Below are 114,305 nucleotides of genomic sequence, written 5' to 3'. Positions count from 1 at the left end.
CGGAGCTTGTCCACCCGCAGGCCCGCACTGCCCAGATCCCCGGTCGGGTCGGTGTCCGCAGCGCCCAGCTCGCGCAGCGCCGCAGAGACGTGCTCGCGATACTGACGGCACCCGGAGTAGGAGCCGTAGGCACTGGTCACCAGGGCCAGCACGCGGCGGTGGCCCTGCGCGCGCAGCGACTCCAACGCGCCGTCGGTGTAGGGCTCCCAGTTCCGGTTGCCCCAGGCCAGCGGCACGTCGATCCCGCGGGCGTCCAGCTCGGCCCGCAGGGCGGCCAGCAGGGCGCGGTTCTGGTCGTTGATTGGGCTCTTGCCACCGAAGAGCGCGTAGTGCTGGCTGACCTCGACCAGCCGCTCCTCCGGGATGCCCTTCCCCCGGGTCACATTGCGCATGAAGGGGAGCACATCCTCTGGCTGCTCGGGCCCTCCGAAGGAGAGCAGGAGCACCGCGTCATACGGGGCGAGCGACGACGACGTCGAGAGTGCAGCAGTCACGTCCAGCATCATGGCATCTTGAACGGTTCAAGAATTCCCACCGGAGCGCTCTCCCGCCGTGATCTTGTCCTGACGCGGCGTCAGTTCCCCGGTCCGGCGGCGGTCGGTGCGGGCAGGGTGGCGAGCTGATCAGCAATCTCGCGCGCGAAGGCCGCCACCGCCTCGAAGTCACGGTGGTCGCCTTCCTTGGCGCGCGCACCGGCGATCAACGCCCGCTCGGCGAAGGCCAGCTCACTGCGCTGCAACCGACCGGCGAAGGAGCGGTGGCCCAACGCGCCCACCCGCTCCCGCAGGGCCATCAGCTCGTGCGGGGAGTTCGCGGACGCGGCCGGCTGCGTCGCCAGCCCGGAGGAGAACACCCACACCCGGCGCGCCCGCAGCTCGTCCTCCCAGCGCTTGGCGAAGTCCCGGGCAGCGGGCAGCCAGTGCGCGGTGTAGACCGCCGACCCGAGCACCACCGCCTCCACATCGTCCAGCGTGGTGACGTCCTGCGGCGCGACCTCCCGCACATGGTGACCCGCCTCGGAGAGCACCCGGCCGATGGCAGTGCCGATCTCGGCGGTGGCGCCATGACGCGAGGCCACCGTGATCAAGACGCGCATGGGTCCCCTCCTGCGGCTATGACGGACTCGGGGCGCGGTCTACGCACCCGACCCGATCCATGGTCCGTGCCTCCAGCGCCCCTGTCGTGGGCCGGAGGTCCCCCGATGGTCAGGGACGGGGCAGCTCAGCGATACCGGACTGCGCCGCCCGCAGCGCCCCGGTGACCCGGATCAGTTCGTGCAGCTGCGCGTCGTCCAACGCCCCGCCGACATAGTGCGCGATCGCCTCGACATGCCGCCGACCGACCTCCTTCTGCAACTGCGCGCCCTCCTGGGTCAACGTGACCAGCACCCCGCGACCGTCCTCGGGATCGCGCAGCCGCCGCACCCAGCCGTCTTGCTCCAGCCGCTCCACCATCCGGCTCAGACTCGGTTGGCTCAGCAGACTCGACTCGGCCAGTTCCCGCAGCCGCAGCCGCTGCCCCGATGCACCGGACAAGGTGAAGAGCACGTCGTACTCCCGCAAGCTGATCCGGTCCCAGATCGGATCGCGTTGCAGGCGACGCATGATCGCGACCTGGGTGCGGAACAGCTCCTCCCAGGCCTGCGCCGCCAGTCGTGCCTCGCCGGTCATCGCCTGTCCTCTCCGCGGGTGTGCCGGGCCCCATTCTGACCGAGGCCTGCGTACGCTGGCCGGATGCGGACCACCTATGTCCTGGTCGACGGGGAGAACATCGACGCCACCCTCGGCTCATCGATCCTCAACGGACGCCCCACCCCGGAGCAGCGACCCCGGTGGGAGCGGGTGCTGGACTTCGCCCAGCGCACCTGGGGCCAGGACACCAAGGGACTGTTCTTTCTCAACGCCACCAGCGGCACCATGCCGATGTCCTTCGTGCAGGCGCTGCTGGCCATCGGGTTCCAGCCGATCCCGCTGTCCGGTGAGGGCAAGGTCGTCGACATCGGCATCAAGCGGACCCTGTCCGCACTGGCCGACCGCGAGGGCGACGTGCTACTGGCCTCCCACGACGGGGACTTCGCCCCGGAGATGGAGGCGCTGCTCGAGGACGAGGACCGCCGGGTCGGACTGCTCGCGTTCCGGGAGTTCACCAGTAGCCAGCTGGCGCATCTGACCGAGGACGGGCTGGAGACCTTCGACCTGGAGTCGGATGTGAAGGCCTTCAACGTGACACTCCCCCGGCTGCGGATCATCCCGCTGGAGGAGTTCGACCCGCTGCGGTTCCTCTAGGCAGGATCGATGGACACGCCGGTCGTCGCTCTGCTGCAAGCGGTCAACCTCGGCCGGTACGGGCAGGTGCCCATGGCGCGGCTGCGTGAGGTGACCGCCGACCTGGGGCACCGGAACGTGTCGACCTGGTTGGCCACCGGCAACCTGCTGCTGCGACCGCGGCCGGACTTCACCGGGGACCGGGCGGCGCTGGTGACCGAGCTGACCGAGCACCTGCGCGCCGAGCTCGACCTCCCGCTCGGGCTGGTGATCCGCACCCTGGATCAGATGGAGGCCGTGATCGCCGCCAACCCGTACCCGCAGGCCGCGGCGGAGCGCCCCTCCCGGCTGGTGGTGATGTTCTACGACGGGCCGGTCGCCGCGGGCAGCCCGGATCTGAGCGCCTACGGCCCCGAGTCGACGACCTTCCACCACGAGGAGGGGTACATCGACTACCGGGAGGGCATCGGTTCCTCACGACTGACCGGCAAGGTGCTGGACCGGGCCGCCGGGGGCAAGGGCTCGGGCCGGAACTGGAACACGGTGCTCGCGGTGACCACCAAGCTGCGCGCCCTGGGTACCGTGGCCGGATGAGCACCCTCTTCACCCGCATCATCGACGGCGAGATCCCCGGGCGCTTCGTCTGGGCGGACGAGCGCTGCGTCGCCTTCGCCACCATCGCGCCGATCACCGACGGGCACGTGCTGGTGGCCCCCCGCGAGGAGGTGCCGCGGTTCACCGACGCCGCCGATGACCTGCTGGCCGAGCTGATCCGGGTGGCCAAGATCGTGGGCACCGCGCAGCAGACCGCGTTCGACGCACCACGGGCCGCGCTGCTGGTCGCCGGGTTCGAGGTGCCGCATCTGCACCTGCATGTGCTGCCCGCCTGGGGTGAGGAGCAGCTGAGCTTCGCCAACGCCCGCTCGGATGTGCCCGCGGAGCAGCTCGATGCCGCCGCGGAACGGGTGCGGGCGGCGCTGCGGGATGCGGGGTACGACGCTCAGGTGCCCGCTGTGTTGTCGTCGCCGGAGCTCTAGGCCACCGGGTCGTCCTCGCCCCAGGGGGCCAGGCGCAGGGTGCGGGCGTCCCGCTCGGCGATCAGCGCGGCGTGCTCCCGCAACGACTCCTCGGTGTCGGTGCCCGCCCGGACGAATCGCCCGGACAGTGCGTCCAACCGACCCGAACCGAAGGCGTCGACCAGATCGACACTCGCCTGCACCGGGGTCCAGTCGGCGCGACCGTCGTGCAGCGGCATGGCCTGGGTCATGTCGGTGACCACCACACCCGGTGCCAGATCCAGCACCTTCACCCCGCGGTCGGCGACCTGGGCGTGCACCATCGTGGTGAGTCGGGCCAGCGCACCCTTGCTGATCCCGTAACCGGTGTAGACCGGTGAGGGCCGGTGACCGGAGCCGGAGTTGATGTTCACCAGGTGCCCGACACCACGGGCCAGCATCGCGGGCAGCACGGCGTGGGTGACCAGCAGCGGACCGCGCACGTTGGTCTCGATCACCCGCCACACGTCCTCGACGTCGTCCGCGACCAGATCGACCTCCTGGCGCTCGATCACCCCCGCGTTGTTCACCACCAGACCGATCCCCCCGGGCAGCCCCTGCTCGGCGTCGGCGACGACCCGGGCGACCTGGGCGGCGTCGGTGACATCGGCGGGCAGCACCAGCACGGTGCGGTCCGGGTGGGCGGCGCGGATCTCGGCGGCGACGGCGTCCAGATGATCCAGCGTGCGGCCGACCAGGGCCAGCTCCCAGCCCGCGGCGGCCAGACCGAGCGAGAGGCCACGGCCGATCCCCCGTCCGGCGCCGGTGACGAGTGCGGTGCGGGGCTGCGGGTTCATGGGGTCATCGTCGCATCCGGTGGGCATACTGACCCGGCCCGGGGCGTTGCGACCGGTCGCAGCAGGATCACAGCCGTGATGACAGGGAGCCGCCCGTGACCTCAGCAACCCCGTTGACCCCGGGGCCCGCCCTGCGGGTGCGCCTACCCGGGGTCAATCCCCAGGTCCGGGACTTCCTGTCCACCGAGGCCGGATCGGCGCTGGCGCTGCTGGCCGCCACCGTGCTCGCTCTGGTCTGGGCGAACAGCCCGTGGTCCGAGGCCTACGACGCGCTCTGGTCGACCTCCGCCGGGATGCACCTGGGCTCCTGGGGGCTGGACCTGGATCTGCACCACTGGGTGAACGACGCGGCGATGGCGGTGTTCTTCTGCGTCGTCGGGCTGGAGATCAACCGGGAGGTCACCAGCGGAGAGCTGCGCGACCGGCGGACCATCGCGGTGCCCGCCCTGGGCGCGATCGGCGGCCTGGCCGTGCCAGCGCTGATCTATCTGGCGTTCAACGCCGGCACCGAGGCCGCCCACGGTTGGGGGGTGGTGATGAGCACCGACACCGCGTTCCTGGTCGGCATCCTGGCGCTGTTCGGGCCGGCGTGCCCGGATCGGCTGCGGCTGTTCCTGCTCACGTTGGCCATCGTCGACGACATCGGTGCGATCACGGTGATGGCGGTGTTCTACACCGACAGCGTGCACTGGCCTGCGCTCGGCGTCGCCGCCGTACTGGTGATCGCCATGCTGGTGCTGCGCTGGCTCGGGGTGTGGCGGCTGACGCCCTATGCGCTGATCGGGATCGCACTGTGGTGCGCGGTGAACGCCTCCGGGGTGCACGCCACGTTGGCCGGGGTGCTGGTCGGGCTGCTGCTGCCCTCCCGGTCGATGGCCCGTGAACACGTGGAGCAGGTGCCGACCTGGGCCGACGGTCTGGTGGTGGAGACCACGGCCGAGCGCGAACACCTCACCGAACTGGCCGCCCGCGCCGCCGTCCCCGCCAGCGAGCGCCTGCAACGGCTGCTGCACCCGTGGAGCGCCTTTGTGATCGTGCCGGTGTTCGGGCTGGCGAATGCCGGGGTGAGGCTCGACCCGGAGGCGTTGCGGGCAGCGGCGACCTCCTCCGTGAGCATCGGGATCGCGGTGGCGCTGGTGGCGGGCAACACGGTCGGCATCACCGGGGCGGCCACCCTGGCGATCCGCACCGGCCTGGGTCGACTCCCGGGGCGGGTGCGCTGGGGGCACCTGCTCGGCGGCGCGGTGCTGGCTGGGATCGGGTTCACGATCTCACTGTTCATCGCCGAGCTGGCATTCGAGGGCGAGATCCAGGAGCAGGCGAAGATCGGCATCCTGGCCGGGTCGTTGATCGCTGCGGTGCTGGGCAGTGTTCTGCTGCGCATCCTGGGCAACCGCCTCCCGTTGTGCTCCCCGGAGGAGGGCCTGCCCACCCGGCTCCCCTCCGGCCCGTGGGCGGTCGGCTCGGTCTGAGCCCGGGGCCGACGCCGAGCGCCGGGGCACCAGCATGCTTCCCAGTGCGGGAAGGCAGCTTTCGATGGTGTGCCGGGCGGGTCCAAGGGCCGGGAGCTAAGGCAGCGCGCGGCGCAGAGCAGACAGGGTGAGGGCACCGGTGTAGGGCTCGCCATCGATGAACAGCGTCGGGGTGCCGGCCACGCCCAGGTCCAGACCGGCGACGTAGTCGGCCTCCACCCGGTCGGCGAACCGTTGCGCCACCGGACCGGTCACCGACTCCGGGTCCAGGCCGAGGGTGCGGGCGACGGTGCGTAGGTCGGGTTCGGTCAACCGGTTCTGTTGGGCGAAGAGCGCCTGCTGCATCGGCCAGAACATGCCCTGCTCGGCGGCGGCCTCCGCGGCGAGCGCAGCGACCAGCGCATGCGGATGCACCTGGAACAGCGGGAAGTGCCGCCACACCAGGCGCACGCCCCCGTCGGACTCGGCGATCAGGCGGCGCAGCGGCTCAGCGGCCTGGCGGCAGTACGGGCATTCCAGATCGCCGAACTCGGTGATGGTTACAGGCGCCGATGAGTCGCCGAGCACCAGTCGCGCCGAGCCCTCCGGGTGCGCCGCAGCCTCCGGCAGTCCCCCGGGCCCAGCCTCACAACGGTCGGTCATGGCCGCCTCAACACCGGTCGGCACCGATCCATGCCGGCCTCACCGCTTCAGCGGCGGGCTCGCGGTGCCCGGGGAGCGCATCATCCCGTCGAGCAGATCCCGCATCGCCGCCACCGAGGTCCATCGCGGGCGGAAGCCGAGTTCACGTTCCGCCCGTGCGGTGTCCAGCAGCGGCGCACCGGCGGCCAGATCGAACCAGCCCGGCCCGATCGGTGCCAGTCGCAACTGCCAGGCGGCCCACAGCGCCTGGCGGACCGGACCGTGCGGCACCTCGCGCCAGTTGCCCTGGGCCAGTACCTCGGCGACGTCGGCGGCGCGGATGACCCCGGCCCCGGCCAGGTTGAACGCCCCGGTGGCCTGGCGCACCACCACCTCACGGATGCCGTCGGCCAGGTCGTCACCGTGGATCGCCTGCACCCGCAGCCCCTCCGGCCAGGGCAGCACCGGCAGGTTCCCGTCCAGCAGCCGTCGGGGGACGAACGGCCCCAGGAAGATCCGCTTCACCTCCGGACCGGCGGCGTGCTGGAACACCAGGGCCGGACGCACCCGTGCCACCCTGATCCCGGTGTGCCGCAGCTCCAGCTCGTCCAGCAGTCGCTCCTGCGCGACCTTGTCCTGGCTGTAGTCGGCGGTGGCGATGCCCTCGGTAGGCCAGTCCTCGTCCCGGAGCCGATCGTCGAATGCCGGGGCGTAGGCACCCACGGAGGAGACCACCACCAGGTGTGGCACCCCGGCCTGCACCGCGGCCTCGATCACCCGACGGGTGCCCTCGACGTTGACCCGGCGCAGTCGATCACGGTCGTGGCTCGGCTGGATCGCCCAGGCCAGGTGCACCACCGCATCCGCCCCGGCGAAGGCCCGGCGCAGGTGCTCCACGGTCCGGTCCTGCGGACCGCCAGCAGCCAGATCCACCGGCCGCCACTCGGCACGGTCGTAGGGCGGCGGGGGCGTGGTGTGCGGCACCCGCCGGGCAAGCGCGACCACCGAGGTCACGCTCTCGTCCGCGCGCAGTCGGCGCAGCACTGCCGTGCCGACGTTCCCGCTGGCACCCACCACGGCGACTCTCATGCGGCCCCCTGCGATCTGCGGAATGCCTGCTGACGGGCGCGTTCACCCAACGCGGTCAGGGTGGCGATCTGCTGATCGGCCTGCACGATCAGCTCCGCCGGGCGGGCCGGGTCCAGGCCAAGCTCCTCGGCATAGAGGCGCAAGGTCTCCCACAGGCCACGTTTGCCGGTGACCGCCGCGCGCATCAGGTCGAGTTCCAGCACCGCCGTCATTGGGGCCGGCCGCACCACACGACCGTTCGGTTTGAGCCGACCGACCCGCTCGGCCACCGTGGTGGCGAGCTGCTTGAGACGGTGCGGCGGCAGCCCCCACGCGTGCATCCGATCCTCCAGCCAGTCGCGCTCGGCGGGAATGTCCTCCGCCAGCCGCGCCAGATCCGGGCCGAGGGGGGTGTCCCGGTAGGACTCGGCCATCCGCTGGACACGTGCCGCACCCGCCGCCGCACCGGAGAGGTGGTCGGCCAGGTAGATCCGCAGCTGCTGGCGGTCGAGGTCGTTCATGGTGTCGATCGCGGGTTGAGGTTGTCCGGGTCGGCGTCGGCGTCGCCCTCCGGGTGCTCGCTGTCAGCCGCCTGGTCGCCGGTGCGCGGGTTGAGCATCTGCGGATCGGCGTCCGGGTCCTGCTCGGGGTCGTAGCCCTGGGTGCTGTCGTCGGTTGTCATCGCCCCACCGTCGCACCGGGTCCATCGCCCCGCACCTGCAGATGCGGGGCGGCCCGACGGCGAGCACGATCGCTGGCATGCGCAGGCACTCATGGGCGCTGGCAGCTCTGGCGTTGACGCTGCTCAGCGGGTGTGCGGTCGGTGAACAGCACCGAGCACCGGCCGAGATGGTCGCGAGCGTGCAGGATGCCGGCGATCAAGCAAGCTCCGCGGTGGCCACGGTGCGTACGGCGGTCCGGCAGCTGGGTCAGGACCGGATCACACCGACCGTGGCCGACACCGTCCAGGCCGACTCGATCCGCGTGCTCGAGGAGGCCACCCGCACGCTCACCACCCTGTCCCCACCCGATGCGACCGTGCGCACCGCCCGGGACGACGTGCTCGACGCGGTGCAGGCCGCCACCGCGGCGGTGGTCGACGCCGGGGTATGGATCACCGGCCCATCCGCTGCTCACCGCCAGGTGCCGGAGAACCTGCTGCGCGAGCTGGATCAGGCCTGGGGCGCGCTGAGCATCGAGGCGGCGACGGCGTGAAACGTCTGCTGGGCGTGGCCCTCGGCGTGCTGACCGCCATCGGCGGATTCCTGGACATCGGGGATCTGGTGACCAATGCGGTGGTCGGCTCCCGATTCGGGCTGTCGCTGGCCTGGGCGGTGCTGGTCGGCGTGGTCGGGATCTGCCTGTTCGCGCAGATGTCCGGCCGGGTGGCGGCGGTCAGTGGCCGTGCCACCTTCGAGATCATCCGCGAGCGCCTGGGTCCCCGGGTCGCGCTGGGCAACCTGTCCGCGAGCTTCGTGATCAACCTGCTCACCCTCACCGCGGAGGTCGGCGGCATCGCGCTGGCCCTGCAACTGGCCAGCAGCGTGGAGCCCCGGCTGTGGATCCCGGTGGCGGCGCTCGCCGTGTGGCTGGTGGTGTGGCGGACCACGTTCCAGCTGATGGAGAACGTCACCGGGCTGCTCGGGCTCTGCCTGGTCGTGTTCGCGGTGGCGCTGTTCTTGTTGGGCCCGGACTGGGGCGAACTCGCCTCCCAGGCGCTGGACCCGGTGATTCCTGAGGGCGAGACCGGGCCGGTGTACTGGTACTACGCCATCGCCCTGTTCGGTGCGGCGATGACGCCGTATGAGGTGTTCTTCTTCAGCTCCGGCGCGGTGGAGGAGAAGTGGACGCGCAAGGACCTGTCCCAGTCACGGCTGAACGTGCTGGTCGGGTTCCCGCTCGGCGGGCTGCTGTCGCTGGCCATCGCGGCCTGTGCGGCGGTGGTGCTGATGCCACTGTCCATCGAGGTGTCCTCGCTGTCCCAGATGGTGCTGCCGGTGGCCGAGGCGGGCGGGAAGCTGGCACTGGCGGTGGTGATCATCGGGATCGTGGCGGCGACCTTCGGGGCGGCGTTGGAGACCACGTTGTCCAGCGGCTACACCCTGGCGCAGTTCTTCGGCTGGTCATGGGGCAAATTCCGGCGTCCGACCCACGCGGCCCGGTTCCACCTGACGATGATCGTGGCGCTGGCGATCGGGGTCGGGGTGTTGATGACCGGAGTCGATCCGGTGCGGATCACCGAGTACTCGGTGGTGTTCTCCGCGGTGGCACTGCCGCTGACCTATCTGCCGATCCTGGTGGTGGCCAATGACCCAGAGTACATGGGTGATCAGGTCAATGGCCGGGTGACCAACGCACTGGGGCTGGTCTACCTGGTGCTGATCCTGGCGGCGAGTATCGCGGCGATCCCGCTGCTGATCTGGACGGGGGTGGGGGCATGAGGCGACGACGGGTGCGACCAGGTCCGGTGGCAGGCCCGCAGCCGGTACCCGAGCCGACGCAGCCCGGTCGGGTGGTCGATGCTCGGCTGCACCTGTTGGACCGGCTGGTGCTGGACCGTGACGGCGAGCCGGTGACCACGGTGGCCGATGCCGACCTGGACCTGGGTGAGCAGCCGCGGCTGACCGCACTGCTGGCCGGACCAGTGCTGGGCACCCGGATCTTCGGTGGCACTCCCCCACCCTCCCGGTGGGAACGGATCGACTGGCGTCAGGTGACCGACGTCGGGACCACGATCCAGCTGGCGGCCGACTCGGACGATCTCACCGTGACCTGGACCGAACGCTGGGTGCGGGACCGGGTGATCGGGCGGATTCCGGGAGGTCGTCATGCTCCTGAGTGATCTGCTCGACCTGCCGGTGACCCTGGACGGGGAGCGGGTGGGCTACGTGGTGGACGTCCGGTTGGTGCTGGACGGCCCGGTGAGCGGCACGCTGGCTTCACCCCGGGTACACGGCCTGCTGGTCAGCCCGCGCACCGGCACCTCCTTCCTGGGTTACGAGCGCACCGATGTCACCGCACCGTGGCCGATCGCCCGCTGGATGCGGTGGCGGCACCGCGGCACCTTCTTGGCGCACTGGGGCGATGTGGACCAGGTCGGAGCAGAGGGGGTCGCGCTGCGCTCCGGTGCGCCCCGGTACGACGCTGCCCTGCACGGCCCGACCCCGGAGGCCAGTCACGGTTCGGAGCGCTGATCGGTCGCATTCCGGTCATTCGGGTCGAAGGTCCCGCTGCGGTCGTTACCATCGACACCGTGTCTGAGGTCGATGTCGCCCTGGTCGGCGGTGGCGTGATGAGCGCCACCCTCGCCACTCTGCTGTCCGAATTGGAACCCACCTGGTCCATCGAGGTGATCGAACGCCTCGACCAGGTCGCCCGGGAGAGTTCGGATGCCTGGAACAACGCCGGGACCGGCCACGCCGCACTGTGCGAGCTGAACTACACCCCCGAGCGCCCGGACGGGTCCATCGACATCGCCAAGGCGGTGCGGATCAACGAGCAGTTCTCGCTGTCCGCGGAGCTGTGGGACCACCTGATCGCGGCCGGACGACTGCCCGGGGACGACTTCCGCACCCCGGTGCCGCATATGACCTTTGTGCAGGGCGAACGCGATGTGGACTACCTGCGCCGCCGGCATGCCGCGCTGAGCGCTCACCCCCGGTTCGCGTCGATGGAGTTCAGCGACGACCCGGCGGTGCTGGCCGAGTGGACGCCGTTGATCATGGCGGAGCGGGCACCCGGCCCGGTGGCCGCCACCCGTGCGCCCCATGGCTATGACGTGGACTTCGGCGCGCTGACCCGGCACCTGATCGACGACCTGCGCGGCCGCGGGGCCCGGGTCAGCACCGGCCAGGAGGTGCGCGACCTGCGCCGCAGCCCCGACGGCGGCTGGCAGTTGCTCATCCAGGACCGCGCCTCTGGCCGTCCACGGGTGCTGCATGCGCGATTCGTCTTTGTCGGTGCCGGGGGTGGCGCGCTGCGGCTGCTGCAACGCTCTGGCATCGAGGAGATCCGCGGCTACGGCGGTTTCCCCATCGCCGGGCAGTTCCTGCGCACCCGCAACCCCGCGCTGATCGCCGCACACCACGCGAAGGTCTACGGCAAGGCCGCGGTCGGCTCCCCACCGATGTCCGTCCCGCACCTGGACGCCCGGGCGGTCGGGGGCGGGCAGGCGTTGCTGTTCGGGCCCTACGCCGGGTGGAGCATGAAGTTCCTCAAGCACGGCTCCTGGGGCGATCTGCTGCGCACCATCCGCCCGGACAACATCTGGCCCATGCTGTCGGTCGGCCTGAAGAACCTCGACCTCCTGCGGTACCTGATCACCGAGGTGCTCGCGGGTCGCAAGAAGCGGTTGTCCAGTCTGCGCGAGTACCTGCCCACCGCGCAGGACGCCGACTGGGAGCTGATCACCGCCGGACAACGCGTCCAGGTCATCAAGCCAGTGCCCGGGGGCGGGGCGTTGGAGTTCGGCACCGAGCTGATCACCGCCGCGGACGGGTCCATCGCCGGACTGCTCGGTGCCTCCCCCGGTGCGTCCACCGCCGCCTCGGCGATGGTCGACCTGCTGGGGCGGTGCTTCCCGGAGCGGATGAATGACTGGTCACCGCGGTTGCACGCGATGATGCCCTCGCTGAATGACGAGGACGCGGATGCGGATGCGCCGTCGGAGGACCCGGATCTGGTCGATCAGGCCTGAGCCGATCCCCTACGGCATCCCGCAGCGTGGGGCGTCACAGCGCAGGATCACACGGCCGTCACCGGTGAAGTCGGCACCCCTGAGGCGACCGATCACCGGCAGATCACCGTCGAGTGCCAGTACCACCGGTTCGTCGACGAACTGCGATCTGATCGGCTCCGCCAGGCGTCGTCGGTCCTGGGTGGAGCACTGGGCATCGCGGCAGGAGACCAGCGTGAGCCCGTCGTCCCGCGGGTCGTGGGAGACGATCAGGGGCCGACCGGTGCTGTCCACCACGAGCGCGGCCACTCCCTGCGACAACCCCTCGATGGTGATCGACTCGGCGGAGACGCATGATCCCGCGGGGCACCGCAACAGCACACCGGTCAGCCCGTGCCTGACCAGGACCCAGACGATGCCGTCCGGACCCACGGCGAGTGAGGTCCCGTTGTTCCAGGAGTACCCGTACTCGATCTCGACCGGCACCTCCTCGATCGAGGTGCTGCCGTCCGCGGCGACGGTGACGAGCTGGACAGCGAAATCGTCCAGGGTGCCGGGGTCGACGAGCACGATCGCGGAGCCATCCGGTCCCAGTCGTACCGACAGGTCGAACTCGCTGTCGCCGACAGCCGCCGGCGTCCGGGAGGTCGCACAGCGGTCGAGCGTGCAGCGGACGATCACCAGTTCGCGTGCGCCGGTGCCCTCGGGGCCGCGGGCGACGGTGGCGATGACGGCGTGGTCCTCGTCAGCAGCCATCGCCATCGGGGTCTCACGCTCTGCGGCCCAGTTGGCTACTTCCGGCAGGTCCAGGTCGTAACGGACCGCCGTGTGCTCGACCACCTCGTCGACGTCGGGCGTGTTGCCGAGGGTCAGGTCCTCACCGGCCCGCACCGTCGGCATCGGGTCTCGGCGGATCCGCAGTGATCGGTCGATGCGGTACGGGTCCTCCACGATCTCCTCGACCCACGAGGCCGACCACAGATGCTGCCCGTCCGGGGTGACAGCCTCGATCCCGAAGAACGGCACGAAGAGCACCCCGCAGCGGTCGGGAGCACACAGCACCACGTCGCGCTCCAACTCGGCGTCGCGATCCGAACGCCAGGTAAGACTGAGATCCCGACCTCGCCAGATGCTGTATCCGCCGCCGGCGGAGGGGACCTGGACCGACCATTCGCCGTCAACCGGATCAGCTGTCCGCATCCGAGCGACATCGGCGGGGTTCCACAGCGCGAGGACCATCATCAGCACGGTCGGCACCGCGATGATCACCCCCGCAGTCCAGCGCCGGGCGGCCGCCCCAGTCCCGTCCTGTCGGACCCGGAACGTCCCGCTGGGCAGGAGGTCATCGACGGCGACACCGACCACGGTGAGCAGGCCACCGGCGGTCACGACGCCATTCGCGAGGGCGACCAGGTCGAAGGACATCACCGGCATCGGCAACCTGGCGATGGCGACCCGCAGACCCACCACCACCAGCACCGTCAACGGTGCGGCCCAATTCAGGGTCGCGCGGCGCCGCCGCGGTGCGTGCTTGTGGATCGAGCCGGTGTCCGCCAACACTCGGCGGGCGATCCACCGCAGGCTGGGCACACACAACGCAGCCGCGATGACCGGCAGGAACGCCAGGGCGCCGTACTGCTGCGCGGTCGAGGACGACGTATCGCGGAGCACGGCAAAGGCCGCGGCAGCCATGCCGAGGCCGGCGGCCACCAGCACACCGACCAGAGCGATCGCCCCAACCGGGGAACGCCACGGCCAGGCCCAGCACCGGCGCAGTGTGACCACCTCGCGCCGCACTTCGGCCCCCAGCATGACCACGGCGGCTCCGGCGGCCCAGCTCATCGACACCGCGAGGATCGCGGTGGAGATCAGGTCGGATCGCGGATCTATCCCGGGCGACACCGACTCCAGACGCCAGTCCCGGATCACCGGGTCATCGCAGAGCACGACCGTGACGACCGTCGCCAGCAGCAGCCCCATCGTCATGGGTACGCACAGCGCCAGCCATGCTCGCCCGGAGCCGAGACGCCACCCCGTGCGCATGAGGGGGTGCAGAGCACGCAGGGTCGTGGGTGTCGTTGCTGTGCCGCTCATCGCATGTCGCCTGGTCAGGTCACCGGGCTCATGCCCGTGGGAACAGGATGCTGCGGCGAGGGCAGCCTAGCGGCAGCGGGGTGTGCGCTGGGCGCACAGGGCGGCCCGCCGGAGTCGCCCCCTGCAGACTCCGACGGGCCGCACACGGGCAGTGCCCTCCACACCTGACCGTGTCATCCCTGTCGTCCCGCGGGGGGCCGGTGCTGTCACCTCGGAATACTGTGATCTGAGTCACATCACCCGGGACAGAGCGAAGGCCCCGGAGCAGGGGGTGATCCGGGACCTTCGCGCCAAGCAGCCTATCCGGGTTCTGGTGTGGATGGGCTGGTTTCGGGCGAAGTCACCCGGGTGAGGCAGTCTCGGCGCGCTGCACCAGGTCGGCGGCATCGGCGAGGGTAGCCGGAGTGAAGAGCGGCACCCCCTCCCGGACGAGCAGCTCGGCGGACAGGCCACGGCCGGGAACCCGGGTCCCGGTGAACGTCCCGTCGTACACCGTGGTGCTCCCGCAGGAGGGGCTGCGGTCCACCAGCACCGCCAGAGCCGGACGATGCTGTCGGATCTGCTGCACGCCGAGCTCGGCGGCGCGCAGGAACGCGTCGGTCAGGTCCGTGCCGGTGCGGCCGAGCACCCGCGCTGTCCCGTCCAGCACGTCTGCCGCGGTGCCCCCGACGATCTCCGCCGGTTCGCGCGGGATCGGGAGCCCGGCAGCGACCTCCGGACAGAACTGCACCAGCCGACCCTCCGCCTGCCACCGGGACCAGATCGGGTCATCGATCGGCACCGACCTGCCGTCCCAACGCAGGCGCGCCAGACCGAGGCAACCACTGGCGAACACGGGGAGCATCCGGCCATTCTCCCAGGATGCGGGCACCGCCGGGTGCTGCGACGGTGAAGCGCATGGTGCAGGAGATCTGGCTGGTGCGGCACGGGGAGAGTATCGGCAATGTGGCGGCGACCCGCTCCGAGCGGGCGGGGGCCGAGGTGGTCGGGATCGACACCCGGGACGCCGATACGCCGCTGTCCGAGACCGGGGCGGAACAGGCTGTCTCCCTCGGCGCGCACTGGGCGCAGCAGGAACCCGACGACCTGCCACAGGTGGTGTGGTGCTCGCCGTATCTGCGCGCCCGGCAGACCGCGCACCTCGCGCTGCACCGCGCGAGTCTGGATCTGCCCACCGTGATCGATGAGCGGCTCCGGGACCGGGAACTCGGGGTGCTCGACGGTCTGACCAGCCACGGGGTACACGCTCGATTCCCCCAGGAAGCTGCCCGTCGCGCACACCAGGGCAAGTTCTACTATCGGCCACCGGGCGGGGAATCCTGGGCGGATGTCGCCCTCCGGCTGCGCTCGGTGCTGCGGGATGTGGCCGACAGCGACGCCGCGCGGGTGCTGGTCGTGGCGCATGACGCGGTGATCTGGCTGCTGCGCTACGTGCTGGAAGCGATGGATGAGCAGCAGCTCTTCGACCTGATCGCCCGCGGCAGTGTGCGAAACACCTCACTCACCGTGCTGACCCGCACCGACCGCACCTGGACCACCACCCGTGCCGATGACGTGCGACACCTGGAACGCACGGATGGCAAGGTCACCGAACACGCCGGAGAACGCGAGGACGCCCGATGATCACGCCCCTGACCCCCGCAGAGCTGCGCGCCTGGCCGTTGCCCGACCGCCGGGGCAGCAAGGACGAGCGCGGGGGCGTGTTGGTGATCGGCGGGGCGCGGCCGACCCCGGGGGCCGTGCTGCTCGCCGGGTTGGCGGCGTTGCGGATCGGGGCTGGGCGGCTCAGCGTGGCCGTGGCGGAGTCGGTGGCACCGGCCTGCGCCGCCCAGTTTCCGGAGGCGGGGGTGCTGTCACTGCCGCAGTCGCCGGAGGGGTCGCCGACCGGGGCCGACGCAGCAGGGATGACGCAGGAGCTCTCCCGGGCGGATGCCGTGATTGTCGGTCCGGGGCTGGACGAGCCGCAGGGCGCGGAGGCACTGCTGTCCACCGTGCTCGCGACCGCCGGTGACACCGCGGTGCTGATCGATGCCTTCGCGCTCGGCGTGCTCCCGGGGATGGCGGTCACGCTGCCCGAGCGCACCGTGCTCACCCCCAACCTGACCGAGGCTGCTCGGCTGCTGGACCGGGACGAGGCCGACCCTGAGGACGCCGCGGTGCTGGTGGCGGAGCGCTACGGCACCGTGGTCAGTTGCGCCGGGATCATCGCGCATCCGGACGGACGGCAGTGGGCCACCGCCTCCGGGCATCCGGGCCTGGGAACATCCGGCAGCGGCGATGTGCTCTCCGGCGCGATCGGCGGTCTGCTCGCGGGCGGGTGCACGCCCGAGCAGGCGGCCTGCTGGGGCACCGCACTGCATGCCACCGCCGGTGACCGCTTGGCGGCTCGGATCGGACCGTTGGGGTTCCTGGCGCGCGAGCTCACCGAGGAGTTCCCGGGGCTGCTGGTCGAGTTCGGCGGGTGACTAGTGCGCCGGGCCGGTCGCTTCTGTCCAGCCGACCTCGAGGTCGTAGCGAAACTGGGTCACGGTGGGTGTGTCGATGTCGAGCGCCGTCGAGGAGAGCGTCACCTCTTCCCGGCCGACGATGGCACCCGTGCTCGGGTCGACCAGCAGCACCCGGACCACGGGGTCGGTGTCCCAGCTCGCCCCGGGGAAGGCCAGCGCCACCGCCACCTCACCCACCCGGTCGGTGACCTCCCCGGCAAGGGAGATCCCGGGCTCGGCGGCCAGCACCTGCCACAGGGCGGCGTCCAGATCGGCGGGCAGCACCAGTCGATCAGCCAGGTCGGTCACCGCCAGGTAGAGACACACGGCGGTGTCCGGGGAGTCGGTGCGGTCGCAGCCGGGGGCGCTCAGGCCGGCCAGCAGCTCGGCGCGTAGCGCCGCGGGATCACGGGGCAGCGCTGCGGCCTGATCCGGATCGAAGGTGCCCGCGGGCATCCGGTCCACCGCCGCATTCGCCGCGGTGGTGTCGACGGCGGGCACCTCGGCCAGGCGACCCGTGCTGTCCAGAGCCGGACCGCGCCACTGCACGAAGGTGGCCGACCCGTCGGCGGCGGTCCAGGTCTCCCCCACCGTCGGCTCCACCGCCACCGAGGTGCCCTCCTCCTCCACGGACACCGACAGCAACCAGCTCTGGGACAGGGTGTGCTGCACCGTTCCGGCGGGCTCCGGGTCGACCCGGTTGGCGGCGATGTCCGCCAGCTCGGCCAGCACGGGAGCGGCACTGGGGCCGGCCCCTGCGGCCAGTTCGGTCGGGGCGATCGGGTACGCCAGCATCGGCGGGGTGGTCGCCACCGCCGACGGTGCGCCGAGGTGGGCAGGAATCAGCGCGGCCCCGATGCCGAGCAGCACAGCGGCCGCAGCACCGGTCAGCACCGCCCAGCGGCGGCGGGGACGCAAGGGGACGACCTCAGCCTGCACCGGGTCACCGGTCAGTGCCGCGATCTGCGCACGCATCTGCACCTCGTCCACCGGCTCGGCGGGGAGGGTGCCACCCAGCCCCACCCGACCCAGCAGCGCAGACAGCGCCTCGACCTCCGCCTGGGCCCGGCGTTCGGGTGTGGGATCGCTCATCGCCGCTCCCCCTCCGTGTCGAGTTCCAGTGCCAGGTGCCCGGCCAAACGGGTGCGGGCGCGGGACAGCCGACTGGTCAGCGCCGTGACACTGCATCCCAGCTCGCGCGCCGCCTCGGTCGGGGTCAGTCCACCCCAGACGGTCAGGGTCATCGCATCCGCCTCCGCCTCCGGCAACAGGGCGACCAGGCGGCGGGCCCGGTCGTCAGCGGCGAGCTGGTCGGCCGGATCGGGCTCATGGGCGTAGGCGTCGGCCGCCACCAGGTCGACGCCCAGGGCAGTGCGTCCGCGGTCGTCGTGGGCCTTGCGAATGCGGTTGCGGGCCACGCCGTACACCCATGGTCGGATCCGCTCAGGTTCGGGCAGGTCGTTCCAGCGCCGCCAGACCACCAGGAACGTCTCGGAGAGCACGTCGTCGACCTGTTCGTGGGGAACCTGACGGCGAATGAAGCCCCGCAGGTGCGGGACCAGGCTGCGGTAGAGGTCGCCGAATGCCGCAACGGCATCCACCGTCGCGGCGGGTTCGCCCCCCTCGCCCCCTGCGGCCACGTCACCTTCAGTTCACTCACTAACAGATGGCAGTGGTCATCGTACGGATCGAGGTGCTGGGCATCGAGGTCGACGTGTACAGCCCACCGGAGTTCACGCAGATCCAGGTGCCGGTGGCACCCGACCCGGAGTAGAGGCGCACGGCGACCCCGGTGCGGTTCCACACCGTGCGGGCGATGCTGACCTGACTGGACTGCACGCCGGCGCTTCCGGTGCTCCAGAAGGCACCGGTGTACCCGGCCCCGCTCCAGAGGCAGAACCGCCCGGCGGCGCACTGCGAGGCGCTCAACACCACCGGCCCACCTCCGATGGGGTCCTCCTGCGCACCGGCAGTGGGCGGTACGGCGATCAACAGTCCGGCAGCGAGGGCGAGGGTGGTCAGGCGACGGCGCAGCAGGTGACGGGAGCTCATACCCGGACATCCGATGCCCCCGGCCGAACGTCACCGAGCCAGGCTGTGATGTTGACCACACTGCTGCCCTGACATACTCGCTGAGTGACCGAGCGCTACGCCCCCGACGACCACATCGACGGCCGGAGCCTGCTGGTGGCGGCGTCCTACCTACTCGTGCTGGACCGCGGCCGTCTGCTGCTCCAACTCCGGGAGGGCACCGGCTATCGCGATGGTCACTGGGCGACGCTCGCCGGCCATGTCGACCCCGGCGAGTCCGCACACCAGGCCGCCATCCGTGAGGCGCGCGAGGAGGCCGGGATCATCGTCGACCCGGCCGATCTGGAACCACTGACCGCCCTCCACCGGTTCCAGCCTGGCGGCCCCCAGGTCGAGCAGCGGATCGACCTGTTCTTCCTGACCCGACGCTTCACCGGCGAGCCCGCCCGGCGCGAGCCGGAGAAGGCCGCCGCGATGGACTGGTTCGACCTGGACGATCTGCCCACGCCGCTGGTCCCGCACGAGGCAGCCGTGATTGCCGCCTGGCGTGCGGGCCGACTGGCTGCCGTGTGGTCGATGCCGAGCTGAGTCAGACGGTCAGCTCGACCACGGTCAGCACCACCGCCAGCAGCGGGAATGCGCCCTGGGTCGCCGCCGCCCGCCGCTTGCCCGGGGAGGTGACCGCCAACACCAGCGCCGCGGCGAGCATGGACCCGGTGCCAGCCAGCACCAGCGCCGACCCAACCGCGCGCTGGTCCAGCGCCCACACGACGACTCCGACCAGGGTCACCACCGCGAGGAACAGGTTGTAGAACCCCTGGTTGAGGGCCATCTCCCGGGTCGAGGCGGCCTCCTGCGGAGTGGTGCCGAAGACGCGGCGCGCACGCGGCGTCGTCCACAGCACCGACTCGAGCACCCAGATGTAGACGTGCAGCAGGGCGGCCAGCACCGCCGGGATCGTCGCGATCATGAGGTGATTGTGTCCAAGCACCGTCGTGGCCGCGAGCAGGTGGTGCGCCCCAACCTGGGCCATCCGCTCGGCGGCCGCACTGCTGGAGGAGTCCAAGCAGATCTAGCGCGGGCGGAGGGAGCACTTCGGCTGGATTCTGGACAAGACCGAGACCGACACCGAAGGGGACCACCCATGACCGTCGTCAGCGCCACCCCCGACACCGACAACCTCACCCTGACCATCGTCACCGAGTTCACCGCCGACCCGGAGCGCGTCTGGCGACTGTGGTCCGATCCGCGACGCCTGGAACGGTGGTGGGGGCCACCCGCCTGGCCCGCCACCTTCACCGCGCTCGACCTGCGCCCGGGCGGCCGCGCCGCGTACTACATGACCGGGCCGGGCGGCGAGAAGGCCGGGGGTTGGTGGGAGTTCGTCACCGTCGACGGGCCGCATGCGCTCAGCTTTGATGACGGGTTCGCCCGTGACGACGGCACCCCCGACCCGGCGATGCCGGTGACCCGGGCCGAGGTGGACATCACCGGCGCCGCTTCCGGGAGCCGGATGACCATTCGATCCCGGTTCGCCGACACCGAGCAGATGCGCCGCCTGGTCGACATGGGGATGCTCGAGGGCATGTCCGAGGCGCTCGGTCAGATCGACGCCATCCTCGCCGAGGACTGACCCTCCGGCGCGTGACCCCGGACGTTCATCTGCGGGTCACGCGCCACCGCTCGCATGTCACGCCCGAGGCTCCTAGTGTCCGATTCATCCGATCTTGGCGATTCGCTGGATCGGGCGTCCATCGAGTCAGGAGGCTCCGCAATGCCGTACTTCACTACCTCGGACGGAACGCAGCTCTTCTACCGCGACTGGGGCACTGGCCAGCCCGTCGTCCTCAGCCACGGCTGGCCTCTGTCCGGCGATGCCTGGGACGTCGAGCTCAAGCTGCTCGCGGACAACGGCTACCGGGCAATCGCCCACGACCGGCGCGGCCACGGTCGCTCCGACCAGCCGTTCCACGGCAATGACATGGACACCTACGCCAAGGACCTGGCCGAACTGGTCGACCACCTCGACCTGCGCGACCTGGTCGTCGTCGGGCACTCCACCGGTGGCGGCGAGGCCGTCCGCTACGCCGCCCAGCACGGACAGGGCCGCGTCGTGAAGGTCGTCACCGCCGGTGCCGTCCCGCCGGTGATGGTCCAGTCCGACACCAACCCCGAGGGCACGCCGCTGTCCAACTTCGACGACATCCGCGCCGGGCTGATCGCCGATGCCTCACAGTTCTACCGCGACCTGGCCTTCCCGTTCTACGGTGCGAACCGCGAGGGGTCGCAGGTCACCGAGGGCGCTCGCGAGCAGTTCTGGCGTCTGGGCATGTCCGCGGGCCTGCACAACGCGTACGAGTGTGTGAAGGCCTTCTCCGAGACCGACTTCACCGAGGACCTCAAGGCGCTGGACGTGCCCATCCTGATCGGCCACGGCGACGACGACCAGATCGTCCCGATCCACGACGCCGCACAGAAGTCCATCGAGCTGGTCAAGCACGGCACACTCAAGGTCTACCCGGGCGCGCCGCACGGCGTGTACGGCGAGTACCGCAAGGCGTTTGACGCGGACCTGCTGGAGTTCATCCGGTCCTGACCCGCACCGGGCGCCCGGGCGATGGTCGCCCGGGCGCCCCTGGTCAGCGGGCCAACTCTCGGCAGCCGGACTCGCGACACGACACGAGATGGGAACCGCCGACGGTTCCCTCCGGATCGATCACGGCCACCACCGTTCGACCTTCGACGGTGGCCACGGTGACCCCACCGGCTGCGGGACGCCGGTCGACGACCGGGGCCACCACCACCCACTCCTCGTCAGAACACTCGTGGTCGCGGCAACTCACGACGGTGGCACCGTCCCGGCTCATCCCGCCGAACTGCACCAGTCCGTCGGCGTCCAGTGTCACCGAGTCGACCCGCAGATCCAGCGGAGACACCACGTCGACCGGACTCGCGCAGCTGGCATCGGCGCAGGTGTAGGCGTAGGTCGATCCACCGACCTGAACCGTGACCAGCAGCGTGCCATCCGGGCCCACCGTGGCGGTCGGTCGAGTCAAAGGCGTGTCCGGGGACCACCGGGCCAGCTCGATCATCTCCAGCTCACCGGTCCCGTTCCCCACCGCCGTGACCAGACGCCGCTGACCGAGTTCCCCTGACTCGGGATCCTCCGGCGGCAGCTGTTCGATCAGCGCAGTGAACGTCCGCCCGTCTGGTGCCGCTGCGACCTGCAAGCTCTGGGCGGTACTCACCCGGGGCGCGGCCAGACGGTCAGTGCTGCAACCCGAGAGCCGACAGGTACTGACCGTCAGCAGGCTCTCTGTCTGCGAGCTCGACCATCCTGCGACCACCGCCTGGCCGTCCCGGTCGGCGGTGATGGCCAGGGCGTCCCCCCATCCAGTGGACGACCGGATCTCGACGCTGTCGCCGCCCGCGTCGTCGTCCTCCGCGACCGGGAGCTCATGATGGGTCACCGTCAGGACACCGTCTGCCCACGATCCCGCCCAGAGTCCGCCGTGCCCGTCCAACACGCCGGTCCCCCCGGGCCCCTTCTCGACGAGACAGTCGCTGTCATCGCATCGCAGCACGGCAGAGGTGGAGGACCCTGTCATTCCCGAGTCCGAGGCGACTCTCACGTCGGCGTGGGAGAGCGTCGCAGCCAGACCGTCGTCCCACGGCCCGATGGTCGCCACCGCCGAGGTCACCTGTGCGGGCACCACAGCAGCGGTCGTCAGGCCCCAGGGATTGGCAAGCATGAGCGACGCTGAGGCCAACGGCATGAGCGTCCCGGCGGCCATCCCAGCCAACGCCCCCGTGCGAGACCCAGCCTGACGTCCCTCCGTCCACAGCGCGGGGGTCAGCCCCGTCCACGTGCCGACCACGAGCACGTCGTGGGCGAGGCAGCCGATCAGCAACCAGGACGCGAACACCAGAGCCAGCACCTGGCAGACGACCACGCAGATCGCCGCCACCACCGAGTCGGCAGCAGGCGATGCGGCGGTCCACAACGCGAGTACGACCATCCCGCAGGAGAGACCCGCGATCAGCGCCGCGGACCGGGACTCGTCCAGGGCCGCGGTCACCTCGTGAGGCCGAAAGGCACGGCTGGTCCCTGGATCGCCGCCCAGCACGACGCGGCCGACCATTCTGCGAGCCCATCCGATCAGCGAGCAGAGCACAGCCGTGCCGACCACGACGCCGGTCGCCGCGCTGAGCACCGACCACCGGAAAACCCCCACGCTCGCCCGCCAGGACACGACGCCCACTGCGGCGGGCAGACACCACACCACCACCATGGTCGCGGCAACCGTCAGCACCGAACGGGGGTTCCGCAGCGCCCAGCGCCATCCCGCACTCGCAGATATTCGGTTGTGCTGGGCCTGCATCACCATCACGGGCAAGGCCGTGGCCGCACCGAGTGCCATCACCAGCACGATGACTGCCCCCGCCACCCAGGGAGCACTCCCCCGTGATCCGAGACGTTCCACCATCGCACCACGCAGGACTGCGAGGTCCATCGCGTCGAGGTGGAACAGCAACCACCAGCACACCGAGGCGGCCAGCGCCACTGGGACGGCGGCAGCGAGCAGGCTCTGCCCGTTCCGCCACACCAATGACGGGTACGGCGGGGTCGTCGTCGGCGCGCTCATGACGCGCACCTCTCCCGCGCGCAGCGGACCAGGAGGCGACCATCGTCGCCTCCCGAGGTGACGATGATTGGATGTCCATCGACGAGGCTGAGCCTGATTCCCCCAGACCACTCGTCATCCTCGACGAGAGGGAGCCCGGCGATCCGGCGCTCCTGCGTACCCCGGCACAGCGGATCCGTACAGTCGACCAGGACCACCTCATCCCCGTCCCGCCACACGGTCAGCGGCCGACCCGTGCCGTCGATGAGCGTCGAATCGCCGCTGACCCCCGTGGTCGGCATGTCGTGGTGTTCAGTCGTGACGCAAGCGAGATCGGGACAGGTCCAGACCGTCGCGCCCTCCGTGGTGGCGGTGAGGAGCACCGGTGAGTCGTCCGGTGCCAGGCCCAGGTCCACTGTGAACGAGCTGCCGCTGTGCACGTCCGCCGGCAGCTCCGCCACTGAGGCGGCCTCCACGCTGTCGCTGCCCGGATGCCAGGTCCGCAACACCAGCTCCGACCCCTCGACCGCGGCGAACACCACAGTGCCGTCCTGGGCCAGCACCAGATCCATGAGCCCCGAGTCGTAGACCCAAGATCCCGTCGTTGTCTGGACCGTGTGACAGGTACCCGCCACACAGTCGGCGAGGATCAGGGAGGGCGTCCGGCCGTACCACCCCTTACCCCACGTGCCGGCGACGAGCACGTGGTCGTCAGCGGCCTCGACGATGACGTCGGGCCGCTCGTCGAACGGGGCATTCCCACCGAGGATCTGCTGGGTCATCGGCCAGGGCACCTCCTCGGGGTCGTCCGACCAGTTCCCCATGTCGTAGGAGCTCAGTTCGAGGGAGAGCGAGTCCGCGCCCGGTATCCACTGCGCTGCCCAGGCCGTCCCCTGCCCATCCGTCGCGGCGGACAGCGGATCGAGGGTGCCGTATCCAGCCTGCGGCACCCGCTCGAGCACCGGAAGACCCCAGGGATTCACCGACACGAGCGCAGCGAGCACCACTGCGGGCAGAGTCGCGGCCACCGCACCGCACCATCCCAGTCCCACGGACGGGCCGGGCAGGTCGTCCGTCGCACCCGGCACCTGCACCGCGACCCCTCGTCGCGCCGCCGAGCGCACTGCATCACTGGCCAGCGTTCCAGCCACCACAAGGCAGGCCACCACCGCGCACACGAGCTGGATCAGGACGACGACGATCGTCGCGTTCGGGGTGACCACCCAGGTAGCCAGCGCGACCACCACCACCGTTCCACCGCTCGCCAGAGGCACCATCTGGGGTGCCAGAGGCGGTTCTTGCCAGGGAATGGCGTCCTCGGTCGCTGCACGGCCCCCAGCCCCGCCCAGCAGAGCGAGGGCGCGCGCCGACGCTGTCCCGATCAGCAGGCAGGTCCACAACACCACCCCGACGGCCGCACCAGCGATCCACAACAGCGGGATGCCGGAGCGCAGCGCGGACTCCAGGGACGTGACCGCCAGCATCGGACCCAGCGCGAGGGCCAGCCCCACGGCCAAGACGGTGCCGACCCGACGGCGATTGGCGAAGGGCCACCGCCAGGCTTCCCGTAGGGACAGTCCCTTGCCCTGCTGGTGGGCCGCCAGCATGATGAATGCGGCTCCACCGGCCACCACCAGGGTTACGGTGGTCGGAAACGCCACGGCCACAGACCTCAACCACGACGGTTCGGTCACCTGCACCCTGCCTCCGGCGATGAACGCGCCGTCACCCGCCGCGAGCATGGCCGCCGCCAGATCACTGACCACAGCGACAAGCGCAGTCGGTAGTGCGATGACCGCCAGTGCCCGTCCCGACAACCATGACCCGTAGCGCCCGGCGCTCGCTGCGTGATGTGCGGACCTGTCGGTGTCCATGCCGTCCCCCTCCGACGGCGTCACCGCTCGTCGTCGCTCGAAGTCCACCCGGATGCCATCTGTCGGCCCGGGTCGGCTGAGCGGGACGTCGGCATCGTAGCCGCCCGGGTGCGGGCATGACCGCCCCGACGCACACTGGAGACACGCGTCGGGCCCAGGTGCGTCGGCCGGTCGCCGCACCCCTGGGCGGCCCCACCCCGACAGGGGGCGCGATGTTCTTCCATCGACAAGAACTGCAATTCTCGGCCACACCGGAGAAGCCGGACGCGGTCTACGCCCGCAAGCTGCAAGAGGTGCTCGGCGGCCAGTACGGCGAGATCACGGTGGCCATGCAATATGGCTTCCAGTCCTGGAACGCCCATCTGCCCGGCAAGTACCGGGATCTGCTCTACGGCATCGGCGCCGAGGAGTTCGGCCATGTGGAGATGCTGGCCACCATGATCGCCCAGCTGCTGGAGAAGGCCCCGATCGGCGTGGTCGAGGGCGCAGTGCAGGATGATCCGACGGTGGCCGCGATCGTCGGCGGCACCGATCCACAGCACGCCATCGTCGCGGGGGCCGGTGCCCGGCCGGTGGACTCCAACGGCAACCCGTGGAGCGCCGGATACGTGACCGCCAGCGGCAATCTGCTGGCGGACTTCACCGCGAACGCCAATGCGGAGATGCAGGGTCGGATTCAAGTGGCGCGGCTCTACCACATGACGGACGACCACGGTGTGCGAGACATGCTGGCGTTCCTGCTGGCCCGGGACACGATGCACCAAAACCAGTGGATCGCCGCGGCCCGCGAGTTGCAGGAGGAAGGGCTGGAGGGACTGCCCACCCCGTCGAACTTCCCGTTGGCGAAGGAGCACCGCGAGGTGTCCTACCAGTACATCAACTTCTCCGACGGCACCCAGGCCGAGCAGGGGAGCTGGGCCTCGGGACCCACCCCGGACGGCAAGGGCGAGTTCAGTTACGTCCCCGAGCCGCCGGCGGGTGTCCCGGCTCCCCCGCCCACCACACCGGACGCCCGGCTCTACGGCACCACCGCCACCCCGAACCCGATCGAGAAGGTGGCCGGCACGGTCCAGGACGCCTTCCACCAGGAGTGAGCATGCGGACCAGAAGCGTGCTCGTCACGGCGGCGGTGGCCTCCACCGCCGCTCTGGCTACCGCGCGGTTGCGCACCCGCCTGCCGCAACCCCCCGGTGACGACCAACCGTTGGCGGTCACCGTCCTGCTCAGCACCGAGCAGATCGAGGAGCGCACCGGCGGTCTGCCGCCGTCGCTGCGCGCGGTCCTGGAGCAGTGTCGGCGCACACCGGCACCGGGTGACCGAGGCACCGAGCTGCGGTTGGCGTCCGGTGATCCGGCCCGTCGAGGCGAGCTGCGGTTGCTCAAGCAGCTGTTGGAGACCGGGCATGTCCTGCCGCCCGATGACACCTCCGACCGACCGGCTACCCCGGGAGGGCGGTTGCTGGACCTGGTGATCGCGAAGGCCGGACGGAGGGGACGACTGTGAGAGCACTGCTGTGGACCGGCGTGAACGAGCTGGCCGTCGACACCGTCCCTGACCCGGAGCTGATCAACCCCACCGATGCGATCGTCCGGGTCACCGCCACGGTCACCTGCGGGTCGGATCTGCATCTGCTCGCGGGGTACGTGCCTTTCATGCGTCACGGTGACGTGGTGGGGCACGAGTTCGTCGGGGAGATTGTCGAGGTCGGCTCCGAGGTCCGCGAGCGCCGGCTCGGTGAGCGGGTGGTGGTGAGCTCCTTCATCGCCTGCGGGAACTGCTGGCAGTGCCGACAGGGCAACTTCTCGCTGTGCGACAACGGCAACCCGAACCCGGGGATCACCGAGGCGATGTGGGGCTTCGCACCCGGCGGCTGCTTCGGTTACTCGCATGCGATGGGGGGCTACGGCGGTTCGCACGCCGAGTACATCCGGGTGCCCTATGTCGACGTCGGCGCTTTTCCGGTGCCTGACGACGTACCGGAGCTGAGGGCGTTATTCGCCTCCGATGCGGCGGCCACCGGGTGGATGGGTGCCGACCTCGGCGAGGCGGGCCCCGGTCAGGTCGTGGCGGTGTGGGGTGCGGGTGGCGTGGGACTGATGGCGGCCCGTTCGGCGCAGATTCGGGGAGCCGAGCAGGTGGTCGTCATTGAGCCGCGCGAGGATCGCCGCCGGTTCGCCGAGGTGTGGTTGGGGGTCTCGACCCTGCACCCACGCGACGCAGGTGAGGGGTTGCTGGAGCTGACCGCCGGCCGCGGACCCGATGTCACCATCGAGGCGGTGGGCATGGAGGCCGCCGCCGACACCGACGTCCAGGCCGCAGTGGACCGGGTGGGTCAGGCGCTGCGCATCCAGACCGAGCGGGCCACCGCCGTACGGGAGGCGATCTACCACTGCCGTAAGGGCGGCACTGTGGTGATCCTGGGCGTGTTCGCGGGGTGGACCAACCGGTTCCCGCTCGGGGCGCTGATGAATAAGGGTCTGACGGTGCGCAGCTCCCAAGTGCACGGTCAGCGCTATGTGCCGCACCTGCTGGATCTGATGGGCCGGGGTCAGCTGGACGCCGAGCGGTTGGCCACCCACGAGTTCGGGCTGGAACAGGGCCCGCAGGCCTACCGGATGTTCCAGCACAAGGACGACGGCTGCCTCCGGGCGGTGCTCCGGCCGCACGCCGCCGAGTGAGGATCGGCCGCGCCGGGCCGGTGGGATGCAGGCTCGGCGCGGTCGACACTCACGGGCTGATCAGCTGATATTCCCGATCCCGACGCCGGGCGCCGGGGCCCATCGGGGGTTCCCCGGCGCGGGTGCGACGGTTGCGGCGCACCACCGCGGCCTCCGGGTCGAGGGGGCGTCCGCTACCGCCCAGCAGCGGGGAGTCCAGACCCAACGCCGCCAGCTCACCCCGGGCAGCAGCCAGAACCACCCCGGAGGCCAGTGCCCGCAGCGGGATGTTCCGGTCCATTGAGGTCTGGCGCAGCAGCGCAAAGCTGTCCTCCACCGACGTCCCGGTCATCGCGGCCAGGATGCCTTTGGCCTGCTCGATGCTGGCGTGGCTGGCCGACGCCTGCTGGATCTGCCGGGAGGCCTCCGCCGCGGCGATCGCGCGGATCGGCGCAGACATATCCACGACGTACCCGTGCACCACACCGCCGGACCGGTCGACCACCGACCCGACCACCAGCGCCTCGAACTGTCGCCGCCGAGCATCGGACATCAGCAGCACCGCAGCCCAGGTGCCCTCCTCGTGTTCCCAGTACTGCACCGCCTCGCGCCACTTCACCCGGTCGGCCAGCACGGTGTGCGCACGCAGCAGCCCTGTGGTCGGGGTGACCTCCCCCGGCTCGAACCCGAACAGCGCGAAGCACTCCTCGCTCCACTGCCAGCGCTCGTCCGGCACCGTCACGGTGAAGTGGCTTCCGGTCGCCGCCGCGGTGCGGGCGGTGGTGCCTTCGGTCATGGTGAGCGTCCTGCCGTTTCCCCGGGGTCTGACGCTGACGCTAGGCCGAGGTTCGACCCGCGACAACCGCAGGTCAGCCGCCTCCGACGTCGCGCGTGCCACCCGCGACGTCGACCGACCGCGAATGGCCGCACCGCCACCACCTGTGCCACCGTCGGCACCAGAACCCCACCCACCCCAGGAGAGACCCGATGACCGCCAAGACCGCCGTGTCCACCCCGCAGGCCCCCGCACCGGCACACACCTTCCACCAGGGCGTGCGCCGCGGGCCTTTCGTGCAGGTCTCCGGCCAGGGTCCGGTCGACCCGGCCAGCGGTGAGTACCTGTACCCCGGGGACGTCGCCGCGCAGACCACCCGCACGCTGGAGAACGTCCGCGCCATCGTCGAGGCCGCGGGGGCCAGCTTCGACGATGTGGTCATGCTGCGGGTCTACCTGACCACACGGGAGGACTTCGCCGCGATGAACGAGGCCTACGGCGAGTTCGTCCAGCAGCACTGCCCCAGTGGGGTGCTACCGAGCCGGACCACCGTGATGGTGGAGCTCCCCCGGGCGGAGATGCTGGTCGAGATCGACGCCTTCGCCATCACCGACTGACGGGACCGGTGCCCCCGGTCAGGACAGGGCGCTGCGCTGCACGTCAGCGCAGGGCACTCGGCGGTGCCGGGTCCATATCAGTGAACTCCTGGTTCTCCCCGGCCATCGCCCACACGAAGGAGTACGCGGAGGTGCCGACCCCGGAGTGGATCGACCAGGAGGGGGAGATGATCGCCTGCCGGTCGGCCACCACCAGGTGCCGGGTCTCCTCCGGTTCACCGAGCAGGTGGATCACCCGAGCGTCCTCCGGCAGGTTGAAGTAGAGGTAACACTCGGTACGCCGGTCGTGGGTGTGCGCGGGCATGGTGTTCCACATCGAGCCCGGGTGCAGCTCGGTCACCCCCATCACGATCTGGCAAGACCGGACTCCGTTGAGGTGGATGTACTGGTTGAGGGTGCGGGCGTTGGAGGTGAGTTGGTCCCCGAGCTCCATCCGGTTGCCCTGGCCGGGCAGGGTCAGCACCGTCGGGTAGGTGGTGTGGGCGGGGGCGCTGAACAGGTAGAACTGCGCACCATCGCCGGAGAAGACCACCTCCCGGTTGCCGCGACCGATGTAGAGACACGCGCCGGTAGGCAGCTCGTGGACGGTGCCGTCGACAGTGACGGTCCCGGTGGCACCCACGTTGACCACCCCGAGCTCCCGGTTCTCCAGGAAGTAGTCGGCACGCAGCTCGTCGGGGGCGGTGAGGGTCAACGGAGCACCCGCCGGGGTGGCCCCGCCCAGCACGATCCGGTCATGGTGGGTGTAGGTCAAGGTGATCTGGCCGGGCACGAAGACCTCCGGCAGGAGGTACCGCTCGCGCAGCTCGGCGGTGTTCATCGACGGGAGCTGGTCGGGGTTGGTGGCGTAGCGCTGGTCCATGGTGGACTCCGTTCTGGGAAGGGGGGCAGGGCGAGGAGCAGTGGCGCGGGTCAGCGCACCAGCCAGCCGCCGTCGACGGGGATGATCGCGCCGTTCAGGTAGTCCGAGGCGGCGGAGGCGAGATAGACGAAGGTGCCCTGCAGGTCGGCCGGGGTGCCCCAGCGACCGGCGGGAATCCGCTCCAGGATCGACGCCGAGCGGGCCTCGTCCGCACGGATCGGGGCGGTGTTCTCGGTGGCCATGTAGCCGGGTGCGATGGCATTCGCATTCACCCCGTGTACGGCCAGCTCATTCGCGAAGGACTTGGTCAGCCCGGCCACCGCGTGTTTGGTGGCGGCGTACCCCGGCACCAGGATGCCGCCCTGGAAGGACAGCATCGACGCGATGGTGATGATCTTCCCCGAGCCCTGCGCGACGAATCGGCGTCCGGCGGCCTGCGACAGGTGGAAGACCGCGTCCAGGTTGATCGCCAGCACGTCGTCCCAGTCGGCGGCGGAGTGCTCCAGCAGCGGCGCCCGACGGATGATCCCGGCGTTGTTCACCAGAATGTCGATCCGGCCCAGCCCGTCGACCACGGTCTCCACCGACGCCGCCAGCTCCGCTGGGGTGGCGGTGATCAGGTCCTGTTCGATGGCCAGGGTCCGGCGGCCGAGCGCCTCGATGGCGGTGACCGTCTCGGTGGGGGCGGTGCGGTCCAGCAGCGCGATGTCGGCACCGGCCTGCGCCAGCGCCAGGGCCGCGCCCTGACCGAGCCCACGACCGCCGCCGGTGATCAGGGCGACCTTCCCGTCTAGTCGGAACGAGTCGAGAATCACGGCTTTCCTTCTTCCTGTTTGTCAGTGCCATCAGTGCCGATGAAGCGCGTGGTGAGTTCACCCAGCCCGCCGACCCGGATGGTCACGGCATCGCCAGGGGCCAGCGGGCGGTGGTCGGTCTGCGCGGAGGGCAGCTTCTGCGGGGTGCCCGTGGAGATCACGTCACCGGGTTCGAGGGTGAGGACCTGGGAGAGGTAGTGCACCAGGTACTCCATGCTGAACACCGTGGTCGCGGTGCTCTGGGAGACGGTGACCACCCCGTCGCGGACCACCTCCACCAGCAGGTCATGCGGGTTCGGCACCGCGTCGGCGGTGGTGATCCACGGCCCGAGCGGCGCAAACCCGTCGAAGCACTTGCCGAGGGTCCACTGGGAGGAGCGGTCCTGCCAGTCCCGGGAGGAGACATCGTTCATGAGCGTGTAGCCCCCGATGTGCTCGCCCGCCTCGGCCAGGGAGACGTGCCGGGCGCGCCGACCGATCACGAGGGCGATCTCACCCTCATAGTCGGTGTGCGCGGAGACCACGGGCAGCAGCACCTCGTCCCGAGGCCCGGACAGTGTGTTCGGGGTCTTCACGAAGACGTTCGGGGCGGGTGGCACCTCATTCGGATCAGCCCCGGCCGCGACATGCCCGGCGTAGTTGTAGCCCAAGCACAGGATGGTGCCAGGGGTCACCGGAGCCGCGAGCGCGACCTCGTCCAATGTGGGCAGCGTCGCGGGGTCGGCTGCGGCCACGGCCTGTTCGGCGCGCTGTCGTGCCTGCCGGTCGGCCAGGATCTGCACGACCCCGCCCGCCACGTCGCCCAGGTCGCACAGCAGGTCCTGTCCACCGCCCGCCGGGTGGTCGCGTCCGGACTCGACCACAGCGCCGGGCCGGGTCGCGCCACTGGGTGTCACCCAGGTGACCAGTCTCACCAGTACCGCCTCCAGTCCGGGTTGGTGTACCGCATCAGCGCCTCCAGGTAGAAGTAGTCGCCCCACAGGCAACCCTCGTCGACGCCATTGTCAGTGGGCAGGTCATAGACCGAGTGCAGCAGCAGGGCGTCGGAGTCGACCCCCTCGGCGGCCGGGGTGTACCCAGCGATCAGGTCGAGCAGCAGCTGCTCGCCTGCGTGCAGGTAGGCCGCGGCCCGCTCCGGTTCCGGTTCGATCCGGGCGAGCTCCTGGAGTCCGCAGGCGGCGATCGCAGCGGAGGACGAGTCCCGGGGTTGGTCGTCGCCGTCACCGTAGATCAGGTCCCAGAACGGCACACCGTCGGCGGGCAGATGCCGCAGGAACCGGTCGGCGCACCGCTGCGACGCAGTCAGCAGGTCATCGTTGCCGGTCAGCTGGTGGTTCAGTGCGAAGCCGTAGATCCCCCAGGCCTGACCACGCGCCCAGCAAGAATCGTCCGCGGCGCCCTGCTCGGTGGCACCCCGCAGCGGTTCACCGGTGTCGGCATCCCAGTAGAAGGTGTGGAAGGTGGTGTCGTCAGCCCGCATCATGTGGATGGCCAGCTGCTCGGTGTGCCGTCGGACCGCGGCCACGTAGTGCGGGTCACCGGTCTGCTCGCTCGCCCAGGCCAGCAAGGGCATGTTCATCAGCGAGTCGATAATCGTGCGGCCCCGCTGCGCCGGATCGCTCAGGTCACCCCAGGCCTGCACGATCCCGGCCGACTCCAGGAACCGGTCCATCAGCCGGTCCGCCGCCTCCAGCGCCGCTGCCCGGGCGTCCTGGTCACCCAGCAGCCGCCACGGGGCGACGGAGGCCAAGGTGTACAGAAACCCGAGGTCGTGGGTATCCAGATCCTTGCGACCGAAGATCCGGTCGGAGAAGTTCACGGCGTGGGCCAGCCCCGCGGTGCGGAACAGGTCCTCGCCAGTCAGTTCGTAGCCGAGCCAGAGCTGACCGGGGACGAAGCTGGTGGTCCAGCCACGGTTGGCACCCTCGGCGAACTCTCCCGCGGCCGGGCGCAGCGGGTAACGGCCCGCCACCGTGCAGTCGTCGGGATAGGCGGTGCCGAATGCCTCGACATTGGCGCGGACAGTGGCCAGCGCCTGGTCGAGGGCGCGCACGAGCACGTCAGTCATGAAGATCGGGTCCGTTCTTCGGCACGCACGGTGCCGGATGGGTCGGTGGCGGACGGGGTCAGCTCGTCTGGTCAGGGAGCAGCGGCCGCAGCGCGAACCGCAGCGTTCCCCAGACGACAAAGAGCAGCGGCGCAGCAGCGACGCCGAGTGCGATGGCGGGGCGGGCGATGACCAGACTGCCCAGCAGCCCGAGCACGACGAACGCCCCGACGGTCAGGTACCAGCGCCGCATCGCGAGGTACAGCGCTGCCCGCAGCAGGTCTCGCAGCCGCAGATCGCGCAGCTCGGGCACACCGACCAGGGCCATCAGGCCGGTGGCGAGGGCGATCAGTGCGAGCATCGCTTGGATCGGGATGAGCATCGCCCCCGCGCCACCACTGGTGGACATCAGGAACCGGATGTTCACCGCGGCGATGCTCACCACCGCCGCCACCGCAGCACCGAGGGTCAGCGACCGGCGCAGGTCCCGCCACCAGGCCCGGGCGAAGGTGCGCACCGCAGTGGTCGACCCGTGGTCACTGAAGTCCGCGAAGACCGCGAAGGTGGCGGTCAATGCCGGTGCCAGCAACGGACTGGCCAACACCAGCAGCGGCCAGGTCCCCGCGATGTCACTGAACAGCAGGAGCGCCACGGCGGGCAGGACGGCGATCACCAGCAGCAGGTTGGTCATCAGCCCGACGTAGACGGTGCCGAAGAGCAACTCATAGAGCTCGTGGCTAAAGATCCGACGCTGTCGGGGCGCGGTGGCGGTGGTGGACATCGCGATCAGCCCTTCACACCGGTGGCAGCGATGCCCTCGACAAAGAACCGCTGCCCCAGAGCGAAGATCACCGCGATCGGCAGGATCGACAGCACCGAGCCGGTCATGATCATCGCGTGCTCGGCACTGAACTGTGTGATGAAGGTCCGCAGGCCGATCTGGATCGTCCACAGGTCCCGGTCACGCAGGTAGATCAGCGGGCCCAGGTAGTCGTTCCACGTGTTGACAAAGGTGATCAGGGTCAGCGACGCGAGGGCCGGCACCGACAGTGGCAACATGATCCGCCGCCAGATGCCGTACTCCGACAGCCCGTCGATCCGGGCCGCCTCGGACAACGCCTCCGGCACCGACTCGAAGTACTGCTTCATCAGGAACACCCCGAAGGCACCGAAGGCCTGCAACAGGATGATCGACCAGCGGGTGTTGGCCAGCCCCCAGTCCGAGATCATCACGAACTGCGGGATCATGTACGACTGCCAGGGCACGGCGATGGTGCCGACGTAGATCAGAAAGAGCACGTCGCGACCGGGGAACCGGACCCGGGAGAACCCGTAGGCGGCGAAGGACCCGGTGAACACCTGTAGGGCGGTCACCACCACGGAGATGAACAGGGTGTTGCCCACCCAGGTGCCCATGTCGGCCCGGTCGAAGATGTCGACGTAGTTCGACCAGACGAACGGGTCCGGGATCCACTGGATCGGTGCAGTGAAGACGTCGACGCTGTGTTTGAGCGAGGACAGCACCATCCAGATGAACGGCAGCAGCAGGCACAGTGCGGCCACTATCAGTCCGGCGTAGCCGACGCCCTTCAGCGAGCCGGTGGCCAGACGAGAACGGGTGCGAGACATCGTCAGGACTCCTGCCGCTTGTTCCAGACGAACTGGAAGATGGTGATGGCGATGGAGAGCAGAAACAGCACGACGGCTGCGGCGGCCGCGTAGCCGAACTGGTTCTCCTGGAAGCCCCGCTGCCAGATGAACTGACTGAGCACCGTCGTGGAGGTGCCGGGGCCGCCATTGGTCATCACCAGCACCAGGTCAAAGACTTTCAGCGCGTTGATCGTCAGCATCACGGTGACAAAGAACGTCGTCGGTCGCAGGCAGGGCATCGTCACATTGCAGAACCGCTGCCAGGCACCGGCCCCGTCCATCCGCGCCGCCTCGTGCAGCTCACGCGGGACGGTCTGCAACCCGGCCAGGAACAGCAGCATGTAGTAGCCCATGAACCGCCAGGTCGACACGATGATGATGGCCGGCATCGACCACGTGGTGGAGACGGTCCACTCCGGTGGGTTCTCGATCCCGATGAACCGCAGGAACTGGTTGATCGGTCCCAGCTCCGGGCTGAACAGCATGTTCCACACCGCGGCGATGGCGACGATGGACGTGATGTACGGGAAGAACGCGACCGTGCGGAAGAACGTGACGCCCCGCATCTTGCGATTGAGCAGCAGCGCCAGCCCGAGGGAGGCCGCCAGGGTCAGCGGCACGTGCACCGCCGTGAAGTACAGGGTGTTCCACAGCGAGGTGCGGAAGGTGGCATCCCCGACGAGTCGGGTGAAGTTGTCCAGCCCGACCCAGCTCGAGGAACCGAAGATGTTCCAGTCCGTGAAGGACATGTAGAACAGGGTCAGGACGGGGATCAGCGTGAGCACCGCGAACCCGATGAAGTTCGGCAGGATGAATGTCCAGCCGATCAGCAGGTTGCGCAGTTTCAACTTCGAGCCCCGTCGGCGCGGCGGTGTGCCGGGCGGGGCCGCGACAGGGGGTGCCGCGGTGGTGGCCATGGGTCTCTCCTGGAGGTGAGGTCGGACGAGTCCGTCTGCGCGGGGGCCCGGCAAGGGGAACCGGACCCCCGCGACGAGTCAGGAGGTCAGTCCTGGATCTCGTTGGCGACGCGGCTCTCGGCCGTGCTGATCGCCTGGTCCACCGACGCCGCCCCCGGCATCACCTCGGTGTGCAGCGCGCTGAGGATGGTCTGGATCTGCGCGATATTCGGGTCGACCGGGTTCTCCTGCTTCACCTCAGCGGTGCTGAGCGCGAAGGCCGACAGGTCGTCCTGCGGCATCCCGTCCACGGCCAGCATCGCCTCCAGCGTGGTGTCGTTGACCAGCGCCGGGCTCAGGCCGAGACCGGCCAGCACCTGCGCGCCCTCCTCACCGGCGGCGTAGGCCAGGAACTCCTTGGCCGCCTCGACCTTGGCCTCGTCGATCCGTGCGTTGATCGCCATCCCGGTCGGGCCGCCGATGGTCACCGGGGTGTTGTCCAGACCGGTGGTCGAGTCGTCGTACTGCGGCACCGGGGCGATGCCCCAGGCGAACTCGTCCGCCTCGCCGTCCGCGATCTGGGTCAGCAGCTGGGAGGAGAACCAAGTGCCCATCGGCACCATGGCCGCGCGCTGTCGACCGAACTCCGAGGAGTGGTGCAGCGACCCGGTGGTCGCGGTGCCGAAGGTCTGCTGCAGGCCCTCGTCCTGCATGGCCAGCGCCCGCTCGTAGTACGGCTCCAGGTAGTCGAAGTCACCGGACAGAATGTCCGCGCCCGGGGTCTGTGCCTGGGCGAATCCCTGCACCGTGGACTGCCAGGTGTGCTGGTAGACCGGGTAGGCACCATCCGGCAGCCCGCCGTCCTTCAGCGCCTGCGCGGTCTCCTGGTAGTCGTCCCAGGTCCAGCTGCCGTCCGGGTACTCGACACCGGCCTGGTCGAACAGATCCTTGTTGTAGTAGACGACCCAGAAGTCGTTGCGGAACGGCACCGCGAGGGTCTGGCCGTCGTCGGTCTGGTACACGTCCAGCGCCCCGGTCTGCGGGTCCAGCCCGTCCGCCACGTCGCTGACGTCCAGCAGCAGATCATCCCCGGAGAATCGGATGAAGTCGGTGTTCTGCTTCATCATCACAATGTCCGAGGCGGTGCCCGCGGCGATGTCCGTGGTCATGGCGGTGACGTAGTCGTCACCCGAGGGGTACTCGACCACCTCGATCTTCACGTCGTCGCTCTGGGCGTTGAAGCCCTCGGCCAGCGCGTTGAACTCCGGCGTCTTGGCCAGGTCCCACCCGGCCATCGTGATGGTGGTGCTGCCGTCTGCGGAGCTGTCACCGCCACTGTTGCCGGAACCGCTGCCCCCGCACGCGGTGAGTGTGAGCACGGCAGCCAGAGCCAGTCCGGCACCTGCGGCGAACCTGCGATGGGTCATTCGTGATCTCTCCTTTGAGATGCCCTCGTCGGGCGTGGGTGCGCGGACCATCGGCCCGGCGCGCGGGGTGAGGACTCAGTCCTCGATCGGGAGGCCCGTAGTGGTGACCACGCCGTCGGGCCAGGTGACAGTGACGGTCCGGCCACTCAAGGTCGCCGTCGTCGGCTCGGTGACCGGTCCGCTGTGACCGGTCAGCGTGGTCAGGGCCGCGACCCAGTGACCGGGCTCCGCGGGGAAGGTGAGCGACGGGATCGATGCCCCGGGGCCGAGCGGGCTGACCTGGGTCCGGTGCAGAGTGCCGGACGTCGCAGCGCCGAGCACCGGTTCCAGTCGGGAGGTCATCCCGTCGCCATCGACGGTCGGCCAGCCGGTGATCCGCAGGACGACGCCACTGTCGGCTGCGGGCCCGGCCAGAGCGTCGACCCGGACCAGCCGCAGCTCCCACGCCCCGCGCACCAGCGACAGCACGGTGAGCCGACCGGCCTGCTGCACCTGCCCGGACCAGCCCGAACCGTGCAGCGTCTGCCGCACCGGCATGTCGATCCAGTGCGCGTCGACCAGGCTCCCGGCCACGGCGACGCCGTCCACCAATCGGGGAGCGATCGCCGTCCAGCCGGCCCGGTGGCTGACCCGTTCGGCCGCGTCCACCAGCGCCACGCTCTGGTCCGCCGGGTGCCGCCAGGAACCCTCGTCCAGCCACGGCCAGGTGGCGGTCGAGTACCCAAGCCGGGCGTACAGCGGCGAGTCCCCGGTCCGGTCGCCCTCGCGGGCGTGGTCGGTGCCGTGGTTCACCACCCGCACGACCCCATCCGAGCGGGTGCCGGAGACCACCCAGCCGGGTGCGCCGATCACGTGCAGGTCGTCGTGCTGCTCGACCGGCAGCGGCTCCTCGACCGCGGTCCAGGCCGGGTGGTCGGCGGGCAGTGCCAGACCGAGCATCCCCTTGCTCGCCCAGTACGGCGATCCCGGACCGGAGTACGACTGCAGCATCGGCAGCCACTCGTGGTGCCACCCCTGGGTGAGCAGTCCGCGGTCGTCCGGCACCTGGTGCGCCTCGAAGTAGCTGACCACTCCGGATGCCGCCCGGCGCAGCAGGCCCGGGCTCACCGACGGCACCTCGGCCAGCGCACCGACCCAGAACGGCGCCGCGGCCGCGAACCGGTACACCAGGCTGCGCCCCTGGATCAGCGGCGCCCCATCGGCACCGACCAGGTGGACGGCGTCCTGGAGGAACCGGTCCAGCCCCGCGCGGTCGCGGTCACGTCGATCCGCCGCCAGGTCCTCGGCCCCGGTCATCCGGGCCCACAGCGTCGGGTAGAGGTGCAGTGCCCAGCCGACGTAGTGGTCGAAGGACCGCTCGTCGCCATCGGAGAACCAGCCGTCCGCCCGGACGAAGGAGTCGTGCAACGCCAGATCGTCCGCCATGTCCTGCGCCGAGTACGGCCCGCCCACTGAGCGGAGGAAGGTCTGCACCACCAGGCGGAACCAGCACCAGTTGTTCCGGGGGTACGACTGATCGCCTACGCACTCGGCCAGGTAGTCGACCAGCTGCTCCTGGGTGCGCCGGCTCAGCCGGTCCCAGATCCACGGCCGGGTCATGTCCAGCACCAGGGCCAGCGACGCCGCCTCGACCTTCGCCTGCGGGTGCTCCGTCATCCGGACCCAGCGATCCGCCGCATCCGGGTCGACGCCGGTGGCGATCCCCCGGGCGTACCACTCGGCGTACCCGTGCGGGTCGGCACCGCGCTCGCCGGTCAGTCGGAACCCGGCCAGCAGGAAGGTCCGCGCGAAGCCCTCCAGCCCGTCGACCGCGTGCCCGTAACCGCCCTCGACCCCGGGCAGGGTGATGCGGCCGTGCCCCGACGAGGCCCACGGTCGTACCGCCGCCAGCATCCGGTCCGCCAGCGCTGCCCACCGCGCACGGTCCCATCCGGTGATCGGCGAGGTGCGGGGGTCGGTCAGCGTGGCCATCCGGATTCTCCTTCGAAGTCGGAATACCGCGAAGCCAAACAGTCACGAAACGGCACTGTCAACACTCTGATGTACGCTTCTGATCGTTTCTGATGGGAAACGATCAAGCCGCCGTTTGACCCTGCGAGGACCCGATGACCACACCCGGACCGCGCCACCGGCTCCCTGCTGAGCGCCACGCCCACCTGCTCGAGCTCCTCCAACGCGACGGCATCGTGCGGGTCACCGACCTGGTCACCGCCCTCGGTGTCACCCCGGTCACCGTGCGCCGGGACATCGCCCAGCTCGAGCAGGAGGGCCGTCTGCGCCGGGTGCACGGCGGAGCAGTCGCCACCACCGGCACCACCGCCCCCGTCGCCGAGGACCCGCCCCGGATCGGCGTCCTGGTCCCGAGCCTCGCCTACTACTGGCCCGTGGTCGTCCAAACCCTGGAGTCCGAGGCCCGCGCCCGCGGCCTGCGCACCTTCCTGCGCGCCTCCGCCTACGACGCCGCCGACGAGCGCCCCATCCTGGACCGGCTCGCCACCCAGGACCGGGTCGACGGGCTCCTGCTCGCCCCCCGCACCGACGGCCCGGGCACCCAGGCCCTGATCCGCTGGCTGGAGGACTCCGGCATTCCGACCGTCCTGATCGAACGCGAGGCCACCACCACCGCGGGCCACGGCATCTTCAACTCCGTCATGAGCGACCACGCCCTCGGCACCGTCCAGGCCGTCCACCACCTGGCCGAACTCGGCCACCGCAAGGTCGGCATCGTCCTGTCCCGGCACTCCCCCACCTCACGCAAAATGGTCGCCGGTTGGCGCACCGCCTGCGCCGAACTCGGTCTGACCAGCGACGAGCGCTTCGAGCGCCTGGTGTCCATCCGCTCGACCGCCGAGTTCGCCCCGCTGGTCAACGACGTGGTCGAGAACGTTCTGGCCTCCGGCACCACTGGTCTGCTGGTGCTCTCCGACCCCGAGGCCTTCGCCGTGGTCCAGAACCTGCTCGAACGCGGCTACGACGTACCCGGCGACCTGTCGGTGATCGCCTACGACGACGTGATGGCCGACTCGCTCAGCCCCCGGCTGACCGCGGTCCGGCCGCCGACCAGCCACGTCGCCCGGGTGGCGCTGGACCGACTCCAGCAGTTGATGGCCGACCCGAGCACACCCGCGCAGCGGACGCTGCTCAGTCCGGAGCTCATGGTCCGCGAGTCCAGCGGCCCGGCGCCGGTGCGGGGCTGAAGCAACCCGACTAGTCGCCGTGCCCCGCCGGCTTCCCCAACGTCCGCCCGATCAACAACTCCCCGGGCAGCACGTCATGCGACACCGCCGACACCCGGCCACCCAGTCGGGCGACCATCACCCGCATCGCTGCGGCGGCCAGCTGCTCCACCGGTTGACGCACGGTGGTCAACCCGAACAGCGGTGAGGCGTACACCCCCACCCCGTCGAACCCGGTCACCGAGATCTGGCCCGGGCAGTTCATCCCCCAGGCGTCCAGCAGCTCCAACACCTGGACGGCGGTCGGGTCGTCGCCCGCCATCACCGCGGTGGCCCCGCCGTCCACCGCCCGACGCAGGGCGGTGACGAACTCCTGCCCATCCTCCCCCACACCAGGGACCAGCACCGGGTCCGCACCGCGGGCGATCAACTCGTCCCGGAACCGGGCGGTGCGCAGGTGCAGCGTGGTCGATTCCGGACGGTCCGAGGTGGTCACGGCGACCCGGCGGTGCCCGGCCCGCGCCACGCTCGCGGCCAGCTGGGTCTCCAGCATCGGGTCGATGGCGACCGAATCGATCTCCGGGTGGGAGCTCGGCATGCCGATCAACACGGTGGGCACGAAGGTGGCGGCGTGTTCGGCGGCGGCCAGTGACATCCGACCGGAGGCGATCATCATCCCGGCCACCCGGTGGCCGAGCAGTGCCTGGACCGCGCGGAACTGCCCGTCGTGGTCATCGCCGCCGTTGACGATCAGCAGGTCGATGTCCCGGGCATCCGCCGCGGCCTGCACCTGGGCGGCGACCTCTCCGTAGAACGATCGCTCCGCGCCGCGGACCAGCAGGCCCAGCGTGGTGGCCGCGGTCTCACGTAGTTCGGCGGCGCGCAGATCGCGCACGTACCCGAGGTCAGCGGCGACCCGGGCCACCCGTGCCACGGTCTCGGCACTGACCCGCCCCTCGCCCCGCAGCGCCCTGCTGGCGGTCGACCGGGATACCCCGGCCGCGCGCGCGACGTCGGACAGGTCGGCACGGGCGCGTCGTTGCACGGGGCGCTCCCTTCGAGCAGGACGGATGCAGCTCCGGCAGGACCACGGGGTGCGGAGGGGACCGGACGGACCCGCAGGTGAGGACTCTAACCGGCCAGTTTCCATTCGCGCAGGCAATGGAAACCGAATGATCCGGTCGCCTGGTCCGGGGTCACCGCGACCAGGCTCAGCCGGTCCACCCGGAAGGAGGTGGCGGTGGCCACCGGAGCCAACGCGCGGGCCACGACCTCGTCCGGGGTCGGTGCCAGGCAGTAGGCCACCGTGTAGTGCGGGGCGTAGGGCGCCTCGGTCACCGTCGAGCCCAGACCGGCGTCGCTGACGGCGGTGCGCAGCTCGGCGGTCAGAGCGGTCCACTGCGCGGACAGCTCCCCCACCGCCTCAACCGCATGGGAGCGCACCTGCGGTGACCCGAACACCAGGTCCAGCGGCGCGTATCCGGCGGCGACCCGCTCCATGCGTGCCAGCGCGTCCTGCCAGCGCGGGTCGGCCAATTCGGCGGCGAAGGCGTCATAGCGCTGGACCGTGGCGTGCATGTAGTCCACCGGCTGATCGCCCATCCCGGGGATCTGCGCGAGGGCAGCCGCCATGCGCCGGTAGTCGTCCCGGGCCGGGTCATCCGGTGCCGGGAGCGCATAGATGTGCAGACAGTCCTGGGGCATCCGCCACTGGGTGTCGGCTCGGTCGAAGAATCGGCGCACGGCCTGGCTCCTCCTGATCGTCGGTCGACGGGTGGATGTGGCGCCCCGGACGGCAGGGGTTTCGACCAGGGCGCCACGGCTCACTCGGCGATCAGCCACCCGCTGTCGGTGGCGAACCGGCAGTCGACCCCGGTGCCCACGGCCATCGGCGGCTGGAAGCCGGATGCCTGGCCGTGCAGCAGGCCGAAATCGGTCTCGACCGTGTACCGGGTAATCGCCCCGTCAAAGGACGCCACCGTCACCCGACCAGGCAGCATCGGCGTGGTTCCGGGGGTGACCTCGACCACGTGCAGATCCTCCGAACGGATCACCGCGCTGGCAGTACCCCCGGCGGTCAGACCGGTGTCGCAGGGCAGATCGAGGCCCTGCCCTGCCAGGGTGACCGAGGCCCGACGCCCGCCATCGACCTCGCGTACCTCGTGCACGGCGACCGGCAAGAAGTTCGCCTGTCCCAGGAAGGACGCCACGAACGCGGTCGCCGGCCGGTGGTAGATCTGCTCCGGGGTGCCGGTCTGCTCGATCCGGCCGTCCTTCATCACGACGATCAGATCCGACATGGTCAGAGCCTCGGACTGGTCGTGGGTGACGAAGATCGACGTGATGCCCAACCGCTGCTGGATCGCGCGGATCTCCTCACGCATCCGCAGTCGTAGCCGGGCGTCCAAGTTGGACAGCGGCTCGTCGAACAGCAGGATGCTCGGCTCCATCACCAGGGCCCGCGCCAACGCCACGCGCTGCTGCTGCCCACCGGAGAGCTCGTGCGGGAACCGCTGGGCGTACTGCTCGATGCCCATCAGCTCCATCACCTGCCGGACCCGGTCGCCGCGTTCGGGCTTGGGCGTGCGCTGCACCGAGAGCCCGAAGGCCACGTTGTCCGTCACCGACAGGTGCGGGAACAGGGCGTAGGACTGGAAGACCATCGACATCGGCCGCTTATTCGGCGCGGTCCGCAGGAGGGAACCGCCGTCCAACCGGATGTCGCCCTCGGTCGGCGTCTCGAAGCCCGCGATCATCCGCAGCGTGGTGGTCTTCCCGCAGCCGGAGGGTCCCAGCAGCGTGACGAACTGACCGGGCTCGACGTCCAGGCAGAAGTCGTCCACCGCACGAGCGTTCGGGTCGGAGGGGTTGTACGCCTTCGCGACGTGCGAGAGCTGCAGGGCCCCCTTGGTCGTGGTGGATGCGGTCATCGCTGGTTCATCCTTCGTGAGCGGTTCAACCGACGGAGCAGGACGTTGGTGATGCCGAGCACCACCAGCACCATCAGGATCAGGACGGTGCAGTAGGCGAAGGCGTTGCCGAAGCGTCCGGCATCCACCTCGTCGAGGATCTGGGAGGTCATCACCTTGGTCTGCGGGGTGGTGATGAAGATGATCGCCGTGATGGTGGTCATCGATTTGGTCAGCGCGTAGGTGACCGCGGTGATGATCGCCGGGCTGATCAGCGGGATCGTGACCCGTCTGAAGGTGGTCAGCGCACTGGCGCCCAGGGAGGTCGCAGCCTCGTCCACCTGCGGGTTGATCTGCTTCAGCCCGGAGATCGCCGCCTGCTGACCGGTGGGGATACCCCGGGCGACAAAGACCATCACGATGGCCACCGCCCCCGCCCCCGTGGCCAGACCACCGGCCAGTGCGGGCAGCACCTGTCGACCGAACAGCCAGGTCGGCTGGGCGTAGGCCAGGGCGAAGCCCAGACCGAGCACCGTGCCGGGCACCGCCGAGCCGAGCATCCCGACAAAGTCGAGCACCTTGCCCCATCGACCCAGGTGCCGCACCACCAGCCAGGCGATGGCCACCGCGAGCACCGCCGCGATGGGCGCCGCCAGGATGGTCATCATCATCGTGGTGAGCATCGCGTCGGAGCCGAGCCGCCGGACGAAGGCGTAGTGGTCCAGGGTGAAGGTGTTGTCGACCCCGACGATGTTCACGAATCCACCGACCACGATGGTGGCGTAGACCAGCACGATCAGCAGCGCCCACAGGCCCGCGATCACCAGGATCGGGATCCGGATCGACGGTGCGGTGACCGGGCGCAGTCGACCGGTCGGCTTGCCGGTGACCGTGACCACCGACTTCTTGGCGCTCCAGTACTTCTGCACCACGAACACTCCGAGCGCCGGGATGAGCAGCACCAGCGCAATGCCGGCCGCCGCGGCGATATTGCCGCTGCCGGCCACTGCGAAGTAGATCTGGCTGGCCAGCACCCGGAACGAGCCACCGAGCACCAGAGGGTTGGCCAGATCGGCCAGACCCTCGACGAACAGCACCAGGAACGAGGTCAGCAACGCCGGGGTCACCATCGGCAGCGTGACCCGAAACAGCGTGCGCAGCTCCCCTGCCCGCAGCGTGGCCGAGGCCTCGAACAGCGACGGGTCGAGGTTCTCCATCATCCCGCGGATGTTCATGTAGGCCAGCGGCGCGAAGGTCATCGACAGCACCAGCACCAGCCCGCCGAGGCCGTAGATGTCGACCTCCATGCCGAGCAGCTGGTAGGTGACGATGCCGCGCTTGCCGAAGAGCGTCACCACGGCGGTGGCGGCGGCGAACGGCGGGGAGATCATCGGCAGCAGGGTCAGCCAGTGCAGCAGCTTCTTGCCCGGGAACACCAGGAACACCTGGGCGTAGGCGGCGACGAAGCCGATGAAGGTGCCGACCAGACCGACCAGCCCGCCCAGGATCAGCGAGTTGCGCAGGGTCACCGCATCGGTGGTGAAGGACTTGGTGATCGCACTCCACCCCTCGGCGGAGAACCCGGAGGACACCAGCTGCGCCACGGGCATCCCGAGCAGCAGGAACAGGGCGACCAGCACCACGCCCAGCACGATCCACACGGAGGCGCCCTTGCGTCCTCCACTGGCGGCCGAGGCGCGTCGTCGGCCGAGCCGACCGGGCCGACCGGGTTGACTGACCGACCCGGGCGTCGGCGCCGGTGCGGGCGGTGACGCGGTTGACGTCGTTGTCATGACTTCACTTCCAGATCAGGGCGGCCGGAGCTCGGCCCGCGGCGCCACTCACCCGGGCCGTGCGGGGGTCACTGGGACCGACCGCACGACACCCGGGGCGAGCGGCGTCGCTCGGATGTGGGGATTACTGCGCGGAGGAGGACGAGGCCACGTCCGACTCGAAGAGCTCGATCAGCTGGTCACGGTTGTCCGCCGCGCCCTTGAGATCCCACTCGACCTTGTTCACCGCGTCCTGGTCGGGCACGGCGTCCCCGGCCACGGCGTCCGCCAGAGTGGGGGCGGCGTAGGACGGCACGTCCTTGTACAGGTCCTGGGCCTCGGTGGTGAGGATCCAGTCCATGTACTGCTGCGCGCCGTCGAGGTTGCGGGCGTCCTTCAGCACCGAGACCGCACCGACCTCGTAGCCGGTGCCCTCCTCCGGGTAGCTGGTGACCAGCTCGCTGTAGCCGTTCTCCGCTGCCTTCACGCAGTCGGAGTCCAGCGCGATGGCCACGGCCACTTCGCCACGTCCGGCCTGCTCGGTGCCGGTGGCCGCGGACTTGGAGTACTGCATCACGTTGCCGTGCAGCTGGGTGAAGTAGTCGATGGCCGCGTCGGTGTCACCGTCGTTCAGGGTCTGCTGGGTGTAGATCGCCATGTAGCCCACACCGGCGGTGGCCGGGTGCGGCATCGCGACCTTGCCCTTCAGCTCCGGTGCCAGCAGGTCCTCCCAGGAGGTGGGCGCGTCCATCCCGAGCTTGTCCAGCTCGGACTGGTTGGAGCAGAAGCCGACCGAGTCGGTGTAGAAGCCGGACCAGATGCCGTCAGCGTCGTTGTACTCGGCGGGCAGGTCCGCGGCGGACGGCGAGACGTACCGCTCGATGAACCCGCGCTCGTCGGCGATCAGGTGGTTCTCGGCCTGGCCACCGGACCAGACGTCGAACTCGCCCGGGGTGGTCTCCAGCCGCGCCAGCACCTCACCGGCGCCGAGCCGGACGTAGGTGGCGTCGATCCCGGTGGCCTCCTCGAAGGCGGCGGTGATCTTCTGGCAGAAGTCCTCCTGCTGCGAGCAGGCGATGTTCAGGGTGCCGGAGCTGGACCCGGAGCCCGAGGTGGAGGAGCTGCCGGAGTCGGCGGGGGCGGAGCATGCCGCGGTGGTGGCGACCAGCACTGCCCCGAGGGCCAGGACAGGGGTCTTCCGGTAAGAGCGCATCGTTGGGCCTTCCGAGGAGGGACTGGGTGCGGGATCGTTCCCGCATGCATATTTTCCTATCACTGCGATCTCGCGTCAAGCAAAAGCCCAGCTCAGAGCCATGGACGAGCGCCGGGTGTATAGCTATTCGGGCGATATATGCGCTACGTGCTCGGTGCGCACCCCGGCCCCGTTGCGCATGCGATGCATCACCACACACGACGAAGGCCCGGACCATCAGGTCCGGGCCTTCGTCTTCTGTGTAGCGGGGGCAGGATTTGAACCTGCGACCTCTGGGTTATGAGCCCAGCGAGCTACCGAGCTGCTCCACCCCGCGTCGGTGATTACTACGTTACGCCAGAGTGACCGGCCCACCAAATCGATACCGCGTGCGCTGGCTCACACGGGCGACTGCCCGGCCCTCCACGCGGGAGGGCCGGGCAGTCGTGGATCAGCCGCCGGTGCCGGCCTCGGTGTCCGCCGCGATGGCGTCTTCCAGAGCCTGTTGCAACCGATCCTGGGCCTGGCCGTAGGCGGCGAAGTCGTTGTTGGCCAACGCCTCCTGACCGTCCTTGAGGGCCTGCTCGGCCCGGTTCAGCGCGTCGGTGCGGCGGGTGGTCGCATCGCCGGTGGCGGTGTCACTCGGCGGCGTGGTCTCCTCCGGCGCCGGGGTGTCGGTGCCGTCACCGGTGTCCTCGCCGTCCCCGGTGTCGGGTTCGACGATCTCGTTCCCGGCATCTCCGGCATTGGTGCCGGAGTCACCACCGAACACCTGGTCGAGTGCCTCGTCCAGGGTGCTGGCGAATCCGATCTCGTCACCGAAGGCCACCAGCACGCGCTGCAGCAGCGGCACCTGGGTCCCGCTGGACGCCTGCACGTAGACCGGCTGGACGTAGAGCAGTCCACCGCCCACCGGCAGGGTCAGCAGGTTCCCGCGGATCACCGACGACCCGCCCCGTTCCAGGATGTTCAGCTCGTTGGAGACCGCCGGGGTCGAGCTGAAGTTGTTGTTCATCTGGTTCGGGCCGGGGATGGTCGAGTCGCGTGGCAGCTCCAACAACCGGATCTTGCCGTAGCCCTCGGCCGGACTGCCCGCCTCAGATCCGGCCTCGGCATCGACCGCCACATACCCGGTCAACACGTCTCGGGCGCTGCCACCGGTCGGGATGTAGGTGCTCATCAGCGAGAAGCTGGCGGTGTCCTGACCGGGCATCTGCAGGGTCAGGTAGTACGGCGGCTGCGCGACACCGGCCGACTCACCGGCAGTCGGGTCGTTCGGGGTCCGCCAGAAGTCCGACCCGGTGAAGAAGGTGTTCGGGTCGGTCACGTGGTACTGGCCGAGCAGGGTGCGCTGCACCTTGAACAGGTCCTCCGGGTACCGGATGTGACTCATCAGCTCAGAGCTGATCTCCGACACCGGGGTCAGGGTGTTGTCGAACACCTTGGCCCAGGTCTGCAGCACCGGGTCCTCGGCATCCCAGGCGTACAGGGTGACCGTGCCGTCATAGGCGTCGACGGTGGCCTTCACCGAGTTGCGGATGTAGTTCACGGTGCGCGGCTCCAGGGCCTGCACAGTGGCGGAGTTCTCGGTCAGCGAGTCGGTGGTGGCGTCCTCCAGGGACTGCCGCGCGGCGTAGGGGTACTGGTCGGAGGTGGTGTACCCGTCGACCATCCACACCACCCGGCCGTCGACCACCGCGGGGTACACCCGGCCATCGAGGGTCAGGTACGGCGCGACCTTCTGCACCCGCTCGACCGGGTCACGGTCGTAGAGGATCTGCGACTCGCTGGTCACCCGGTCGGAGAACAGGATCTGCTCGGAGCCGAATTTGATCGAGTAGAGCAGCTTGGTCCACAGGTTGCCGATCTCCGGTCCGGCGGACACCTCGTCGGTGGGGAAGGTCGTGGTGACCGCACCGTTCTCCGCGTCGTCGCTCGGGTAGTCGAACTCCCAGCTCTCCGCCCCCTCCGGGGCACCGACGATGGAGTAATCCGGGGAGTTCTGCCCGAAGTAGATCCGCGGCTCGTACTCGCCCAGCTCACCGCTGGACGGGATGCCCGCCTCCCAGAAGTCCGGCGCACCGGTGGAGGTGGTGGCATTGCCGTAGGCGGCGACCACGCCGTAGCCGTGGGTGTAGATCGTGGCGTCGGAGTTCCAGTTGCGCCGGTTGGCGTCCAGACCGTCCAGGTTGATCTCCCGGACCGCGATCACGGTGTCGCGGGACTCGCCGTCGATCTCGTAGCGGTCCACCGACAGGGTGTCGGCGAAGGAGTAGAACCCGCGGATCTGCTCCAGCTGACGGAAGGAGGGCGAGACCTCCTGCGGGTCGAGCAGTCGGATCGAGGCGGTGGTGTCCGCGTCCTCACGCAGCGCGCCCGGCTCGGCGTCGGTCTGCGCGTTGTACGGGCTGATCTCGACGTCCTCCAGGTCGTAGGCGGCCAGTGTGGCGTCGATGTTGCGCTGGATGAACGGTGCCTCGGACTCCTGCTGGTTCGGGTTCACCTGGAACCGCTGCACCACGGCCGGATAGATGCCGCCGATAGCGACCGCGCCGACCACCATCACGCCGATGCCCAGCGCCGGGATACGCCAGCTGCCGCGCACCGCGGTGAACAGGAACATCAGCGCCACCAGCACCGCGACCGCGGCCAGGATCTGCTTGGAGGGGATCACCGCGTTGACGTCGGTGTAGGAGGCACCCTCGAACCGGTCGCCCTGGCTGGTCAGCACCGAGTACTGGTCGAGCCAGTAGTTGCCGCCGATCAGCAGCATCAGCACGGCACCGGTCACCGACAGCTGCACGCGGGCGGCCTTGGTGGTGCGCGGGGTGCCGTTGGACGGGCCGATCCGCAGGCCGCCGTACAGGTAGTGCGTGACCAGACCGGCGATCCCGGCCAGCACCACGGTCGCCATCACGAAGGAGACGATGAATCGGATGCCGGGCAGCTGGAACAGGAAGAAGCCCAGGTCGATCCCGTACTGCGGGTCGTCGGTGCCCACCGGGGTGCTGTTCAGCCAGAGCTGGATAGTGCTCCACTGCTGGGAGGCGGCCACCCCGGCGAACAGCCCGAGCACGGCAGGACCGGCGATCACGACGACCTTGCGCACCGGCTCCAGAGCCTCGCGGTAGGCGTCCAGGCTGACCTGCTCCCGATTGGACGGGGCGTAGACCGGGCGGCTCCGGTAGGCGATGGTGACCGAGGCGAACACCGCGGCGGCCATCACCAAGAACCCGGCGGCGAACAGCGCGGCACGGGTGCCCCACTCGGTCCACAGCACGGTGGAGAACCCGAGCTGGTCGAACCACATCACCTCGGTCCAGAACTGGGCGAGCAGCACCACGGCGAGCACGATGGCCAGTAGCACCACCAGGGTGATGACCAACGGATTGCGGCGGCGTCGACCGCCTAAACCAGCGGGCCGCGGGGGACGTGGTCCCTGCGGTCGGGCGGCGGACGGGTTGGCGAAGGCCACGATTGTTCCTCGTCGTCGGCGAACGGGTCAGGCGCGTCGCGCCCTGTGCGGGACAACGTGCCAGGTGACCCACAGGTTCCCACAGCTGCGGCCCAGCAGTGCGAGGATGTCGCCGTGACCGAGCACACCGCGCAGGCCCCCGAGTCCCGATCCGCCCTGGCGCAGGCCGTGGTGGAGATCGAACGGCATGTCGCCACCGGCGGCTGGGACGGTCCGGTCCGGGTGTTCGCGCTGGTCCGGACGGCTGCCGCGTTGGAGGCTGAGCCCGCTCTGGCCCACCAGCTTCCGCCGGAGGTGCTGGCCGCCGCGGCCGCCGACCCGGAGCATCTGACCTCGGTCGAGCAGGAGGGGTTGCCCGCCTCGGACGACCTGGAAGGGCTGCTCGGTGCCATCGCCTGGCCGCCCACCGTTGACGGGGCCGCGGTCACCGTGGAGCGCGTGGTGCTGCCGCCCGAGGCCGAGGATTCCTTGCCGGACGACCCACAGGAGGCCGTGCAGGCGTTGATGGCCCACCCGGACCGGCAGGACGTCCGACTGGCGGTGGGCGTGCTGCGGGACGGGTCCGCCTGGTGCGCGATCCGGCAGCGCGCCCTGGACGCCGATCAGGCAGTGGGCCAGGGCCCGGACGCGGTGCCCGGTCTGATCGAGGCCCTGCGCGCCACGTTGGTCTGACTCAGCCGGTGCAGGTGGGCAGGTCGGCGGTGTCCCCGGCACCGATCGCCTCCACCGCGGCGCGCGCCTCACTCAGCGTGTCGATCCGGGTCACCTGCAGTCCGTCGGGGATGTGACCGACCACCTCGTCGCAGTTGTCCGCGGGCGCGAGGAACCAGCTGGCCCCGTCCCGCAGCGCCCCGGCCATCTTCTGCCGGATACCGCCGATGGCACCCACATCGCCGTTCAGCTCCATCGTGCCGGTGCCGGCGATGTGCGCCCCATTCGCCTCGTCCTGCGGGGTCAGGCGGTCGATGATCCCGAGGGCGAACATGGTCCCGGCGCTGGACCCGCCGATCTGCTCGATCTTGATCGAGACGTCCACCGGCAGATCGAAGTCGGGATCGATGTAGACCCCCAGCTGGCTGCCCCCGCCGTCCTTCGCCCCGGTGGTCACGGTGACGTCGGTGGCCTGGCCGTCCCGCTCGATGCCCAGGGTCAGCGCGGTGCCGGGATCGGTCTCGGCCAGCAGGTCGATCAACTGGGCGTAGGAGTCCATCGGCGTGCCGTCCACGCTGCGCAGCACATCACCCTCCTGCAGCAGGCCCTCCGCCGCACCGCCCTCGACAGCGCCCGCGATGGTCATCGTGGTGGGGACCGTGTACCCGAGTTCCTCCAAGGCCGCGACGGTCGCGTTCTCCTGCGAGGACGTCATCTGTGCCTGGTTCTGCTCGTCGATCTGTTCCTGGGTCGCGCCCTGCGGGAAGACGTACTCGGCAGGCAACACCTGGGTCGATCCGCTCAGCCAGCCCTGGATCACCCGGACCAGCGTCGAGGGGTACCCGGGACCGCCGGTGGTGGACACGGTGGTCAGTCGGAGCTCACCGGTGGACTCATAGGTCTCGGCACCGGAGATCGAGATCAACGGCTCACCGTCGTACTCCCCCAGCGTGTTCAACGTCGGGCCCGGCCCGTTCACCGCATAGGGCACCGGCAACAGCAGCATGCCGAGCAGCAGCACCGCGGAGCCGAGCATCCCGAAGGTCAGCAGCGCGGCCCGTCGGGTCACCGGGACGGCACGGGGCTCATCCGGGCCGAAGACGTCGAGCGGACGCCCGTCGTCGGGCACGGTCGCGGGCTGTTGCGGGTCAGACACCGGACGATCATGCCTCACCGACCTGGACGTCAGCCGAGGATGCTGCGCCCTGAGCGAACCGGGGCCCGCGGCCGGACACTCGGACCGGGTTCGGTCGTTACCGTGGTCCGACCACAATCACCGGGAGCTCCGATGGACGACGTCTCACCCACCGCCGGTCAGCCGGACGGTTCCGCCTGGGAGCAGATGCTGCGGCAAATGTTCGGGCCCGAGGCCGATGAGGCGCTGCGCCAGATGCGCGCCCAGGGCCTGGACCCGGCACAGATGGCCGCCGCCTCCGGACTGCCGAACGATCCCGCCGCACTGCAGCAGATGATCGGCCAGGTGCAGCGGATGCTCGCTTCCAGCGGCGACGGCCCGGTGAACTGGGATGTGGCCCATGACGCCGCCCGGCAGATCGCGGTGACCGGCGGCGACCCGGTGCTGACCCCGGCCGAGACCCGGGAGGTCACCGAGGCACTCTCGGTGGCCGAACTCTGGTTGGACGCCGCCACCGACCTACCCCCCGCAGGTGGCACCGCGCGGGCCCTGTCCCGCTCGGAATGGGTGGAGCAGACCCTGCCGACCTGGCGACTGCTCACCGAGCCGGTTGCCACCTCGATGTCAAAGGCACTGGCCGAGACGCTGTCCAGCCAGCTGCCCGAGTCGATGCAGCTGCCCCCCGGCCTGGCGGGTGCCGGGATGGACCCCGCCACGATGATGCGTCAGCTCGGGTCGTTGGTCTTCGGCATGCAGGTGGGCCAGGCCGCCGGATCACTGGCCCGCGAGGTCTTCGGACTCACCGATGTGGGGCTACCCCTGGTGCACTCCCCCGCCACGGCGCTGGTGCCGGGCAATGTCGCCAGCTTCGCCGACGGGCTGGACGTGCCCCTCGAGGAGGTCCGGCTGTTCCTGGCGGTGCGCGAGGCCGCCCACGCCCGACTCTTCACCCACGTCGGCTGGCTGCGCGGACATCTGCTGTCCGCGGTGGATGCCTACGCCCGGGGCATCTCGATCGATCTGGAGAGTCTGGAGGAGTCGGTCCGACAGATCGACCCCACTGACCCGCAGGCCCTCCAGGGCGCGCTGTCCTCCGGGGTGTTCGCCCCGCAGAACTCCCCCGAGCAGCAGGCTGTGCTCGGTCGCCTGGAGACCGCCCTGGCCTTGGTCGAGGGCTGGGTGGACGAGGTCAGTGCCATCGCCGCGCTCCCGCATCTGCCGCACACCGTGCAACTACGGGAGATGATCCGCCGTCGCCGGGCAGCCGGTGGACCCGCGGAGCAGACCTTCGCCACCCTGGTCGGCTTGGAGCTGCGGCCCCGACGGTCCCGGGACGCGGCCGCGCTGTGGGCTCTGATCGCCCGCGAATCCGGTCCGCAGGGACGCGACGCGGTGTGGGACCACCCCGATCTGCTGCCCACCGCCGAGGACCTGGACGACCCGACCGGCTACCAGGGCCGACGGCAGGCCGCCCAGGACGAGCACGCCGACCTGGACCGGGCACTGGCGGAAATCCTCGGCGAGGACGAGCAGGACGGCACGGACTGACCGCAGCTCAGTCCACATCTTCCTCATCGGTGGACTGCGGGCGTCCGCCCTCCCGGTCGGCGAACGACCAGCCGTCGAGGAATCCACGCGCCCGCTCGGTGCGCGGGTAGGACTCCAACTCGGCCCAGAACTCCGGGCCGTGACCGGCATGCAGCAGGTGGTTCAGCTCATGCAGCAACACATAATCGGTCACCCACGAGGGCATACCGCGCAGCCGGTCGGAGATGCGAATGCTCCCGTCCCCCAGGCTGCACGATCCCCAGCGCTGCCCCTGATTGGTGGACCAGCGCACCGATGACGGCTGCGGACGGCCACCCAGATAACGCTCGGACAGTTCCGCTGCCCGACGGGCAAGGCCCTCATCGGAGGGACGGCGACGCTGTTCCTGCCGGGCCAAACGGGTGATCATCCGACCCACCCATTCGCGCTCTTCAGCCCGGGTGAAACGGGCGGGAATCGCGACGACGGTGCGGCCGCCCTCCCGGAATGCGGTGACAGTGCGCGAGCGTCGGCGCGACCGCCGCACCTCCACCGGCCCGGGGAGCAGCTCAGCTGGGTCCACCGGGCTCGATCCGGTCGCGGCACCGGTCGTTCCCGGCCCGCCGCGGTCGATTGGGTACTCACCCACGAACAGCACCGTAGTGGGTCGCACCCGTGGAGGGTGAACCCATGACTCGCAGATCAACCGACCTCTGAGCGAGGCCTGACTTTCCCTCTGTGGACAACCGCCCGGCCGGACCAGAGCCATGCGACCGTGCTTGCCAGGAGGTGGCGCGATGCGATTACGGCGCGGATTGCGGGTACTGCGCACCGGCACGGACCAGGTGCAGATCGGCACCGACCCGCGGTGGGCGGTGCGCCTGCACGGCCTGAGCCCGAGTCAGTGCCGGGCGGTACTCCAGGGCGCTGAGCGCTCCCTGCACCCGGCATTGCCCGAGGAGGTGATCGATCAGCTGTCCCGGTTGGGTCTGACCCGGCCGGACCGGGTGCGTGACGCCGTGGTACCCGCCCGGTTGTTGCCGGATGCCCGCACCACCGCCCTGGTCTGCGGCAGCGACCCGCGCATGGTCCGCCGTCGTCGTGCCGAGGCTGTCGTCGCGGTGAGCGGACTCGGGCGCACCGGCGTGCAGATCGCGTGCACCCTGGCGGCCTCCGGTATCGGGACGCTGCTACTGGATGACCCCCGTCCGGTGACCGAGCCGGACACCGGCACCGGCCTGACCCCGGGCGAGGTCGGTCAGCGGCGGCACACCGTCGTGGCCCGGATACTGCGGACAACTGCTCCGGGGGTCCACGTCGGCTCCCCAGGGAAGGTGTCAGCGACCCCCACGGTGATGATCACGGTCGAGGCCGACGCGGTCGACCCGGCCCGGACGCTCGCCCTCGCCTCCGCTGGGATTCCGCAACTGCCGGTGGTACTGCGGGAAGCGGATGCCTTGGTCGGCCCACTCGCGGTGTCCGGCGGGGCCTGTCCACGCTGTGTGGAGCTCGCCCGGGCCGATCTGGACCCGATCTGGCCGCAGGTCCTGGGGCTGCTGTGCTCCGCGGACCAGGACCGCCCGGAGCCGGTGGTGCTGGCCGCGGTGACCGGCGCGCTGGCCGCCGCCGAGGCGCTGGCCCTGATCGACGGCGGTCAGCCGGTGACCCGGGGCCACCAGTACGAGATCCCGTTGCCGACGGCCGAGCCACGGCTGCGTGCCTGGGCGGCGCACCCGGAGTGCGGATGCGCCGCCCTGCCGTCGGACCTGGGAACGTGAGGTCGGCCCATGTCAGGCCGCCGGGGTGGCGTCCTTGCGCGGACGTCCCCGCCCCCGCTTGACCGCGACGACATGTCCGGAGACGAACGCCTGTCCGCCCCAGACCCCCCAGGGCTCCTGCCGGTCCAGAGCTCCGGCCAGGCACCCCTCGATCAAGGGGCACTCCCGGCACAGGGCCTTGGCCTGCTCGACCTCGGCGGTGCGCTCGGCGAACCAGAGCTCGGGGTCGTGGGAGCGGCACGGGATCAGACCCGCGACCAGGTCGTCGAACTGGGTGTCAGTGCCGGACGTGACGGGGGGCCAGGGACCGGAACCGCCGAGTCCGATCGTGTCGAGCAGCGTCGTGAGCCGCACGATGTCCTCCTGATGTGGTGCGAAAACTGATGGGGCGGTCGGGTTCCGCTGCTCCCACCTCGCCCCTGACATCAGGTCGGGACAAAGAGAAAGGCCACGGAATCCGGGGGACTCCGTGGCCTACAGGTCAGGATGCTCTAGCTGAGCAGACCCGTGCCGACGGAGTCATGGGCGGGGGCAACACCGCTGCCGCGCAGGCGACCGGTGGTGCCGAGCGGGGCAAAGCCGCCGCCGGCGTGGGTATCCACCACGGACACACCACTCCCCTGGACCCAACCGAAGGTGGACGCCTGGATCGGCAGTGCGATGGCACCAGCACCGATCACGTCATTGAGCTTCTTCACAGCAGTCCACCTCCTTCTCTGGTCCGGCCTGTGCTGGCACAGCACGGCCTGTCTCATCGCGCAGGAATCACAGTAGGTGGCACCCGCCCGGGGGCACAACCGAATTACCGCGCGAGTTTTCTGGCGGCGTCCCGGTGCGCGGCGACCAGGTCCAACAGTTCGGTGCCGTAGCGGTCGATCTTGGCCGGTCCGATCCCGTGGATCCGGGCCAGATCGGGCACCGAAGCCGGGTGCTGCTCGGCGATGGCCGCCAGGGTCACGTCGCCGAGGATCGTGAAGTCCGGCTTGCTGGTGCGGGTGGCCAACTCCGCACGCCAGGCCTTGAGCGCAGCCAACAGCTGCGGATCGGCATCGCCGGTGGTGCGAGGCACCGACTCGAGCTCGCGCCGTCCGAACCTGCCCCGACCGTCACTCGGCCACAGCCCGTCCAAGAACCGCGAGCGTCGCCGGTTGCCCCGCCCGCCCGGTGTGCGGGAGCGGGCGTAGGACAGTTCCAGGTGCTCACGGGCGCGGGTGATGCCCACGTAGAGCAGTCGACGTTCCTCGGCCAAGTCGGCGGTGGTGTCGGCTGAGGCCCAGGGCACCAGGCCCTCGCTGAGCCCGGCCAGGAACACTGCGTCCCATTCCAGACCCTTGGCCGCGTGCAAGGAGGCCAGCGTGACCCCCTCCACCGTCGGGGCGTGCTGGGCGGCGGCGCGCTCGTCCAGATCGGCGACCAGGTCGGCGACCGTCGCCCGGGTTCCGGCCTGCTCCGCGGTCGAGGCGAGGTCGTCGGCCAGCGCCACCAACGCCGACAGCGAGTCCCAGCGTTCACGCGAGGCACCCCGGGCGGCGGGCGGTTCCTCCGACCAACCGACGGCACGCAGCGCATCCCGCGCGGCCTGCGGCATCGAATCGTCGGGGTCGGCGGCGACGGCGGCACCACGCAGGGTCACGATGGCGTCGCGCACCTCACGCCGGGCGAAGAAGCGTTCCCCTCCGCGCAGCACGTACCCGATCCCGACCGCGGCCAGCGCCTGCTCGAAGGCCTCGGACTGGGAGTTGATCCGGTAGAGCACGGCGATCTGACTGGGGCGCACCCCCGAGGCGATCAGTCGACCGATCCGGGTCGCGACACCGGCGGCTTCCGCCTCGTCGTCGTCGTACACCGCGAAGCGCACCGGCCCGGCGGACGGGCGCTGGGCGACCAGTTCCAATGGCTGCCACCCCCGGTCCTTCGGAGCGCGGCGCAGCACCTCATTGGCCAGGCCGACCACCTGCGGGGTGGACCGGTAGTCACGGACCAGCTTGACCACCTGGGCCTTCGGGTGGTCGGCGGTGAACCGGGTCAGGTAGTGCGGGGTGGCTCCGGCGAAGGAGTAGATGGTCTGCGCCGGATCACCGACGACGCACAGCTCATCGCGACCGCCGAGCCACTGGTCGAGCAGGAACTTCTGCAGGGGCGAGATGTCCTGGTACTCGTCCACCACGAACCGGCGGTACTGGGAGCGGACCTCCTCCGCGACGGCCCCGTTGTCCACCAGCATCCCGGCCAGCAGCCAGAGGATGTCCTCCATGTCCATCTGCCCGCGGGCGTCCTTGGCGTCCTCGTAGGCGGTGATCAGCCGGGCGATCGCCTGATGGTCGTGGCCGGCCGGGGCGGGTCGTCCGGCGGCGGCCGCAGCGGTCTCGTAGTCCTCGGCGGTGACCCGGGAGACCTTGGCCCACTCGATCTCCGAGGCCAGGTCGCGCACTGCCACCCGGTCGACGGACAGCCCGAGCCGGTGCGCGGCGTCGGCCACCACCGGGGCCTTCTGCGCCAGCAGCTCCGGCACTGGCCCGCCGACCACCCGGGGCCAGAAGTAGCGCAACTGGCGCAGCGCCGCGGAGTGGAAGGTTCGGGCCTGCACCCCGGCGACACCGAGCTCGCGCAGCCGGGTGCGCATCTCCCCCGCCGCCCGGGCGGTGAAGGTCACCGCGAGCACGCTGGTCGGTGCGTAGACCCCGGTGCGCACGCCGTAGGCGATCCGGTGGGTGATCGCCCGGGTCTTGCCGGTGCCGGCCCCCGCGAGCACGCAGACCGGGCCGGTGAGGGCACCGGCCACCGCGCGCTGGTCGGGGTCGAGGGCATCGAGCAGGTCGTCGGCAGACATCGTCTGGAATCCTCGCATCTGCCGCTGACAGGTCCGGACCGCCTGGGGACGGAGCGGGAATGCCCGGACGCGCCCGCGGCGTTCCGTCCCTGGGTGCGCTGCGCGGTTCGGCGTGCACGGCCTACAAGGAGAGGACAGCGATGACCCAGCAGTTGCCCGCCGAGGGCTCCGTGACGATGTTCACCACCCCGTGGTGCGGCTACTGCCGCCGGCTGAAGACCCAGCTCACGAGCGCGGGGATCGAGTACACGGAGGTGGACATCGAGCAGCTGCCGGAAGCCGCCGCCTACGTCGAGCAGGTGAATGGTGGCAACCAGACGGTGCCGACCCTGCTATTCCCGGACGGTTCGGCGCTGACCAACCCGTCGCTGGTGCAGGTCAAGGCCGCCCTGGCAGGCTGATTGGCGTCGCGTCCTCATCGGGCCGGGGCGAGTCCGCGTTCTGCCAGCCAGACCAGTTGCCGGGCGATCTGGGCGTGTTCCCGGTAGAAGCCGCCGTCCACGTGGTCGCCGTAGGGGTACTCCACCGCCTGGACCGGACCGGCGTAGGCCGCGACCATCGCCCGGACCCCCGGTGCCGGACAGACAGTGTCCTCCGCCGCGATGGCGACGATCGCCGGGGCGGTGGCCCGTCGGGCGAAGTTGACGGCATCGAAGTAGTCGAGGGTGCCGTGCACCCGGTCGTAGCTGCCGGGTCGCATCCGCACGTACTCGGCGACCTCACGGTAGGGCGGGGTCGCTGCGTCGCGGACCCCCGCGCGCCAGTCACACATGAAAGGCACATCCACCAGCACCGCCCGGACCCGGGGCTCGAGCGAGGCGCAGGCCAGAGCGATCCCGCCGCCCTGGCTGGTGCCCAGCACACTGATCCGCTCCGGGTCGGCGCCGGGTAGCCCGTCGACTGCGGCGACTGCGCGCACCGCGTCCACGAACACCCGCCGGTAGTAGTACGTCTCGCGGTCATCCAGTCCGCGCGTGACAAACCCGGGGCCCCAGCTGGGTGCTTCGGGCCGGGCGGCGGGCTCATCGCCGGTGTCGGTGCCCTGCCCGCGGGTGTCGACGACCAGGTGCCCGTAGCCCGCAGCGGCCCACAGCAGGTGGGTCATCCAGGACGCGCGCCCACCCCCGTAGCCCATGAACTGGACGATGACCGGCACCGGACCCGGGGCGTGGGCCGGAACAATCCACCAGGCGGCGACCCGTTGCCCGTCGGCACCAGTGAAGCGCACATCGTGCACCCGCAGCTGGGTCAGCGGTGTATTCACCGCGGTCACGGTGAGGTCGAGCCGTTGGCGCGCCTGCTCCGCCAGTGTCCGCGCCCAGAAGGCGTCGAAGTCGGGGGGCACGGGGACAGAACTGGGACCGTGGGCAGTCTCCGGCGACACGACATCCTCCTCGAAGTTCGCGTATCGAAGCACTTCGAGACCCTAGGCTGGGCGCTCACCCCCGTCAAGGAGACCGAGGAGGCGCACAGCGCCCATGCCCGAAGTCACGATCTACGACGTCGCCCGCCTAGCCGGGGTCTCGATCTCGACCGTCTCCCTGGTGACCAACAAGCCGGACCGAGTCGCTGACAGCACCCGTCGACGTGTACTGGCGGCCATTGACGAGCTGGCGTACGTCCCGAAGGAACAGGCAGTGGCGCGCGCCCGGCGCGGGGTCGGGCAGATCGGGGTGCTGGCCCCATTCAACGCCCACCCCTCCTTCGCCACGATGCTGTCCGGGGTACTGGAGGAGGCCTCGCACCAGGCCGTCCAGGTTGCTGTCTTCGACCATCCGTCAGCCGCACGCACCGCACGCTTCCTGGAGACGCTACCCGCGTCCCGTCGCCTCGACGGGCTGATCGTGATGGCGATCCCCCTGGAACCTTCCGTGGCCACCCGCCTGCGGGACGGCTCGATGCCCGCGGTGCTGACCAATGTGGTGGAGCCGGGCTTCACCAGCATCTGCACCGATGACGAGGCCGGGGGCGAGGCGGTCGGCCGGGCACTGGCCGAGCGGGGTCACACCCGGGTGGGGTTCCTGCGCGAGCGCCAGGCCGCACCGGGATTCGACTCCCAGTCGCTGGCCCGACTGCGCGGGCTGCGGTGCGGGCTGGCCACCGTCGGCGACGGCTCCGCACCCGATGAGTTCTGCCCGGCGGTGGACGGCAGCGCGGAGAGCGCCTACGAGGTCGCCACCGCATTACTCTCCCGCCCGGATCGCCCCACGGCCGTGTTCGCGCATTGCGACCTCTACGCCGCGGCGACCCTGCGCGCGGCACGTGACCTCGCACTCGCGGTGCCGAGCGACGTGGCGGTGGTCGGGTATGACGACCTGGACTGGGCCGAGGCCATCGGGCTGACGACCGTCCGCCAGCCGCTGCGTGAGAACGGTCGGCTGGCGGCCCGCGCCGTGCTCGACCAGATCGACGGGGTGGCCGCACCCGGGGCGCGCACCACACTTCCGGTGTCCTTGGTACTGCGCGACACCCTCTGACGTCCTCACACCGGGAGCGCAGTCCCCCACGGAAGACCCATCGGGCACCTAGGCCGGCGAAGTTCCCCACTCAACTCATGGGCGAAGCCCCCTTCGGCCTCGACCCGCCGATCGCGCCCTCTCTATGGTCGAGATCGAAGTGCTTCGAGCAGAGCGTTTCGCCTCTCGACAGCCCCACTTCGACAGCAACGACGCGGAAGAGGGATCCATGAGAATCATCCGGAAGACGACTGCAGCCTGTGCCGTGCTGACGCTCGGACTCGGCCTGGCCGCCTGCGCCGACGCCGAGGAGACCGGGGGCAGTGGCTACGACGACGCCGATGCGACGCTGACCGAAGCAGCCCGGGAACGCGCCGAGGAGATCGCCGCGGACTACGACTTCACCCGGACCTCGATCACGATGCTCTCCGACCTGGGCGGTGACGAGATGGACCAGTTCCTGGCCACCTTCGCGCCCTTCGAGGAGGCCACCGGGATCACCCTGGAGTACGAGAGCACCCGTGACCTGCTCTCCGTGCTGAGCACTCGGGTGCAGGGCGGCAACCCGCCCGATCTGACCTCCAACCCCTCCATCGGCCAGATGCAGTCGCTGATGGCCTCCGGTGACCTGGTCCCGCTGGACGACATGCTGGACATGGACACCATCCGCGAGCAGTACAACGAGGGGCTGCTGGACCTCGCCTCGGATGAGGACGGACAGCTCTACGGCCTCTTCACCACCGCCGCGCTCAAGGGGTTGATCTACTACAACCCCGAGACCTACGACGGTCCCACCGAGCCCGCCACCTGGAGCGAACTCACCGACTGGACCCAGGAGCGCGCCGACTCCGGCACCACCCCCTGGTGCATCGGCCTAGAGTCGGGTGCGGCCAGCGGATGGCCCGCCACGGACTGGATCGAGCAGTTCATGCTCAGCCAGCACGGCACCGAGGTCTACGACAGCTGGATGAACGGGGAACTCGCCTGGACTTCCCCCGAGGTCACCGAGGCATTCGAGGCCTTCATCGCCGTCACCACCGACCAGATGGCCAACGGAGGGCCCACCGGTGTGGTCAGCACCAACTTCCTGACCGCAGCGGACCCGATGTATGACGACCCGGCCCGCTGCGACCTGCACCTGCAGGCGGATTGGATGGCCCGCACACTCCCGGCCCAGGTCGAGACCTCCGTGCCCGGCCAGACGCTGGACTTCTTCCAGTTCCCCGCCGCCGACGCCGCGAACGCCGGCACCGTGGAGACCGCGGGCGAGCTGTTGGGCGCGTTCAACGACGACCCTGAGGTCCAGGCGCTGGTCCGGTATGCCGCCTCTGTGGAGCGCAACGCCCTGCTCGCCGACACCGGCCTGTGGATCTCCCCGAACACCGGGGTCAGCGCGGAGGCCTACCCGACCGTCCTGTCCCAGCGCGCGGCGGAGATCTTCACCGGCGCGGAGTCGGTGCGATTCGACGCCTCGGACTACATCTCCAGCGATATCAACCAGCAGTTCTGGGCTGCCTGTCTGACCGTCGTGAAGGACCCCAGCGCGCTGACCAACGAGCTGAACACGCTCGAGCAGATGCGAACCGCTGAGTGAGACCGCCGTGGGCCCCGACCCTGTCCGGGGCCCACGGCTCTGCCCTGCGGACGTGAGGAGACCCACCCGATGACGAGCATCCTGACCCTGCTAGCAGCCGTGATCGGCATCCCGCTGATCCTGGTCGTGTACCTGCTCGGTGCCGAACGGCTGATCCGTCGGTTGCCACCGCGACGGCGACGCACCGCCCGCGCCTACACCTGGCTGGCACCGGCCGGGGTGATGGCCACACTCATGCTGATCTACCCGCTGATCGAGACCATCCGGTTGAGCCTGATGTCCAAGGACGGCTCCCGATTCGTCGGCTGGGACAACTACGTGGCCTTGTTCCAGGACAACGGCACCCTGATCGCGCTGCGCAACAACCTGCTGTGGCTGGTGTTCTTCACGGTGTTCGTCACCGTGCTCGGCCTGGTGGTCGCGGTGCTCGCCGACGGCGTCCGGGGCGAGAAGTTCGTGCGGTCGGTCGTGGTGCTGCCGACAGCGATCTCCTTTGTCGGGGCCGGTGTCATCTGGGGGCTGATGTACGAGTACCGGGCACCGGGCCAGACCCAGACCGGCACCCTGAACGCCGCCGTGACCGCGCTGTTCCCCAACGCCGATCCGATCGCCTGGCTCACCGACGAGCGCACCAACAACGCGGCGTTGATCTTCATCGGGATCTGGATGTCCACCGGCTTCGCGGCGGTGATCCTGTCCGCAGCGATCAAGGGGGTTCCCACCGAGACCATCGAAGCCGCGCAGATCGACGGGGCGAACAGTCGCAGCCTGTTCTTCCGGATTCTGCTACCGCAGATCTCCGGCTCGGTGGCAGTGGTGGTGACCCTGATGGCGATCAATGCACTGAAGGTCTTCGACGTCATCTACGTGCTGACCAACGGGAACTACAACACCCAGGTGCTGGCCACCCAGATGTACGCCAAGCTCTTCGCCGCCCAGGACCCGGCGACGGCCTCGGCGGTGGCCGTGGTACTGCTGGCGGCCACCGTCCCGCTGATCGTGTTCAACGTCCGCAACGCCCGCAAGGAGGAGCAGCGATGAGCGCCGCCCGCGAGTACAAGCGGTCCGGCTTCTGGCGGACCCTCACGCTGGCTCTGCTGGTCGTGATCTGGCTGGTTCCACTGGTGGCGGTGTTCGTCACGTCCTTCCGCACCACCCGGCAGGTGTCGTCCTCCGGCTGGTGGGAGGCGCTGATCCCGCCCTTCGCCTTCACCGGCAGCAACTACGAGCAGGTGCTGACCCGCAGCGGTCTGGCCCAGGCGTTCCTCAACTCCGCGACAATCACCATCCCAGTCGTGGTCCTCGCGGTGGTGTTCGCAGCACTGGGAGGGTACGTCTTTGCCCGGTGGCGGTTCTGGGGTCGCGACGTGGTGTTCTTTGTGATGCTGGCCCTGCTGAGTGTGCCGTTGCAGATGACCCTGGTGCCGACGCTCAAGCTCTTCGGCAGCCTGGGCATCGTCGGCACGTTTCCCGCGGTGTGGATCGCGCACCTGGGGTATGCGATGCCGTTCTCGGTGTACCTGATGCGCAACTTCTTCCGCGGGGTGCCGGAGGAACTGTTCGAGGCAGCCTCCATCGACGGCGCCTCCGAGCCGCGCAAGCTCTGGTCCCTTGGCCTGCCGCTGGCCACCCCCGCGTTGGCCGCGGTCGGGGTGTTCCAGTTCATGTGGGTGTGGAACGACCTGCTGGTCGCCCTGGTGTTCCTCGGCGGCGGTCGCTCGGTCGGCCCGCTCACCGTGACGGTGTCCAACTTGGTCGGTGCGAAGGGCGATGGCTGGGAGGTGCTGACCGCGGCGGCATTCATCCTGATGCTGGTGCCGATGATCGTGTTCTTCGCTCTGCAGAAGTACTTCGTCCGCGGGCTGCTGTCCGGCTCGGTGAAGTAGACCCGCTCAGGCCCCGCCGTCGTCCGCGTGACCGGCGGGGCCCGCGTGGGCGGCCACTACCGAGGAACTCCAGGCATCCGGCTCCGGACCGACCGGCAGTTCGCTGCCGAACCAGTCCTCGATCAGAGCCCGGGCGATGGATGTCGACGGCGGCAGGACCACCTCACCGACGGTGACCGCACGTTGCAGCTCGGCCCGGGTGAACCACCGCGCCTCAGCCAGCTCATCCCCGTCCACCGCGATCTCGCTGGTGAGCGCCTGCGCCCGGAATCCCAGCATCAGCGAGGCGGGGAACGGCCACGGTTGGCTGCCGCGGTAGTGCACCTCACCCACCACCACCGATGACTCCTCGCGCACTTCCCGCCGGATCGCGTGCTCCACCGACTCCCCCGGCTCGACGAACCCGGCCAGCGTGGAGAACCGTCGGGCTGGCCACGCCGCGGAGTTGGCCAGCAGCAACCGGTCCTGCTCGTCCACCACGGCCATGATCACCGCGGGGTCGGTACGCGGGTAGTGCTCGGTGCCGTCGGCCACACAGCGCCGGACCCACCCGGACTGCACTGTGTAGGTCACCGCACCGCAGCGCGGACAGCGCGGGTGCCGGACATGCCATTCGTAGAGCGCCACCGCCGCGGTGGCCAGACCAGCGTCCCGTGCGGAGAGCGTGGCCCCAATCTCCCGCAGTGGTGTCCAGGTGGTGCCGGCAGGCAGCACGGCGTCGGTCGGCTCGGGCACGTGATGCGCGAGGTAGGCCGGCGGGGTGCGCTCGGTGGACTCGCCCACCGCCACGCCGGGGATCTCATCCGCGTCGTCATAGCCGAGGAAGGCCCACCGCTCGGCCAGCGACCCGGTGGGGGCGCGCAGAGCCGCTTCCGCCGGGGAGAACCAGACCACTGCCGGGCGACGGCCCTCGGTCCGGGTGACCACCTGCCCGGAGCTGACCAGCAGCACCCGGGTCGCAGGCTGGTCGATCAGCCGGTCCAACAGGGTCGGGTCACAGCGGAGGTCAGCAGCACGGTCAGTCACCGTGCGCGACAGCGGAAGGTCGGAGTCGAGCACCTCGTCACCGTACGCGTCCGGACTGACAGTCGCGTCCGGTGCCAGACACGCCCGGGCACTCCGAGCGCCCCGGGCACGTGTCCCCCCTACCCTGTGGGGGTGCGTTCACCCCTTGCCCTCGCAGCCCTCGCGACCGTCGCCATCCCCGGCTTCGACGCCCGGGCGGTGCGTGCCACCGAGGCGGGCGGTGACGACGACATGGCGGTGGTGACCGACCAGAAGAACACCCGCTGGGTGGTGCGTGCACCGCGGTCCACTGCCGCCGGTGCCGCGCTGGAGGCCGAGCTGGTGCTGCTCGGCCAGCTCGCCGACGCTGTCGACCAGGGCAAGCTGCCCTTCGACGTGCCACGCACGGTGGGCACCGCGCCGCTGGACGAGGGCGGCCGGGCGGTGATGTACCGCCAGCTCAAGGGTCGACCGGTGGCGCTGGACCGCCTGCTGCCCGGACCGGGTACGGCTGCGGCACTGGGCCGGGCGATCGGCGCGCTGCACGAACTGCCCCCGGCGCTGATCGAGGAGGCCGGGCTGCCGGTCTACGACGCCGCGGGGTACCGGCAGCGTCGACTCTCCGAGGTGGACGAGGCCGCCCGCACCGGTCGGGTGCCCGCCACTCTGCTCCGGCGCTGGGAGGAGCGGCTGGAGGACATCGCGCTGTGGAAGTTCAGCCCGACGGTGGTGCACGGCGACCTGTCCGCGGAGCACGTGCTGGCCGCCGACGGGGAGATCACCGGAGTGCTCAGCTGGGGTGAGGCAAAGGTGGCCGACCCCGCCGATGATCTGGCCTGGCTGCTGGTCGCCGCCCCGCAGGACGCGGTGGACTCGATCATGGAGGCCTACCAGCTGCGCCGGACCGAGCTGACCGATCCCTACCTGACCGACCGCGCGCTGCTGGCCGGTGAGCTGGCGCTGGCTCGATGGCTGCTCTACGGCGTGCGTTCCGGTGATGACGAGGTGATCGCCGACGCGGTGTCCATGTTGGACGAGTTGGACGAGCAGACCCGTGAGCTGCCCGAGACCGGCAGCACCCCCACGGTCGAGGGCTGACGCTCAGCCCTGGGTGACGCCGAGCAGCATCCGCTCGATGTCCTCCGCGGCGAGCAACCGCTCCGGACGCACGGTCACGCCGGCGCCGACGTAGCAGAAGGCCGCACTGACCTGGTCCAAGGGCGTGCCGGTCCAGCGCGACCAGGCCAGACGGTAGACGGCCAGCTGTAGCTCACGCACCGCGGCGGACTCCGGATCGCGCGGCGGGGCACCGGTCTTCCAGTCGACCACCACCACCGCGCCGGGACGCTGCGGGTCGGGGAACACCGCGTCGATCCGCGAGCGCAGCACGTAGCCGCCGATCACGGTCTCCACATCGGCCTCCACCGCCACCGGGCGCAGGCTCGCCCACTCGGTGGCCAGGAAGTTCTCCCGCAGGGTCAGCTCGTCCGCGTCCACCGGCACCGAGTCGTCATCCGCACCGGGCAGGTCCTCCAGGTCGACCAGGGCGGTCTCACCGTAGAAGCCCTCCACCCAGGCGTGGAACCGGGTGCCGCGCCTGGCCTGCGGTGACGGGCGTTGCGGCACCGGTCGACGCAGCGAGCGGGCGAACTCCGCCGGGTCACCGGCCAGCCGGACCACTGCGGAGGCGGACAGGTGGGCGGGCAGTTCGACGTCGGCACTGGGACGGGCCTGATCGGCGCGTTCGGCCAACAGCAGCCGGACGGTGTGGTCCCAGGGCGTGGGCACGTCGTCCGTGGGCAGCTCCCTCGCGGCCTGGACCGCGGCTGCGGCGGCCTGCACCTGTTCCCGTCGTCCCCAGGCACCGAAGGGATCGGCGGGCCACAGCACAGCGGTGTCGGCGGACTCGCGCGGGTTCGCCTCATCGGCGGGCGGCAGGTCGGCCCAGTCCTCCACCCGGGCCAGACCGGCCTCCACCACCTCGGTGAGGAAGAGCGACGGCGGGCGCGGGCGGGAGGCGTCCCCCCACCAGGCACCGGTCAGTAGCAGCGCCGACCGCGCCCGGGTGAAGGCGACGTAGGCCAGTCGGCGCTCCTCGGCCACCTGGTGCTCGCCGGCGTCCCGGCGGAACTGCTTGCGGCGCTCGGCCAAGTCCTTGGCGTCGGCGGCACCGGCGTACGCGAACTCGGGCAGGTCGTGCCGGTCGCCACGCAATGGGTAGGGCAACTCGCCCAGTCCGGTCAGCCACGCGGAGTCCACCGGCCCCTCACTGCCCTGGGTCCGGGTCGCGGGTAGCCCACCGTCGATCAACCCGGCCACCGCCACCACATCCCATTCCAGGCCCTTGGCGGCGTGCACGGTCATCAGCTGCACCGCATCCGGGTCGGGCTCGGTGACCGGCATGTCCAGGCCCTGCTCGTGGGCATCCGCGGATTCCAACCAGGCCAGGAACCCACCGAGGGTCGGGTCGTCGGTGGACTCGGCGTACTGCACCGCGACATCCCGGAACGCGTCCAGGTGCGCCCGTGCCCGGCCAGGACTCATGCCTGGACGCGCGGCAACCTCCAGGTCCAGGCCCCACAGGCGCTCGGCCTGCACCACCAGCTCGGGCAGGGACAGGTAGGTCTGCCCGCGCAATGCCCGCAACACCCCGGCCAACTCGGCCAGCCGCTCCCGGCCGACCTCGCTCAGCGACCGGCCCCGGGAGCTGCGCCAGTCCGGCGGCGGCAGCTGGTCCACCGCGTCCACGATGCTGCGCTCGTCCACGACATCCGCGGCGGCGGGCAGCTCAGCCTCGGCGGCCCGGCGCTCCAAGCCGTCGGCCATCTGCGCCGACCAGTCCGCCAACGCGTGCAGATCCGCGGCACCGACCCTGAGCCGGGCCCCGGTCAGCAGCCGCATCAGCGCATCACCCCGGGATGGGTCGTGAGCGGCCTGGAGCAGGGCGACCACATCGACCACCTCCGGAGTGGCGAGCAGTCCACCGAGGCCGACCACCTCCACCGGCAGTCCGGCGGCGCGCAGGGCGGCGTGCAGCACCGGGAACTGCGCGCGCTTGCGGCACAGCACCGCTGCGCTGACTCGGCCGCTGCCGTCCGGACCCGCCGCCCGCCACCGTGCGGCGACGAACTCGGTGACCGCCCGGGCCTCGTCCTCGACGGTGGGCAGCATCCGAGCCAGCACCTCACCACGGCCTGCCCCAGGCCGAGCGCCGAGCTCCGGCAGATCGATCCGCCCCCGCTCGGCGGAACGCAGCGGTGCGGCCACCAGGTTCGCCGCAGCGAGCACCGCCGCGTCATTCCGCCAGGAGGTGCTGAGCTGATGGATGTCCGCGCGACGTCGGTCCCCGTCGGGGGCGATCACCGGGAAGGACTCCGGGAACCGCTCCAGCCCACCCGCACTGGCACCGCGCCACCCGTAGATCGACTGGTGCGGGTCGCCGACGGCGGTCACCGGGTGACCCTGGCCGAACAGCGCAGACAGCAGCACCAGCTGGGCATAGGAGGTGTCCTGGTACTCGTCCAGCAGCACCACCCGGAACCGGTCCCGCTCGGTCTGTCCCACCTCCGGCACATCCCTGGCCAGTCGCGCGGCAATCGCCACCTGGTCACCGAAGTCCAAGGCGTCCGAGGCACGTTTGCGTCGCCGGTACTCGGCCACCAGGTCCAGCACCCGGGCCCGTTCACCCAGTGCAGCGACCAGCGTGGTCAGATCGGCGTAGGGCTTGCCGGGAGTGGCCTCGATGGCCTCGATGATGCCCTCGATGCCACGCCGGGCGTCCTCGGGCTCACGCAGGTGCTCGTCCAACGCCCCGGACAGCGACAGCACCGCATCCACCACGGTCGACACTGCGGCGCGACTGTCCAGATCGGCGGTCCAGGACTCGACCACCTGGCTGGCCAGCTGCCACTGCGCGGCCTCGCCCAGCAGACGGGCGGCGGGTTCGATCCCGAGCCGCAGACCGTGATCGCCGACCAGCCCGGCAGCGTAGGCGTTGTACGTGGAGACAGTCGGACGGGCGATCGTGGCCAGCGCAGTGTCCTCCGCGCCGGACAACCCCGGCAGCGCCAGCCCCTCGGCCGCCGCGGCCCGGGCCAGGTGCCGCAAGCGACGCCGCACCCGCTCGGCCAACTCTCCGGCGGCCTTGCGGGTGAAGGTCAGACCCAGCACCTGTTCCGGTGCCACCAGGCCGTTGGCGATCAGCCAGACCACCCGGGCAGACATCGTCTCGGTCTTGCCGGACCCCGCCCCCGCCACCACCAGCGCCGGACGTAGTGGGGATTCGATCACCGCCACCTGCTCATCCGTGGGCGGGTCACGGCGCAGCAGCGCGGCGATGTCCCGGGCGGACAGCGGAGACGTGGCGGGCTGCGCGCTCACTGGACCACCGTCCCGCCCTCATCACGGACCGGGCAGGAGCGGCGGACCGGGCATCGGTCGCACATGCCGTTGACCGTGGCGTGGAAGGCCGAGCCGGCCATCGACTCCGCCACCTGCTCGATGTGCTCGCGCGCCCAGGAGGTCGACGGCTCAGGCCCGAGCGAATCCTGAGGTCGGATCGCCGCCTTCTTCTGCACATCGGAGACGAAGACCAGCTGCGCCCCCACCGCCCGCGCGCCCTCCGGCAGACCGTCGACCCGACCGGCGTCCACCGCCAACTGGTACGCGCCGAGCTGCGGATTGGTCGCGGTGTCTTGCGCGCTGGGCAGGGTCCGACCGGTCTTGAGGTCGACCACCCGCACCTCACCGTCGTCGCCGGCCCGCTCTACCCGGTCGATGCTGCCGCGGACCAGGGCACGATCCAGCGGCAGCTCGAAGCTCGCCTCCACCGCCAGCGGCTCGCCCGCCTGGGCGAAGTACCCGGCGAGGCGCTCGATCATCCCCTCCGCGCGACGGCGTTCCAGCGTGGCGGGCCAGCCCTCGCCCAGCCCCAGCTCCGGCCAGCGACGGTCCAGTTCCTCGGCGAGTTCGGCCCGACTGCCCCGGGGGAACCGCTGCGCGATGGCGTGCACCAGGGTGCCCAGGGTCTGCCGGGAGGAATTGGGCGCGGTACCACCGGCCGTCTCCAGCGCCCAGCGCAACGCACAGGTGCCCGCCGTCTCGATCCGGGAGGGCGACACCGGCACCCGCTCCCCCGCGGGCCACAGGGGTTCGGTGGTCGAGGGTTCGACCAGACCGTGCCACTCGGTCGGATCCGCACCCGCCACCCCGGCGTCGGCCAGTCGGGCGAGCACCCGAGCAGCGGCGGGGTCCGGGGCACCGAGCCGGGCAGTGTGTTCCAGCCGGGCGCGCAATGACCCCACCAACCCGCGCAGGTCCAAGGGCGCGGGTGCACCGACCTTACGGGGGTCCTCGTCCTCTTCTTGCGGCTCGATCAGATCGAGGAAGGGCGAGGGCTGCTCCTCCGCATCGGATACCGCAGTGACCAGCAGCAGCGACCGCGCCCGGGAGATCGCCACGTAGAACGAGCGCAACTCGTCAGCCAGCACCGCGGCACGGGCGGCGGCACCGTGATCCGCCCCGTGGTCGTCCACCCGACCGGACAGCACCTCCACCAGGGTCTGAGCGCCGAGCAGCGAGTCGCGCAGCCGCAGGTCCGGCCACACCCCCTCCTGCACCCCGGCCACCGCGACCAGTTCCCACTCCCGACCGGCCGCACCGGCAGGGGTCAGCACGCTCACCGCGTCCCGACGGGCCCGGGCGGCGATGGTGTCCGCGGGCAGTTCCTGGGATTCCACCCATTCCAGGAAGGCCGCCGGGCGGGCGGTGGGCATCCGGTCGACGTAGGTCTCGGCGGCACGGAACAGCGCCAGCACCGCATCCAGATCCCGGTCCGCCCGAGCGCCGCCGGGTCCACCGGACAGCGCCACACGCCGCCAGGGTTCACTCAGCTCCGCCGCGTCCCAGATCGCCCACAACACGGTCTGCGGATCGGCACCGGGCGCACGCGCCGCCTCCCGGCCACGGGCCAGCACGGCGGCCAACCGCTCCACCGGGCGGCGGGAGACCGCGGGCAGGCCGGTGGAGCGTAGGGGGTCGCCAAGCACCTCCACCAGCAGCTCATCCGAGGTCCGACCTCGCCGCTCATCACCGGCCCCGGCGATCTCCTCCGCGCGCAGCGCTCGGCGCACCCGGCGCAGGCCCACCGCATCCAGACCACCCAGCGGGGAACAGCACAGCCGGGCCGCCAGCTCCGGGTCGAGGTCCTGACCGCCGAGCTCCGCGCCCAGCGCCACCCGCAACGCATCCAACAGCGGACGGACCGCGGGCTCGTCCTTCAGCGGCACATCGCTGCTGACCACCGCCACCGGCACCGACGCCGACCCCAGTGCCCGCCGCAGCGCCGTGACCTGTGCGCCGGAACGGGCGATCACGGCCATCTCCTCCCAGGGCACACCACGTTCCAGATGCGCCGAGCGCAGGGTGTGTGCCAGGTAAGCCGCCTCCTGCGCCACGCTGGGCAACACCGCGGCCCGGACGGTGCGCGGGTCCGGCACTCGTTGCTCGGGACCGCTGGTGGTGAGGGCCGGTCGCCGCACCGTCGGGTCCACCACGGCTCGCCGATGGGCCGCACCGCCGACCACCGCGATCCGCTCCGCCACCCGGGCTGTCACCGCCCGCAGCGCATCGTCGTGCCGGCGCACGCGCTCCAACACCAGACGGGCCGCACCGAACTCCCCGGGTCCGTCCCCGACTGCATCTGCCCGCCCGACCAACCCCGGCGTCGCGCCACGGAAGGTCTGCACCGCCGCATCCGGATCGGCCACCAGCAGCAGCCGCGCACCGTCATCGGCCAGCACCCTCAGCAGGCGCGCGGTCGCCTCGGTGGCCTCCTGGTAGTCGTCGACCACCACCAGCTTCCAGGTCGGACGCGGACGACCGGGCAGCTCCTCCTCCCAGTGCCGCAGGGTCTGTGCCGCCTCCTCGATCACCACCGCGGGGTCGAAGCGCGCCCCGGTGTCAGGTGTCCCGGCCCGCAACCCGGTGACGTCCAGGTACTCCTGGTAGAGCACGGCGGCGGCCACCCAGCCCGGGCGGTCGTGGGTGCGGCCCAGGCGCGCCAGGTCCACCGGTTCGAGTCCGCGCTCGGCTGCACGCATCAGCAGGTCACGCAGCTCACCACGGAAGGAGCGCAGCCCGAGCGTCTCCGGCGGCACCCCGGGCGGCCAGATGAGCTCCACCCCCTCCCCCGCCAGATGCCCGGCCAGCAGCTCGGCCAGCGCGAGATCCTGCTCCGGCCCGGAGATCAGCGCCGGGGGCGGGTCGCCCTGGAGCACCGCCCGCTGGCGCAGCACCGCGAAGGCCGCCGACGCGGCGGTGCGCACCATCGCCTGGCCCGTGGTGCGTCGGACTCGCGAGCCGATCCGGTCTCGCAGGTCCGCCGCCGCCCGCCGTCCGGCCGCGAGCACCAGCACGTCATCCGCACGCAGCCCCTGCGCCCAACCCTCCTGCGTGGTCAGAGCGGCGGCCACCGCCTCCACCACCAGCTCCGTCTTGCCCGACCCGGCCGCACCGGTGGCCAACACCGCCCGCTCCGGGCCCGTGAGCAGTCGGTCGAGCACCGCGCGCTGATCCGCGCCCAGTGCCACCCGCGGGGCCACATCGGCCAGCGCGGGGCGCACCAGTCGGGGAGCGGACAGCGTATGCACGCACCGATCCCATCACATGGGACCGACAGTGAAATCCCTCGGTGCCACCCGGTGACCGCTGGCTATCATCGCCCGATGGCGACCCCCACCCCCGGTCAGAGCCGACCGGCCCGCATGCCGCGCGATCTGCGTCGCGCCCAGGTGCTGCGGGTGGCCCAGGAACTCTTCACCGCCGAGGGCTTCCACCACGTATCGATGGACGACATCGCCGACCGGGCCGACGTGAGCAAACCGGTGCTGTACCGGCACTTCCCGTCCAAACTCGACCTCTACCTCACCGTGGTGGATGCCCGGGGCGCGGATCTGCTGTCCACAGTGGACGCGGCGATCGAGGAGGTGCCGGACGCCCGGGCCGCGATCACCGGCGTGGTCAGGGCGTACCTGGAGTTCGTGGACCGCACTGGTGAAGCGGCGGCGCTGTTGTTCGAGTCCGATGTGATGCACGACCCCGATGTCCGCGCCCGGGTCGAACGGGCCACCGATCTGGTCACCGAGCGGCTGGAGCAGGTGGTGGCCGCGGTGCCGGGTCTGGTGCCGTCCGGGATCGCCGGGGTCCTGGCCCCCTGTCTGGCAGCGATGGCCCAGCAGGCCGCCACCCGCCGGCTGCGCGGCACCGACCCCGCCCGCCCGGACGCCCAACACACCGCAGCGCTGATCACCCGACTGGCCTGGGGCGGTGTGCAGGACTTCCTCGGGTCGGCCGAGGGCGAACGCGGCACCGTCCGGAGCCCCACCGACCTAGGATGACCACAGCAGGCACCCTGGAGTGCAGCAGCCCCGAAGCGAGGAGACGACCAAGCGTGGACATCACGATCGGTGTGCAGAACCTGCCCCGCGAGCTGGTGATCGAGTCGGCGCAGAGCGCGGACGAGGTGGCCGCCGCCGTCGAGGCCGCCCTGGGCGGCAAGTCGACCCTGGAGCTGACCGACGCGCGCGGTCGCCGGGTCATCGTCCCCTCGGCCGCGATCGGCTACGTGGAGATCGGCACGGAGAGCAAGGGACCGGTCGGCTTCGGCGCGATCTGATCCGACGACGAGGGCCCGCCACCGGACGACCGGGTGGCGGGCCCTCGTGCCGTCCGCAGGTGGTTCAGGCGGTCAGGCCGAGACGGCTCATCCGGCGGGTGTGCTCCGCGGTGAGTTCGCCGAACAGCTTGGGGTCGCCGGTCGCGGGCTGGTCCACGACCGGCTCGGTGGTCGCCCCCTCGCGCCGACCGATCAACCGGGCCAGGCTCGGGTGTCCGGCCATCGCCTGCTGCACCACGCCCAGTGCCTCGCCGACCAACCGGCGGCCCCACAGCGCCAACCGGGACACCAGAACTTCGTCCTGCGCACCGGCAGTCTCCAACTCGGCCACCGCCAGCTCGGCGTGGGCGGCGTCGTCCAGCACCTCCAGCAGCAGCTCACGAGTCACGTCGTCGACCGCCCCGGCGGCGATCCGGCAGAAGTCGTCGGACACACCCTCGGCGACATAGGACCGCAGCAGGCGCTCCCACCACGTGCTGGGCTGAGTGCGATTGTCGAAGTCGTCCAGCAGTCGGGTGTACGCGCCGAGGCTGCGCTCCGGGTCACCGCCCAGCTGTGCCACCCGCCCCAACACCCGGTCACGGCGCTGCACCGCGGCGGCGGCCAATCGACTCAGCTCCAACTGCTGCGCGGTGGTCGGTGCCTCATGGGCGTCTTCGGCCAGCCGGCCGAAGGCCACATGCTGGAGGTGCGCGACCAGACCCAGCAGCTCGACAGTGTCCGCTGTGTCTGCGGCGGCCACGCCATCAGCGCCATCAGCACGTTCGACGGGCTCGGGACGGCCCTCAGAGGCGGCAGAAGTCATCCGTCGATGGTAGCCCGCCCCGGTATGCTCGCCTCAGCACAGGGGAAGTCCGCGACCTGGTGGTGGGGAGGCGCGTCCATCCGCCGTACCCCTGAGAGGTTCTCGTGCATGCGCTCTCCGCGTACTCGCGCTTATTCAAGCTGACCGGGCTGTTGTATGTCCTGATCGCGTTCCTCGGACGACTGCCGATGGCGATGGCCCAGGTCGGGACCCTGATGCTGGTGTTCCGGGCCACCGGCTCCAATGAGACGGGCGGTCTCGCCGCCGGCGGGCTGGCGATCGCCAACGCGGTGGGTGCCCCTATCGCCGGTGTGCTCTGCGACCGGCACGGGCAACGGATCGTCGTGCTCGTCCAATCGCTCGCCGGGACCGCCGGGCTGATCGCCCTGGTCCTCGCGGCGCACCAGGGTGCCCCGAATCCCGCGCTGATCGCTCTGTCCGCTGCGCTGGGTGCCGTGCTGCCCCAGGTGGGCCCGCTGGCCCGGGTGCGGTGGCGTCCGCTGGCCGCACGCTCCGGCGATCAGCGCCGGTTGGTCGATGCCGCGTTCTCCTACGAGGGTGCCGCCGACGAGGCGTCCTTCGCGCTGGGCCCGGCTCTGGTCGGCATCGCCGCGGTGCTGGTTTCCCCCGCCGGAGCGCTGATCACCGCCGCTGCCCTGCTGGCCGTGTTCGGCACCGCCTTCGCCCTGCACCCCACCGCCCGGTTGACCGGCCCGGCGGCCCACCCAGGCAACGCGGTCCCCGCCGAAGCGCCCAGTACCGCACACCCGCCGGTGGACGGGCGGTTCCTCACCATCGGCCTGATGGTGCTGATCCTGGCGCAGTGGTCGGTGGGCGTGCTCTTCGGTGCCACCCAGACCGGCACCAACGCCCTGGCGGACGCGGTGGGCAAGCCCGGGTTGACCGGCTTGGTGCACGCCATGCTCGGGGTCAGCTCCGCCATCGCCGGCTTCGCCACCGCCTTCATCCCGGCCCGGGTGACGCAGCAGCGCCGGATGCTCCTGGCGGCCCTGGCGATGGTGGCGCTGTCCTGGCCGCTGCTGCTGGTCGACTCACTCGGCCCCCTGACCGCAGCGGTGGCGGTGTTGGGCTTCGCCATCGCCCCGTTCATGATCTCGGTGTACTCGCAGGCCGAACGGGTGGTTCCCCCGGCCCGGAGCGCGGCGGCGATGACCCTGCTCGCCGGAGCCACCAGCATCGGCTACGCCAGCGGCGCCGGACTCGCCGGGGCGCTGGCCGACTCCTCCGGGCACACCGCCGCCTTCGGAGTGACGGTCGGGGCGACCGTGTTGGCGCTGCTGTTGGCGCTCAGTCGGCAACGCTCGGCCCGCCAGCGCTGAGACCCGTGCCAGAGCTGCGGGTGCTGATTCCCGGTGTTCGGCGGCGTGGTGCCGTAGGATGACGGCGTTCAGCGGTTGCCCGGTCGTCTCGAACGACGGCGCGCCGAGCCGCCCCACATGCACTCGTGCGGGGCCGCCGGCGGCACACCTGCACGATCGGCTACCGGACCAGACCGTGGCGATGCCCGTCGCAGCCCGGGACCCGGCGTTCGCGCCCCGCCCCGCGCGACGTGCGGCTCGCCACCCGCACGAGTGAAGAGTCGTCCGTGACCACCACCGACACCAGCGCACCTCTGCCCGAGGACGTCGCTATCGAGACCATCGACACCCCGCCCGCCTCCGTGCAGGCCGAGGACGTCACCTTCGCGGACTTCGACGTCCGCCCCGAGATCGTCGCCGCCCTGAGCGACGCCGGGATCACCACCCCGTTCCCGATCCAGGCAATGACCCTCCCGGTCGCGCTCGCCGGGCACGACATCATCGGCCAGGCCAAGACCGGCACCGGCAAGACCCTCGGCTTCGGCGTTCCGCTGCTGCACCGGGTGATCGCCCCCGGTGAGGACGGCTGGGACACCTTCCCCCGTCAGGGCAAGCCCCAGGCCCTGGTCATCGTCCCCACCCGCGAGCTCGCGGTGCAGGTGGCCGGCGACCTGGAGACCGCCTCGCGTCGCCGCAGCGTCCGGGTCGCCCTGCTCTACGGCGGACGAGCCTACGAGCCGCAGATCGAGATGCTGAACCGCGGCGTCGAGGTCGTGGTCGGCACCCCCGGCCGGATGATCGACCTGATGAACCAGGGCCACCTGGACCTGACCGCCGTGCGCTGCGTGGTGCTGGACGAGGCGGACGAGATGCTCGACCTCGGCTTCCTGCCCGATGTGGAGAAGTTGCTCGCCCGCACCCCCGCCTCCCGCCACACCATGCTGTTCTCGGCCACCATGCCGGGTGCCGTGGTCGCGATGGCCCGCCGCTACATGACCCAGCCCACCCACATCCGGGCCAACCAGCCCGACGATGAGGGCGCGACGGTCAAGAACATCAAGCAGGTGATCTACCGGGCGCACGCGCTGGACAAGGTTGAGATGCTGGCCCGCATCCTGCAGGCGAAGGACCGTGGCCTGACCATCGTGTTCGCCCGGACCAAGCGCACCGCCGCCAAGGTCGCCGACGAGCTGGTCGACCGCGGGTTCGCCGCCGGTGCGCTGCACGGCGACCTGGGTCAGGGTGCCCGCGAGCAGGCACTGCGCGCCTTCCGGAACGGCAAGGTCGACGTGCTGGTCGCCACCGACGTCGCCGCCCGTGGCATCGACGTGGACGACGTCACCCACGTGATCAACTACCAGTGCCCCGAGGACGAGAAGACCTACCTGCACCGCACCGGCCGCACCGGCCGCGCCGGGCACAAGGGCACAGCCGTCACCTTTGTCGACTGGGACGACGTGCCGCGCTGGTCGCTGATCGACAAGGCGCTGGGCCTGGGTGTGCCCGACCCCGTGGAGACCTACTCCTCCTCGGAGAACCTCTACACCGACCTGGACATCCCGGAGGGCACCACCGGTCGCCTGCCCCGCTCGCAGCGCACCCGCGCCGGACTCGACGCCGAGGTGATCGAGGACCTGGGTGAGACCGGCAAGCGGCACGCCAGCGGGCGCGGGAACTCCGGTCGCGGCGACCGTGGCGGATCGGACCGGGGCCGCGGCTCCGACCGTGGTGGCCGCGGCGGACGCGACGGTGAGAGCCGCGGCGGGCGTGACGGTGAGGGACGCGGCGAGCGCCCGGCGCGGCAGCGGAACCGGCGCTCCGGCGGCGAGTCCACCGGCGACGCCCCTGCCACCGAGGCCACCCGTACCGAGTCCCCGCGCGCCGAGTCTGTCGAGGGCGCGACCGAGGGTGGCGCACCGCGTCGTCGCCGCCGTCGTCGCCGCGGCGGATCGGGCTCCGGCGAGGCCGCCACGCCGACCGAGGGCTGAGCCACCACCGTCGTCCGAGGGCGGCCCTGTCCCAGCGGCAGGGCCGCCCTCGGCGTATCCCCCCCGCGCACTCTCTTGCCCGGCCCCGGGTCAGGCGTCCGGGGTCGGAGGCGGCGGTTGGGCCGCGAGCGCCCACCGGATCGTCCCGGTCAGCACCTGCCCCACCACCGGCGCGACGTATCGGTCCATGATCGGCCGGTCCGCGAGCCCCAGGGGTGCCCGGCAGGCCCGCGGCAGCATCCCGATCGCGGCCAGCACCAGCCCCCGGTACGGCAGCCGCGCCGCCACTGGCAGCGGAGGCTCGCGCAGCAGGAACCGTGCCGCGTCGCGGGCCTCGGCGCTCCCCCGCAGCTCGGGCACGAATCCGTCCAGCTGGGCCCGCAGCTCAGGCACGGACCCCGGTGGGTCCAGCACCCCGAGCTCCCGGGCGGTCCGCGCCGCCTGCGCCACGTACAGGTCACACCCGGCGGCGTCCAATGGCTCCGCACCGAACCGCTGGTGCGCGGTCAAGAACGCGTGCACCTCGGCCACGTGCACCCACCGCAGCAGATGCGGGTCCGAGGCGGCGTAGGGCTCGCCCTCTGCGGAGACCCCACTGATCCCGGCGTGGATCTCCCGCACCGCCCGCGTCGCCTGTACGGCGTGGTCCACGGTGCCGAAGGCGGTCACCGCCAGGAACGCGCTGGTCCGCTGCAACCGGCCCCACGGGTCGCCCCGATACCCGGAGTGCGCAGCCACCGCCGCCATCGCCCGCGGGTGCCAGGACTGCAACAGCAGCGCGGCCAGACCGCCGATGAACATCGACGCGTCGCCGTGCACCCGACGGATCGGCGCATCGGCGTCGAACCAGCGCTCACCGGGGGTGCCGTGGATGCGGTCGCGGATCCGGTGCCCGTGCGGACCGGCAACCCGGTCGAGCAGGGCGGTGGACAGCTGGGTGCGCAGGTTCACCCCGCGATGCTCACCCGCGCCGAGAGGATCGGCATCCGGTCGCGACGATCAGCCCTTCCGGCGGTCAACCTGCCGCGATGAACGCCCGCACCGCGTCCGCCACCAGCTGCACCGCTATGGCGGCCAGCAGCAGACCTGCGATCCGGGTGACCAGCGTGGTCCCGGAGTCGCCCAGCACCCGGTTGATCACCCCGGCGAACCGCATCGCCAGGAACAGACACACGTGCACCGCCACGATGCCGAGCCCGATCGAGACCCAGTCCGCCGCGGTGCCGTCACTCTGCTGGACGAACACCATGGTCGCGACGATCGCACCCGGCCCGGCCAGCAACGGTGTGCCCAGCGGCACCAGCGCCACGTTGACCTTGCTGTTGCCCGAGGGCTGCGGGTCCTCGGATTTGCCGGTCAGCAGCTCCATCGCCACCAGGAGCAGCAGCAGACCACCGGAGGCCTGGAGCGCGGGCAGCGAGATGTGCATGTAGGACAGCAGCCCCTGGCCGAAGACCGCGAACACCAGGATCACGCCGAAGGCCACCAGGATCGCCTGACGCGCAGCCTTGGACCGCTGCTGCTTGGTCATCGTCCCGGTCAGCGCCAGGAAGATCGGCACGGTACCCGGCGGGTCCATGATCACGAACAGGGTGATGAAGACCTCGCTGAACAGTCGCCAGTCGAGAACCCCGCTCATGCTCGCACCACCGGTGTGTGTCCCTCCGCCTCGATCTGCCCCAGGACCTCCGGAGCCGTCAGATTCTCCCCCAGAAGGTTCGGTTTTCCCGAACCGTGGTAATCGCTCGAACCGGTCATGGCCACGCCGAGGCGGTCTGCCAACGCCGTGAGCCGGGCGCGCTGAGTGGCGTCATGGTCCCGGTGGTCGACCTCCAGGGCAAACAGCCCGGCCTCGACCAGCTGCTCGATCACCCGGTCCGCCACCACGCGGCCCCGACCGTCCGCGCCGGGATGAGCGAAGACCGGCACTCCCCCGGCCGCTCGGATCGCCTGCACCACGTCCACCGCATCAGGGGCGTAGTACGGCACGTAGTACCGGCCGCGGGCGGACAGCAGGTCGTCGAACGCCGCGGTCCGATCCGGCACGATGCCCAGCACCACCAGGGCATCAGCGATGTGCGGACGACCGACCACGGTGCCGGGCTGCTGCACGGCGGCGACATCGGCCCAGCTGATCGGGTAGTCCTGCGCCAGCAGCTCGACGATGGCGCGGCCCCGATGCTGACGGGCCTCACGGGTGCGGGCAATCATCCCGGCCAGGACGGGGTGCTCCGGGTCCTGCAGGTAGCTGAGCAGGTGCACACTGACCCCGCCGACCAGCGCGGAGACCTCCGTACCCCGGACCAGCGCCACCCCGGTGCTCGGCACGGTGTCGACAGCCTCGGCCCAGCCCGCGGTGGTGTCATGGTCGGTCAGCGCCACCACGTTCAGCCCGGCGGCCGCCGCGGAGGCCATCAGCTGCGCGGGTGACTCGGTGCCGTCCGACACGGTGGAGTGGGTGTGGAGGTCGATGCGCACCCGCGCAGCCTAGTGAGGCGGTGCCACACTGATCTCATGAGTGACAGCAGCAGCTCCGAGCAGTCCCTGGTCGACCGCGGCTCCAACCGCAGCCAGCGCCCGCAGTCCGCGGCCTTCATCGACTGGGTCACCTCCGGGTGGGCCGAGCGCCCGGCCAGCACCGCCGCACGTGGGGCTGCCGCCGACTTCACCGCCGCACGCCGGGCCCGGCTGTCCGCGCAGTTCCCCGGGCAGCGCCTGGTCGTCCCGGCTGGGGCGTTCAAGGTCCGCTCGAATGACACCGACTACCGGTTCCGCCCGCACTCGGCGTTCGCGCACCTGACCGGGCTGGGCAGCGAGCAAGAGCCGGATGCGGTGCTGGTGCTGCACCCCGCCGCCGACGGTGAGGGCGACCTGCTCCCCGACGGCACCCGCTCCGGTCACCACGCGGTGCTGTACATGCGCCCGTTGGCCGCCCGGGACACCGAGGAGTTCTTTGCCGACGCCCGGTACGGCGAGTTCTGGGTCGGCGCGCGGCCGACGCTGGAGGACATGGAGACCGTCACCGGGATCACCACCGCGCACTCCAACGAACTGCGCGACGGTCTGGCCAAGGACGCCGGCCCGGACAGTGTGCAGATCCTGGTGGTGCCGGAGGTCGATGAGGCGGTCGAGGCCGTCGTCGAGGAGATCCGCACCGCCTCAGCCGAGGACCTGGACGCCCGCCTGGTCGAGGCACTGTCCGAACTGCGTCTGATCAAGGACGCACACGAGGTCGACGAGCTGCGCGCCGCGGTCGCCGCCACCGCCGCGGGGTTCGAGCAGATGGTCCGCCGCCTGCCCGAGGCCGTGGCGCACCGCCGTGGTGAGCGGGTCATCGAGGGCACCTTCCTGGCGAAGGCCCGCGAGGAGGGCAACTACGTCGGCTACGAGACCATCGCCGCCGCGGGGGCGCACGCCACCACCCTGCACTGGACCGACAACGACGGTCAGGTCCGCGAGGGCGAGCTGGTGCTGGTCGACGCCGGGGTCGAGATCGACTCGCTCTACACCGCCGACATCACGCGCACCCTGCCGGTGACCGGTCGGTTCACCGACGACCAGCGGAAGGTCTACCAGGCCGTGCTGGACGCCGCCGACGCCGCCTTCGCCGTGGCCGTGCCCGGCAACCGTTTCCGGGATGTGCACGCCGCCGCGATGGAGGTGATCGCCGCCCGGCTCGAAGAGTGGGGCATGCTGCCCGTCACCGCCGAGGAGTCGCTGTCCCCCGAGGGCCAGCAGCACCGCCGCTGGATGGTGCACGGCACCAGCCACCACCTCGGTCTGGACGTGCACGACTGCGCGCAAGCCCGCCGGGAGATGTACCTGGACGCGGTGATCGAGCCGGGGATGGTCTTCACCATCGAGCCCGGGCTGTACTTCCAGGCCGACGACCTGCGGGTGCCCGAGCAGCTGCGCGGCATCGGGGTGCGGATCGAGGACGACGTGCTGATCACCGCGGACGGGAACGAGAACCTGTCGGCGGCGCTGCCGCGGACGCCGGATGAGGTCGAGCAGTGGATGGCGACGCTGCTGGCTGAGTAGGTCCCCCGACGGCGGGGTTCGGCACACTCTCTGCGGAGCCGGTCGCACTCAAACCGGAGTGCCCCGCCCCTCGCCGTGGTGTGGCACGGCTGACGATCATGGGGCCCTCCCATCACCGACACGAGGATCCCCATGATCGTCCGCCACGCCCTGCGCAAGACCGACAGCAGCACCGACCGCTTCTGGTGGATCGCGTACGAGGGCACCGACGTGGCGACCTTCTACGGTCGCGCCGGGACCACGGGCAAGGCGCTCGTCCGCCGGTTCGCCTCCGAGGCGGACTGCCAGACACAGGCCGAGCGGGATCTGCACGCCAAGCTGAAGAAGGGTTACGTCGAGCTCCCCGAGGCGGACGCCAGTGCGACCTTCGATGAGCACCGCTACCTCGACAGCGAGTTCGGGCTGCACCGACTGACCTCGCACCCGCGATTCGTCGAGGCATTCGACGACGCGCGGTACTACGACCCGAACGAGGAGGAGGCGCCCGTCGGCAACGACGCCGGCCATGACGCGTTGACCTCGCTCCAGGAGGAGACCAGGGGCGCCCGCGCGGCGATGGACTTCCGGTCGTTCCCCGAACGACTCGTGCGCGACCGCTGGGGGATGACCTTCGTCGCCCCCGCCGAGCTCAACCTTCGGGAGGCGCAGGCACTGGTGTCCCGTCCGCGCGACGGATCGCCCCGCGATCGGGACTACTACCAAACCGATCAGGTCGTCGTGGCCACGGCTGTGGGTCAGGCCAAGATCACCGGGCGAATCGATCCGGAGCTGCGGGCCTCGGCGGTGGTCGCCCTGGGTCGATTGATCGTGATGAACGAGGCCTGGTCGGGGCAGAGCTACCCCGGTGACGGGTTCCTGCACACCATGGCCGACGACCTACGACGCTTCGCCTGAGCGGGGAGGCCCGCTCAGCTATCAGCGCTGTTGCGGGTCCTCCGGGGACTCCGGCGGCGGGGCGTACTGGCCGTACCGAGGCTGCGGGCGCTCCCCCGGGTCGACAGGTGTGGTGTCGGCGGCCGGCTGGCTCGGTGCCCCCTGCGGGTCAGCGGTCGGCACCGGCGCGAACTGCGGCTGCCCAGCCGGAGCGGGTGCGGCGTACTGGCCGTACCGGGGCTCAGCGGGACGCGGCTGTGCCGGGCCGGGCTGGGGCGCAGCGGCGGGTGCACCGGGCTGACCGTAGGCCGTGCGCGGGTCCGACGGCGGCACACCGACGGGCGCGGCCGGAGCGGCGGGGGCAGTGGGTCCGACCCGCACGGCCCCCACCTCGCGCAGCAGGTTGCGCGCCTCGTGCGCCTTCTCCACCGCGCACAGCACCGCGTACTGACTGGCGACGATCTGGCTCTGCGAGGTGAAGTCGCGCTTGCCGCCGGTGATCGCGTAGCTGACCACACCGAACAGCAGCCCGAAGCCACCACCGACGAACATCGCCACCAGCAGGATGCCGAGCGAGTTGGAGGTCAGCATGAACAGCAGCCCGATGAACAGGCCGAACCACACGCCGGAGAGGAATCCGGACAGGGCCACCCGGGGGTAGCTGAGCCGCCCGGTGACCCGCTCGACCATCTTGAGGTCGGTGCCGACGATGGTGACCAGCTGGACCGGGAACTGGCGGTCGGACAGATGGTCCACCGCCCGCTGAGCCTCCAAGTAGGTGCCGTAGGACGCGACCGTCTCACCCTGGGGCAGGGTCGGGGTCTGGGGAACGCGAGGACCACCGGGGAACGACATATCCCCATCCTTGCTCACCAGGGGTGACGCCGCCAGAGAGCACGGCCATTCACCAGGTGACTCATGGTGGTTCTTCAGGGTTCTCCCAGATCAGCGCGCGGCGGGCGGGGTCGACGTCCTTTACGCTGACCGCGTGAGCGGCGCCGGAACTCGAGTCTTCGTCGCGCGCCTGGCGGGTACTCCCGTCTTCGACCCGATCGGCGATCAGGTCGGCCGGGTGCGCGATGTCGTCGTCCTGCTGCGACCCAAGGGCGCGCCGCGGGCGGTGGGCCTGGTGGTCGAGGTGCCGGGCAAACGTCGGGTGTTCGTGCCCCTGACCCGGGTGATCGCCATCGATCCCGGTCAGGTGATCTCCACCGGCCTGGTGAATATGCGCCGGTTCGAGCAACGCCCCTTCGAGACCCTGGTGGTGGGCGAGCTCTTCGACCGCAGCGTGCCGCTGACCGACGGTTCCGGGACCGCCACGGTGGAGGATGTGGCCATCGAGCGGCAGCGCAACGGCGACTTCCTGGTCACCAAGCTGTTCGTGCGCCGTCATCGGCCCGGCCGCGGTGGTCTGCTGCGTCGCCGCGGGGAGCCGGAGCTGATCGACATCGAGGATGTCGCCGGGCTGGCCCGCACCACCGAGAACCAGGGTGCCGCGCTGCTGCTCGCGCAGTACGACGAGCTCAAGCCCGCGGACCTGGCCGATGTCCTGCACGACATGGGCACCACCCGCCGGATGGAGGTCGCCACCGCCCTGGACAACGAGCGGCTGGCTGACGTGCTGGAGGAGCTGCCCGAGGACGACCAGGTGGCGATCCTGTCCGGCCTGGAACGCACCCGCGCCGCCGACGTGCTGGAGGCCATGCAGCCCGATGACGCCGCCGACCTGCTCGGTGAGCTCACCGATGAGCAGCAGGCCGAACTGCTCGGGCTGATGGAACCGGAGGAGGCCCGCGACGTCCGTCGACTGCTGGCCTATGAGGACAACACCGCGGGCGGTCTGATGACCACCGAGCCGGTGATCCTGGCCCCGGAGACCCCGATCGCCGCGGCCCTGGCCCATGTGCGCCGCCGTGACCTGACCCCGGCGCTGGCCTCGATGGTGTTCGTCGTGCGGCAGCCGTTGGAGACCCCCACGGGCCGGTTCATCGGTGTGGTGCACCTGCAACGGATGCTGCGTGAGCCCCCGCACGAGCCGATCGGGTCCATCGTCGACACCGACATCGACCCGGTGCCGCCGGAGACACCGCTGCTCGCGGTCACCCGGCGGATGGCCACCTATGACCTGTTGGCGATCCCGGTGATCGATGACGAGCGCCGCCTGCTCGGCGCGGTCAGCGTGGACGACGTGCTGGACCACCTCCTGCCCGAGGACTGGCGGGAGACCGATGAGGAGGTGCAGCCCGAGGCACCGGCGACTGTGGAGGGAGGGCCTCGTGCCTGAACGGCTCGATACCCCGAAGGCCGCCCGCCGCAGTTGGCGTCCCCGGTTGCAAGAGGACGCCTTCGGCAAGATCAGCGAGGGCATTGCCCGGTTCATGGGCACGCCACTGTTCCTGTTCTGGCTGACCATCTTCTGCATCGTGTGGCTGGCCTGGAACTCCTGGGGTCCGGAGGATCTGCGCTTCGACAGCGCCGCGAACGGCTTCACCGCCTTGACCCTGATGCTGTCCCTCCAGGCCTCCTACTCGGCACCGTTGATCCTGTTGGCGCAGAACCGGCAGACCGACCGGGACCGGGTGCAGGCCGAGCAGGACCGTCAGCGCGCCGAGCGCAACCTGGCGGACACCGAGTTCCTGGCCCGGGAGATGGCCGCCTTGCGCATCGCCCTGTCCGAGGTGGCGACCCGCGACTTCGTCCGGTCGGAGATGCGCAATCTGTTGGAGGAGCTCTCCGAAGAGCGCGAGGCCCGCGACGAGGACACTGACCCCCGCTGACCCCGCAGTGGAGTCCGGCCCTGGCGGGTGCGGTCCCCGACCCACCTACGATGGACCGCATGACTGCCGCGCTGGACCACCGTGACCCCGAGGCGGTCGCCGCCGCCGTGCGCGCCGCACTGGAGCAGGTGATCGACCCGGAGATCCGCCGCCCGATCACCGAACTCGGCATGGTCCGATCGGTGGACGTCGACACCACCGGCGACGCGGGTGCGGTGGTGACCGTCGGTATCGATCTGACCACCGCCGGGTGCCCGCTCAAGGACACCATCACCACGGATGTCACTGCTGCCGTGCAGGCCGTGGACGGCGTGGACGAGGTCCGGATGGCGTTGGGTGTGATGAGCGCCGAACAGCGCGCCCAGCTCACCGAGCGACTGCGCGGCGGCCCCGAGCCGGTGATCCCGTTCAGCCAGCCCACCTCGCTGACCAAGGTCTACGCCATCGCCTCCGGCAAGGGTGGGGTCGGCAAGTCCTCGGTCACCGCGAACCTGGCCGCCGCGATGGCCGCCGACGGGCTGCGGGTCGGCGTGGTCGACGCGGACATCTACGGCTTCTCGCTGCCCCGGATGCTCGGCGTCTCCCAGCCGCCCACCCGGGTGGACGAGATGCTGCTGCCGCCGATCGCGCATGAGGTCAAGGTGATCTCCATCGGCATGTTCGTCCCGCCGGGCCAGCCGGTGGTGTGGCGCGGACCGATGCTGCACCGCGCGTTGCAGCAGTTCCTGGCCGACGTGTTCTGGGGCGATCTGGACGTGCTGCTGCTTGACCTGCCGCCCGGCACCGGGGACATCGCGATCTCGGTGGCGCAGCTGCTGCCCGGCTCCGAGCTGATCGTGGTCACCACCCCGCAGGCCGCCGCCGCCGAGGTGGCCGAACGCGCCGGGTCCATCGCCGCACAGACCCGGCAGCAGCTGGTCGGCGTGGTGGAGAACATGGCCTGGCTGGAGCAGCCGGACGGGTCACGGCTGGAACTGTTCGGTTCCGGCGGCGGTGCCCGGGTGGCGGAGAACCTGTCCACGCTCTCCGGCAGCACGGTGCCGCTGCTGGGGCAGATCCCGTTGGACATCCAGCTCCGGGAGGCGGGTGACGGCGGGACCCCGGTGGTGCTCTCCGACCCGGACTCCCCCGCCGCGGTCGCCCTGCGCGGGGTGGCCCGCACCCTCGCCTCCCGCGCCCGCGGCTTGGCAGGCAAGTCGCTGGGTCTCACGCCGATCCGGCACTGACCCCCCCTCCGGAAGACCCGACCGCGCGCCCGCGCACCTGTCAGCCCGCACTGCCGCCTGCGCGCCGAGCGCGCTCCTCCGCCGACCCCTCGTCGAGGCTACGGAAATCGACGCTTCCAGTGCCCCACAGCGTCAGTTTCCGTAGTCTCGGCGATCCCCCGCCTGCCGTTGTTGGTTCTTGTTCGGTTGTGGTGGATACTGTGATCTGTGTTGGCCAGTCAGAGACAGGACCGGATCGCGGCCGAGGTGCGTCTGCGTGGCGCGGTGCGGGTGGCTGACCTGGTCGAGCTGCTGGACGTGTCGGAGATGACCGTGCGGCGGGACATCACTGAGTTGGACCGCGCGGGCCTGGTGCGGCGGGTACACGGCGGTGCGGTCGCCCCGGACACGCTCGCCCGCCCCACCGACGAGCCCGGATTCGCCGCGAAGAGCGCTTGGGCCACCGCGGAGAAGCAGTCCATCGCCGACCTCGCCGCTCAGGAGGTCGCCCCGGGTCAGGCCATCGCGCTGTCCGCGGGCACCACCACACACCTGCTGGCCGAGCGGATCGCCGCCGACCCCGACCTGCGACCGTTGACCGTCGTCACCAACTCGCTCCCGGTGGCCGAGACCTTGCACGGGGTCGATGCACTGGACGTCATCCTCACCGGCGGATCACGCACCCCCTCGGACGGCCTGGTCGGACCAGTGGCCGATGCCGCGCTGGCGACTCTCCGGGTGGATCGGCTGTTCCTCGGGGTGCACGGATTCGACGACAGCGGACTGATGACCCCCAACCTGGCCGAAGCCGCCACCGACCGCGCACTGCTGCATGCCGCGGCCGCCGTCACCGTGCTGGCCGACCACTCCAAATGGGGTGTGGTCGGGCTGGCCCACATCGCCGCACTCGATGCCGTGGACACCGTGATCAGCGATGACGCGCTGCCCACCCAGGCCCGGACCGCCCTCGCTGACGCGGGTTGTGTCCTACGAACCAAGGAGCACCAGTGACCGACTCGACCCTGCTCACCCCCGGTGTGCGCCGGACCCGGACCTCGATGGCCGACGGCCGCGACCTGTTCTACTTCGACGACAGCGCGGAGTACGTCAGCGGGGAGCGCACCCGCCGGTTGGACGACCCCCGCCCCCTGCCCGACCGGTTCGCGCCGGTGGTCGGCGAGGACGGGGTTTCCCGCCCGGTGACCGGCCCGGAGCTGCGCCGCGACCCGCTGACCGGCGACTGGATTCCGATGGCCGCGCACCGGATGAACCGGACGTTCCTGCCCCCGGCGGATGCCAACCCACTGGCCCCGGCACGGCCCGGCGCGACCTACCAGGACGGGGAGATCCCGGACACCGACTACGACGTGGTGGTGTTCGAGAACCGGTTCCCGTCATTGATGGCCGTCCCCGGTGTGACCGATGAGGTCGCGTTGCGCGACGGTGAGGAGCTGTGGCCCACCCGCCCGGCCGCCGGTCGCTGCGAGGTGATCTGCTTCAGCTCAGACCCGACCGCCTCCCTGCGCACCGTGTCACCGCAGCGGATGCGGACCATCGTCGAGGCGTGGGCGGATCGGACTGCACACCTGGGTCAGCTGCCGGGCATCGAGCAGGTCTTCGCCTTCGAGAACCGGGGCAAGGAGATCGGCGTCACCCTGCATCATCCGCACGGCCAGATCTACGCCTTCCCGTATCTGACCCCACGCACCCAGGCGATGCTGGCCCAGGCCGGGGAGCACATGGAGCGCACCGGACGGCTGCTCGGCCGCGATGTGTTGGACGCTGAGCTGCGGCACGGCGAGCGGATCGTGCTGGAGTCGGAGCACTGGGTGGCCTACGTGCCCTTCGCCGCTCGCTGGCCGGTGGAGGTGCACCTGGCCCCGCGCCGGGACGTGCCGGACCTGCCCGCACTCACCGACGCCGAGCGGGCCGACCTGTCGGTGACCTACCTCGAGCTGTTGCGCCGACTGGACCTGTTCTTCGAGGAGCCGGACGGCACCCCGATCCCGCTGCCGTACATCTCCGGCTGGCACCAGGCTCCGACCCGCACCGGTCGTGAGCTGTCCCGCCTGCACTTGCAGCTGTTCTCGGTGCTGCGCGCGCCGGGCAAGCTGAAGTACCTGGCCGGCGTCGAATCCGGCATGGCCGCCTGGATCAGCGACACCACTCCGGAGCGGATCGCCACCCGATTGAAGGAGCTGGCATGACCACCTGGGTCTCCGCGTGGCAGCGTGAGCAGGGCGGTGAGCGTGCCCGCGTCCTGTTCGCCCGACACTTCGACGCCGAGCCGACCGGCGTGTGGTCCGCACCAGGTCGGGTCAATCTGATCGGGGAGCACACCGACTACAACGGTGGACTGGCCCTGCCCTTCGCGCTGCCGCACCGCACCTACGTCGCGGTGACCCCGGTCGACTCCGATCGAATCCGGCTGGTCTCCGCGCAGGAGCAGGGCGTGCGGGAGGTGGACCTGTCGACGGTCGGGCCAGGCACCGTTGAGGGCTGGCCGTCCTATGTCGCCGGGGTGGCCTGGGCGCTGCGCCAGGCGGGGCATGACGTGCGGGGCTTCGACATCGCGGTGGACTCCTGCGTGCCCTACGGCTCCGGGCTGTCCTCCTCGGCGGCGTTGGAGTGCGCCGTGGCGGTGGCACTGGACGGGCTGTTCGGGCTGGGCCTGGCCGACACCGATACCGGTCGCACTGCGCTGACCGGGATCTGTGTCCGCGCGGAGAACGAGATCGCGGGGGCGAACACCGGCGGGATGGATCAGGCGGTGTCGCTGCGGGGCCAGGCCGGACACGCGCTGGAGCTGGACTGCCGGGACGACTCGGTGCGCCAGGTGCCCTTCGATCTGACCGCCCACGGGCTGGCGCTGCTGGTGATCGATACCAAGGCCGAGCATTCGCATGCCGGGGGTGAGTACGCCCAGCGCCGCGCCGAGTGCGAGCGCGCTGCCGAGTTCCTCGGCGTCGACACTCTGCGTGAGGTGACCCCGGACGGCCTGGGCGAGGCGTTGGCATCGCTGGCCCGCCTGAGCGGGCCAGAGGGCGACGGGTCGGCGGCCGCCGAGGTACTGGTGCGCCGGGTGCGGCACGTCGTGACCGAGATAGGCCGGGTGCAGGAGTTCGTCGCGCTGCTGGACCAGGACCGGGTTCACGAGGTCGGAGCCGCGATGGACGCCTCACATGCCTCGCTGCGGGACGACTACCAGGTGTCCTGCCGGGAGCTGGACCTCGCCGTCGACACCGCCCGCGGAGCCGGGGCGTTGGGTGCACGGATGACCGGCGGCGGCTTCGGCGGGTCGGCGATCGCGCTGGTTGAGGCAGGGTTCGTCGAGTCGGTCGCTGATGCGGTGGCCGAGGCGTTCACGGTGGCAGGCCTGGGGGCACCCGCGTTTCTGGTGGCGACGGCGGAGGGCCCGGCGGCCTGACGCAAAGGGGTCACTCCCCCGCTATACGTTCCATCCGACCAGCATCCAGGTGCATGGCGAACAGGATCGAGTACGGGTCCCCGTCCGGGGTGGGCTCCCGATCGGCCAGCTCGGAGAAGAAGTCAGCGATGCGCTGCACGAGTTCCTGGTGTTCGGCCGGGGACAGTCGCACCCCGAGCCGCACCATCTCCACCTGCTCATCGGGTGCCTCGGCGAGCTCCTCGAGGAACGCGTTGACCATCACTTGCTGCTTGCCCGGGAACGGTGGCATTCGCCAGGACTTCCCGGTCGCGCGGTAGGGCACTTCACGCGAACCCCGCGCCCCACGGCGCACCGGCTCGGCGACCAGGAAACCCCGGTCCACCAGGGTGCGTACGTGGTGGAGTATCGTCGCGGGGTTCTTGCCCAGGCGCTCGGCGATCTCGCGGTTGGTCAGCGCCTGGTCTAGGCAGAGCCGCAGCACGCGCAGTCGCAGGGTCGAGGCCAACGCGCGGGCATCGGCGTCCGGATCAGGCTCGGTCATGCCGCCCATCCTACTGATTGACTTTTCCCAATCAGTGGGCCCAGGCTGTGACCATGAGCGAGCCCCCGCAGACGACACCCCCGCGCCGGTCGCTGATCCACCACGCCGACTTCCGTCGACTGTGGCTCGGTGACGGACTGGGACAGCTCGGCGCGCAGTTGACCGGTCTGGCGCTCCCGATCCTCGCCGTCCGACACCTGAATGCCACCGAGGGGCAGATGGGTCTGCTCACCGCCGCCGAGACCGCCGCGTTCCTGGTGATCGGCTTGCCGGTGGGCGCATGGGTAGACCGGATGCGCAAGCGTCGGGTGCTGATCCTGGCCGATCTGGTGCGTGCCCTGACCCTGGCCGCGGTGGTCACGCTCGCGGTGACCGGGCACGCGTCGATGCCAGCGCTCTACATCGGAGCGCTGCTGATCAGCGCGGCGTCGGTGTTCTTCGACGTCTCCCACCAGTCCTACGTACCGGGCTTGGTCGGCATAGACCACATCGGCGAGGGCAACGCCAAACTCCAGGCCACCCAATCCGTGGCGATGGTGGTCGGACCCGCACTCGGTGGCGCACTCCTACGGGTGATCAGCGCCCCAGTGGTGATCGCGGTGAACGCGGTGACCTATGTCCTGTCCGCCGCCGCGGTCGGCAGGATCCGGGCCAACGAGCAACTACCCCCGGAGCACACCCGCCGCCCGCTCCGGGTGGAGATCGCTGAGGGGCTGTCCTTCGTGCTCACGCAGCCGCTGCTACGCCGGATCGTCGCCTGCACCGGGATCGCCAACCTGTTCTCCGCAGTGTCGAACGCGCTGGTCGTGATCTACGCCCTGCGCGAGCTGGGTCTGGACGAGGCGGCTTACGGCACGGTGCTCTCCGCCGGGGCGGTCGGGGGTCTGCTGGGCGCAGCCCTCTCCGACCGGCTGGCGCGTTGGATCGGCGAGGGGCGGATCATCCCGCTGTCTGCCCTGGCCTTCGTGCCCGGGATGGCACTGACCCCGCTGGCCATCGCGCTACCGGTGCCGCCGCAGGTCACGCTGATCGTCGGTGGTGTGCTGTTCTCCTTCTCCGTCGTGGTCTACAACGTGGCGCAGGTGAGCTTCCGGCAGCGACTGTGCCCGCCGGAGCTGCTCGGTCGGATGAACGCCTCGGTGCGATTCCTCGTCTGGGGCGCGATGCCGCTGGGTGGCCTGCTCGGTGGCTGGCTGGGTCACGCATTCGGCGTGGTGCCGGCACTGTGGGTCGCCGCGGCAGGAACAGCCGTGTCCGTTCTGCCGGTGCTGCTCTCGCCGCTGGTCGGTATGCGGGAGCTGCCGGGACCGGCACCGGTCCTCGACCAGAACTGAGGGCGATCCGGGCGGCTTGCCGGGACTCGCCCATAGCTGGGTGCAGGCGATTTCGCTTGCGAGGATGGCTGCGGTGGCGCGTGTACTGCGCGTGATCGTCGGAAGGATCGGGCCTGCCCCGCACCCGATCCACCGGTCGCCAACGGCGGCCGCACCCTGCCGCGCAGCCTCGTCGTGCGCGCAGCCAGACCGCCTGCCAGGAGACCCGTCCGTGCGACACCTGTTCACCGCACTCATCGCCTTCGGTGCCTCGTTGACCATCGGTGGCATCGCGCTGACCCTGCTGTTCGGCGCTCTGCGGGTGAGCGACGGCATCCCCAGCGGCGTGATGGCGGTCGGCTTTGTGATCGTGTTCGCGGGCGTCATCATGCGGACCGTGCTCGACAATCGCGCCGAGCGACGCGAGCGCGCATCGAGCGGACCCGCACGCCTGATGCTGGCGAAAGTGCTGAACGCCCGCGTCACCAGTAGCTCGGCGAACCCGTTCTGCGAGCTGGACCTGATCGTGGACGCCCCGGACCGTGGGCTATACCGGACGCAGGTACGCGAGCAGATCAACCTGGCCCGACTTCCCGGACTACAACCGGGTGCCATCGTCGTCGTGTCCCAGCCGGATCCGACCCGGCCCGTCGTGACCGTCGTCGACCCGGCCCCGGTCGACTGGCAGCAACGCATCGATCAGGACACCCGCCTGCGGGCCGTCCATGACGCCACACCCTGGACCGTCGAACCGCCCGCGAAGAACCCCTCTGCTCAGGTCGCGAAGGCTGTCGGTATCGCGCTCGCCGTCGGCGCCCTGGTCTGGTACGACTGGCAGCCGTTGAGCCTGCTCGTCCAGGGGAACTCCACCGAGGAGATCCGGGACGAGATGACCAACTCATGGAATGCGCGGCGGTCGGTGTTCGCCCCCGCCGATCTGGAGGCCGCGCTCCAGGGGATTTCCGCGCAGGCGGGCACCACGCATTTCTCCGACGTCACGGTCCATCAGACCTCGGTCTCCGCGAACGCCGTCGCCCAGCCGGGAGCCGACCGGGTGACCTCCTACACCTGGGCGAACGGTGAGATCGCGAACGAGATAGACATGCCAGCGATGCACACGGACGAGGACGTCTCCACCTTTGACGTGACCACCCTCGACTGGTCGCTGATCCAGCAGCTCGTCGACCAGGTACCGGAGCTCACCGGGGTGACGCAGCCCGACCCCTATTTCATCCTCACCCCGGCGATGAACTCCACCGGCGTGGAGGTCACGATGTACGTCTCGGCGGAAAGCATCGACGCGACGGTCGTCACTGACGGCACCGGCCTGGTGTTGGCGATGACCGGCGGCGCGCCTGGATCGCCCGCAGCGCAGTGGTCGGGGGCGGAGCAGTGAGGGCCGTGCTACGCCTGCTGCGGGGCATGGGCCTGGGTGGGCTGCTCGTCTCGATCGTCCTGGTGTTCGTGCTCCGCGAGGACGCGCCATGGTCCTGGTGGGTGCTGTGGGCCGCGCTGATCGTCGTCGCCCAGGCGATCATCGTGGCGCTGCACCGGCGGGACCAGTCCCGAACCGCCAGCAGCACCGCGACCGGCGCGGTGCTCAACCCGGTGTCGACCTCGGTGTCCACCACCGCCGCGATCACCGTCCAGCCCGCCGGATCGGACCCGAGCGTTCCCGGCGCTTCCTCGGCACGCACCACCCTCGTGCTCACTCTGGTCGGCGTGCTGCTCGGTGGTGGTGCGCAGGTCTGGCTGGCCCGGGACGCACTCGGGATCGAGGTCGCGGGCATCACGACATCAGCGGGCGCGTCCGGTGCGCAGGGCTCCGGCGCATCCGCCGCTGGGTCGTGGGCCACGCCGACCGCGACCGCGCAGGTGTGGGTGCCGGACGCGCCACCGAGCGGCGGCGCTGACGGTACTGACGGCACTGACGGCACCACCGGCGCTGGCGGTCCCCTTTCCGGTACGGTCACCGACACCACCGCGCCCGGCCTCATCCAGGCGATCACCGCGAGCACCGGAAGCACCCGACTGACCCGGTATGACCAGCGTGACGACATCACCTTCACCGAGGTCGTCATGCCCGACTCCGGCCAGGTGCATGACATCACTGTCCGGGCCGGCTCACTGGATGACGACGGCCCCACCTCGATTCCCCCCACCGATGTCGCTGCCGAGAGCTTCGACGTGAGCGAGGTCGACTGGTCCGTGGTGGAGAGCGTCCGCGCCCGGGCCGAAGAGCTGGCCGGTGGACCGGTCACCGGCACTCGGATCACAGTCGCCCGGAACTTCGACGGTGTCGTGCGCATGGAGGCATGGCTGGACCTCGCCGATGGCAGCGACGCCCGGATCGAACTCGACCTCGCCGGTCAGGTCACCCGAGTCTGGTGAGCTGACACCTTCGGCCTGGTCAGAGCATATTCGCCCTGTTCAGCCGAGGGATTTCCCACAGGCGACCCGGCGGTTTTCGGGGATTCACGCGTCGGTGGCTCCGCGACGATGGGCACATGGTCCCAGTCCTGCTCGCCGCCTCCACCAGCGTCTTCATCGTCTCGCTGTTCGCTGTGCCCCTCAGTGACTCTGAGCACCGGTGGGTGTGGGTCGCGGTCAGCGGCGGCGTGATGGTGGCCTGTGTGGTCGCGCTGATCCTCCTCACCCGGCGGCAACGTGTGGTGCCGCCGGCCGAGCCGATCGATGTCGCCACGGCCGACCGCGAGGGGCGGGTGTTCCTGGCGAAGGTGCTGGATGTCCACACCGTTCAGCACACTGATGGCCGCGCGCTGACGGCCGTGCGACTGATCGCGCAGCCCCGGAACCGTCCGATCTACCAGACCACCATCGGGGTCGAACTCCGCTCGGTGCTGACCCTGGGGATGATCGTGGTGGTCGCGCAGGCCGATCCCGACAAGCCTGGTCTGACCCTGCTGGACCCACCGCCATCGCACTGGGCGCAGGTGGCGCAGCAGGAGTACCGACTCACGCCGATCTGGACCGCACCACAGTGGGAGGACGACCGAGGGATTCCCCGCTGGTTGCGCAGCGCGCCCATCGCGGTGGTGGTGCTCTCAGTCCTGCTGGCAGTCGGCGGCCGCGGCTGGGTGGCCGTCCAGGAGCTGGACACCTCGGGATCGTTCTTCGGGCAGAGAAATCCCTGGCCCTCGGCCACCCCGAAGCTCGACCTCTTCGACCCGGAGAACACCCAGCGGGCGGTGGACGAGCTGATCGAGGCCTCGGGTGTCACCGAGTCGACCTGGGTCGAGGTGCAGCGCTACACCGCCCGGTTCGACCTACTGACCGGCCCTGGCGCGCAGACCACCGACACCTGGCAGTGGCAGGGGCAGTCACCCACTCGGGTGGGACCGGAGTCGCTCCAGTCGGACCCGGACGAGTTGCCCGACGAGCTCTTCGACCTGACCACCATCGACTGGTCCCTGGTCGGGGCGCTGATGGAGCAGGTGCCGGAACTCACCGGGATCAACGACCCAGACGCGACGGTCTATATCAGCCGACCCACCGTCGAGGAGGTGACCACCACGGTGCAGTTCCAGATCATCGCGTCCAGCGCCTATTACACGGGCACCGTGATCGCCGACCAGAACGGGCAGGTCGTGACGATGTGGGACGGCGCGCCGGGCTCACCAGCCGCCGAGTGGGACGCCTCGCACTGAGCTCAGACCCGGTAGTCCACCAGGATCGGCGCGTGGTCGCTCCACCGCTCGTCGTAGGTGGGCGCCTTGTCGATCTCCACCGTGGCGACCTTCTCCGCCAGCCCTGGGGTGGCCAGCTGGTAGTCGATCCGCCATCCCGCGTCATTGTCGAAGGCCTGACCGCGCCAGGTCCACCAGGTGTACGGACCGGGCCCTTCGCCCCCGTGCTCACGGCCCAGGTCGCGCCAGCCCAACTCGTCGAACCAGCGGTCCAGGTACGCCCGCTCCTCCGGGAGGAAGCCCGCGTTCTTGCGGTTGGTCCGCCAGTTCTTCAGGTCGACCTCGCGGTGCGCGATGTTGAGGTCCCCGGCGACCACCACGTCCTGTCCCGAGCCGATCAGCTCCGCCAGACGCTTGGTCACCACATCGAGGAACGCGAACTTCTCGTCCATCTTGGGGGTGCCGGCCTGGCCGGAGTGGATGTACGCGGAGACCACCGTGACCGCACCACCGTCGGGGAGCTCCAGGTCGGCCTCCACCCAGCGCCCGGTGTCCACCGGCACCCCGGTGCCCAACCCGATCCGGATCGCGCTCATCGGCAGCCGGGAAGCAATCGCCACCCCGGCACGGCCCTTGATCTCGCAGGCCTCATGCGCCAGGTCCCAGTCCGCGGTGGACAGGAAGTCGCTGAGGATCTCATCCGGAGCGCGGACCTCCTGCAACAGCAGCACATCGGGGCGGCGCGCAGCCAGCCAGTCGCCCATCCCCCGCTTGTACGCGGCCCGGATCCCGTTCACATTCGCAGTCGCTACCAACACGTCGACCATCCAACCGCATGCCACCCACACCCTGGCGTGACGTGGCGGTGCGGTGATGGGATGGCAGCGTGACCTTCGCCTCCGACGCCGACGCCCTGACCACCGACCAGCTGCGCACCGCCGGCAGCCTGAAGTGGACCGCCTTCCCGGACCGGATCGGTGCCTGGGTGGCCGAGGCGGACTTCGGCACCGCACCCGCCGTGACCGCCGCCCTGCATGCCGCGGTCGAGTCCGGACGACTCGGCTACCCGGCACCGGCCGACATCCGCGGCGCGAGCTCAGCATTCGTCGACTTCGCCGAGGCGCACCACGGGTGGACGCTGCCGGTGGAGCGCGTGCGGCCGCTGCCCGATGTGTTCACCGCGTTCCGGGCCGCGATCGAGCAGTTCACCTCACCCGGTGCCGCCGTGATCCTGCCGACCCCGGCGTACATGCCGTTCCTCACCCTGCCGACGTCGTTGGGCCGCCGCACCGTCGAGGTGCCGCTGGTCGAGGTGGACGGCCGGATGACCCACGACCTGGACGGGATCGGGCGGGCGTTCGCTGAGGGCGCGGAGCTCCTGCTGCTGTGCAACCCGCACAATCCGACCGGCCGGGTGTTCGACGCTGCCGAGCTGTCCGACCTCGCCGTGGTGGTCGAGGCGCACGGTGGGCGGGTGTTCGCCGATGAGATCCACGCGCCCCTGGTCTACCCGGACCGCGCGCACCTGCCCTACGCCGCGCTGAACCCCACGACCGCCGGGCACACGCTCACGGCCACCTCCGCGAGCAAGGCGTGGAACATCCCGGGTCTCAAGGCGTCGCAGCTGATCCTCAGCAACGATGCCGATGCCTCCTGCTGGGAGTCGGTCGGCGAGGAGTACGAGAAAGGCACCTCCACGCTCGGGCTCCTCGGCACCGCGGCGGCCTACACCGACGGCCGGGACTGGCTCCGCGAGGCGGTGCACTACCTGGACGGCAACCGGCGACTGGTCGCAGAGCTGACCGCCGAGCGGCTGCCCGGTGTGCGATTCACCCCGCCGGAGGGCACCTACCTGGGCTGGCTGGACCTGCGGGACACCGCACTCGGCGACCACCCCGGACAGCAGCTGGCCGAGCTCGCCGGGGTCGCCGTCACCGACGGGGCCGCCTGCGGCGCGGCCGGGGCCGGCTTCGCCCGGATCACCCTGGCGACCCCGCGCCCCGTGCTGCGGGAGATCATCGACCGGATCGCCGGCGCACTGAACTGAACCCGACCACCACCCACCCGGCCGGAGCCACGGCGAGTTCGGTGCTGAGGCGTCGAGGTCGTGGGCGCAAGCACCGAACTGGGCGCGGGAGCGCCGAACTCGACGGAGGCCCGGCCCGCTCGGCCACCCGATCTCGGACACGACGACGGCGCCCGACCCATACGAGGGTCGGGCGCCGTTGGTCGAATCAGGCGGAGCGCTCGGCGGACTCCACCACGTTGGCCAGCAGCATCGCGCGGGTCATCGGCCCGACCCCGCCCGGGTTCGGCGAGCGCCAGGACGCGATCTCCGCGACCTCGGGGGCCACATCCCCGGCGATCCGGCTCGTGCCGGTCTCCGGGTCGGTCACCCGGGACACGCCCACGTCGATCACCACCGCACCGGGCTTGACCAGATCCGCGGTGAGGATGCCGGGCACCCCGGCCGCGGCGACGATCACATCGGCGTTCCGGGTGTGCTCGGCCAGGTCGGCGGTGCCGGTATGCGTCAGCGTGACGGTGGCGTTCACCGCGCGCCGGGTGAGCAGCAGACCGATGGAGCGCCCGACGGTGGTGCCACGGCCGATCACCACCACATCCGCCCCGGCCAACTCGATCCCGTGCCGGGTGAGCAGCTCGATGATCCCGCGCGGAGTGCAGGGCAGCGGGGAGTCGATCTCCTCGTTGACCCGGAGCACCAGGCGGCCCAGGTTGGTCGGGTGCAGGCCGTCGGCGTCCTTGTCCGGGTCGATCAGCTCCAGCACCCGGTTGGTGTCGATACCGCGGGGCAACGGCAGCTGCACGATGAACCCGGTGCAGGCCGGGTCCTCGTTCAACCGCTGCACCGCGGCCTCGATCTGCTCCTGGGTGGCGTCGGCGGGCAGGTCCTCCCGGATCGACGCGATCCCCACCTCGGCGCAGTCGCGGTGCTTACCGGCAACGTAGGACACCGACCCCGGGTCCTCCCCCACTAGCAGGGTGCCCAGTCCGGGCCGGATACCGCGGGCGGCCAGGACGGTCACCCGCTCGGCCAGTTCGGATTTGATAGCGGCGGCGGTGGCCTTGCCGTCCAGGATCTGCGCGGTCATCTCAGTACTGCTTCAGACCGGGGTACAGGGGGAAGGCATCCGCGAGCTTCGTCACCCGGGCCCGCAGCGCCTCGACATCCGCGGACTGACCGGCGGTCAGCGCGGTGGCGATGATGTCCGCGACCTCGGTGAACTGGGCGTCGCCGAAGCCACGGGTGGCCAGCGCCGGGGTGCCGATCCGCAGACCGGAGGTGACGCGCGGCGGACGCGGATCGAAGGGCACCGCGTTCCGGTTCACGGTGATCCCGACCGCGTGCAGCAGGTCCTCGGCCTGCTGCCCGTCCAGGTCCGAGTGCCGCAGGTCGACCAGCACCAGGTGCACATCGGTGCCGCCGGTCAGCACAGAGACGCCCGCCTCGCGCACCGCCGGGGCGGTCAGACGCTCAGCGATGATCCGCGCGCCGTCCAGGGTCCGCTGCTGACGGTCCTTGAAGTCGTCGGACCCGGCGATCTTGAAGGACACCGCCTTGGCCGCGACCACGTGCATCAGCGGACCGCCCTGCTGGCCCGGGAACACCGCGGAGTCGATCTTCTTGGCGTACTCCTCCTTGCTCAGGATGAAGCCCGAGCGCGGACCGCCGATGGTCTTGTGCACGGTGGAGGACACCACATCGGCGTAGGGCACCGGCGACGGGTGCAGCCCGGCAGCGACCAACCCGGCGAAGTGCGCCATGTCCACCCAGAGCTTGGCACCGACCTCGTCCGCGATCTCCCGCATCGCCGCGAAGTCGAGGTGCCTCGGGTACGCCGACCAGCCACCGATGATCACCGCGGGACGGTGCGCCAGGGCGGCCTCGCGGATCGCCTCGGGCTCGATCAGGTGGGTGTCCGGGTTCACGCCGTAGGCGGCGACGTCGTAGAGCTTGCCGGAGAAGTTGATCTTCATCCCGTGGGTCAGGTGACCACCGTGGGACAGCTCCAGGCCGAGGATCCGGTCACCGGCATTGGCCAGCGCGTGCAGCACGGCGGCGTTCGCGGTGGCCCCGGAGTGCGGCTGGACGTTGGCGTGCTCGGCACCGAAGAGCGCCTTCGCGCGGGCGATGGCCAGGTTCTCGGCGATGTCGACCTGCTCGCAGCCACCGTAGTAGCGGCGGCCCGGGTAGCCCTCGGCGTACTTGTTGGTCAGCACCGACCCCTGCGCCTGCAACACCGCGCGCGGGACGAAGTTCTCGCTGGCGATCATCTCCAGCGTGGACTGCTGACGGTCCAGCTCACCGTCCAGGACGGCGGCGATCTCGGGGTCGACCTGCTCCAGGCCTTGATCCAGCAGGCGGGTGTTCTCGGCGCTCATGCCTCTCCTCGGCAGTCAGCGGGCGCGGTCGTGATGACCGCACCACGGCGGCTTGGGTCCGACCGACGGGCCCAGGCGTCCGACCCGAAGTCTCCTGCTGTGTCGCTCCCCGGTGGTGCCCCACCTGTGCGCCAGTTGCGACGCGGCACACACTAGCAAGCGTGGTCAGCTAGCGGCTGACTCGTCCGCTCCGTCGCCATCCCCCATGATCCGCCGCAGGTACGCGTAGGTCAGGTCCCCGACGGTCTGGTCGTGCTCGTGGGTGTAGCCGTGCTTCTCGTACAGCGCGAGGTTCTGCACCGAGTCACGCCCCGTGAACACCCAGACCTCCTCCACATCGGCCGGCATGTGCGGCAGGATCGCCAGCAGCAGCTGGGTGCCGATGCCGTGCCCCTGCTGGTCCGGTGCGACGGCGAACCGGCCGAGGGTGGCCTTCTTGCCCTCGAACACCACCCGGATCGAGCCGACCATCCGGTGCCCGGCCCACGCAGCGAGCGTGACGACGCCGTCCTTGGCCAGGTCGGCGCGCAGCTCGCTGAGGGTCTGGGTCAGCGGCGGGATGTTCGGGTCGTTGTACTGCTGGGCCTCAGTGACGAACGCGGCCCGGCGCAGCGTGAGCAGCTCGCCCGCCTCGGCGTCGTCGACGGGCCGGATGGTCACCTCGGTCTGGCTCATGCCCCCATCGTCGCAGGCCGTCCGGCGGCTCGACCACCCGGAAGTCCTGTGGATGGACAACCCTCTGCCCGGTGGTGGGCCCACGGGTACCCTCACCGACGTGTCGACCCCTGCCGCTCCCGCCACCGGCACCTCCTGGGTGCTCTCGCTGTCCTGCCCTGACCAGCCCGGCATCGTCGCCGCGGTCGCCGGTCTGCTGGCCGAGCACGGCGGGAACATCACCGAGTCCCAGCAGTTCGGCGACCCGCTGTCGGGGCTGTTCTTCATGCGGGTCGAGGTCGCCGCGGATGCGTCCCGGGCCGCACTGGAGTCGAGCCTGACCGCCCTGGCCGGACGGTTCGACATGACCTGGTCGCTGGATGTGGCCGGGCGGCCGATGCGCACCCTGCTGCTCGGGTCCACCGCCGCACACTGCGTGAACGATCTGGCGTTCCGGCAGCGCTCCGAGGGACTGCCGATCAACATCGTCGGACTGGTGTCCAACCACACCGCGCTGGCGGATCTCGCGGCGTTCTACGACATCGACTTCCACCACGTGCCGGTCACCCGGGAGACCAAACCGGCCGCCGAGGCCCGGCTGCTGGAGCTGGTCGAGGAGCTGGATGTCGAGCTGGTGGTGCTGGCCCGGTACATGCAGATCCTCTCCGACGACCTGTGCCGCACCCTGTCCGGCCGGGTGATCAACATCCACCACTCGTTCCTGCCGTCGTTCAAGGGTGCCCGGCCCTATGCGCAGGCGCACGAGCGCGGTGTGAAGCTGATCGGTGCCACCGCGCACTACGTGACCGGCGACCTGGACGAGGGGCCGATCATCGAGCAGGACGTCGAGCGGGTGGACCACTCCCGCGGGGTGAACGACCTGGTGGCGCTCGGTCAGGACGTGGAGCGCCGGGCGCTGGCCCGGGCCGTCCGCTGGCACGCCGAGCACCGTGTCCTGCTGGACGGGCACCGCACCATCGTCTTCCGGTAGCCGGTCAGAGGATGTGCGACCCGGGCCGGATCGCACGCCCGTCCGGCGTGATCCCGGTGATCGCCGCGATCAGGTCCTCATAAGAGGCGTGCTCGGCGTCGAAGTCGCCGTTCACCCGACCGAGCCGCAGCACCACGATCCGGTCCGCCACCGCCTGCACATCCACCATCGAGTGGCTGATCATCACCACACCGAGCCCGGACTCGCGCAGCCGCTCGACCATGTTCAGCACCTCGGCGGTCTGGGAGATGCCGAGCGACGCCAGCGGCTCGTCCAGCACCACCACCCGGGGCTGACCCACCAGGGCGCGCGCCACCGCCACCGCCTGACGTTGCCCGCCCGACAGAGAGCTCAACGGTGCCCGCACCGACGGCACCCGCGCGGCGAGCTGGTTCAGCGCCTCCCAGGCCCGCTTCTCCATCAGCCGCTCGTCCAGCAGCCCGCCCCGGCGCAGCTCCTGCCCGAGAAACAGGTTCTGCACCACATCGAGGTTCTCGACCAGCGCCGGGTCCTGGAACACCGCCGCGACCCCGACATCACGGGCCTGCCGGGTGTCGGCCAGCGCGACCCGCTGCCCGGCGACCTCAATCCATCCGCTGTGCGGGGTGAGCGCACCGGACATCACCCGGGCGAGTGTCGACTTGCCCGCACCGATGTCCCCGACCACCGCCACCACCTCGTGCGGGTGGACGTCCAGGTCGACATCGACCAATGCGCGCACGGCACCGTACTGATAGGACACCCCACGCACCGACAGGGCCGGTGTGCTCATCCGTGCGGGCACCTGTCCACCTCCGCTGCGTCCTTGCTGCGTGTCGCGGGAGTCCGTCCTGCCCTGAGTGGACCCCGCACCGTGGGTGGTCATCCTGCCACCACCAACGAGCCCGGCACGCCTGCATGGTCCATCGCCAGCGCGAGCGCTCCCCGCACCTCGGCCTGGGTGCCGAGCGTGGTGGCCACCACCTCCACCGGCCCCACCGTGCTCGGCAGCGTGCGCTGAGTGAGCACCGCCCGGAACGTATCCAGCAGAATCGGCCCCGCCTCGGCCAGCCGCCCGCCGACCACCACCAGCTCCGGGTCCAACAGATTGCAGGTGTCCGCCGCCGCCACCGCCAGCAGTCGGCCCGCGTCGGAAATCACCCGCCGACAGCCCGGATCACCCTCCTGCGCCCGCGCGATCACATCCGGCAGCGTCAGGTGCCCGTGACTGGCCTCCAACATCCGCAGCAGGGCGGGCGCACCGATCACCGCGTCCAGGCAGCCCCGGTTCCCGCAGCGGCAGATTGGGCCATTCTCATCCACCGTGATGTGGCCGAACTCCCCGGCCGCCCCCGCTCGACCGTGCACCAGTCGCCCGTCGACGATCAGCCCGGCCCCGACTCCGTGCGACACCTTGAGGTAAACCACATGCCGGCGCCCGGTGGCCGCGCCCTGGCGCAGTTCGGCCAACGCGCCCAGGTTCGCGTCATTGTCCACATGCACCGGTGCACCGAGTCGCCGCTCCAACACCTCGGTGACCGAGACCCCGTCCCAACCACGCAACACCCCGGCGGAGACGATCCGCCCGGTGTGCGGGTCCACTGGCGCGGGCACACCCACCCCGATGGCCATCAGCTCGGACAACCCGGTGTCCAACGATTCGACCAGTTCGGCGACCAACAGCGCCGCCCGTTCCAGCCCGGCGTCCGCGCGATGCTCGGGCGGCAACGGCATCCGCTGCTCGGCAAGGATCTGCTGTCCGGCGTCGGCGATGGCCACCCGCAGTGACCGCGACCCGAAGTGCACCCCCGCGACCAGCCCAAGGTTGCGCGCCAGGGTGACCTGCTGCGCGCGACGACCACTGCGGATGCTAGACGAGGTGTTCAACACTCCGGCGGTGGTGAGCTCCTTGACGATGTTCGACACCGTGGCCGGTGACAGGCCGGTGATACCGGCCAGCTCGACCTGCGTGAGGGAGCCACGCTGCTGGACGGCGCTGACGATCCGGGCACGGTTGGCTTCACGGAGCGAAGACTGCGATCCCGGGGTCACCCGATCAGTGCCCACCCCAGGAGGATAGCGCCGGGAGGTCACGGCTCCGAACCGGGGAGGGTTGGATTCAGAGTGTGACGCCAACGGCCCCGCCCCGGTGATCCGGGACGGGGCCGTCGCGCATGACTGACCGGGTGGTCAGCCCAGTCGGGCCGCCAGGTTCTCGTCCAGCGCCGCGAGGAAGTCCTCGGTGGTGAGCCAGGCCTGGTCCGGGCCGACCAGCAGCGCGAGGTCCTTGGTCATCTTGCCGGACTCGACGGTCTTGACCACCACGTCCTCGAGGGTCTCCGCGAAGGTGATCACCTCCGGGGTGTTGTCGAGCTTGCCGCGGTGCTTGAGGCCACCGGTCCAGGCGAAGATCGACGCGATCGGGTTGGTCGAGGTCGGCTTGCCCTGCTGGTGCTGGCGGTAGTGCCGGGTCACGGTGCCGTGCGCGGCCTCCGCCTCGACGGTCTTGCCGTCCGGGGTCATCAGCACCGACGTCATCAGGCCGAGCGAGCCGAAGCCCTGCGCCACGGTGTCGGACTGCACGTCACCGTCGTAGTTCTTGCAGGCCCAGACATAGCCGCCCTCCCACTTCATCGCGGAGGCCACCATGTCATCGATCAGGCGGTGCTCGTAGGTCAGGCCCTTCTCGGCGAACTCAGCCGCGAACTCGGTGTCGAACACCTCCTGGAAGATGTCCTTGAACGCGCCGTCGTAGGCCTTGAGGATCGTGTTCTTGGTGGACAGGTACACCGGGTAGTTGCGCTGCAGACCGTAAGCGAAGGACGCCCGGGCGAAGTCGCGAATCGACTCGTTGAAGTTGTACATGCCCATCGCCACCCCGCCCGCCTCCGGGTAGGTGACGACCTCCTGGTGGATCGGCTCGGAGCCGTCCGCCGGGGTGTAGGTCAGCGTGAGGGTGCCGGCACCGGGCACCTTGAAGTTGGTCGCCTTGTACTGGTCGCCGTGGGCGTGTCGGCCGATGATGATCGGCTTGTTCCAGCCCGGCACCAGCCGCGGGATGTTGCTGATGATGATCGGCTCACGGAAGACCACGCCGCCGAGGATGTTGCGGATCGTCCCGTTCGGGGAGACCCACATCTTCTTCAGCCCGAACTCCTCCACCCGGGCCTCGTCCGGGGTGATGGTCGCGCACTTGACGCCGACGCCGTGCTCCTTGATCGCATGCGCCGCGTCGATCGTCACCTGATCGTCGGTGGCGTCGCGGTTCTGGATCGACAGGTCGTAGTACCGCAGGTCGATGTCCAGATACGGGTGGATCAGGCGGTCCTTGATGAACTGCCAGATGATCCGTGTCATCTCGTCGCCGTCGAGCTCGACGACCGGTCCCTGCACCTTGATCTTGGCCATGCGCGCCAGATTACTTGACGTCGAGATACTTCGGGCGGTGACAGTGCGGACACTGCTGTCGGCGAGCTACCAGGCGATGCACAGGGGACGCTGGCATGCTGAGGGGTCGGATCGACGCTGGTCGTCGGTCCGCACTGTTTCACTCGACTGACGAACGACGGGATCACCATGTCGCAGGACAAGCCCGGCACCCCCGACGTGCCGGAGAACGGGCCGGAGCAGCCGGAGGACACCACCCCGGTCGCCCCCGAGGAGTCCGGTGCCCCGCAGACCGACGCCCCCTCCGCGCCCGGCGCGGATGACACCGCTGACACCGAGGACGCCGCACAGGACACGGTGACGGACGTTCCCGCCACGACGTCCCCGGCCCCGGGCCTCGTCGCACCTGAGGTTCCCTCGGCGGCGACCCCCGCTCCAACGACCCAGTCCGGCGAGATGCCGACCGGCGTCGGTGCGACGGACAGCTACGCCCTGAGTGGCGGCCCCGACCTGGCGGCGTACCCGGTGCTCGCCCAGACGCGACGCTCCGAGGGGGCCTCGCTGGGTGCCCGCCTGGGTGCCGAGGCCTTCGGCACGTTCGTGCTGGTGCTCGCCGGTCTGGGCACCGCGCTGTACGCGCAGTACACCGGTGCCGCCACCCTGGGAGTCGCACTGGCCTTCGGTCTGGCCGCTGGTGCCACACACCTGGCCATCGCCCGAGTGTCCGGCGGGCACCTGAATCCGGCGATCACGCTGGGGTCGGCGCTGGCCGGACGCACCCGCTTCGCTCACCTGCTGCCCTACTGGGTCGCGCAGCTGATCGGTGGTGCGTTGGCCGCCGCGGTGCTCTACCTGCCGGTGTCGACCTTCCCGGCCCTGGAGACCATCGAGCGGCAGTTCTTCGGTTCCACCGCCAACGGCTTCGGTGCGCACTCGCCGCTGGCCGTGGCCACTGGCAGCGCCGAGGGCTTCAGCATGCTCGCCGCCCTGCTGGTGGAGGTCGTGGTCTCCGCGATCCTGGTCGGCGTGTTCCTGGCGATCACCGGCCGCACCGGCTCCGACCGCACGGGCGTGCAGCGGTCCGCCGCAGGCTACGGCGCTGCGCTGGCCGTGGCGGTGCTGATCGCCGCCCCGATCACCAACGCGGGTCTGAACCCGGCGCGCAGCGTCGCCGCGGCGATCTTCGCCGAGAGCTGGGCCTGGGGCCAGATCTGGGTGTTCGCGGTCGGCCCGCTGGTCGGGGCCATGCTGGCGGCACTGCTCTACCGCGGCTTCAGCGGTGGGGATGACGAGGAGCTGGACGACGAGCTTGCCGATGACGTGCTCATCGAGGAGGAGACCGTGGTGGTCGAGGGCCGCTGAGCCCGCATCACGCTCACCGGGGGCGGTCCTGCTACGGCGGGGCCGCCCCCGTCCGTCTCCGGAGCGTCAGGGCAGGATCTGTGCCAGCGCCGCAATGGTGATGGCCAGGAACACCAGGGTCAGCACATCCACGGATCGGCGGCGCACCACCAGCACGGCCGGGCCCGGTCCACGGACCACACCGCGCACCACTGCACAGATCACCAGCATCACGGCGAACAGGCTCGCGCCGAGTCGCGGCCCCCACACCAGGGACGCGGCCACGCAGGCGAGCACCGCGCCGCCGACGATCCAGAGCGAGGCATTGCGCCCGGCATCGAGTGACGCGCGGGCGATCTGCCGCGGGTCGAGGGGCTGGCCGTCCGGGCCGAAGCGCGCGTCCGGGTCCTCCAGCGGATCGGCCGCGGACTGACCGGGGGTGGTCGGGGTCACGGGGGCGCTCCCTTCGGTTCGGGCCGCGGTCGAGACTACCGTGACCGGGTGAGCGCAGCCGACGGCATTCCCCTGTCCCGCGTCCTGGTCGTCGGTGCCGGATTGGCCGGTGCGCGCACCGTGATCGAGCTCCGCCGCCAGGGGTACACGGGGTGGGTCGGGCTGATCGGCGCGGAGTCGATCCCGCCCTATGACCGCCCGCCGCTGTCCAAGCACCTGCTGGACCGACCTGCACCGGCGTGGCTCGCCGACGAGCTGGCCACGGACGCCCTGGACCTCGCCGATCAGGTGCTGCTCGGCACTGCTGCCACCGGCCTGGAGCTCACCGCCGATCAGGTCCGGGTCAGCACCGACGCCGCCGGGGAGCTGACCGCCGACGCGGTGGTGCTGGCCACTGGTTCGACCCCGATGAACCCGTGGCCGACGGCTCGGGTGCTGCACACCGCTGACGACGCCGCCGCACTGCGCGCCGACCTAGCACCCGGTCGCCGCCTGGCGATCATCGGGGCCGGGTGGATCGGGGCGGAGATCGCCGGGGTGGCGGCCGCTGCCGGGGTCGAGGTGACCGTGTTGGAGGCGCTGGCCGGACCGTTGCCGGTGCTCGGTGCCGTGGGGGACCTGACCCGTCGCTGGTGGGAGTCGGCGGGGGTCGACCTGCGCACCGGTGTGCGGGTGTCCAGCGTGGATGACCGGGGCGTGTGGTTGGCGGACGGCGCGCATGTCCCGGCGGATCTGGTGGTGGCCGCCGTCGGTGCGCGACCGGCGAGCGACTGGCTGACTGGGGCGCTGACCCGCGATCCGGACGGGTCGATCCGGGTGGACGCGCAGCTGCAGCCGCTGAACGGGTCGCCCCGGGTGCGGGTGGTCGGGGATCTGGCCCGACGACGTTCCGCGCGGCACGGGTGGGTCTCCGGTGGACACTGGGATGCGGCGCTGCGTGGACCGGCGGTGGCGGTGGCTGGATTGCTCGGTGCTCCGGTGCCCGAGGACCCGGCGCCCTATGTGTTCTCCACCCAGTTCGGACACGAGTTGGCGCTGTACGGCGAGCCGGGCCGCACCGATGACGTGCTGCTGCGGGAGGCCGACGACGGGTGGACCGCGCTGTGGTTCGCCCCTGGCACCGAGCGACTGTCCGCGGTCTTCACCGTCGACCGACCCCGGGATGTGGCCGCCGCCCGGCGTCTGTTCGCCGCCGAGCAGGTGCCCGCACTCGACCGCGCCCTGGTCACCGATCCGTCGACGCCGCTGCGCGCGGCACTGCGGGGCTGACCGCCCGGGCGTCGACCAGCTCGGCCCCGGTGAGCGCGCAGGACGGGCCCCGACGTCCGCGGGTGAACGGCACCGCCAGCGCGGTGATCAGCACGAAGGCCGCGAGCGCCGGACCTGCCCCGTGAATCAGCGTGAGGACGCCCCACCCGCCCGCGCCGCACAGGCCACGGATGATCCGCCGCGGCAGGTTCCCACGCGCCAGCCCCTCTCCGGTCGACCACCGAGGCTCCAACCACATCGCGCGCTGCCCGAGTGAGGCACCGGAGCCGATCAGCAGCGGCAGCCAGAGCACCAGGGCGACCGGCAGGAGGCCGGTGAGCACCTCTGGGGCCGAGGCGGTGCGGTCACCCAGGGCGTAGCCGACCAGGGTCCACCCGATGCCCAACCCGGCACCGAGCACCGAGACCGCCACCACGTCGACCAGCATCCCCAGCCAGCGGCGCAGCGCGGTCACCGGTCGCGCCCGCCCCCGGTCCTGCACCAGTTCGGCCGGTCGTGGCATCCAGCGCAGCACCAGCGGGGCGACCAGCGCGCCGAGCAGACCGCCCAGGGTATTGGTGAGCAGGTCGTCGACGTCTCCCAGCCGGTAGGAGCAGCCGATCAGCCCGAAGATGCCCGTGAATTGCGTGACCTCGATCAGCAGCGAGGCGAGTGCCGCGGTGACGGTCGAGCGGAGCACGCCCCAGCCGGCGAACCCGCGGGCGAAGATCCCCCACGGCAGGAACAGCAGCACGTTGAAGACCACCTGCAACACCGCCACGCTGGTCAGGGTGCTGCGCAGACCCAGCCCCGCGGTGTCCCGGCGGATATCGGCGATGAACTGCAACGGGTGCAGCTGCACCCCGCCCACCCCGTGCTCAGCGCACCACTGCGCGAGGTCGCCAGAGGGCAGCGGCAGCAGGGTGTACGCGATCAGCGCCACCCCGTACACCGCGAGCGCGGCAGTCCCGAGCAGTCGTCGTGCACTGAGTCGTCCGTAGCGCCGGCTCTGCCACACCACTGCGGGCAGGAACAGCCCGGCGAACACCAGCAGCCCTCCGAACACGCCGACCCAGGCCGGCCAGGTCCACCTGTCCATGTCCGGAACGCTACGGCCGCCGTGGTCGAGGCGCGTCCGGCGTGGGTCGCGCGTGCTGTTCCACCGCAGGTCGGACGATCCGAGCGGTTCTGCGACCCCGGTCGGATCGAGTCTGATCGGTTGGTCGACCCGGCGAGCACGTCAGGCCTAGCGTGCGCAGGGCCACGACCCGGCAGCGGCGCCGGGCAGCCGCCGTGGCCGACCCCGGAGACCATCCGATGACGTTCCTGCGCGTACTCGCCACCGCCCTGTGCCTGATGCTGGGGCTCGGCGCTCTCCCCGACACCGCCCATGCCGACGACGGACCCGACCTGATCGTGAACGGCGGGTTCGAGTCCTTCGACGGTGCCCTGCCCGACTCCTGGTCGAAGTGGGCCCCGGCCGGTACCGGCTCGATCAGCCGGATCGACGGGGTCAGCGGTGACGCGGCCCTGGCTTTGACCACCGACACCCCGACCAGCCGCCTGGCCCTCACCCAGGATGTGACCCTGTCGGAGGGCGGCGGGCTCTACCGCCTGACCTACCAGGTCTGGCGCAGCGGCATGGCCGGTTCCGGCCAGTCCGGTGTCCGGGTCAACTACCTGGACGGCGACGGGGCGGGCGGGGCGGTGTTCGTCGGCCTGCCGCAGAACACCGACGGCTGGGTCACCGAGGAGCGCCTGCTCCAGATCCCGTCGAACACCACCAAGATCCGAGTGCACCTGTTCAACGACGTGGTCCAGGGCACCCTGCGGCTGGACGACGTCAGCCTGGTCCGCCCGGAGAACCAGAGCGGACTGATCGGCACCCTGTCCGCCGCCGGCGACATCGCACTGAGCTGGTCCACCGAGGTCACCGGCATCGACCACTACGACATCCTGCGCGGCACCGAGTCCGCTCCTGACCAGGTGGTCCGCAGTGTGCCGGGCACTGTGCTGCGTGCCACCGACCACTCCTGGTCCCCGGGTGTCGCCTACACCTACCAGGTCGTCGGTTATGACGCCGCGGGCACCGAGCTGATGCGCACCACCGAGGCCACGGTCACCGCCACGGCGGCCGACCCGACCACCACCGCCTCGATCGCCCTGTCCGAGCGGCACCTGACCTGGCGCGCGGCCGCCAACGCCGCGACCCCGCTCCGGGTGCTCGGAGCCGATGGCAGCGTGCTGGTCGACGGGCTCGACGTCGTCGGTTCCCACGACCTGAGCGTGGACGCCACCTCCGTCACGCTGGTGGACGCCACCGGTGCCACGCTGGCCACCGCCACCCGCGCCTCACTCGCCCACCCCCGACTCGGGCTGGATGCGCAGACCCTGGAGACCACTCGGCGGATCATCACCGAGGGCGGCACCCCGCAGCAGGCCTGGGAGACCATCCTGACCCGGGTCGAGGACGGTCTGGACGCCTTCACCTCCACACCCGACCGCTACGCCCGGGAGGCTGCGTTCGTCTACCAGGTCACCGGTGAGACTCGGTACGCCGACCTGGCGTATGACGCGATGCTGGTCGCGATCGACGCCACTCCGATCAGCGGGGACAAGGAGCTGGAGGTCGCCAACCCGGTGTCCAGCATCGCCTTGACCTACGACTGGGCCTGGTCTGCCTGGACCGAGCAGCAGCGCCAGACCGCGCTGGATTACTTCGCGCTGACCGCCGATCACATGCAGTTCGGCGACTCCCCCAACCTGGTGCTGCCGGATAAGGCCAGCAACTGGGTCGGTGTGGTGCGCGGTGCCGAGTTGGCCCAGCACCTGGTGGCCCGCGGTGACGGCGACTACGGCTGGCAGGACGCCCGCCTCACCCAGCTGATCGACGAGTTGGACCGGCACCTGCGCGCGTCCACCACCGACCTGGGCTGGTTCCAGGAGGGTCTGGACTACCTGGACTACACCGCGATGATCTCCACCCCTGGCATCCAAGGGTCCTTCGACCAGGGCATCGACGCGCTCCGGGACGCCTGGTTCACACCGGCGACCACCGACCTGATCCTGCACTCGATCGCCGACACCACCGCACCTGCACGTTTGCAGTGGGGTGTGGCCGACTCGGCCGGGTCGATCAGCTTCCCGCTCTACCTGGACCGGGTGCCCGCCGAGGACCTGGCGACCTACCTGGACCTGTACGAGCGGGTGCAGGGTCACCGCTCCGACGGCCCCTGGTACTCGCCGGGCTATGTCACCACGCTGTTCACCGAGTGGCCGCAGACCACCACCCCGGTGGCCCAGGCCGCCAGCGCTGACACCGGCGACGCGGCCCTGCCGGCACTGCTGGACACCGAGGCGGGTGCCGGAACGTTCCGCGACCGGGTGCAGGACGCCGATGACGTGCTGCTCACCATGAACAGCCGCAACCACCAGCACCTGGGCTGGTCCGGCTACGACTCCTTCGGGCTGTCGCTGATCGGGATGGACACCGTCTGGGCCAAGCAGCCCGGCAAGAGCCAGACCACCGCCTCCCTGTACTCCCGGGTGCTGATCGATGAGCAGGCCACCCAGGCGACCGGGCACGGCGTCAGCACCGGTGCACGGGAGTACACCGGTCAGGGCGGCGGGTACTGGGCCTTCGACGCGGCCGGGAACGTCGGCGTGGACACCGCCACCCGGGAGAGCATCGTCGACTTCAGCGGCACACCGACCGTCGTGTTGTCCGACCGGTTCGCCGATGACGCGGCCCACGACTACGTCTGGCAGCTGGTGCCGCAGAGCGGGGTCACCGCCGAGCTCGCGCAGGAGACCGGGGAGTTCACGCTGCGGAACGGAGACGCCTGGCTGCACGGTGTGCTGCTGGATGCCGAGGACGCGACGATGACCTTCGACCAGGGTGTGTTCCGGATCGCCCGGGCCGGGGTGAGCGATGCCGGGTTCGACCTGGTGCTGACCCTGGGCCGGGGCGAGGTGGCGACAACCACAGTGGACGGGCGCACCGCGACCGTGGGCACGGCGACCTACGACTTCACTGCGCTCTCGGACTACGAGCCGGTGGTGGAGGTCGACCCGGGCGACGGCGGACAGGAGCCTGGCGGCGAACCGGGCACCGACCCGGGCACTGGCCCCGGCACTGGTCCGGGTACCGACCCCGGCACTGGTCCGGGCACCGACGCCGGCACCGACCCGTCCGGATCGGGGACCAACGGCACGGTCACCACGATCACAGCCGGTGACTCGACGCGGCTGGCTCGGACCGGATCTGAGGTGGCAACGCTCGCACTGGCTGCGGCCGGGCTGCTCGTGCTCGGAGCGGCGCTGCTCACGGCACGTCGACGCACGCAGAGCTGACCCCGGTACTACACGCACTGGGCCCCGACCGAGCTCGTCTCGGTCGGGGCCCAGTGCCATACCCGGTGAACGCCGGCGCTGCTACTGCGCGGTCGGCGCGTCCGTCGGCTCGGCGGTGGGCTCCTCGGTCGGCGCAGCGGTCGCCTCGGCCTCAGCCTGCGCCGCCAACTGCTCACTCACCTCGGTGATGAAGGCGACCAGCGCGTCGTTGTCATCCAGCGCCCCGGTGTACTCCTCCCCCGCGACCAGCAGCACCGGCGACGGCCCGGTCGCCCCCACACTGTCGGCAGCGCGCTGCGTGGCGTCCTGCGCCCAGGGGAAGAAGTCGTGCCCGGTGAGGCAGTCGGTCACCGTGGTGTCGGTGATGCCGGTGCCCTGCACCAGGGACACCAACTCGTCGTCGGTCAGACCGGCGGCGTCCAACTCGGGCTGCTGGGTGAGGAGCGCCTCGTGCACGCTCAGCACGTTGTCCGGCAGGGTGTCGGCCACGCAGGCGAGTGTGTTGGCCGCGCGCAACGAGTAGTCACCGGTGGTGTCGATCGTCGCGGCCGTGGTCGGCTCCGCGGTCTGGCTCGCGGTAGGCGACGGGGTCGGAGCCGCGACCGCACTGCCGTCCAGCACGGCCAGCGGGTGAATCTCCAGCGTCGCCAGGCCCTGGGTCACCCAGGAGTCGAGCGCCTCGCCGTTCGCTGCCCAGAAGGCGGCCGCCTCCGGGGACTGGTAATCCAGGTAGAGCGTCAGGTCCACCACACCGGAGGTGCGGTCCACCACCGTCGGGGTCGGGTCATCACCCGGATCGAGGGCCGTGGTGCGGGCCGCCGTCACCGCGCTGCCGTCGCCGCTGAGCACCACACCGTCGCTGAGCATGTTCTGCGGTCCGATGTGACTCGCTCGGGCAGAAGCCTGCACGGCCAGCACCGTCACCGCCCCGGCAGCCACCACGGTCAGGCCCGCGGCGCTCCAGCCGAGCCGACGGTTGCGCCGACGCCGCGCCGCCTCTCGCTCCCGCTCGATCCGCGCCATCTCCCGCGCGAGTGCCCGGCGATCCTTCTTGGGCAGCTTCTTCAGGTCAGACCGTCGGGGGGTGGTGCTCACGCTGTGCTCCTGTGTCGACTCTGGCGCCGGTTCGGTGCCGATGCTGGTCAGGCATCCTGCCAGCGCGCTGGGCCGAAGCTGGGCGCTGACTGTGAGATGCCCGCCGGAATGAGTATCCGGCGGGCATCCACCAGGGGTCTCAGTGCGCGAAGTGGCGGGTGCCGGTCAGGTAGAGCGTGACCCCGGCCGCCTGCGCCGCCGCGATGACCTCCTCGTCCCGCACCGAGCCGCCCGGCTGGACCACCGCGCGTACCCCGGCGTCGAGCAGTACCTGCAGCCCGTCCGCGAACGGGAAGAACGCGTCGGAGGCCGCCACCGCACCCCGAGCCCGCTCGACGTCACCCGTGTTCGCCCGGTCCACGGCCAACCGGCAGGAGTCGACCCGGTTCACCTGCCCCATCCCCACACCCACCGACGCGCCGTCCGCGGCCAGCAGGATCGCGTTGGACTTCACCGCGCGCACCGCCCGCCACGCGAACCGCAGATCCGCCAACGTCGCCTCATCCGCCGTGGGGCCTGCCGCCAGGGTCCAGGTCGAGGAGTCGTCACCCGGCGCATCGATCCGGTCGACCTCCTGCAGGAGCGTGCCCCCGCTGACCCGACGCAGCTCGATCCCCGCACCCGGGACACCGTCCACCACCAGCAGCCGGATGTTCTTCTTCCGGCTCAGGATCTCCACCGCCTCGGGATCGAAGCCCGGAGCCACGACCACCTCGGTGAACACCGGCGCGATCTGCTCGGCCATCGCCACCGTCACCACCTGGTTCGCCGCGATCACCCCGCCGTACGCCGACACCGGGTCACAGGCATGCGCCTTGGCATGCGCGTCGGCGATGTCCGTCCCCACCGCGATCCCGCACGGGTTGGCGTGCTTGATGATCGCGACCGTCGGCCCGTCGTGGTCGTGCGCGGCCCGCCAGGCAGCATCGGCGTCGACGTAGTTGTTGTAACTCATCGCCTTGCCGTGCAACTGAGTCGCCGTGGCCACGCCGTCCGCCCCCGGGGTGGTGTACACCGCCGCGCGCTGATGCGGGTTCTCCCCGTAACGCAACACATCCGAGCGCTCCCAGGTCACCCCGACGAACGCCGGGAAGCCGGTGCCGTCATCGGTCGGTGCCGCCACCGAACCCATCCAGCTGGCCACCGCGACGTCATAGGCCGCCGTGTGCGCGAAGGCCTGCGCCGCCAACCGCCCCCGCTCGCCCAAGGTGAAGCCACCGGCCTGCACCGCCTCGATCACCCGGTCATAGCCGGAGGGGTCGACCACCACCGCCACACTCGGGTGGTTCTTGGCCGCGGCGCGCACCATCGACGGTCCACCGATGTCGATCTGCTCCACGCACTCGTCCGGTGTCGCCCCGGAGGCCACTGTCTGGGTGAACGGGTAGAGGTTCACCACCACCAGCTCGAAGGGGGCCACCCCCAACTCGTCCAGCTGCGCCACATGCTCAGGCCGGCGGGTGTCCGCCAGGATGCCCGCGTGCACCCGCGGATGCAGGGTCTTGACCCGCCCGTCCAGACACTCCGGGAACCCGGTCAGTTCCTCCACCCGCGTCACCGGCACCCCGGCCGCAGCGATGGTGGATGCGGTCGACCCGGTGGACACCAGCTCC

Annotated in this window: 107 protein-coding genes, 1 tRNA gene and 1 riboswitch (2 of these 109 only partly in view); of the genes, 49 read left to right on the top strand and 59 right to left on the bottom strand. The window is 70.7% G+C overall.

All coding sequences use genetic code 11. The features are described 5' to 3' along the window. The 3 genes from AB0N78_RS05615 to AB0N78_RS05605 all read right to left on the bottom strand — a co-directional run. On the bottom strand, positions 1–494 hold the 5' portion of the coding sequence (locus AB0N78_RS05615; RefSeq protein WP_363386812.1) for a ferrochelatase. Its footprint begins 730 nt before the window's first position; only the first 494 of its 1,224 coding nucleotides appear in the window; it begins with the start codon at positions 492–494; its stop codon lies off the left edge, out of view. Between the two features lie 80 nt (positions 495–574). Then, complete coding sequence (locus AB0N78_RS05610; protein ID WP_363386809.1) at positions 575–1,096, bottom strand: flavodoxin domain-containing protein; 522 nt, start codon at positions 1,094–1,096, stop codon at positions 575–577. A gap of 109 nt (positions 1,097–1,205) precedes the next feature. Then, positions 1,206–1,670 carry a MarR family transcriptional regulator gene (locus AB0N78_RS05605; RefSeq protein WP_363386806.1) on the bottom strand — a complete coding sequence of 155 codons (465 nt, stop codon included), beginning with the start codon at positions 1,668–1,670 and terminating at the stop codon, positions 1,206–1,208. Between the two features lie 63 nt (positions 1,671–1,733). Between AB0N78_RS05605 and AB0N78_RS05600 the strand changes: the two genes are divergently transcribed. The 3 genes from AB0N78_RS05600 to AB0N78_RS05590 are packed head-to-tail and all read left to right on the top strand — an operon-like array spanning position 1,734 to position 3,301. After that, a complete protein-coding gene (locus tag AB0N78_RS05600) occupies positions 1,734–2,285 on the top strand; it encodes an NYN domain-containing protein (RefSeq protein WP_363386803.1) in 552 nt (183 codons plus the stop codon). Between the two features lie 9 nt (positions 2,286–2,294). Further along, on the top strand, positions 2,295–2,858 hold the full coding sequence (locus AB0N78_RS05595) for a DUF1697 domain-containing protein (protein ID WP_363386800.1): 564 nt from the start codon (positions 2,295–2,297) through the stop codon (positions 2,856–2,858). Continuing rightward, a complete protein-coding gene (locus tag AB0N78_RS05590) occupies positions 2,855–3,301 on the top strand; it encodes an HIT family protein (RefSeq protein WP_363386797.1) in 447 nt (148 codons plus the stop codon). The genes AB0N78_RS05595 and AB0N78_RS05590 overlap by 4 nt, the downstream gene beginning before the upstream one ends. Here AB0N78_RS05590 and AB0N78_RS05585 read toward each other — a convergent pair. After that, a complete protein-coding gene (locus AB0N78_RS05585) occupies positions 3,298–4,116 on the bottom strand; it encodes an SDR family NAD(P)-dependent oxidoreductase (RefSeq protein ID WP_363386795.1) in 819 nt (272 codons plus the stop codon). The genes AB0N78_RS05590 and AB0N78_RS05585 overlap by 4 nt on opposite strands. A 95-nt stretch (positions 4,117–4,211) precedes the next feature. Here AB0N78_RS05585 and nhaA point away from each other — a divergent pair, with 95 nt between their 5' ends. After that, complete coding sequence (gene nhaA, locus AB0N78_RS05580; RefSeq protein WP_363386792.1) at positions 4,212–5,588, top strand: Na+/H+ antiporter NhaA; 1,377 nt, start codon at positions 4,212–4,214, stop codon at positions 5,586–5,588. A 96-nt stretch (positions 5,589–5,684) separates the two neighbouring features. Here the strand turns inward: nhaA and AB0N78_RS05575 are convergent, their stop codons facing one another. The 4 genes from AB0N78_RS05575 to AB0N78_RS05560 are packed head-to-tail and all read right to left on the bottom strand — an operon-like array spanning position 5,685 to position 7,959. Further along, positions 5,685–6,230, bottom strand: coding sequence for a DsbA family protein (locus AB0N78_RS05575; RefSeq protein WP_363386790.1), 546 nt, complete (start codon positions 6,228–6,230; stop codon positions 5,685–5,687). A gap of 39 nt (positions 6,231–6,269) precedes the next feature. After that, the gene (locus AB0N78_RS05570) at positions 6,270–7,298 is read right to left on the bottom strand and encodes an NAD-dependent epimerase/dehydratase family protein (RefSeq protein ID WP_363386787.1); all 1,029 of its coding nucleotides are present in this window, start codon (positions 7,296–7,298) and stop codon (positions 6,270–6,272) included. Beyond that, positions 7,295–7,798 (bottom strand): hypothetical protein, encoded by a 504-nt coding sequence (locus tag AB0N78_RS05565; RefSeq protein WP_363386784.1) that lies wholly within the window; start codon positions 7,796–7,798, stop codon positions 7,295–7,297. The genes AB0N78_RS05570 and AB0N78_RS05565 overlap by 4 nt, the downstream gene beginning before the upstream one ends. Continuing rightward, positions 7,795–7,959, bottom strand: a complete 165-nt coding sequence (locus AB0N78_RS05560) for a hypothetical protein (RefSeq protein ID WP_363386781.1) — start codon at positions 7,957–7,959, stop codon at positions 7,795–7,797. The genes AB0N78_RS05565 and AB0N78_RS05560 overlap by 4 nt, the downstream gene beginning before the upstream one ends. Positions 7,960–8,036: 77 nt before the next feature. On the opposite strand from AB0N78_RS05560, the gene AB0N78_RS05555 reads away from it, so the two are divergent. The 5 genes from AB0N78_RS05555 to mqo all read left to right on the top strand — a co-directional run bounded on the left by AB0N78_RS05555 (position 8,037) and on the right by mqo (position 11,973). Next, entirely contained in the window at positions 8,037–8,492 is a 456-nt protein-coding gene (locus tag AB0N78_RS05555; protein WP_363386779.1) for a hypothetical protein, read from the top strand. Continuing rightward, on the top strand, positions 8,489–9,718 hold the full coding sequence (locus AB0N78_RS05550; protein WP_363386777.1) for an Nramp family divalent metal transporter: 1,230 nt from the start codon (positions 8,489–8,491) through the stop codon (positions 9,716–9,718). Before AB0N78_RS05555 ends, AB0N78_RS05550 begins: the two co-directional genes overlap by 4 nt. Further along, positions 9,715–10,119 (top strand): hypothetical protein, encoded by a 405-nt coding sequence (locus tag AB0N78_RS05545; RefSeq protein WP_363386775.1) that lies wholly within the window; start codon positions 9,715–9,717, stop codon positions 10,117–10,119. Before AB0N78_RS05550 ends, AB0N78_RS05545 begins: the two co-directional genes overlap by 4 nt. After that, positions 10,106–10,471 (top strand): PRC-barrel domain containing protein, encoded by a 366-nt coding sequence (locus AB0N78_RS05540; RefSeq protein WP_363386772.1) that lies wholly within the window; start codon positions 10,106–10,108, stop codon positions 10,469–10,471. The genes AB0N78_RS05545 and AB0N78_RS05540 overlap by 14 nt, the downstream gene beginning before the upstream one ends. 98 nt (positions 10,472–10,569) lie before the next feature. Further along, on the top strand, positions 10,570–11,973 hold the full coding sequence (gene mqo / locus AB0N78_RS05535; protein ID WP_363388218.1) for a malate dehydrogenase (quinone): 1,404 nt from the start codon (positions 10,570–10,572) through the stop codon (positions 11,971–11,973). 9 nt (positions 11,974–11,982) lie between these two features. Here the strand turns inward: mqo and AB0N78_RS05530 are convergent, their stop codons facing one another. After that, positions 11,983–13,938, bottom strand: a complete 1,956-nt coding sequence (locus tag AB0N78_RS05530) for a hypothetical protein (protein WP_363386769.1) — start codon at positions 13,936–13,938, stop codon at positions 11,983–11,985. Positions 13,939–14,386: 448 nt separating this feature from the next. Continuing rightward, complete coding sequence (locus AB0N78_RS05525; protein ID WP_363386766.1) at positions 14,387–14,890, bottom strand: DUF523 domain-containing protein; 504 nt, start codon at positions 14,888–14,890, stop codon at positions 14,387–14,389. Positions 14,891–14,943: 53 nt separating this feature from the next. Between AB0N78_RS05525 and AB0N78_RS05520 the strand changes: the two genes are divergently transcribed. Then, positions 14,944–15,669, top strand: a complete 726-nt coding sequence (locus AB0N78_RS05520) for a histidine phosphatase family protein (RefSeq protein ID WP_363386763.1) — start codon at positions 14,944–14,946, stop codon at positions 15,667–15,669. After that, entirely contained in the window at positions 15,666–16,511 is an 846-nt protein-coding gene (locus AB0N78_RS05515; RefSeq protein WP_363386760.1) for an NAD(P)H-hydrate dehydratase, read from the top strand. Before AB0N78_RS05520 ends, AB0N78_RS05515 begins: the two co-directional genes overlap by 4 nt. Here the strand turns inward: AB0N78_RS05515 and AB0N78_RS05510 are convergent, their stop codons facing one another. Genes AB0N78_RS05510 through AB0N78_RS05500 form a run of 3 tightly spaced genes read right to left on the bottom strand, consistent with a single transcriptional unit; the run spans position 16,512 to position 18,584 of the window. Further along, a complete protein-coding gene (locus AB0N78_RS05510) occupies positions 16,512–17,624 on the bottom strand; it encodes a CU044_5270 family protein (RefSeq protein WP_363386757.1) in 1,113 nt (370 codons plus the stop codon). Further along, complete coding sequence (locus AB0N78_RS05505) at positions 17,621–18,172, bottom strand: sigma-70 family RNA polymerase sigma factor (protein ID WP_363386754.1); 552 nt, start codon at positions 18,170–18,172, stop codon at positions 17,621–17,623. The genes AB0N78_RS05510 and AB0N78_RS05505 overlap by 4 nt, the downstream gene beginning before the upstream one ends. Positions 18,173–18,191: 19 nt before the next feature. Then, positions 18,192–18,584, bottom strand: coding sequence for a peptidase inhibitor family I36 protein (locus AB0N78_RS05500; protein ID WP_363386751.1), 393 nt, complete (start codon positions 18,582–18,584; stop codon positions 18,192–18,194). A gap of 84 nt (positions 18,585–18,668) precedes the next feature. On the opposite strand from AB0N78_RS05500, the gene AB0N78_RS05495 reads away from it, so the two are divergent. Next, positions 18,669–19,151 carry an NUDIX domain-containing protein gene (locus tag AB0N78_RS05495; RefSeq protein WP_363386748.1) on the top strand — a complete coding sequence of 161 codons (483 nt, stop codon included), beginning with the start codon at positions 18,669–18,671 and terminating at the stop codon, positions 19,149–19,151. Between the two features lies 1 nt (position 19,152). Here AB0N78_RS05495 and AB0N78_RS05490 read toward each other — a convergent pair whose 3' ends face one another. Further along, positions 19,153–19,533, bottom strand: a complete 381-nt coding sequence (locus tag AB0N78_RS05490) for a DUF1304 domain-containing protein (protein WP_363386745.1) — start codon at positions 19,531–19,533, stop codon at positions 19,153–19,155. A 174-nt stretch (positions 19,534–19,707) separates the two neighbouring features. Between AB0N78_RS05490 and AB0N78_RS05485 the strand changes: the two genes are divergently transcribed. Continuing rightward, entirely contained in the window at positions 19,708–20,196 is a 489-nt protein-coding gene (locus AB0N78_RS05485; protein WP_363386742.1) for an SRPBCC domain-containing protein, read from the top strand. Positions 20,197–20,337: 141 nt separating this feature from the next. Then, entirely contained in the window at positions 20,338–21,159 is an 822-nt protein-coding gene (locus AB0N78_RS05480; protein ID WP_363386739.1) for an alpha/beta hydrolase, read from the top strand. Positions 21,160–21,202: 43 nt separating this feature from the next. Here AB0N78_RS05480 and AB0N78_RS05475 read toward each other — a convergent pair whose 3' ends face one another. Beyond that, entirely contained in the window at positions 21,203–23,209 is a 2,007-nt protein-coding gene (locus AB0N78_RS05475; protein WP_363386736.1) for a hypothetical protein, read from the bottom strand. After that, complete coding sequence (locus tag AB0N78_RS05470; RefSeq protein WP_363386733.1) at positions 23,206–24,849, bottom strand: hypothetical protein; 1,644 nt, start codon at positions 24,847–24,849, stop codon at positions 23,206–23,208. Before AB0N78_RS05470 ends, AB0N78_RS05475 begins: the two co-directional genes overlap by 4 nt. 425 nt (positions 24,850–25,274) lie before the next feature. Between AB0N78_RS05470 and AB0N78_RS05465 the strand changes: the two genes are divergently transcribed. Genes AB0N78_RS05465 through AB0N78_RS05455 form a run of 3 tightly spaced genes read left to right on the top strand, consistent with a single transcriptional unit; the run spans position 25,275 to position 27,741 of the window. Further along, positions 25,275–26,156, top strand: coding sequence for a manganese catalase family protein (locus AB0N78_RS05465; RefSeq protein WP_363388215.1), 882 nt, complete (start codon positions 25,275–25,277; stop codon positions 26,154–26,156). Between the two features lie 2 nt (positions 26,157–26,158). Then, positions 26,159–26,566, top strand: a complete 408-nt coding sequence (locus tag AB0N78_RS05460) for a hypothetical protein (protein ID WP_363386730.1) — start codon at positions 26,159–26,161, stop codon at positions 26,564–26,566. Beyond that, positions 26,563–27,741, top strand: coding sequence for a zinc-dependent alcohol dehydrogenase (locus tag AB0N78_RS05455; protein WP_363386727.1), 1,179 nt, complete (start codon positions 26,563–26,565; stop codon positions 27,739–27,741). Before AB0N78_RS05460 ends, AB0N78_RS05455 begins: the two co-directional genes overlap by 4 nt. Before the next feature lie 49 nt (positions 27,742–27,790). Here AB0N78_RS05455 and AB0N78_RS05450 read toward each other — a convergent pair whose 3' ends face one another. Continuing rightward, positions 27,791–28,516, bottom strand: a complete 726-nt coding sequence (locus AB0N78_RS05450; protein WP_363386724.1) for an ANTAR domain-containing protein — start codon at positions 28,514–28,516, stop codon at positions 27,791–27,793. Positions 28,517–28,707: 191 nt separating this feature from the next. On the opposite strand from AB0N78_RS05450, the gene AB0N78_RS05445 reads away from it, so the two are divergent. After that, positions 28,708–29,112: a Rid family hydrolase gene (locus AB0N78_RS05445; protein WP_363386721.1), complete on the top strand. Its 405-nt coding sequence runs from the start codon at positions 28,708–28,710 to the stop codon at positions 29,110–29,112. A 43-nt stretch (positions 29,113–29,155) separates the two neighbouring features. Here the strand turns inward: AB0N78_RS05445 and kduI are convergent, their stop codons facing one another. The 9 genes from kduI to AB0N78_RS05400 form a co-directional block, all read right to left on the bottom strand. Beyond that, on the bottom strand, positions 29,156–29,974 hold the full coding sequence (gene kduI / locus AB0N78_RS05440; protein WP_363386718.1) for a 5-dehydro-4-deoxy-D-glucuronate isomerase: 819 nt from the start codon (positions 29,972–29,974) through the stop codon (positions 29,156–29,158). A 50-nt stretch (positions 29,975–30,024) separates the two neighbouring features. Next, entirely contained in the window at positions 30,025–30,789 is a 765-nt protein-coding gene (gene kduD, locus AB0N78_RS05435) for a 2-dehydro-3-deoxy-D-gluconate 5-dehydrogenase KduD (protein WP_363386715.1), read from the bottom strand. Then, entirely contained in the window at positions 30,786–31,703 is a 918-nt protein-coding gene (locus AB0N78_RS05430) for a fumarylacetoacetate hydrolase family protein (protein ID WP_363386712.1), read from the bottom strand. The genes kduD and AB0N78_RS05430 overlap by 4 nt, the downstream gene beginning before the upstream one ends. Next, the gene (locus tag AB0N78_RS05425; protein WP_363386709.1) at positions 31,700–32,857 is read right to left on the bottom strand and encodes a glycoside hydrolase family 88 protein; all 1,158 of its coding nucleotides are present in this window, start codon (positions 32,855–32,857) and stop codon (positions 31,700–31,702) included. The genes AB0N78_RS05430 and AB0N78_RS05425 overlap by 4 nt, the downstream gene beginning before the upstream one ends. A 58-nt stretch (positions 32,858–32,915) precedes the next feature. Continuing rightward, positions 32,916–33,617 carry a ferredoxin-NADPH reductase gene (locus AB0N78_RS05420; RefSeq protein ID WP_363386706.1) on the bottom strand — a complete coding sequence of 234 codons (702 nt, stop codon included), beginning with the start codon at positions 33,615–33,617 and terminating at the stop codon, positions 32,916–32,918. A gap of 5 nt (positions 33,618–33,622) precedes the next feature. After that, entirely contained in the window at positions 33,623–34,465 is an 843-nt protein-coding gene (locus AB0N78_RS05415) for a carbohydrate ABC transporter permease (RefSeq protein ID WP_363386703.1), read from the bottom strand. A 2-nt stretch (positions 34,466–34,467) separates the two neighbouring features. After that, positions 34,468–35,403: a sugar ABC transporter permease gene (locus tag AB0N78_RS05410; RefSeq protein ID WP_363386700.1), complete on the bottom strand. Its 936-nt coding sequence runs from the start codon at positions 35,401–35,403 to the stop codon at positions 34,468–34,470. A gap of 86 nt (positions 35,404–35,489) precedes the next feature. Beyond that, the gene (locus tag AB0N78_RS05405) at positions 35,490–36,809 is read right to left on the bottom strand and encodes an extracellular solute-binding protein (protein WP_363386697.1); all 1,320 of its coding nucleotides are present in this window, start codon (positions 36,807–36,809) and stop codon (positions 35,490–35,492) included. A 75-nt stretch (positions 36,810–36,884) separates the two neighbouring features. After that, positions 36,885–38,780, bottom strand: a complete 1,896-nt coding sequence (locus AB0N78_RS05400) for a DUF2264 domain-containing protein (RefSeq protein ID WP_363386695.1) — start codon at positions 38,778–38,780, stop codon at positions 36,885–36,887. Positions 38,781–38,914: 134 nt separating this feature from the next. Between AB0N78_RS05400 and AB0N78_RS05395 the strand changes: the two genes are divergently transcribed. Further along, the gene (locus AB0N78_RS05395; RefSeq protein ID WP_363386692.1) at positions 38,915–40,006 is read left to right on the top strand and encodes a substrate-binding domain-containing protein; all 1,092 of its coding nucleotides are present in this window, start codon (positions 38,915–38,917) and stop codon (positions 40,004–40,006) included. Between the two features lie 10 nt (positions 40,007–40,016). Here AB0N78_RS05395 and AB0N78_RS05390 read toward each other — a convergent pair whose 3' ends face one another. From AB0N78_RS05390 to AB0N78_RS05360, 7 genes are all read right to left on the bottom strand, one after another. Then, the gene (locus AB0N78_RS05390; RefSeq protein ID WP_363386689.1) at positions 40,017–41,030 is read right to left on the bottom strand and encodes a LacI family DNA-binding transcriptional regulator; all 1,014 of its coding nucleotides are present in this window, start codon (positions 41,028–41,030) and stop codon (positions 40,017–40,019) included. Positions 41,031–41,116: 86 nt separating this feature from the next. After that, the gene (locus AB0N78_RS05385) at positions 41,117–41,728 is read right to left on the bottom strand and encodes a 2'-5' RNA ligase family protein (RefSeq protein ID WP_363386686.1); all 612 of its coding nucleotides are present in this window, start codon (positions 41,726–41,728) and stop codon (positions 41,117–41,119) included. 80 nt (positions 41,729–41,808) lie between these two features. After that, positions 41,809–42,915 carry an ABC transporter ATP-binding protein gene (locus AB0N78_RS05380; RefSeq protein ID WP_363386684.1) on the bottom strand — a complete coding sequence of 369 codons (1,107 nt, stop codon included), beginning with the start codon at positions 42,913–42,915 and terminating at the stop codon, positions 41,809–41,811. Next, positions 42,912–44,555, bottom strand: coding sequence for an iron ABC transporter permease (locus tag AB0N78_RS05375; RefSeq protein WP_363386681.1), 1,644 nt, complete (start codon positions 44,553–44,555; stop codon positions 42,912–42,914). The genes AB0N78_RS05380 and AB0N78_RS05375 overlap by 4 nt, the downstream gene beginning before the upstream one ends. Positions 44,556–44,811: 256 nt before the next feature. Further along, positions 44,812–45,879 carry an ABC transporter substrate-binding protein gene (locus tag AB0N78_RS05370; RefSeq protein ID WP_363386678.1) on the bottom strand — a complete coding sequence of 356 codons (1,068 nt, stop codon included), beginning with the start codon at positions 45,877–45,879 and terminating at the stop codon, positions 44,812–44,814. Positions 45,880–46,121: 242 nt separating this feature from the next. Continuing rightward, positions 46,122–46,195, bottom strand: a tRNA-Met gene (locus AB0N78_RS05365). A gap of 114 nt (positions 46,196–46,309) precedes the next feature. Next, on the bottom strand, positions 46,310–49,333 hold the full coding sequence (locus tag AB0N78_RS05360; protein ID WP_363386675.1) for a UPF0182 family protein: 3,024 nt from the start codon (positions 49,331–49,333) through the stop codon (positions 46,310–46,312). A 114-nt stretch (positions 49,334–49,447) separates the two neighbouring features. Between AB0N78_RS05360 and AB0N78_RS05355 the strand changes: the two genes are divergently transcribed. Then, positions 49,448–50,005: a PPA1309 family protein gene (locus AB0N78_RS05355; RefSeq protein ID WP_363386672.1), complete on the top strand. Its 558-nt coding sequence runs from the start codon at positions 49,448–49,450 to the stop codon at positions 50,003–50,005. Position 50,006: 1 nt separating this feature from the next. Here AB0N78_RS05355 and AB0N78_RS05350 read toward each other — a convergent pair whose 3' ends face one another. Further along, positions 50,007–51,140, bottom strand: coding sequence for a PDZ domain-containing protein (locus tag AB0N78_RS05350; RefSeq protein ID WP_363386669.1), 1,134 nt, complete (start codon positions 51,138–51,140; stop codon positions 50,007–50,009). A gap of 132 nt (positions 51,141–51,272) precedes the next feature. On the opposite strand from AB0N78_RS05350, the gene AB0N78_RS05345 reads away from it, so the two are divergent. After that, positions 51,273–52,667: a zinc-dependent metalloprotease gene (locus AB0N78_RS05345; RefSeq protein WP_363386666.1), complete on the top strand. Its 1,395-nt coding sequence runs from the start codon at positions 51,273–51,275 to the stop codon at positions 52,665–52,667. Positions 52,668–52,674: 7 nt separating this feature from the next. Here AB0N78_RS05345 and AB0N78_RS05340 read toward each other — a convergent pair whose 3' ends face one another. Beyond that, positions 52,675–53,229 (bottom strand): YgjP-like metallopeptidase domain-containing protein, encoded by a 555-nt coding sequence (locus AB0N78_RS05340; RefSeq protein ID WP_363388212.1) that lies wholly within the window; start codon positions 53,227–53,229, stop codon positions 52,675–52,677. Between the two features lie 214 nt (positions 53,230–53,443). Between AB0N78_RS05340 and AB0N78_RS05335 the strand changes: the two genes are divergently transcribed. Beyond that, on the top strand, positions 53,444–54,424 hold the full coding sequence (locus AB0N78_RS05335) for a hypothetical protein (RefSeq protein ID WP_363386663.1): 981 nt from the start codon (positions 53,444–53,446) through the stop codon (positions 54,422–54,424). A gap of 12 nt (positions 54,425–54,436) precedes the next feature. Here the strand turns inward: AB0N78_RS05335 and AB0N78_RS05330 are convergent, their stop codons facing one another. The 3 genes from AB0N78_RS05330 to AB0N78_RS05320 all read right to left on the bottom strand — a co-directional run bounded on the left by AB0N78_RS05330 (position 54,437) and on the right by AB0N78_RS05320 (position 57,254). Beyond that, positions 54,437–54,778 (bottom strand): WhiB family transcriptional regulator, encoded by a 342-nt coding sequence (locus tag AB0N78_RS05330; protein ID WP_363386660.1) that lies wholly within the window; start codon positions 54,776–54,778, stop codon positions 54,437–54,439. Positions 54,779–54,915: 137 nt separating this feature from the next. Next, positions 54,916–55,122, bottom strand: coding sequence for a hypothetical protein (locus tag AB0N78_RS05325; RefSeq protein WP_363386657.1), 207 nt, complete (start codon positions 55,120–55,122; stop codon positions 54,916–54,918). 104 nt (positions 55,123–55,226) lie between these two features. Beyond that, on the bottom strand, positions 55,227–57,254 hold the full coding sequence (locus tag AB0N78_RS05320) for an ATP-dependent DNA helicase UvrD2 (protein WP_363386654.1): 2,028 nt from the start codon (positions 57,252–57,254) through the stop codon (positions 55,227–55,229). Between the two features lie 140 nt (positions 57,255–57,394). Between AB0N78_RS05320 and AB0N78_RS05315 the strand changes: the two genes are divergently transcribed. After that, positions 57,395–57,655, top strand: a complete 261-nt coding sequence (locus tag AB0N78_RS05315; RefSeq protein ID WP_363388209.1) for a mycoredoxin — start codon at positions 57,395–57,397, stop codon at positions 57,653–57,655. 14 nt (positions 57,656–57,669) lie between these two features. Here the strand turns inward: AB0N78_RS05315 and AB0N78_RS05310 are convergent, their stop codons facing one another. Continuing rightward, positions 57,670–58,599: an acetylxylan esterase gene (locus AB0N78_RS05310; protein WP_363386651.1), complete on the bottom strand. Its 930-nt coding sequence runs from the start codon at positions 58,597–58,599 to the stop codon at positions 57,670–57,672. A 133-nt stretch (positions 58,600–58,732) separates the two neighbouring features. Between AB0N78_RS05310 and AB0N78_RS05305 the strand changes: the two genes are divergently transcribed. The 4 genes from AB0N78_RS05305 (at position 58,733) to AB0N78_RS05290 (ending at position 63,190) form a co-directional block, all read left to right on the top strand. Then, complete coding sequence (locus tag AB0N78_RS05305) at positions 58,733–59,731, top strand: LacI family DNA-binding transcriptional regulator (protein WP_363386648.1); 999 nt, start codon at positions 58,733–58,735, stop codon at positions 59,729–59,731. Positions 59,732–59,939: 208 nt separating this feature from the next. Further along, complete coding sequence (locus AB0N78_RS05300) at positions 59,940–61,304, top strand: extracellular solute-binding protein (protein WP_363386646.1); 1,365 nt, start codon at positions 59,940–59,942, stop codon at positions 61,302–61,304. Between the two features lie 69 nt (positions 61,305–61,373). Beyond that, positions 61,374–62,345, top strand: coding sequence for a sugar ABC transporter permease (locus AB0N78_RS05295; protein WP_363386643.1), 972 nt, complete (start codon positions 61,374–61,376; stop codon positions 62,343–62,345). Then, positions 62,342–63,190 carry a carbohydrate ABC transporter permease gene (locus AB0N78_RS05290; RefSeq protein ID WP_363386640.1) on the top strand — a complete coding sequence of 283 codons (849 nt, stop codon included), beginning with the start codon at positions 62,342–62,344 and terminating at the stop codon, positions 63,188–63,190. Before AB0N78_RS05295 ends, AB0N78_RS05290 begins: the two co-directional genes overlap by 4 nt. A 6-nt stretch (positions 63,191–63,196) precedes the next feature. On the opposite strand, the gene nudC is transcribed toward AB0N78_RS05290, so the two are convergent. After that, positions 63,197–64,249 (bottom strand): NAD(+) diphosphatase, encoded by a 1,053-nt coding sequence (nudC, locus tag AB0N78_RS05285; protein ID WP_363386637.1) that lies wholly within the window; start codon positions 64,247–64,249, stop codon positions 63,197–63,199. A 99-nt stretch (positions 64,250–64,348) separates the two neighbouring features. Here nudC and AB0N78_RS05280 point away from each other — a divergent pair, with 99 nt between their 5' ends. Then, the gene (locus AB0N78_RS05280) at positions 64,349–65,293 is read left to right on the top strand and encodes a phosphotransferase (RefSeq protein ID WP_363386635.1); all 945 of its coding nucleotides are present in this window, start codon (positions 64,349–64,351) and stop codon (positions 65,291–65,293) included. A gap of 3 nt (positions 65,294–65,296) precedes the next feature. Here the strand turns inward: AB0N78_RS05280 and AB0N78_RS05275 are convergent, their stop codons facing one another. Both AB0N78_RS05275 and AB0N78_RS05270 read right to left on the bottom strand, forming a co-directional pair. Next, positions 65,297–68,575 carry an ATP-dependent DNA helicase gene (locus AB0N78_RS05275; protein WP_363386633.1) on the bottom strand — a complete coding sequence of 1,093 codons (3,279 nt, stop codon included), beginning with the start codon at positions 68,573–68,575 and terminating at the stop codon, positions 65,297–65,299. Further along, positions 68,572–71,844: an ATP-dependent DNA helicase gene (locus AB0N78_RS05270; protein ID WP_363386631.1), complete on the bottom strand. Its 3,273-nt coding sequence runs from the start codon at positions 71,842–71,844 to the stop codon at positions 68,572–68,574. Before AB0N78_RS05270 ends, AB0N78_RS05275 begins: the two co-directional genes overlap by 4 nt. Before the next feature lie 75 nt (positions 71,845–71,919). Here AB0N78_RS05270 and AB0N78_RS05265 point away from each other — a divergent pair, with 75 nt between their 5' ends. Together AB0N78_RS05265 and AB0N78_RS05260 are read left to right on the top strand one after the other, a co-directional pair. Next, entirely contained in the window at positions 71,920–72,591 is a 672-nt protein-coding gene (locus tag AB0N78_RS05265) for a TetR/AcrR family transcriptional regulator (RefSeq protein WP_363386629.1), read from the top strand. Positions 72,592–72,644: 53 nt separating this feature from the next. Continuing rightward, on the top strand, positions 72,645–72,869 hold the full coding sequence (locus tag AB0N78_RS05260; protein ID WP_363386627.1) for a DUF3107 domain-containing protein: 225 nt from the start codon (positions 72,645–72,647) through the stop codon (positions 72,867–72,869). A 64-nt stretch (positions 72,870–72,933) separates the two neighbouring features. Here the strand turns inward: AB0N78_RS05260 and AB0N78_RS05255 are convergent, their stop codons facing one another. Next, entirely contained in the window at positions 72,934–73,674 is a 741-nt protein-coding gene (locus AB0N78_RS05255; protein ID WP_363386625.1) for a ferritin-like fold-containing protein, read from the bottom strand. A gap of 104 nt (positions 73,675–73,778) precedes the next feature. Between AB0N78_RS05255 and AB0N78_RS05250 the strand changes: the two genes are divergently transcribed. After that, positions 73,779–75,014, top strand: a complete 1,236-nt coding sequence (locus AB0N78_RS05250; RefSeq protein WP_363386623.1) for an MFS transporter — start codon at positions 73,779–73,781, stop codon at positions 75,012–75,014. Positions 75,015–75,325: 311 nt separating this feature from the next. Then, complete coding sequence (locus AB0N78_RS05245; RefSeq protein WP_363388206.1) at positions 75,326–76,981, top strand: DEAD/DEAH box helicase; 1,656 nt, start codon at positions 75,326–75,328, stop codon at positions 76,979–76,981. A gap of 90 nt (positions 76,982–77,071) precedes the next feature. Here the strand turns inward: AB0N78_RS05245 and AB0N78_RS05240 are convergent, their stop codons facing one another. From AB0N78_RS05240 to AB0N78_RS05230, 3 genes are all read right to left on the bottom strand, one after another. Next, complete coding sequence (locus AB0N78_RS05240) at positions 77,072–77,932, bottom strand: oxygenase MpaB family protein (RefSeq protein WP_363386621.1); 861 nt, start codon at positions 77,930–77,932, stop codon at positions 77,072–77,074. A 64-nt stretch (positions 77,933–77,996) separates the two neighbouring features. Beyond that, positions 77,997–78,620, bottom strand: coding sequence for a MarC family protein (locus AB0N78_RS05235; protein ID WP_363386619.1), 624 nt, complete (start codon positions 78,618–78,620; stop codon positions 77,997–77,999). After that, on the bottom strand, positions 78,617–79,459 hold the full coding sequence (locus AB0N78_RS05230) for a PHP domain-containing protein (protein ID WP_363386617.1): 843 nt from the start codon (positions 79,457–79,459) through the stop codon (positions 78,617–78,619). The genes AB0N78_RS05235 and AB0N78_RS05230 overlap by 4 nt, the downstream gene beginning before the upstream one ends. A gap of 36 nt (positions 79,460–79,495) precedes the next feature. Here AB0N78_RS05230 and AB0N78_RS05225 point away from each other — a divergent pair, with 36 nt between their 5' ends. Together AB0N78_RS05225 and AB0N78_RS05220 are read left to right on the top strand one after the other, a co-directional pair. Continuing rightward, on the top strand, positions 79,496–81,022 hold the full coding sequence (locus tag AB0N78_RS05225) for an aminopeptidase P family protein (RefSeq protein ID WP_363386615.1): 1,527 nt from the start codon (positions 79,496–79,498) through the stop codon (positions 81,020–81,022). Between the two features lie 132 nt (positions 81,023–81,154). Further along, the gene (locus AB0N78_RS05220; RefSeq protein WP_363386613.1) at positions 81,155–81,916 is read left to right on the top strand and encodes a WGR domain-containing protein; all 762 of its coding nucleotides are present in this window, start codon (positions 81,155–81,157) and stop codon (positions 81,914–81,916) included. A gap of 21 nt (positions 81,917–81,937) precedes the next feature. Here the strand turns inward: AB0N78_RS05220 and AB0N78_RS05215 are convergent, their stop codons facing one another. Beyond that, a complete protein-coding gene (locus tag AB0N78_RS05215; RefSeq protein WP_363386611.1) occupies positions 81,938–82,750 on the bottom strand; it encodes a general stress protein in 813 nt (270 codons plus the stop codon). A gap of 133 nt (positions 82,751–82,883) precedes the next feature. Here AB0N78_RS05215 and AB0N78_RS05210 point away from each other — a divergent pair, with 133 nt between their 5' ends. From AB0N78_RS05210 to galK, 6 genes are all read left to right on the top strand, one after another. Next, on the top strand, positions 82,884–84,179 hold the full coding sequence (locus tag AB0N78_RS05210) for a CBS domain-containing protein (protein WP_363386609.1): 1,296 nt from the start codon (positions 82,884–82,886) through the stop codon (positions 84,177–84,179). Further along, positions 84,172–84,672 carry a DUF1003 domain-containing protein gene (locus AB0N78_RS05205; protein WP_363386607.1) on the top strand — a complete coding sequence of 167 codons (501 nt, stop codon included), beginning with the start codon at positions 84,172–84,174 and terminating at the stop codon, positions 84,670–84,672. Before AB0N78_RS05210 ends, AB0N78_RS05205 begins: the two co-directional genes overlap by 8 nt. A 59-nt stretch (positions 84,673–84,731) precedes the next feature. Then, positions 84,732–85,898, top strand: coding sequence for a P-loop NTPase (locus AB0N78_RS05200; protein WP_363386605.1), 1,167 nt, complete (start codon positions 84,732–84,734; stop codon positions 85,896–85,898). Between the two features lie 207 nt (positions 85,899–86,105). After that, entirely contained in the window at positions 86,106–86,888 is a 783-nt protein-coding gene (locus tag AB0N78_RS05195; protein ID WP_363386603.1) for a DeoR/GlpR family DNA-binding transcription regulator, read from the top strand. 47 nt (positions 86,889–86,935) lie between these two features. Beyond that, entirely contained in the window at positions 86,936–88,084 is a 1,149-nt protein-coding gene (galT, locus tag AB0N78_RS05190) for a galactose-1-phosphate uridylyltransferase (protein WP_363388203.1), read from the top strand. After that, positions 88,081–89,304, top strand: a complete 1,224-nt coding sequence (galK, locus tag AB0N78_RS05185; protein ID WP_363386601.1) for a galactokinase — start codon at positions 88,081–88,083, stop codon at positions 89,302–89,304. Before galT ends, galK begins: the two co-directional genes overlap by 4 nt. 10 nt (positions 89,305–89,314) lie before the next feature. On the opposite strand, the gene AB0N78_RS05180 is transcribed toward galK, so the two are convergent. Continuing rightward, complete coding sequence (locus tag AB0N78_RS05180) at positions 89,315–89,827, bottom strand: winged helix-turn-helix domain-containing protein (protein ID WP_363386599.1); 513 nt, start codon at positions 89,825–89,827, stop codon at positions 89,315–89,317. A 53-nt stretch (positions 89,828–89,880) separates the two neighbouring features. Between AB0N78_RS05180 and AB0N78_RS05175 the strand changes: the two genes are divergently transcribed. From AB0N78_RS05175 to AB0N78_RS05160, 4 genes are all read left to right on the top strand, one after another. Beyond that, complete coding sequence (locus AB0N78_RS05175) at positions 89,881–91,161, top strand: MFS transporter (RefSeq protein WP_363386597.1); 1,281 nt, start codon at positions 89,881–89,883, stop codon at positions 91,159–91,161. A gap of 211 nt (positions 91,162–91,372) precedes the next feature. Next, entirely contained in the window at positions 91,373–92,536 is a 1,164-nt protein-coding gene (locus AB0N78_RS05170; protein ID WP_363386595.1) for a hypothetical protein, read from the top strand. A gap of 5 nt (positions 92,537–92,541) precedes the next feature. After that, the gene (locus tag AB0N78_RS05165) at positions 92,542–93,531 is read left to right on the top strand and encodes a hypothetical protein (protein WP_363386593.1); all 990 of its coding nucleotides are present in this window, start codon (positions 92,542–92,544) and stop codon (positions 93,529–93,531) included. A gap of 116 nt (positions 93,532–93,647) precedes the next feature. Next, complete coding sequence (locus tag AB0N78_RS05160) at positions 93,648–94,808, top strand: hypothetical protein (RefSeq protein ID WP_363386591.1); 1,161 nt, start codon at positions 93,648–93,650, stop codon at positions 94,806–94,808. Positions 94,809–94,810: 2 nt separating this feature from the next. Here AB0N78_RS05160 and AB0N78_RS05155 read toward each other — a convergent pair whose 3' ends face one another. Beyond that, positions 94,811–95,614, bottom strand: a complete 804-nt coding sequence (locus AB0N78_RS05155; protein ID WP_363386589.1) for an exodeoxyribonuclease III — start codon at positions 95,612–95,614, stop codon at positions 94,811–94,813. Positions 95,615–95,673: 59 nt separating this feature from the next. On the opposite strand from AB0N78_RS05155, the gene AB0N78_RS05150 reads away from it, so the two are divergent. Next, entirely contained in the window at positions 95,674–96,834 is a 1,161-nt protein-coding gene (locus AB0N78_RS05150) for an aminotransferase class I/II-fold pyridoxal phosphate-dependent enzyme (protein WP_363386587.1), read from the top strand. Positions 96,835–97,021: 187 nt separating this feature from the next. On the opposite strand, the gene AB0N78_RS05145 is transcribed toward AB0N78_RS05150, so the two are convergent. From AB0N78_RS05145 to AB0N78_RS05135, 3 genes are all read right to left on the bottom strand, one after another. Next, entirely contained in the window at positions 97,022–97,900 is an 879-nt protein-coding gene (locus tag AB0N78_RS05145; protein ID WP_363386585.1) for a bifunctional methylenetetrahydrofolate dehydrogenase/methenyltetrahydrofolate cyclohydrolase, read from the bottom strand. 1 nt (position 97,901) lies between these two features. Then, the gene (gene glyA, locus AB0N78_RS05140) at positions 97,902–99,191 is read right to left on the bottom strand and encodes a serine hydroxymethyltransferase (protein WP_363386583.1); all 1,290 of its coding nucleotides are present in this window, start codon (positions 99,189–99,191) and stop codon (positions 97,902–97,904) included. Between the two features lie 62 nt (positions 99,192–99,253). Continuing rightward, positions 99,254–99,340, bottom strand: a riboswitch (ZMP/ZTP riboswitch). Between the two features lie 16 nt (positions 99,341–99,356). Beyond that, positions 99,357–99,866: a GNAT family N-acetyltransferase gene (locus AB0N78_RS05135; RefSeq protein WP_363386581.1), complete on the bottom strand. Its 510-nt coding sequence runs from the start codon at positions 99,864–99,866 to the stop codon at positions 99,357–99,359. 52 nt (positions 99,867–99,918) lie between these two features. Between AB0N78_RS05135 and purU the strand changes: the two genes are divergently transcribed. Next, the gene (gene purU, locus AB0N78_RS05130; protein ID WP_363386579.1) at positions 99,919–100,836 is read left to right on the top strand and encodes a formyltetrahydrofolate deformylase; all 918 of its coding nucleotides are present in this window, start codon (positions 99,919–99,921) and stop codon (positions 100,834–100,836) included. Between the two features lie 4 nt (positions 100,837–100,840). On the opposite strand, the gene AB0N78_RS05125 is transcribed toward purU, so the two are convergent. The 3 genes from AB0N78_RS05125 to AB0N78_RS05115 all read right to left on the bottom strand — a co-directional run bounded on the left by AB0N78_RS05125 (position 100,841) and on the right by AB0N78_RS05115 (position 104,223). Beyond that, the gene (locus tag AB0N78_RS05125) at positions 100,841–101,608 is read right to left on the bottom strand and encodes an ATP-binding cassette domain-containing protein (protein WP_363386577.1); all 768 of its coding nucleotides are present in this window, start codon (positions 101,606–101,608) and stop codon (positions 100,841–100,843) included. 89 nt (positions 101,609–101,697) lie between these two features. Next, the gene (locus AB0N78_RS05120) at positions 101,698–102,882 is read right to left on the bottom strand and encodes an ROK family transcriptional regulator (RefSeq protein ID WP_363386575.1); all 1,185 of its coding nucleotides are present in this window, start codon (positions 102,880–102,882) and stop codon (positions 101,698–101,700) included. Between the two features lie 123 nt (positions 102,883–103,005). Beyond that, positions 103,006–104,223 carry an NADP-dependent isocitrate dehydrogenase gene (locus AB0N78_RS05115; protein ID WP_363386573.1) on the bottom strand — a complete coding sequence of 406 codons (1,218 nt, stop codon included), beginning with the start codon at positions 104,221–104,223 and terminating at the stop codon, positions 103,006–103,008. Positions 104,224–104,391: 168 nt separating this feature from the next. On the opposite strand from AB0N78_RS05115, the gene AB0N78_RS05110 reads away from it, so the two are divergent. Then, positions 104,392–105,564 carry an aquaporin gene (locus tag AB0N78_RS05110; protein ID WP_363386571.1) on the top strand — a complete coding sequence of 391 codons (1,173 nt, stop codon included), beginning with the start codon at positions 104,392–104,394 and terminating at the stop codon, positions 105,562–105,564. A gap of 66 nt (positions 105,565–105,630) precedes the next feature. On the opposite strand, the gene AB0N78_RS05105 is transcribed toward AB0N78_RS05110, so the two are convergent. Beyond that, complete coding sequence (locus AB0N78_RS05105; RefSeq protein WP_363386569.1) at positions 105,631–105,996, bottom strand: DUF3017 domain-containing protein; 366 nt, start codon at positions 105,994–105,996, stop codon at positions 105,631–105,633. 48 nt (positions 105,997–106,044) lie between these two features. Here AB0N78_RS05105 and AB0N78_RS05100 point away from each other — a divergent pair, with 48 nt between their 5' ends. Continuing rightward, a complete protein-coding gene (locus AB0N78_RS05100) occupies positions 106,045–107,265 on the top strand; it encodes an FAD-dependent oxidoreductase (RefSeq protein WP_363386567.1) in 1,221 nt (406 codons plus the stop codon). Here AB0N78_RS05100 and AB0N78_RS05095 read toward each other — a convergent pair. Next, positions 107,222–108,343: a VanZ family protein gene (locus tag AB0N78_RS05095; protein ID WP_363386565.1), complete on the bottom strand. Its 1,122-nt coding sequence runs from the start codon at positions 108,341–108,343 to the stop codon at positions 107,222–107,224. The two genes, AB0N78_RS05100 and AB0N78_RS05095, sit on opposite strands and share 44 nt — an antisense overlap. Before the next feature lie 194 nt (positions 108,344–108,537). Between AB0N78_RS05095 and AB0N78_RS05090 the strand changes: the two genes are divergently transcribed. Beyond that, the gene (locus AB0N78_RS05090) at positions 108,538–111,597 is read left to right on the top strand and encodes a hypothetical protein (protein WP_363386563.1); all 3,060 of its coding nucleotides are present in this window, start codon (positions 108,538–108,540) and stop codon (positions 111,595–111,597) included. Between the two features lie 81 nt (positions 111,598–111,678). Here the strand turns inward: AB0N78_RS05090 and AB0N78_RS05085 are convergent, their stop codons facing one another. Together AB0N78_RS05085 and purH are read right to left on the bottom strand one after the other, a co-directional pair. Next, the gene (locus AB0N78_RS05085; protein ID WP_363386561.1) at positions 111,679–112,692 is read right to left on the bottom strand and encodes a hypothetical protein; all 1,014 of its coding nucleotides are present in this window, start codon (positions 112,690–112,692) and stop codon (positions 111,679–111,681) included. A 139-nt stretch (positions 112,693–112,831) separates the two neighbouring features. Then, positions 112,832–114,305, bottom strand: the 3' portion of a protein-coding gene (purH, locus tag AB0N78_RS05080; RefSeq protein ID WP_363386559.1) for a bifunctional phosphoribosylaminoimidazolecarboxamide formyltransferase/IMP cyclohydrolase. 146 nt of this gene lie beyond the right edge of the window; 1,474 of the gene's 1,620 nt are visible here — the last part of the coding sequence; its start codon lies off the right edge, out of view; it ends in the stop codon at positions 112,832–112,834.

This window comes from Cellulomonas sp. NPDC089187 (assembly GCF_040685135.1).
In the GTDB taxonomy this organism is placed as follows: Bacteria; Actinomycetota; Actinomycetes; order Actinomycetales; family Cellulomonadaceae; genus Cellulomonas.
This window is presented reverse-complemented; position numbering and strand designations above follow the sequence as displayed.

Bases quoted from the DNA above. Each gene is read 5' to 3' on its own strand.
- AB0N78_RS05610 (WP_363386809.1), bottom strand. From the start codon at position 1,096: ATGCGCGTCTTGATCACGGTGGCCTCGCGTCATGGCGCCACCGCCGAG.
- AB0N78_RS05605 (WP_363386806.1), bottom strand. From the start codon at position 1,670: ATGACCGGCGAGGCACGACTGGCGGCGCAGGCCTGGGAGGAGCTGTTC.
- AB0N78_RS05600 (WP_363386803.1), top strand. From the start codon at position 1,734: ATGCGGACCACCTATGTCCTGGTCGACGGGGAGAACATCGACGCCACC.
- AB0N78_RS05595 (WP_363386800.1), top strand. From the start codon at position 2,295: ATGGACACGCCGGTCGTCGCTCTGCTGCAAGCGGTCAACCTCGGCCGG.
- AB0N78_RS05590 (WP_363386797.1), top strand. From the start codon at position 2,855: ATGAGCACCCTCTTCACCCGCATCATCGACGGCGAGATCCCCGGGCGC.
- AB0N78_RS05585 (WP_363386795.1), bottom strand. From the start codon at position 4,116: ATGAACCCGCAGCCCCGCACCGCACTCGTCACCGGCGCCGGACGGGGG.
- AB0N78_RS05575 (WP_363386790.1), bottom strand. From the start codon at position 6,230: ATGACCGACCGTTGTGAGGCTGGGCCCGGGGGACTGCCGGAGGCTGCG.
- AB0N78_RS05570 (WP_363386787.1), bottom strand. From the start codon at position 7,298: ATGAGAGTCGCCGTGGTGGGTGCCAGCGGGAACGTCGGCACGGCAGTG.
- AB0N78_RS05565 (WP_363386784.1), bottom strand. From the start codon at position 7,798: ATGAACGACCTCGACCGCCAGCAGCTGCGGATCTACCTGGCCGACCAC.
- AB0N78_RS05560 (WP_363386781.1), bottom strand. From the start codon at position 7,959: ATGACAACCGACGACAGCACCCAGGGCTACGACCCCGAGCAGGACCCG.
- AB0N78_RS05555 (WP_363386779.1), top strand. From the start codon at position 8,037: ATGCGCAGGCACTCATGGGCGCTGGCAGCTCTGGCGTTGACGCTGCTC.
- AB0N78_RS05545 (WP_363386775.1), top strand. From the start codon at position 9,715: ATGAGGCGACGACGGGTGCGACCAGGTCCGGTGGCAGGCCCGCAGCCG.
- AB0N78_RS05540 (WP_363386772.1), top strand. From the start codon at position 10,106: ATGCTCCTGAGTGATCTGCTCGACCTGCCGGTGACCCTGGACGGGGAG.
- mqo (WP_363388218.1), top strand. From the start codon at position 10,570: ATGAGCGCCACCCTCGCCACTCTGCTGTCCGAATTGGAACCCACCTGG.
- AB0N78_RS05530 (WP_363386769.1), bottom strand. From the start codon at position 13,938: ATGACGATGGGGCTGCTGCTGGCGACGGTCGTCACGGTCGTGCTCTGC.
- AB0N78_RS05525 (WP_363386766.1), bottom strand. From the start codon at position 14,890: ATGCTCCCCGTGTTCGCCAGTGGTTGCCTCGGTCTGGCGCGCCTGCGT.
- AB0N78_RS05520 (WP_363386763.1), top strand. From the start codon at position 14,944: ATGGTGCAGGAGATCTGGCTGGTGCGGCACGGGGAGAGTATCGGCAAT.
- AB0N78_RS05515 (WP_363386760.1), top strand. From the start codon at position 15,666: ATGATCACGCCCCTGACCCCCGCAGAGCTGCGCGCCTGGCCGTTGCCC.
- AB0N78_RS05510 (WP_363386757.1), bottom strand. From the start codon at position 17,624: ATGAGCGATCCCACACCCGAACGCCGGGCCCAGGCGGAGGTCGAGGCG.
- AB0N78_RS05500 (WP_363386751.1), bottom strand. From the start codon at position 18,584: ATGAGCTCCCGTCACCTGCTGCGCCGTCGCCTGACCACCCTCGCCCTC.
- AB0N78_RS05490 (WP_363386745.1), bottom strand. From the start codon at position 19,533: ATGATCGCGACGATCCCGGCGGTGCTGGCCGCCCTGCTGCACGTCTAC.
- AB0N78_RS05485 (WP_363386742.1), top strand. From the start codon at position 19,708: ATGACCGTCGTCAGCGCCACCCCCGACACCGACAACCTCACCCTGACC.
- AB0N78_RS05480 (WP_363386739.1), top strand. From the start codon at position 20,338: ATGCCGTACTTCACTACCTCGGACGGAACGCAGCTCTTCTACCGCGAC.
- AB0N78_RS05475 (WP_363386736.1), bottom strand. From the start codon at position 23,209: ATGAGCGCGCCGACGACGACCCCGCCGTACCCGTCATTGGTGTGGCGG.
- AB0N78_RS05465 (WP_363388215.1), top strand. From the start codon at position 25,275: ATGTTCTTCCATCGACAAGAACTGCAATTCTCGGCCACACCGGAGAAG.
- AB0N78_RS05460 (WP_363386730.1), top strand. From the start codon at position 26,159: ATGCGGACCAGAAGCGTGCTCGTCACGGCGGCGGTGGCCTCCACCGCC.
- AB0N78_RS05450 (WP_363386724.1), bottom strand. From the start codon at position 28,516: ATGACCGAAGGCACCACCGCCCGCACCGCGGCGGCGACCGGAAGCCAC.
- AB0N78_RS05445 (WP_363386721.1), top strand. From the start codon at position 28,708: ATGACCGCCAAGACCGCCGTGTCCACCCCGCAGGCCCCCGCACCGGCA.
- kduI (WP_363386718.1), bottom strand. From the start codon at position 29,974: ATGGACCAGCGCTACGCCACCAACCCCGACCAGCTCCCGTCGATGAAC.
- AB0N78_RS05425 (WP_363386709.1), bottom strand. From the start codon at position 32,857: ATGACTGACGTGCTCGTGCGCGCCCTCGACCAGGCGCTGGCCACTGTC.
- AB0N78_RS05420 (WP_363386706.1), bottom strand. From the start codon at position 33,617: ATGTCCACCACCGCCACCGCGCCCCGACAGCGTCGGATCTTTAGCCAC.
- AB0N78_RS05415 (WP_363386703.1), bottom strand. From the start codon at position 34,465: ATGTCTCGCACCCGTTCTCGTCTGGCCACCGGCTCGCTGAAGGGCGTC.
- AB0N78_RS05410 (WP_363386700.1), bottom strand. From the start codon at position 35,403: ATGGCCACCACCGCGGCACCCCCTGTCGCGGCCCCGCCCGGCACACCG.
- AB0N78_RS05405 (WP_363386697.1), bottom strand. From the start codon at position 36,809: ATGACCCATCGCAGGTTCGCCGCAGGTGCCGGACTGGCTCTGGCTGCC.
- AB0N78_RS05400 (WP_363386695.1), bottom strand. From the start codon at position 38,780: ATGGCCACGCTGACCGACCCCCGCACCTCGCCGATCACCGGATGGGAC.
- AB0N78_RS05395 (WP_363386692.1), top strand. From the start codon at position 38,915: ATGACCACACCCGGACCGCGCCACCGGCTCCCTGCTGAGCGCCACGCC.
- AB0N78_RS05380 (WP_363386684.1), bottom strand. From the start codon at position 42,915: ATGACCGCATCCACCACGACCAAGGGGGCCCTGCAGCTCTCGCACGTC.
- AB0N78_RS05370 (WP_363386678.1), bottom strand. From the start codon at position 45,879: ATGCGCTCTTACCGGAAGACCCCTGTCCTGGCCCTCGGGGCAGTGCTG.
- AB0N78_RS05345 (WP_363386666.1), top strand. From the start codon at position 51,273: ATGGACGACGTCTCACCCACCGCCGGTCAGCCGGACGGTTCCGCCTGG.
- AB0N78_RS05335 (WP_363386663.1), top strand. From the start codon at position 53,444: ATGCGATTACGGCGCGGATTGCGGGTACTGCGCACCGGCACGGACCAG.
- AB0N78_RS05320 (WP_363386654.1), bottom strand. From the start codon at position 57,254: ATGTCTGCCGACGACCTGCTCGATGCCCTCGACCCCGACCAGCGCGCG.
- AB0N78_RS05315 (WP_363388209.1), top strand. From the start codon at position 57,395: ATGACCCAGCAGTTGCCCGCCGAGGGCTCCGTGACGATGTTCACCACC.
- AB0N78_RS05305 (WP_363386648.1), top strand. From the start codon at position 58,733: ATGCCCGAAGTCACGATCTACGACGTCGCCCGCCTAGCCGGGGTCTCG.
- AB0N78_RS05300 (WP_363386646.1), top strand. From the start codon at position 59,940: ATGAGAATCATCCGGAAGACGACTGCAGCCTGTGCCGTGCTGACGCTC.
- AB0N78_RS05295 (WP_363386643.1), top strand. From the start codon at position 61,374: ATGACGAGCATCCTGACCCTGCTAGCAGCCGTGATCGGCATCCCGCTG.
- AB0N78_RS05290 (WP_363386640.1), top strand. From the start codon at position 62,342: ATGAGCGCCGCCCGCGAGTACAAGCGGTCCGGCTTCTGGCGGACCCTC.
- AB0N78_RS05265 (WP_363386629.1), top strand. From the start codon at position 71,920: ATGGCGACCCCCACCCCCGGTCAGAGCCGACCGGCCCGCATGCCGCGC.
- AB0N78_RS05255 (WP_363386625.1), bottom strand. From the start codon at position 73,674: ATGACTTCTGCCGCCTCTGAGGGCCGTCCCGAGCCCGTCGAACGTGCT.
- AB0N78_RS05235 (WP_363386619.1), bottom strand. From the start codon at position 78,620: ATGAGCGGGGTTCTCGACTGGCGACTGTTCAGCGAGGTCTTCATCACC.
- AB0N78_RS05225 (WP_363386615.1), top strand. From the start codon at position 79,496: ATGAGTGACAGCAGCAGCTCCGAGCAGTCCCTGGTCGACCGCGGCTCC.
- AB0N78_RS05220 (WP_363386613.1), top strand. From the start codon at position 81,155: ATGATCGTCCGCCACGCCCTGCGCAAGACCGACAGCAGCACCGACCGC.
- AB0N78_RS05215 (WP_363386611.1), bottom strand. From the start codon at position 82,750: ATGTCGTTCCCCGGTGGTCCTCGCGTTCCCCAGACCCCGACCCTGCCC.
- AB0N78_RS05200 (WP_363386605.1), top strand. From the start codon at position 84,732: ATGACTGCCGCGCTGGACCACCGTGACCCCGAGGCGGTCGCCGCCGCC.
- galT (WP_363388203.1), top strand. From the start codon at position 86,936: ATGGCCGACGGCCGCGACCTGTTCTACTTCGACGACAGCGCGGAGTAC.
- galK (WP_363386601.1), top strand. From the start codon at position 88,081: ATGACCACCTGGGTCTCCGCGTGGCAGCGTGAGCAGGGCGGTGAGCGT.
- AB0N78_RS05180 (WP_363386599.1), bottom strand. From the start codon at position 89,827: ATGACCGAGCCTGATCCGGACGCCGATGCCCGCGCGTTGGCCTCGACC.
- AB0N78_RS05175 (WP_363386597.1), top strand. From the start codon at position 89,881: ATGAGCGAGCCCCCGCAGACGACACCCCCGCGCCGGTCGCTGATCCAC.
- AB0N78_RS05160 (WP_363386591.1), top strand. From the start codon at position 93,648: ATGGTCCCAGTCCTGCTCGCCGCCTCCACCAGCGTCTTCATCGTCTCG.
- AB0N78_RS05155 (WP_363386589.1), bottom strand. From the start codon at position 95,614: ATGGTCGACGTGTTGGTAGCGACTGCGAATGTGAACGGGATCCGGGCC.
- AB0N78_RS05145 (WP_363386585.1), bottom strand. From the start codon at position 97,900: ATGACCGCGCAGATCCTGGACGGCAAGGCCACCGCCGCCGCTATCAAA.
- glyA (WP_363386583.1), bottom strand. From the start codon at position 99,191: ATGAGCGCCGAGAACACCCGCCTGCTGGATCAAGGCCTGGAGCAGGTC.
- AB0N78_RS05135 (WP_363386581.1), bottom strand. From the start codon at position 99,866: ATGAGCCAGACCGAGGTGACCATCCGGCCCGTCGACGACGCCGAGGCG.
- purU (WP_363386579.1), top strand. From the start codon at position 99,919: ATGGACAACCCTCTGCCCGGTGGTGGGCCCACGGGTACCCTCACCGAC.
- AB0N78_RS05125 (WP_363386577.1), bottom strand. From the start codon at position 101,608: ATGAGCACACCGGCCCTGTCGGTGCGTGGGGTGTCCTATCAGTACGGT.
- AB0N78_RS05115 (WP_363386573.1), bottom strand. From the start codon at position 104,223: ATGGCCAAGATCAAGGTGCAGGGACCGGTCGTCGAGCTCGACGGCGAC.
- AB0N78_RS05110 (WP_363386571.1), top strand. From the start codon at position 104,392: ATGTCGCAGGACAAGCCCGGCACCCCCGACGTGCCGGAGAACGGGCCG.
- AB0N78_RS05095 (WP_363386565.1), bottom strand. From the start codon at position 108,343: ATGGACAGGTGGACCTGGCCGGCCTGGGTCGGCGTGTTCGGAGGGCTG.